This is a genomic window from Portibacter marinus (genome assembly GCF_021533195.1).
GTDB classification, from domain to species: Bacteria; Bacteroidota; Bacteroidia; order Chitinophagales; family Saprospiraceae; genus Portibacter; species Portibacter marinus.
On sequence record NZ_JAJNKB010000004.1, the window covers coordinates 1 to 115,343 of the forward strand.

The 115,343-nt window shown below is 39.3% G+C and carries 88 protein-coding genes (1 of these 88 running past the window's edge); 38 read left to right on the forward strand and 50 right to left on the reverse strand.

Annotation, left to right across the window (positions count from 1 at the left end):
- The 6 genes from L2567_RS11120 to L2567_RS11145 form a co-directional block, all read right to left on the reverse strand.
- Nucleotides 1-5,080: SdrD B-like domain-containing protein (locus L2567_RS11120; RefSeq protein ID WP_319942133.1), on the reverse strand; the 5,080-nt coding region annotated here is incomplete at its 3' end.
- 562 nt (nucleotides 5,081-5,642) lie between these two features.
- A complete protein-coding gene (locus tag L2567_RS11125; protein ID WP_235297845.1) occupies nucleotides 5,643-6,731 on the reverse strand; it encodes a glycosyltransferase family 4 protein in 1,089 nt (362 codons plus the stop codon).
- A 78-nt stretch (nucleotides 6,732-6,809) separates the two neighbouring features.
- On the reverse strand, nucleotides 6,810-8,936 hold the full coding sequence (locus tag L2567_RS11130) for an elongation factor G (RefSeq protein WP_235297846.1): 2,127 nt from the start codon (nucleotides 8,934-8,936) through the stop codon (nucleotides 6,810-6,812).
- A gap of 173 nt (nucleotides 8,937-9,109) precedes the next feature.
- Nucleotides 9,110-10,132 carry an NAD-dependent epimerase/dehydratase family protein gene (locus L2567_RS11135; RefSeq protein WP_235297847.1) on the reverse strand — a complete coding sequence of 341 codons (1,023 nt, stop codon included), beginning with the start codon at nucleotides 10,130-10,132 and terminating at the stop codon, nucleotides 9,110-9,112.
- A complete protein-coding gene (locus L2567_RS11140; RefSeq protein ID WP_235297848.1) occupies nucleotides 10,122-11,192 on the reverse strand; it encodes an anhydro-N-acetylmuramic acid kinase in 1,071 nt (356 codons plus the stop codon). The genes L2567_RS11135 and L2567_RS11140 overlap by 11 nt, the downstream gene beginning before the upstream one ends.
- Nucleotide 11,193: 1 nt before the next feature.
- Nucleotides 11,194-11,496: a c-type cytochrome gene (locus L2567_RS11145; protein ID WP_235297849.1), complete on the reverse strand. Its 303-nt coding sequence runs from the start codon at nucleotides 11,494-11,496 to the stop codon at nucleotides 11,194-11,196.
- Nucleotides 11,497-11,634: 138 nt separating this feature from the next.
- Between L2567_RS11145 and L2567_RS11150 the strand changes: the two genes are divergently transcribed.
- The 6 genes from L2567_RS11150 to L2567_RS11175 all read left to right on the forward strand — a co-directional run bounded on the left by L2567_RS11150 (nucleotide 11,635) and on the right by L2567_RS11175 (nucleotide 20,195).
- Nucleotides 11,635-12,243: a TetR/AcrR family transcriptional regulator gene (locus tag L2567_RS11150; protein WP_235297850.1), complete on the forward strand. Its 609-nt coding sequence runs from the start codon at nucleotides 11,635-11,637 to the stop codon at nucleotides 12,241-12,243.
- Nucleotides 12,224-13,561, forward strand: a complete 1,338-nt coding sequence (locus L2567_RS11155) for a TolC family protein (RefSeq protein WP_235297851.1) — start codon at nucleotides 12,224-12,226, stop codon at nucleotides 13,559-13,561. The genes L2567_RS11150 and L2567_RS11155 overlap by 20 nt, the downstream gene beginning before the upstream one ends.
- Nucleotides 13,562-13,587: 26 nt before the next feature.
- Nucleotides 13,588-14,727, forward strand: coding sequence for an efflux RND transporter periplasmic adaptor subunit (locus tag L2567_RS11160; RefSeq protein ID WP_235297852.1), 1,140 nt, complete (start codon nucleotides 13,588-13,590; stop codon nucleotides 14,725-14,727).
- A 1-nt stretch (nucleotide 14,728) separates the two neighbouring features.
- Nucleotides 14,729-18,160: an efflux RND transporter permease subunit gene (locus L2567_RS11165; protein WP_235297853.1), complete on the forward strand. Its 3,432-nt coding sequence runs from the start codon at nucleotides 14,729-14,731 to the stop codon at nucleotides 18,158-18,160.
- Nucleotides 18,160-18,804 carry a pyridoxamine 5'-phosphate oxidase gene (pdxH, locus tag L2567_RS11170; protein WP_235297854.1) on the forward strand — a complete coding sequence of 215 codons (645 nt, stop codon included), beginning with the start codon at nucleotides 18,160-18,162 and terminating at the stop codon, nucleotides 18,802-18,804. Before L2567_RS11165 ends, pdxH begins: the two co-directional genes overlap by 1 nt.
- A gap of 131 nt (nucleotides 18,805-18,935) precedes the next feature.
- Nucleotides 18,936-20,195, forward strand: a complete 1,260-nt coding sequence (locus tag L2567_RS11175; RefSeq protein WP_235297855.1) for a T9SS type A sorting domain-containing protein — start codon at nucleotides 18,936-18,938, stop codon at nucleotides 20,193-20,195.
- A 111-nt stretch (nucleotides 20,196-20,306) separates the two neighbouring features.
- On the opposite strand, the gene L2567_RS11180 is transcribed toward L2567_RS11175, so the two are convergent.
- Nucleotides 20,307-20,660: a single-stranded DNA-binding protein gene (locus tag L2567_RS11180; protein WP_235297856.1), complete on the reverse strand. Its 354-nt coding sequence runs from the start codon at nucleotides 20,658-20,660 to the stop codon at nucleotides 20,307-20,309.
- A gap of 80 nt (nucleotides 20,661-20,740) precedes the next feature.
- Entirely contained in the window at nucleotides 20,741-21,094 is a 354-nt protein-coding gene (locus tag L2567_RS11185; RefSeq protein WP_235297857.1) for a single-stranded DNA-binding protein, read from the reverse strand.
- 316 nt (nucleotides 21,095-21,410) lie between these two features.
- Here L2567_RS11185 and L2567_RS11190 point away from each other — a divergent pair, with 316 nt between their 5' ends.
- Entirely contained in the window at nucleotides 21,411-22,133 is a 723-nt protein-coding gene (locus L2567_RS11190) for a class I SAM-dependent methyltransferase (protein WP_235297858.1), read from the forward strand.
- Here the strand turns inward: L2567_RS11190 and L2567_RS11195 are convergent.
- Nucleotides 22,124-23,086, reverse strand: coding sequence for a N(4)-(beta-N-acetylglucosaminyl)-L-asparaginase (locus L2567_RS11195; RefSeq protein WP_235297859.1), 963 nt, complete (start codon nucleotides 23,084-23,086; stop codon nucleotides 22,124-22,126). The genes L2567_RS11190 and L2567_RS11195 overlap by 10 nt on opposite strands.
- 77 nt (nucleotides 23,087-23,163) lie before the next feature.
- Between L2567_RS11195 and L2567_RS11200 the strand changes: the two genes are divergently transcribed.
- Together L2567_RS11200 and L2567_RS11205 are read left to right on the forward strand one after the other, a co-directional pair.
- Nucleotides 23,164-23,790, forward strand: coding sequence for a DUF3575 domain-containing protein (locus tag L2567_RS11200; protein ID WP_235297860.1), 627 nt, complete (start codon nucleotides 23,164-23,166; stop codon nucleotides 23,788-23,790).
- On the forward strand, nucleotides 23,781-24,425 hold the full coding sequence (locus L2567_RS11205) for a hypothetical protein (RefSeq protein WP_235297861.1): 645 nt from the start codon (nucleotides 23,781-23,783) through the stop codon (nucleotides 24,423-24,425). Before L2567_RS11200 ends, L2567_RS11205 begins: the two co-directional genes overlap by 10 nt.
- A gap of 99 nt (nucleotides 24,426-24,524) precedes the next feature.
- Here the strand turns inward: L2567_RS11205 and L2567_RS11210 are convergent, their stop codons facing one another.
- From L2567_RS11210 to L2567_RS11225, 4 genes are all read right to left on the reverse strand, one after another.
- Entirely contained in the window at nucleotides 24,525-24,851 is a 327-nt protein-coding gene (locus tag L2567_RS11210) for a HesB/IscA family protein (RefSeq protein ID WP_235297862.1), read from the reverse strand.
- A gap of 1 nt (nucleotide 24,852) precedes the next feature.
- Entirely contained in the window at nucleotides 24,853-25,257 is a 405-nt protein-coding gene (gene iscU, locus L2567_RS11215; RefSeq protein WP_235297863.1) for a Fe-S cluster assembly scaffold IscU, read from the reverse strand.
- Between the two features lie 57 nt (nucleotides 25,258-25,314).
- Nucleotides 25,315-26,535, reverse strand: coding sequence for an IscS subfamily cysteine desulfurase (locus L2567_RS11220; RefSeq protein ID WP_235297864.1), 1,221 nt, complete (start codon nucleotides 26,533-26,535; stop codon nucleotides 25,315-25,317).
- Nucleotides 26,536-26,738: 203 nt separating this feature from the next.
- Nucleotides 26,739-27,122: a hypothetical protein gene (locus L2567_RS11225; RefSeq protein ID WP_235297865.1), complete on the reverse strand. Its 384-nt coding sequence runs from the start codon at nucleotides 27,120-27,122 to the stop codon at nucleotides 26,739-26,741.
- Between the two features lie 193 nt (nucleotides 27,123-27,315).
- On the opposite strand from L2567_RS11225, the gene meaB reads away from it, so the two are divergent.
- The 3 genes from meaB to bcp are packed head-to-tail and all read left to right on the forward strand — an operon-like array spanning nucleotide 27,316 to nucleotide 30,538.
- On the forward strand, nucleotides 27,316-28,335 hold the full coding sequence (gene meaB, locus L2567_RS11230) for a methylmalonyl Co-A mutase-associated GTPase MeaB (protein WP_235297866.1): 1,020 nt from the start codon (nucleotides 27,316-27,318) through the stop codon (nucleotides 28,333-28,335).
- Between the two features lie 11 nt (nucleotides 28,336-28,346).
- Entirely contained in the window at nucleotides 28,347-30,017 is a 1,671-nt protein-coding gene (locus L2567_RS11235; RefSeq protein ID WP_235297867.1) for a M23 family metallopeptidase, read from the forward strand.
- 53 nt (nucleotides 30,018-30,070) lie between these two features.
- The gene (bcp, locus tag L2567_RS11240; RefSeq protein ID WP_235297868.1) at nucleotides 30,071-30,538 is read left to right on the forward strand and encodes a thioredoxin-dependent thiol peroxidase; all 468 of its coding nucleotides are present in this window, start codon (nucleotides 30,071-30,073) and stop codon (nucleotides 30,536-30,538) included.
- 418 nt (nucleotides 30,539-30,956) lie between these two features.
- Here bcp and L2567_RS11245 read toward each other — a convergent pair whose 3' ends face one another.
- From L2567_RS11245 to proS, 5 genes are all read right to left on the reverse strand, one after another.
- On the reverse strand, nucleotides 30,957-31,487 hold the full coding sequence (locus L2567_RS11245) for a hypothetical protein (protein ID WP_235297869.1): 531 nt from the start codon (nucleotides 31,485-31,487) through the stop codon (nucleotides 30,957-30,959).
- A 36-nt stretch (nucleotides 31,488-31,523) separates the two neighbouring features.
- Nucleotides 31,524-31,913 (reverse strand): DUF3127 domain-containing protein, encoded by a 390-nt coding sequence (locus L2567_RS11250; protein ID WP_235297870.1) that lies wholly within the window; start codon nucleotides 31,911-31,913, stop codon nucleotides 31,524-31,526.
- A gap of 136 nt (nucleotides 31,914-32,049) precedes the next feature.
- Complete coding sequence (locus L2567_RS11255; protein WP_235297871.1) at nucleotides 32,050-37,152, reverse strand: T9SS type A sorting domain-containing protein; 5,103 nt, start codon at nucleotides 37,150-37,152, stop codon at nucleotides 32,050-32,052.
- Between the two features lie 285 nt (nucleotides 37,153-37,437).
- Entirely contained in the window at nucleotides 37,438-42,537 is a 5,100-nt protein-coding gene (locus L2567_RS11260; protein ID WP_235297872.1) for a T9SS type A sorting domain-containing protein, read from the reverse strand.
- 374 nt (nucleotides 42,538-42,911) lie between these two features.
- Nucleotides 42,912-44,378, reverse strand: coding sequence for a proline--tRNA ligase (proS, locus tag L2567_RS11265; RefSeq protein WP_235297873.1), 1,467 nt, complete (start codon nucleotides 44,376-44,378; stop codon nucleotides 42,912-42,914).
- 234 nt (nucleotides 44,379-44,612) lie between these two features.
- Here proS and L2567_RS11270 point away from each other — a divergent pair, with 234 nt between their 5' ends.
- Nucleotides 44,613-45,905 carry a hypothetical protein gene (locus L2567_RS11270; RefSeq protein WP_235297874.1) on the forward strand — a complete coding sequence of 431 codons (1,293 nt, stop codon included), beginning with the start codon at nucleotides 44,613-44,615 and terminating at the stop codon, nucleotides 45,903-45,905.
- A gap of 70 nt (nucleotides 45,906-45,975) precedes the next feature.
- Complete coding sequence (locus tag L2567_RS11275) at nucleotides 45,976-47,472, forward strand: hypothetical protein (RefSeq protein WP_235297875.1); 1,497 nt, start codon at nucleotides 45,976-45,978, stop codon at nucleotides 47,470-47,472.
- A 53-nt stretch (nucleotides 47,473-47,525) separates the two neighbouring features.
- Here the strand turns inward: L2567_RS11275 and L2567_RS11280 are convergent, their stop codons facing one another.
- The 3 genes from L2567_RS11280 to L2567_RS11290 are packed head-to-tail and all read right to left on the reverse strand — an operon-like array spanning nucleotide 47,526 to nucleotide 48,889.
- Nucleotides 47,526-47,990, reverse strand: coding sequence for a CAP domain-containing protein (locus tag L2567_RS11280; RefSeq protein WP_235297876.1), 465 nt, complete (start codon nucleotides 47,988-47,990; stop codon nucleotides 47,526-47,528).
- A 42-nt stretch (nucleotides 47,991-48,032) separates the two neighbouring features.
- Nucleotides 48,033-48,440: a hypothetical protein gene (locus L2567_RS11285; protein WP_235297877.1), complete on the reverse strand. Its 408-nt coding sequence runs from the start codon at nucleotides 48,438-48,440 to the stop codon at nucleotides 48,033-48,035.
- 8 nt (nucleotides 48,441-48,448) lie between these two features.
- A complete protein-coding gene (locus L2567_RS11290; RefSeq protein ID WP_235297878.1) occupies nucleotides 48,449-48,889 on the reverse strand; it encodes a low molecular weight protein-tyrosine-phosphatase in 441 nt (146 codons plus the stop codon).
- A 128-nt stretch (nucleotides 48,890-49,017) separates the two neighbouring features.
- On the opposite strand from L2567_RS11290, the gene trkA reads away from it, so the two are divergent.
- The 4 genes from trkA (at nucleotide 49,018) to L2567_RS11310 (ending at nucleotide 55,323) form a co-directional block, all read left to right on the forward strand.
- A complete protein-coding gene (trkA, locus tag L2567_RS11295) occupies nucleotides 49,018-50,361 on the forward strand; it encodes a Trk system potassium transporter TrkA (RefSeq protein WP_235297879.1) in 1,344 nt (447 codons plus the stop codon).
- Nucleotides 50,358-51,809 (forward strand): TrkH family potassium uptake protein, encoded by a 1,452-nt coding sequence (locus L2567_RS11300; RefSeq protein WP_235297880.1) that lies wholly within the window; start codon nucleotides 50,358-50,360, stop codon nucleotides 51,807-51,809. The genes trkA and L2567_RS11300 overlap by 4 nt, the downstream gene beginning before the upstream one ends.
- Nucleotides 51,810-51,930: 121 nt before the next feature.
- On the forward strand, nucleotides 51,931-54,681 hold the full coding sequence (locus L2567_RS11305; RefSeq protein ID WP_235297881.1) for a M16 family metallopeptidase: 2,751 nt from the start codon (nucleotides 51,931-51,933) through the stop codon (nucleotides 54,679-54,681).
- Nucleotides 54,682-54,774: 93 nt separating this feature from the next.
- The gene (locus tag L2567_RS11310) at nucleotides 54,775-55,323 is read left to right on the forward strand and encodes a hypothetical protein (protein WP_235297882.1); all 549 of its coding nucleotides are present in this window, start codon (nucleotides 54,775-54,777) and stop codon (nucleotides 55,321-55,323) included.
- Here the strand turns inward: L2567_RS11310 and L2567_RS11315 are convergent.
- From L2567_RS11315 to hutH, 5 genes are read right to left on the reverse strand one after another with little or no spacing between them, the layout of a single operon-like run.
- Nucleotides 55,320-56,207, reverse strand: coding sequence for a glycosyltransferase family protein (locus L2567_RS11315; protein WP_235297883.1), 888 nt, complete (start codon nucleotides 56,205-56,207; stop codon nucleotides 55,320-55,322). The genes L2567_RS11310 and L2567_RS11315 overlap by 4 nt on opposite strands.
- Nucleotides 56,208-56,225: 18 nt before the next feature.
- Nucleotides 56,226-57,173, reverse strand: a complete 948-nt coding sequence (hutG, locus tag L2567_RS11320) for a formimidoylglutamase (RefSeq protein ID WP_235297884.1) — start codon at nucleotides 57,171-57,173, stop codon at nucleotides 56,226-56,228.
- A complete protein-coding gene (hutI, locus tag L2567_RS11325) occupies nucleotides 57,137-58,378 on the reverse strand; it encodes an imidazolonepropionase (RefSeq protein ID WP_235297885.1) in 1,242 nt (413 codons plus the stop codon). Before hutI ends, hutG begins: the two co-directional genes overlap by 37 nt.
- Nucleotides 58,379-60,070, reverse strand: coding sequence for a urocanate hydratase (gene hutU, locus L2567_RS11330; protein WP_235297886.1), 1,692 nt, complete (start codon nucleotides 60,068-60,070; stop codon nucleotides 58,379-58,381). It lies immediately after the preceding gene.
- Entirely contained in the window at nucleotides 60,027-61,586 is a 1,560-nt protein-coding gene (gene hutH, locus L2567_RS11335; protein WP_235297887.1) for a histidine ammonia-lyase, read from the reverse strand. Before hutH ends, hutU begins: the two co-directional genes overlap by 44 nt.
- Before the next feature lie 66 nt (nucleotides 61,587-61,652).
- Here hutH and L2567_RS11340 point away from each other — a divergent pair, with 66 nt between their 5' ends.
- Nucleotides 61,653-62,558, forward strand: a complete 906-nt coding sequence (locus tag L2567_RS11340; protein WP_235297888.1) for a LysR family transcriptional regulator — start codon at nucleotides 61,653-61,655, stop codon at nucleotides 62,556-62,558.
- Between the two features lie 18 nt (nucleotides 62,559-62,576).
- Nucleotides 62,577-65,474 (forward strand): FAD-binding and (Fe-S)-binding domain-containing protein, encoded by a 2,898-nt coding sequence (locus L2567_RS11345; protein ID WP_235297889.1) that lies wholly within the window; start codon nucleotides 62,577-62,579, stop codon nucleotides 65,472-65,474.
- Here the strand turns inward: L2567_RS11345 and L2567_RS11350 are convergent.
- The 4 genes from L2567_RS11350 to L2567_RS11365 form a co-directional block, all read right to left on the reverse strand.
- The gene (locus L2567_RS11350) at nucleotides 65,454-66,722 is read right to left on the reverse strand and encodes a tetratricopeptide repeat protein (RefSeq protein ID WP_235297890.1); all 1,269 of its coding nucleotides are present in this window, start codon (nucleotides 66,720-66,722) and stop codon (nucleotides 65,454-65,456) included. The genes L2567_RS11345 and L2567_RS11350 overlap by 21 nt on opposite strands.
- Complete coding sequence (locus tag L2567_RS11355) at nucleotides 66,719-68,011, reverse strand: AAA family ATPase (RefSeq protein WP_235297891.1); 1,293 nt, start codon at nucleotides 68,009-68,011, stop codon at nucleotides 66,719-66,721. The genes L2567_RS11350 and L2567_RS11355 overlap by 4 nt, the downstream gene beginning before the upstream one ends.
- Nucleotides 68,012-68,162: 151 nt before the next feature.
- A complete protein-coding gene (locus tag L2567_RS11360) occupies nucleotides 68,163-69,545 on the reverse strand; it encodes an MATE family efflux transporter (RefSeq protein ID WP_235297892.1) in 1,383 nt (460 codons plus the stop codon).
- Between the two features lie 91 nt (nucleotides 69,546-69,636).
- Entirely contained in the window at nucleotides 69,637-70,404 is a 768-nt protein-coding gene (locus L2567_RS11365; RefSeq protein WP_235297893.1) for a patatin-like phospholipase family protein, read from the reverse strand.
- A 149-nt stretch (nucleotides 70,405-70,553) separates the two neighbouring features.
- On the opposite strand from L2567_RS11365, the gene L2567_RS11370 reads away from it, so the two are divergent.
- Nucleotides 70,554-73,730, forward strand: coding sequence for a S41 family peptidase (locus L2567_RS11370; RefSeq protein ID WP_235297894.1), 3,177 nt, complete (start codon nucleotides 70,554-70,556; stop codon nucleotides 73,728-73,730).
- On the opposite strand, the gene corA is transcribed toward L2567_RS11370, so the two are convergent.
- From corA to L2567_RS11400, 7 genes are all read right to left on the reverse strand, one after another.
- Nucleotides 73,727-74,779 (reverse strand): magnesium/cobalt transporter CorA, encoded by a 1,053-nt coding sequence (gene corA / locus L2567_RS11375; protein WP_235297895.1) that lies wholly within the window; start codon nucleotides 74,777-74,779, stop codon nucleotides 73,727-73,729. The two genes, L2567_RS11370 and corA, sit on opposite strands and share 4 nt — an antisense overlap.
- Nucleotides 74,772-75,806 (reverse strand): helix-turn-helix domain-containing protein, encoded by a 1,035-nt coding sequence (locus L2567_RS11380; protein WP_235297896.1) that lies wholly within the window; start codon nucleotides 75,804-75,806, stop codon nucleotides 74,772-74,774. The genes corA and L2567_RS11380 overlap by 8 nt, the downstream gene beginning before the upstream one ends.
- Nucleotides 75,807-75,940: 134 nt before the next feature.
- Entirely contained in the window at nucleotides 75,941-76,408 is a 468-nt protein-coding gene (locus tag L2567_RS11385; RefSeq protein WP_235297897.1) for a hypothetical protein, read from the reverse strand.
- A gap of 3 nt (nucleotides 76,409-76,411) precedes the next feature.
- Nucleotides 76,412-77,332, reverse strand: a complete 921-nt coding sequence (locus L2567_RS11390; RefSeq protein ID WP_235297898.1) for a mechanosensitive ion channel family protein — start codon at nucleotides 77,330-77,332, stop codon at nucleotides 76,412-76,414.
- A 118-nt stretch (nucleotides 77,333-77,450) separates the two neighbouring features.
- On the reverse strand, nucleotides 77,451-77,603 hold the full coding sequence (locus L2567_RS21320; protein WP_406626684.1) for a lmo0937 family membrane protein: 153 nt from the start codon (nucleotides 77,601-77,603) through the stop codon (nucleotides 77,451-77,453).
- 52 nt (nucleotides 77,604-77,655) lie between these two features.
- The gene (locus tag L2567_RS11395; protein ID WP_235297899.1) at nucleotides 77,656-77,820 is read right to left on the reverse strand and encodes a DUF1328 domain-containing protein; all 165 of its coding nucleotides are present in this window, start codon (nucleotides 77,818-77,820) and stop codon (nucleotides 77,656-77,658) included.
- Nucleotides 77,821-78,112: 292 nt separating this feature from the next.
- Complete coding sequence (locus tag L2567_RS11400) at nucleotides 78,113-78,328, reverse strand: hypervirulence associated TUDOR domain-containing protein (protein ID WP_235297900.1); 216 nt, start codon at nucleotides 78,326-78,328, stop codon at nucleotides 78,113-78,115.
- Between the two features lie 144 nt (nucleotides 78,329-78,472).
- On the opposite strand from L2567_RS11400, the gene L2567_RS11405 reads away from it, so the two are divergent.
- A complete protein-coding gene (locus tag L2567_RS11405; RefSeq protein WP_235297901.1) occupies nucleotides 78,473-79,753 on the forward strand; it encodes a DUF2254 domain-containing protein in 1,281 nt (426 codons plus the stop codon).
- 2 nt (nucleotides 79,754-79,755) lie between these two features.
- Here the strand turns inward: L2567_RS11405 and L2567_RS11410 are convergent, their stop codons facing one another.
- Both L2567_RS11410 and L2567_RS11415 read right to left on the reverse strand, forming a co-directional pair.
- The gene (locus L2567_RS11410) at nucleotides 79,756-80,001 is read right to left on the reverse strand and encodes a hypothetical protein (RefSeq protein WP_235297902.1); all 246 of its coding nucleotides are present in this window, start codon (nucleotides 79,999-80,001) and stop codon (nucleotides 79,756-79,758) included.
- Nucleotides 80,002-80,047: 46 nt separating this feature from the next.
- On the reverse strand, nucleotides 80,048-81,109 hold the full coding sequence (locus tag L2567_RS11415; RefSeq protein ID WP_235297903.1) for a DNA topoisomerase IB: 1,062 nt from the start codon (nucleotides 81,107-81,109) through the stop codon (nucleotides 80,048-80,050).
- A 173-nt stretch (nucleotides 81,110-81,282) separates the two neighbouring features.
- Here L2567_RS11415 and L2567_RS11420 point away from each other — a divergent pair, with 173 nt between their 5' ends.
- Nucleotides 81,283-81,456, forward strand: a complete 174-nt coding sequence (locus L2567_RS11420; protein ID WP_235297904.1) for a hypothetical protein — start codon at nucleotides 81,283-81,285, stop codon at nucleotides 81,454-81,456.
- Here L2567_RS11420 and L2567_RS11425 read toward each other — a convergent pair whose 3' ends face one another.
- Both L2567_RS11425 and L2567_RS11430 read right to left on the reverse strand, forming a co-directional pair.
- On the reverse strand, nucleotides 81,457-81,966 hold the full coding sequence (locus L2567_RS11425; protein WP_235297905.1) for a DUF3124 domain-containing protein: 510 nt from the start codon (nucleotides 81,964-81,966) through the stop codon (nucleotides 81,457-81,459). It abuts the gene before it with no gap.
- 144 nt (nucleotides 81,967-82,110) lie between these two features.
- Nucleotides 82,111-83,130 (reverse strand): SMP-30/gluconolactonase/LRE family protein, encoded by a 1,020-nt coding sequence (locus L2567_RS11430; RefSeq protein ID WP_235297906.1) that lies wholly within the window; start codon nucleotides 83,128-83,130, stop codon nucleotides 82,111-82,113.
- Between the two features lie 77 nt (nucleotides 83,131-83,207).
- Here L2567_RS11430 and L2567_RS11435 point away from each other — a divergent pair, with 77 nt between their 5' ends.
- Entirely contained in the window at nucleotides 83,208-83,495 is a 288-nt protein-coding gene (locus L2567_RS11435; protein ID WP_235297907.1) for a heavy metal-binding domain-containing protein, read from the forward strand.
- Between the two features lie 21 nt (nucleotides 83,496-83,516).
- Here L2567_RS11435 and L2567_RS11440 read toward each other — a convergent pair whose 3' ends face one another.
- Complete coding sequence (locus tag L2567_RS11440) at nucleotides 83,517-86,582, reverse strand: M12 family metallo-peptidase (RefSeq protein WP_235297908.1); 3,066 nt, start codon at nucleotides 86,580-86,582, stop codon at nucleotides 83,517-83,519.
- A gap of 220 nt (nucleotides 86,583-86,802) precedes the next feature.
- Between L2567_RS11440 and L2567_RS11445 the strand changes: the two genes are divergently transcribed.
- Nucleotides 86,803-88,353: an alpha-L-arabinofuranosidase C-terminal domain-containing protein gene (locus L2567_RS11445; RefSeq protein WP_235297909.1), complete on the forward strand. Its 1,551-nt coding sequence runs from the start codon at nucleotides 86,803-86,805 to the stop codon at nucleotides 88,351-88,353.
- 65 nt (nucleotides 88,354-88,418) lie between these two features.
- Here L2567_RS11445 and L2567_RS11450 read toward each other — a convergent pair whose 3' ends face one another.
- Nucleotides 88,419-93,941 carry a leucine-rich repeat domain-containing protein gene (locus L2567_RS11450; RefSeq protein ID WP_235297910.1) on the reverse strand — a complete coding sequence of 1,841 codons (5,523 nt, stop codon included), beginning with the start codon at nucleotides 93,939-93,941 and terminating at the stop codon, nucleotides 88,419-88,421.
- A 202-nt stretch (nucleotides 93,942-94,143) separates the two neighbouring features.
- Here L2567_RS11450 and L2567_RS11455 point away from each other — a divergent pair, with 202 nt between their 5' ends.
- Nucleotides 94,144-96,171: a heavy metal translocating P-type ATPase gene (locus L2567_RS11455; protein WP_235297911.1), complete on the forward strand. Its 2,028-nt coding sequence runs from the start codon at nucleotides 94,144-94,146 to the stop codon at nucleotides 96,169-96,171.
- Here the strand turns inward: L2567_RS11455 and L2567_RS11460 are convergent.
- Together L2567_RS11460 and L2567_RS11465 are read right to left on the reverse strand one after the other, a co-directional pair.
- Nucleotides 96,168-97,133 (reverse strand): alpha/beta hydrolase family esterase, encoded by a 966-nt coding sequence (locus L2567_RS11460; protein ID WP_235297912.1) that lies wholly within the window; start codon nucleotides 97,131-97,133, stop codon nucleotides 96,168-96,170. The two genes, L2567_RS11455 and L2567_RS11460, sit on opposite strands and share 4 nt — an antisense overlap.
- Nucleotides 97,134-97,192: 59 nt before the next feature.
- Nucleotides 97,193-98,620, reverse strand: coding sequence for an amidohydrolase (locus tag L2567_RS11465; RefSeq protein WP_235297913.1), 1,428 nt, complete (start codon nucleotides 98,618-98,620; stop codon nucleotides 97,193-97,195).
- 154 nt (nucleotides 98,621-98,774) lie between these two features.
- Here L2567_RS11465 and L2567_RS11470 point away from each other — a divergent pair, with 154 nt between their 5' ends.
- Genes L2567_RS11470 through L2567_RS11490 form a run of 5 tightly spaced genes read left to right on the forward strand, consistent with a single transcriptional unit; the run spans nucleotide 98,775 to nucleotide 102,456 of the window.
- Nucleotides 98,775-99,329: an RNA polymerase sigma factor gene (locus L2567_RS11470; RefSeq protein WP_235297914.1), complete on the forward strand. Its 555-nt coding sequence runs from the start codon at nucleotides 98,775-98,777 to the stop codon at nucleotides 99,327-99,329.
- A complete protein-coding gene (locus tag L2567_RS11475) occupies nucleotides 99,316-99,954 on the forward strand; it encodes a hypothetical protein (protein ID WP_235297915.1) in 639 nt (212 codons plus the stop codon). Before L2567_RS11470 ends, L2567_RS11475 begins: the two co-directional genes overlap by 14 nt.
- Before the next feature lie 10 nt (nucleotides 99,955-99,964).
- On the forward strand, nucleotides 99,965-100,795 hold the full coding sequence (locus L2567_RS11480) for a DUF4097 family beta strand repeat-containing protein (protein WP_235297916.1): 831 nt from the start codon (nucleotides 99,965-99,967) through the stop codon (nucleotides 100,793-100,795).
- A 7-nt stretch (nucleotides 100,796-100,802) separates the two neighbouring features.
- Complete coding sequence (locus L2567_RS11485; RefSeq protein ID WP_235297917.1) at nucleotides 100,803-101,618, forward strand: DUF4097 family beta strand repeat-containing protein; 816 nt, start codon at nucleotides 100,803-100,805, stop codon at nucleotides 101,616-101,618.
- A gap of 55 nt (nucleotides 101,619-101,673) precedes the next feature.
- Entirely contained in the window at nucleotides 101,674-102,456 is a 783-nt protein-coding gene (locus tag L2567_RS11490) for a phosphatase PAP2 family protein (RefSeq protein WP_235297918.1), read from the forward strand.
- 41 nt (nucleotides 102,457-102,497) lie between these two features.
- Here L2567_RS11490 and L2567_RS11495 read toward each other — a convergent pair whose 3' ends face one another.
- Nucleotides 102,498-102,935, reverse strand: a complete 438-nt coding sequence (locus L2567_RS11495) for a hypothetical protein (RefSeq protein ID WP_235297919.1) — start codon at nucleotides 102,933-102,935, stop codon at nucleotides 102,498-102,500.
- Nucleotides 102,936-102,998: 63 nt separating this feature from the next.
- On the opposite strand from L2567_RS11495, the gene L2567_RS11500 reads away from it, so the two are divergent.
- From L2567_RS11500 to L2567_RS11510, 3 genes are all read left to right on the forward strand, one after another.
- The gene (locus tag L2567_RS11500) at nucleotides 102,999-103,898 is read left to right on the forward strand and encodes a helix-turn-helix domain-containing protein (protein ID WP_235297920.1); all 900 of its coding nucleotides are present in this window, start codon (nucleotides 102,999-103,001) and stop codon (nucleotides 103,896-103,898) included.
- Nucleotides 103,899-103,935: 37 nt separating this feature from the next.
- The gene (locus L2567_RS11505) at nucleotides 103,936-104,364 is read left to right on the forward strand and encodes a DUF1801 domain-containing protein (RefSeq protein WP_235297921.1); all 429 of its coding nucleotides are present in this window, start codon (nucleotides 103,936-103,938) and stop codon (nucleotides 104,362-104,364) included.
- Nucleotides 104,365-104,432: 68 nt separating this feature from the next.
- A complete protein-coding gene (locus tag L2567_RS11510; RefSeq protein WP_235297922.1) occupies nucleotides 104,433-104,873 on the forward strand; it encodes an SRPBCC domain-containing protein in 441 nt (146 codons plus the stop codon).
- 34 nt (nucleotides 104,874-104,907) lie between these two features.
- Here the strand turns inward: L2567_RS11510 and L2567_RS11515 are convergent, their stop codons facing one another.
- On the reverse strand, nucleotides 104,908-105,696 hold the full coding sequence (locus L2567_RS11515; protein ID WP_235297923.1) for a class I SAM-dependent methyltransferase: 789 nt from the start codon (nucleotides 105,694-105,696) through the stop codon (nucleotides 104,908-104,910).
- Between the two features lie 240 nt (nucleotides 105,697-105,936).
- On the opposite strand from L2567_RS11515, the gene L2567_RS11520 reads away from it, so the two are divergent.
- The 3 genes from L2567_RS11520 (at nucleotide 105,937) to L2567_RS11530 (ending at nucleotide 110,271) form a co-directional block, all read left to right on the forward strand.
- Nucleotides 105,937-106,728, forward strand: coding sequence for a DUF1566 domain-containing protein (locus tag L2567_RS11520; RefSeq protein ID WP_235297924.1), 792 nt, complete (start codon nucleotides 105,937-105,939; stop codon nucleotides 106,726-106,728).
- Between the two features lie 90 nt (nucleotides 106,729-106,818).
- The gene (locus tag L2567_RS11525; RefSeq protein WP_235297925.1) at nucleotides 106,819-107,346 is read left to right on the forward strand and encodes a T9SS type A sorting domain-containing protein; all 528 of its coding nucleotides are present in this window, start codon (nucleotides 106,819-106,821) and stop codon (nucleotides 107,344-107,346) included.
- A gap of 12 nt (nucleotides 107,347-107,358) precedes the next feature.
- A complete protein-coding gene (locus L2567_RS11530; protein WP_235297926.1) occupies nucleotides 107,359-110,271 on the forward strand; it encodes an autotransporter outer membrane beta-barrel domain-containing protein in 2,913 nt (970 codons plus the stop codon).
- Nucleotides 110,272-110,373: 102 nt separating this feature from the next.
- Here L2567_RS11530 and L2567_RS11535 read toward each other — a convergent pair whose 3' ends face one another.
- Together L2567_RS11535 and L2567_RS11540 are read right to left on the reverse strand one after the other, a co-directional pair.
- Nucleotides 110,374-111,114: a LytR/AlgR family response regulator transcription factor gene (locus L2567_RS11535; RefSeq protein WP_235297927.1), complete on the reverse strand. Its 741-nt coding sequence runs from the start codon at nucleotides 111,112-111,114 to the stop codon at nucleotides 110,374-110,376.
- A gap of 6 nt (nucleotides 111,115-111,120) precedes the next feature.
- Nucleotides 111,121-113,019 carry a sensor histidine kinase gene (locus L2567_RS11540; protein WP_235297928.1) on the reverse strand — a complete coding sequence of 633 codons (1,899 nt, stop codon included), beginning with the start codon at nucleotides 113,017-113,019 and terminating at the stop codon, nucleotides 111,121-111,123.
- A gap of 323 nt (nucleotides 113,020-113,342) precedes the next feature.
- Between L2567_RS11540 and L2567_RS11545 the strand changes: the two genes are divergently transcribed.
- Nucleotides 113,343-114,383: a chemotaxis protein CheB gene (locus L2567_RS11545; protein WP_235297929.1), complete on the forward strand. Its 1,041-nt coding sequence runs from the start codon at nucleotides 113,343-113,345 to the stop codon at nucleotides 114,381-114,383.
- On the opposite strand, the gene L2567_RS11550 is transcribed toward L2567_RS11545, so the two are convergent.
- Nucleotides 114,380-115,343 carry the 3' portion of a protein adenylyltransferase SelO gene (locus L2567_RS11550; RefSeq protein ID WP_235297930.1) on the reverse strand. It continues 611 nt past the right edge of the window, so 964 of the gene's 1,575 nt are visible here — the last part of the coding sequence; the start codon falls outside the window, past its right edge; it ends in the stop codon at nucleotides 114,380-114,382. The genes L2567_RS11545 and L2567_RS11550 overlap by 4 nt on opposite strands.

Here is a 115,343-nt window from a genome sequence, read left to right on the forward strand (position 1 = left end):
TACCATCCACATCTTCTACCGGATTACCGTTTTCATCCGTCAGACTTACGGTTACTCCTCCGATGCCTTCTTCTCCATCATCCTGTATGCCATCTGCATCGGCATCTAACCATACATAATCTCCGATTGAAGCGACAAAACTGTATCCAGCATCAATGTCATTGTTGACTTGACCAGAAGAGACGACAAAGTTGTCTGTCTTTCCATTTTCATCCGCATCACTATCATGAGTATCATTAGTTTGATCTTTAGGTGATCTAATTGCATTTTCAACTTCTCCGAATACGATGTAATATTCACCCGCACAAACTTCGAAACGGTATGCGCCCCCATTCTGGGTAACTGTATTAGCAACCTGAGTCTCTTCTGAATTAAAAAGAGTAACTGTGATACCATCTATTCCTTCATCATCAGCATCTTGAAATCCGTTATTATTTAAATCTTCAAATACGTAATCGCCAATTGTTGCCTTTTCTGCAATGTTTATGTTGACCATTGTACTTGAAGTACATCCATTTCCATCAGTCACTGTAACACTATATGCTCTTGAGCTTGTGACATTTTCAACTTCTATTGTACTACCGCTACCCAAGTTATCGCTCCATTCAAAAGTATATGAACCATCACCACCTGATCCCTCAGCTGTAAGGGTAACGCTTCCACCACTACAAACAGGATCTGGATCAGCTGATGCGACAACACTAGGAACTTCATTGACCACAATGTCAATGGATTTGGAATCAGAGCATCCTTTATCTGTTGTAATATCATAAGTAATAGTATATATACCATTACCAGCTACAGCCGGGTCAAATAATCCACTATCACTTACACCAATTCCAGAGAATGTTCCACCTGCAGGAGAGGCAATGATTTGTACCGCTTGATCATTTGAGCATAGAGGACCAACAGGTTCAATTGAAACCACTGGATTATCATTAACTACTACAGTTACCTCTGCCACATCGCTACAGCCCACTCCATCTGTTACAGTTACACTGTATGTAGTTGTTGACACAAGGCTTTGGATGACCACTGATTGTTCAGTGCCAATATCTCCGTTCCACTGATAAGTATAACTTGCATCTCCTCCAGTCGCTGAAGCCGTTATGGTGACATCTTCCCCCTGACAAATTGAATTAGGTTCAGCGATAGCTTCAGCCACAACATCACATAACTCAAAATCAAAACAAATTGATGAAGGGAATACAGAATTCGCTGTAGGTTTCGAACCCTCTCCATAGGTTGCATCTTCATAGTGAATAATATAAATTTCATCAACTCCATCAGGGAAATATATTTCTCCCATCAGAGATCCTATCCACTCGGCTGAAACCACTCCGTCTTCTATATCCTCTGTATATCCAGTTTCGTATGATACATTACCATTAGTTATAAAAACTACCTTCCATTGCTCAAAAAGTTGGGCCGCAGCATTAGATCTGGTACTATATCCATCGTATGAAATCGCTTCAGGAATAGAAATAATCACTGGTCCACCAAATTCTGATGGATATAAGGAAGTTGGAATCAAATAAGAAGTTTCCTGAGATTTCAACATAATGTCACCATTGACACTTGTCCCAGAAACCACAATATTATTGTTCCATGTAAAATCATCCTCTTCACACATAGGAGGGGTAGGAGGCTGAGGAGCACCCTTGACTTCAGTGACTGCTGAATTCGTACATCCTGTGGTTTGATCAGTAACTGTAACGGTATAGCTACCAACTTTTGAAGTAGTCGGGTTTTGTTCATTTGAAGTAAAGTTGCCAGGTCCTGTCCAAGCCCACAGCGGATCGGTTGCATCTGAATTCGCACTCAGTTGTACTGTGATTTTTTCAGAAGTTAATGGTCCATCATTGTCCGCTGAGATGGATGGTGTAGGATTCACAATGATTTCTATTGATGCACTTGTAGTACAATTTCCATTAGAAAATCTATATGTGATGGTATGCTTACCTATTCCTGCAGAAGATGGAGTGAAGAAGCCATTGGCATCTACGCCTGTTCCATTATAATTTCCACCTTCTGGACTACCAGCCAGTTGCACACCATCATCTGTGATACAAAATGGGCCCGCTGGATCCAAAGTCACTTCAGTAATTTCGTTTACAACAACTGTTCCGGACGCTTCAGCTGTACAACCATTTGCATCCGTTACTGTGACAGAGTAAGTCGTCGTATTTTCAGGAGAAACAGTAATAAAAGATGATGAAGCACCGGTGCTCCAATGATAATTAAGCGGTTCATTTCCACCCTCAAAGATTGCAGTTATAGTTGCATTTTCACCCGTGCAAATTTCATCCCCGTTAACAGTTCCCGCCAAGTCACAAGTAATACAACCATTGCTGGCCGTTGCAACCACTCCACCTATACCAAAAGAATCGCCAGTGTTTGCAGGCGAACATATTTTTACTTCAGAAACCGTTGCATTACCAGCTACGTTTTCAAGCATCATACTATAAATAGCTGCTTCCACTCCAGCATTTTGCGTAGTAAAAGTTTCTTCATCAGAAGCTATAATATTTCCGGAACCATCCTTAATTTTTACGGAAATCATTACTGATCTCGAATTATCTTTTTCGTGAATCGGAACCTGTATTTTGATATCTCTAGGCAAGTCGCTTGCTCCAAGCATCAAATTACTAGTGATGCATTCAGATGTCGATGAACCTCCAGCATCAAGTTCTATATCGTAGGCTTTCAGCGAAGAAGTAGCATTAGGCTCATTTCGTTCCACAAATAAAGCCAATGAAGTGGCTTCACACCCATTCTCATTAGTAACACAAACCTGGGAAGCACTACCATTGTATATGTAACGATACAACTTTTCAGGCACACCACTGTTCGGAGATTGTGTTACAGATATTCCCTGAACATTGACTTCATTACCGCCAAAAGACAAGGTAATGAAATCAGGGAACACACCATTATTGCAATCTGTTCTTTCTATCCATACAGACGCAATAATACGATTGACATTTCCCGAATTGCTTATGCTAGCGCAACTTGAAGCTCCACCTTGCAGTCCTTTTATACTACTTTCAAACGCTAGGTCAGATCCACAGTCATTAAAAACGTCAATATCCTCAGGGTCTTCACAACTTTTTACCTCTACTTTTATTTCTGCCGATCCTTCACAACCGTTTTCTGAATAGGTATAAGTTACCACTTTGTTTCCTACAGAAGAAGGAGTAAACAAACCAGATGAGTTGACGCTTTGTCCAGAAAATGTCCCTCCTGATGGTGAAGCAGACAATTGTACTGCACTTCCACCAACACAGAGAGCACTTACCTCATCTATTGTTACGTGAGGTGCAATATTAACTGTCACGTGAACATCGTCTGAATCTTGACAACCTCCCTTCTTAACAGTGACTAGATAAGTGGCTGATTCCGTAGGGGTGAATGTATATATCCTATTCGTTGAAAGTATGGAGGAACCTCCTTGTTTTCGCCATTCATAGCTAGCACCCGAGACAGCCGAAGCAGTTAAAGATATCATTTCTTCTTCACAAACCGCTTGATCAACCCCTGCCTCCGCGGTGAATACATTGTTAATGATGTTGATTGCATCTGTTGATTGACATCCGTTACAATCTGTGACGATTACACTGTAAGTTCCTGGCTCATCAATCGTAACTGTAGAGTTTGTGTTTGAACCCACTATTCCGGGTCCAGACCAGGAGTAAGCTACTGAATTGTCCAGCGATCCTTCAGTTTGAACACGTACGTAATCTACTCTGAACGCACACTTTCCATTATCACTTATCTTAGCATAACGCGTTGAATGTGGTATCGTATAGCAAAATTCTTGATAACTGGTATTACCGAAAGTCTCACTCGATTTAATGGAATTTTGACTATTTGTATTTACATTCCAGATCTGTATTTTCGCGTCCGAATGTGTTGATGATGTATTAGAACAATGCTCTAATTTCATGTTCACGCAAATTTGGGTACCAGCCGGGTAGGTTTGACCAAAGTCAATCTCCACAAACGATGTTCCTTCTCCAGATCTAGTCCAAAGTTTAGCACCATATGATTGACCGCAGTATGCAGCGTCTGAAGGGTTTTCAACCCATCCTCCATGAGCATACAAGGTGTGGTTACAATCTGATATTCCTTGAGTACCACAGGAAGAAGCGTTAGATATATCTGCCTGCAGTACAATTTGATCTCCAGAACAAAGAGAGGTATTGTCTTCTGGAATATGAACACTTACTCCATCTGTGTTAAGTTCTATAGTCACTACATTAGATTCTCCGGTGTACTCTTCACATCCCTCTCTTCGTGAACATCGTATATAACAAGTCGATTCAGTAAGATTTCCAGGATCATAGGACGCGCCACTTGCACCACTGATGATTGTCCAATTGGGATCGTTAATTGATTCAGGCGGATTACAAGTCACCGTGCTTTTCATCCATAGGTATTCAATATTACCACTTCCTCCAGAAGGATTGGAAACACTTTGAATTACATCAGGATCATAGCTTGAACCACAAACTGACTGATCAGTGCCGATCGTACCTCCACTGCTGATATTATTACAAAGTGTTAGACAAAAGGCGTCAGAATAAAAGGTGCCAGCTAAAGTAATAAGAGCATATGCTTCAACATAAGCTGTTCCTGAAGGAGCAGTCTTAGCCAGTGTATACTCTTGAAAGTTTGCAGATGTCACATCATTCCAGTAGTCAGCAATAATCTCATGCGAGCTGTTTAAAAATCGAATACCAAGATTTCCATTGCCTGTGGAAGATTTTCCATAGGCAGAAAACTCGTAATACTGACCAGGAGAGGCAGATTTCTTCTGAAATATGCCCGCTAATCCGCTGTTGTTGTTCATTCCAACAGCTAAATCTCCACTGTACACATTCGAACTCGTTCGCCACACGTTACCGGTCACATGCCATGCATCTTTGATATCATCTGATTCCAGATCACCATCATTGATGACATTGTTTGGACAGCTAAAATTTAGGTATTCTGAATCAGAAGCTTGCAGATTTCCAATAAAAATACATACGCAAAATAGCGTATAGGTTAAGAGGGTTCCGTTTGTAAAAATCTTCATAGAAAAAGGGTTGAGTGTGTTTGGTCGATGACTCGACTAAAAAAGTGTTTTAAGATATAGAAATACCTAGCCACAACCGAATGAGGGTACTCATTGGTTTTCGCTAAGCCAATAAATTCAGTAAAGGAAAAACAAACAGGCACTTTGTTTACAAGAAGGGATCTTATATCATGGTGTCTAATCAAGAATATGTATCTTCTCAGATCCAAAGGTGTTTTGTTTTAGGATATCGGCAAAACACCATTCAACAAACCAACCAATCCAATGAGGACAGGATGGCAATTAGGTAAAAGGCGTTTTGTCTAAAAAAGGTTTTAACTAGCACAAAAATGTACAAAACTATAACTAATGTCAGGAATAAAAAGGGGAATGACAAGCACTTTACAGAAATGATTGTTCACGGAAATCCAAAATTTTTTCACAAATAACTGTTGTATATGCTATTTTTTGCACATTTAAATCCGAATCCCCATTTGCAAATCTGAATAACAATGAATTATATAAATAACTAAGTTTTAATGTGTAAAGGAATGGCAAAATGTTAAAGTTTTGATTACTTGCTTCATTTATCCGCTAAGACATTTTGATATACCATTAAAACGTCACTTATAAGGCGCTCTGGTGCAAACAATCGCCTCACCTTTTTTACTTTTTCAAATGTTAATCTAAGGTCAGAATCACAATTTTCCTGGATAGCAGAAAGGATCTGTTCTACAGATTCTGGATCAACTAGTGTTGCTAATCCAGCAGCTGCCTCGGGAATAGAGGATTTATTACTGGCAATGACAGGGGTGCCACATAGCAAAGACTCGACAACTGGTATGCCAAAGCCCTCATATAAGGATGGATATATTGTAAATTTTGCGGACTGATATAACTTCATCAATTGAAAGTCGTCTACTCCTTTAAGCCATTGAAAATGATCAGTCACACCTCGACTAGCAGCCAGTTTTTTTAAAGTATTTTCTTGATTGCCTCCCGGGCTTACGACCTTTATTATTGGTCTAGAACCTTTTTTCATCAGCGCTATTGCCTCTATAACGATACTAAGGTTTTTTCTCTTTGTTAATGAACCTACGAATAAACCATAATTATCTCTTACCTTGCCTATCTCGATATTTTCATAGAATATTTCGGAACAAGGCTGATAAACCGTGCTGATTTTCTCGGGACGGATATTGAAAAAATGCACAATGTCATTCTTTGTAGCTTTTGACACTGCAATGATGTGGCTGGCATCTTTACAAGCCCTTTTGACTTTCTCCTTGTAAATCATACGATCGATCATGGGAAAAAACTCAGGATGCTTCATAAAGATAAGATCATGTATGGTCACTATCGATTTTACGGAATCGATTTTTCCTACGCCGTGGGGCAATTCATTAGATAGGCCATGATAAATGTCAGGTTTGATCTGTCTTAAATCTTTAGACATGCCAAAGACTCTCCACCAAGGCCCATTGTTTCCTACTCTCACTTGATACGGTTCATCAAGAAATTCGGCGTAGGAAGTTCCTTCCACCCGAGGAGTCAATAATATCAAATCGTAATTTGGATGAAATTTTGCTAAGCCTTTAATCAACGACCTTGAATAATTCCCCAGCCCCGTCGAATTGTAGAACAGTCTTTTCGCGTCAAAGGCAAACTTCATCTGAATATTTTGTTACAAAAATAAAAGAGGACGCAAGAAACCTCTTACATCCTCTCATAAATCTACAAAATAGGTTTTCTACGCTGTCTCCAACTCTGACTTGTAAGCCATCACCAGTTCCTTTTGTATTTCGTGAGGTACTGGAGCATATTCAGCGAAAGACCGGGTGAACTTAGCTCGGCCTTGTGTAATTGATCTTAAGCTACTTGAATATTTATACAATTCTGCCAGTGGTACTTTGGCCATTATTTTCTGATAATGCCCTTCTGTGTCCATGCCCTGTATAATGGCTCTTCGTGTCTGCAAATCGCTCATTACGTCGCCCATCACCGTATCGGAGCATAAAATTTCTAAATCATAAATGGGTTCAAGCAATTGAGGACTTGCGTTCTCAAAATTCTTCTTAAATACCATTGTAGAAGCAATCATAAAAGCCATATCATTAGAATCAACGGCATGCATTTTCCCATCGTAGATACAAACCCTGATGTCCTGGCAGTAGGAACCTGTTAATGGTCCTTCTTCCATTTTCGACATCACGCCCTTTTTAATGGCGTTAGAGTACTTTGAATCAATAGATCCACCTACAATGCACCAGTAAAAAGCCAGTGTACCTCCCCAAGGTAATTCTTCAATCTCTTTACTTCTTACATTGAGTCCATCTGGCTCTGGCATGCCTTCGTAATAAGGTTCGATTCTCATGTGAACCTCACCGAATTGACCAGATCCCCCTGACTGTTTTTTATGCCGATAAGAATCCTGGGCCATTTTCTGTATCGTTTCCCTATATGGAATCTTTGGTCTTTCGAACTCCATTGTAATACCATTCACCTTCTCTATTCGGTATTTGATGATATCCATGTGCAATTGGCCCTGGGCATGCAGGATGGTTTGTTTTAATTGACGAGATTGCTCGATAATTAAAGTAGGATCTTCTTCTTCAATGGTATGTAAAGCTTTCATTAACTTTTCCATGTCATTCTTTCCAGGAGGCTTAATTGCAGCTCTTATTCTAGGACTAGGAAAATCAATCTTCTCAATGATATCTTCATTGCCTTTATTGGTCAAGGTATCATTAGAATGCGTATCCTTAAGTTTAACAGTCATGCCCAAATCACCTGCTCTCAATTCATTGACATTGTCACGTATTTTTCCATTACTGACCGATATCTGACTGATTCTTTCTGATGTTCTATTCTCATTATTGACAAACTCATCACCAGGTTTTATAATACCGGAGTAAACTTTAAAATAGGATACCATCCCCACCTGAGGTTCTGATAATGTCTTATAAATAAATACAGTTGGATCTCCAGACGAATTACATTCAAGTACTCCGCCGCCTTCTAATCGAGCTGGTGGGCGATCTGCTGGTGATGGGCAAATGTCATTGATAAATCCCATGATTCTTCCCGAACCTTTGTTCATCAGTGCTGAACAACAAAATACCGGAAAAATCTCCTGATTGGCCAAGGCAATTCTAAGTCCTGAAGCAAGTTCATCTTCATTTAACGTACCTACTTCAAAATATCTTTCCATTAAAGTTTCGTCGTTTTCGGCAGCCGCTTCCACTAACGCATTATGCATTTCTTTGGCTTTAGCCAATTCACTGTCTGGTATAGGTTGCTTTTCTGGCTTCCCTCCACCAACAGGAAAAACATACATGACCATTCTCAATGCATCAATGATGGAATCGAAACCATATCCTTGATTCAAAGGATATTGAAATGGAATTACATTTGTTCCAAATCGATTGATGGCTTGCTCAAGTGTTGCGTCAAAATCAGACTTTTCATGATCAATTTGGTTGACTACAAAAATGGTGGGGGTATTCATTTTCAATGTGTACTCCCACAAAATTTCTGTTCCTACCTCTACTCCTGCAGCAGCATTAAGCATCATGACACTGGTATCTGCCACCTTCAAGGAGGAAATAACTTCCCCTACGAAATCATCGAGTCCTGGTGTGTCAATAATGTTTATCTTTGAATCCTTCCACTTTGCATGCATCAAAGTACTAAATATAGAATTCCCTTTCTCTTTTTCGATGTTCGTGTAATCAGACACTGTGCTTCCTGCCTCAATAGTTCCTCTTCTTGGTATTTCCTTTGCTTCAAATAACATGGTCTCAGCAAAGGTGGTTTTTCCACATCCGGAATGTCCCAAAAGGGCAACATTCCTTATATTTTTTGATTCAAACGACATAATGAAGTATTTAATATTTTAGAAAAAAGAGTTATCAGAAAATTTAATTCTGGCATTCAATTTAATCAAATACTATTATTAATCATAAGCTTCACGGAACAAAATGATAAGCTCAAATAACTTTGTTTTGCATAATAAAATGTCGTAATATTTAATCCGCTGAAAAATAACTACTAAGAAGAAATCCTTTTGAAATATCCGTAATTCCGAGATTGGGACACATTCTTAAGGTATATTTCACAAGTATCTTTAAGGGTCTGTTCCAGAGGGGTATAGTTGAATTCAAACAAATCTTTCGACTTGCTATTATCGTATGTCATGACCTTCGATGTAATGGCTACAGTTTCCCTTGTTATGGCCGGATCTGAAGTAAAGTAAAGCAATCTCCATAAGATTTTCCCCAGGGTACTCGAAACTTCAAATTGAGGTGGTTTACGATCCAGAAAATGAGCAATTTTTTGCAGTAATACTTTATATGAACTCATTTCACTAACGACTATCACTCTTTCATTTATAATGTCTGAAACCAAAAAATGATAGGTAAGCAGAGAGAGGTCCCGAACGTCCACAAACCCGTTAATACCCATCGGATAAAATTTCCCACCTCTCATTACATATGAGAACAACTTTGTACTACTGGTGCCCCAATATGCGGGTCCTAAGATCATACTGGGATTCAAAATACCAATAGACAAACCTTCATTCATCCCTCGCCACACCTCTAATTCTGCAAGATGTTTAGCCATACCATAAGTGGTCGTCGAAGAGGTCTCTATCCACTCCTCTGTTTCATCCACCAGCTCTCCATCCTTACCCCTCCCTAAAGCTGCCACCGAGCTGATGTAAATTAATTTCTTAACTTTCTGTGCAAGACAGACATTGACTACATTTGCTGTTCCTTCCACGTTCACCTGCATTACACGTTCTGCATCTCTAGGATTGTAGCTCACTTTAGCAGCTGAATGAATCACACCTACTGCGCTTTCACAAAGTTCCTCCAGAGATTTGATGTCTAAAATATCACCTTCGATCCACTTTACCTTATGGGCAATATCCTCAACCAATCCCATCTTACTTCCAGGCCTCTTAAGAGCATAGATTTGCTGATGACCTTTTTCAACCAATACCCTGAGGATGTGAGAACCGAGAAATCCGGTTCCGCCAGTGACTACTAATTTATCTGAATTAGCAAGCATAGATACAACCACCTATTGAATTCCTGGAAGCTCCCGTGTATGAGTTCAAAACATTTACCTTTCTATTGACCCGCAAATACCCCATCAATGCAATCATGATTGCTTCTTTATATTGAATCAGTTCTTTACCAGCCGGTACAATTTCGATATTGATTGCTGTCATTTCACGCGCTAAGCCTTCCATCAAAAACAGATTAAGTGCTCCACCTCCGGTAAACATTATCTTCAAAGGATTTTTAGAGCTATGTTTTGCCAATGCTATTGCTTTGGTAATCTCATGAATGATAAATTCGACAACTGTTCTTAGCCCATCTCGCACCTCTATAGATTGAAGGTGGGGAATAAAATTCTCCTGGACCCAGGTATTATCCATTCCTCTGGGCTTGGCACTCTCTAATCCATTGATTTGCATCAATTTGTCGAGCAACTTATCGTTTGTTTCACCACTTCTTGCCCATTCCCCATCTTGATCATATGCTTTACCATTCCTTGAAGCCAGATAATTCAGCAATTGATTTGCAGGAGAAACATCGAATGCGATGATACCATCCTGAGACTTGATGGAAATATTACTGATTCCACCCAAATTTACCAAAATATCTATATCAGGAAATAAGAATTGATCCGCTATTGGTGCAAATGGTGCACCTTGTCCACCCAAGGCAATATCAGAACTTCTAAAATCGCAGACCACATCTCTTCTGACTAATTGAGAAATGGTGCCTCCATTGCCGATCTGGACTGTAAATTTGTTTTGAGGATCATGAAATACAGTATGTCCATGGGAAGCTATTAAATCTACATTGCTCTTAGAATTTTGGATAAAGTCAATACAACATTGACCTAGAAAATAACTAAAATCTGCTTCTAATTTGAAGAGTTCATATGAAGTCAATCTCACAACATGCTTCAGGCGATCATGAAGATTTTTCGGAAATTCCACCGCCTTTGATTTTAGCAAGTCAAATGAAATCACACCTTGTGAGGATTCTGAAAAAGCTGTAAGGGCCATATCTAAGCCGTCTAAAGAACTTCCAGACATAAGCCCTAGTATATTCATACTATTGCTTTAGCGTCATTGTATATTTTGCAACCTCTTCGATTTGCTCCGGAGTAAGTATGCTTTCATAAGCAATCATTGTATTCCGACCGTTTGTTATGGTTGCTATTCTTTCCTCTAAAGACAAAGTAGAAGCTGTCAAGTCTTTAGCACCATTCAAACCCAATTTACCATCAGCTCCATGGCATAATTGACAATGTGTTTTCCATACGGGCATCGCTACCTCAGTATTTACACTGTCGCCACCGCCACATGCAATGGTCGCTCCTACGATAAGAGCTGTGAAAAGTATTTTGATCTTCATTCTAGTCTTTTTTATTATTATGGCGAGTAAAGAAAATGATTATTTGTCGAAAATAAAAACACTTTCATCGTAATAGTGGAAACTTTTAAACCATTCATAGTTTCCGTAGTTTAATATTTACTATTTTCGCGATTAATTATGACCATACTCAATAAAATTATAGATGCATCGGAGAAGCTTTTCATGACTTATGGACTGAAAAGCATCAGTATGGACGATATTGCCACCAAACTGGGTATGTCTAAAAAGACAATCTATAAATATTGCGATACCAAAGAGCGGTTAATTCATATGACGCTCTTTCACTTCTTAAAACGGGAGAAAAAGATAGTTGCCAAAATTAATGCTGAGAGCGAAAATGCGGTGGAAGAGATCATTGCTATCGGAAGGCATATCATTAAAATGGCAAAAAAGCTAAAGCCGGCGTTGGTTTTCGACCTCAAAAAATATCATACAGAAAATTGGGAATTAGTAGAAAAGCATCATCACGAATTTATAAGAGAAGTCATCACGAATAATATTACGAGGGGAATGAAGGAGGGTTTCTTCAGAGCTGATTTAAATCCAGAAATAATTGCCCAACTGTATGTTGCTAAAAGCCTGATTATTTCTGATGAAAAAAACTTCATCTCTGACAATGCGACATTAGAAGAATTAGTACGAGAACATTTATTGTATCACTTATATGGCGTCCTTTCAGAAGAAGGGACCAAACTTGTTAAAAATTATGAATTGGAGACCACTTAAATCGCTTTTGACTTTGGCGTGTATCGCACTATGTATCTCTATGTTTGCTCAAGAGCAGTTTAACATAGAGGAAGCTGTTCAATATGCTGTAGAAAATAGTGCACAGACCAAAATCAATGCATTGGAACTAGCCAAAGCGGAGGCACAGATTAAGGAATACAGGGCTACAGGTTTACCCCAGGTGAATGGTACGATTGATTATCAACACTTTATCAATCTTCCCACTTCACTATTACCTGCAGAGTTTTTCGGAGGTGCTCCTGGGACCTTTGCTGAGGTCCAATTTGGATTGAAAAACAGTGTGAATGCCGGTGCATCCTTAAATACCCTCCTTTTTGATGGTTCTTTTTTTACGGGATTAAAGGCACAAAGAATCTACAAGGATCTGATTTATAAACAGGCTAATCAATCTGAATATCAAATCAAAAAATCTGTTACGCAAGCTTATTTGGGGGTAGTCATAGCCCAACGAAACAAACGAATCTTAGAGAAAAACATAGAGAATCTAGAAAAGACCTTAAACGAAACAACCATCATATATGAAAATGGATTTGCAGAGAAATTAGATGTTAGCAGATTACAATTATCCTTTGACAATCTCAATACAGAATTACAAAGAGTAGAGAGACTAATCAATTTATCTAAGAATCTGCTAAAGTTTCAAATGAATTACCCGCTAGAGATGCCCATTATTCTGACTGAATCACTAGACGATTTGGCAGATAAAGTATTCTTGAAACCAATCGATTTGGATGCTCCTATAGATATCAGTAATCGACCTGAATACAGCGTGATTCAAGTGGGTGAACAGCTGAATGATTTAAATATTGAAGCTTTGCGCAGAGGATACTATCCGTCATTAGTGGGTTTCGCAAGTGCTCAGACAGCATTACAACGGAATAATTTATTTGATGAGGATGAGCCTGGCTTTTTTCCAACTACCATTGTGGGCCTAAGTCTTTCTGTCCCTATCTGGGACAGTTTTAGTAGAAGTGCAAAGATTCAGCAAGCTAAAGTGGATCAGGAAATCACACAAGTGGAAAAGGCAGAATTTGAAAGAGCCGTGAACCTGGAAGTTTATAATGCAAGGTTAAGCTACGAAAATGCCATGAATAGTGTGGGATCATCGAAAAGAGCAGAAACGCTGGCCAGGGAGATTTATCAAACTGCCCAGATTAAGTTTCAGGAAGGAGTGGGATCCAGTTTAGAATTAACACAAGCTGAGCAAAACCTATACAATGCGCAAGCTAATTACGCCACGGCACTATATGATCTTGTCGTTGCAAAATCTGATCTGGACCTGGCTCTAGGTCAATAAATAAAAACGAATCAACTTAAATACAGATGAAGAAATACTTTATATTTTTAGCATTAGCAGCAACCATGCTGAGTTCTTGCGAGGCACCTCAGCAAGAGCCAACAGTGGAGGAGATGAAAGCCTCATTGACCCAGCTCAAGAAAGAGCGTACGGATCTGGAGCAACAAATCAGTGCTTTAGAGGAAAAGATCGAGGTGATAGAACCTTCACAGCCCAAGGCCAAAAAATTGGTGACCGTAGATACCGTGCAAAGAGAAGATTTTAAAAGATACATTGATATACAAGGCTCGGTACAATCCAGCGATGCTGTGATGGCGTCTTCAGAAATAGGAGGTAGAATTACCAGTATGCCAATAGATGAGGGAGACTATGTAAAAGCAGGAAGTTTAGTAGCTACGGTCGATGTTCAAAGTATTAAAAACCAGATCATTGAGTTAGAGAAATCTCTTGAACTGGCAACTGACGTTTTTAAACGACAGGAACGACTTTGGAATCAGGAAATAGGCTCAGAAATTCAATATTTGCAAGCTAAAAATAATAAAGAAAGGATCGAAAAGTCTTTGGAGAGCCTCGAGTTTCAATTAACTAAAGCAACCGTATATGCACCGATTTCCGGCTACGCAGACATGATCATGCTACAGAAAGGAGAAATGGCTGCACCTGGTGCACCCATACTGCAGATTATCAACACAGGTAATATCAAAGTCGTTGCAGATGTTCCGGAATCTTTACTCGGTAAGGTGCAAAGGGGAGAATACGTAGAAATCGAATTTCCTGCTTTGGAGGAATCACGTAGAGGTAGGGTTTCCTTGATTGGAAGGACCATTGACCCGGCTAACAGGACATTCAAAGTAGAAGTTGATCTTTCGAATCCAGGTAACAGACTAAAACCGAATCTGCTTTCAATTATGAAAATTAATGATCTTTCGATAAACGATATAGTCGCTGTTCCGTTGGAATTGGTTCAACAGGAAATCAGTGGCAAGGACTACATTTTTGTCGTTGAAGAAGGAGAAAATGGATTTATCTCTAAAAAGAATTATGTGACTACCGGTCCTACTTTTGAAAATCAGATCGTGATAGAAGATGGCCTGGAAGGTGGAGAAAAAATTATTATAGAAGGTGCTCGTGGGCTTTCTAATAATGAACCGATTAAAATTCAATAGAATGGCGGATAATGAAAAGAAAATCCTAAGGACTTTCGGGCTTACCAATCTAGCAGTTAATAATAAGATCAGTGTCTTTCTTTTGACGGTCATGATTTTCATATTTGGAATTTCCTCATATGTCAACATGCCAAAAGAGTCTTTCCCTGAAATCACTTTTCCACAGATTTTCGTAAATACAACTTACTTCGGAAATTCAGCGGGAGACATTGAAAATTTGGTCACCAGACCATTAGAAAATGAGTTGGCTGCCATTTCAGAAATCAAGTCGATCACTTCTTCTTCCATGCAGGATTTTTCCATCATAACCTGTGAATTTGAGACGGATGTAGACATTGAGCTAGCCAAGCGCAAGGTTAAAGATGCTGTAGATAAGGCCATGCCTGAACTACCTACAGACTTGACGGCAGAACCGGAAGTACTGGATATCAATTTGTCAGAAATTCCCATTATGAGTGTCAATCTCTCGGGAGATTTTCCCAATGATGAATTAAGGTCATACGGTGAATATCTACAAGATCGCTTTGAAGATTTACCAGAAATTTCATCAGTCAACCTCAAAGGAACACTAGACAGGGAAGTACAAATCAACGTGGATGTTCCTATTATGCAGGCACTGCAGGTCAGTTTTGGCGACATTGAAAATGCAGTGAGAGCTGAAAATATGACCATGTCGGGAGGCGAAATCGTTAATAATGATTTCAGAAGATCTATTCGGATAATAGGAGAGTTTGAAGACGTTGAGGAATTAGAGGATCTTATCGTCAAAGCAGAGAATCAGAAGCCCATTTATCTTAAGGATTTTGCAGAAGTAAAGTTCGGATATGCTGAACAAACGAGTATTGCTCGATCTGACTTATTACCTGTAGTTTCACTGGATGTTATCAAACGAGCTGGCGAGAATCTGCTTTTAGCATCCGACAAAATAAAGGCCATCATTGACGAAGCTCAGCAAGAAGCTTTACCGGCAGAATTAAGCATCAAGGTTTTCAATGACCAATCTGTGGTTACTGAGGATATGGTGAATAATCTGGAAAATAGTATTATTTCCGGAGTTATTTTGGTCGTATTGGTCTTACTTTTCTTCTTGGGTCTGAGAAACTCTACCTTTGTCGGTATTGCCATCCCATTGTCCATGTTGATGGGGATTATGCTCCTAAGTTTAATGGGCTACACACTAAATATGGTTGTACTTTTTAGTCTCATACTTGCCTTGGGTATGTTGGTGGACAATGCCATCGTAGTAGTAGAAAATATTTATCGCTATTACAATGATGGATACTCAAAAGATGATGCAGCTAAATATGGAACAGGTGAAGTAGCACTTCCTATTATAGCCTCAACTGCAACAACGTTAGCAGCTTTTGTTCCACTTGCTTTCTGGCCGGGATTATTTGGATCTTTTATGAAGTATCTACCAATTACGTTAATTGCGGTACTTTCAGCCTCACTATTTGTAGCACTGGTTATAAACCCTGTTCTTACCTCATCGTTCATCGTCAAAGAAGCTGAGGAGAAAAAGAATTTGAGAAAGAGTTTGACCTATTTTTTGATAAGCCTCTTAGGAATCGGGGTTTTAATTCTAATCGGACAACTCGCTGGTGTCAATTGGTTGCGCAATTTGTCGATCATTATAGCGGGAGTCATCGTGCTGAACTATTTTATTCTGAAACCTGGATCCAGAGTTTTCCAAAACTCGATCATGCCATTTTTAGAAAAAGTATATGATAAGTTCATCAGATTTGCGTTGTGGAAATTTGTTCCCTATGTCATCTTTGCAGGCAGTTTTGTTTTGTTATTTGTAGCATTCGCCATACTTGGAAGTAATCCGCCGAAAGTCGATTTATTTCCTTCAACTGACCCAAATTATGTCAATGTTTTTGTAGAACTCCCTTTAGGTAAGGATATTAAAGCTACAAATGAGATCATGCAGAGGATAGAGTCGAATGTGGAGCGAGATATGGCTCAACATGCTGATGTTGTGGATGCTGTGTTGTCTCAGATAGGTGAAAACACGGGTGATCCTGCCATGGGTCCTACATTTGGTTCGTCTCCAAATAGAGCCAGATTAACGGTGTCTTTTGTCCCATCTGATGAAAGAGGAGAAAAATCAACTGTAGACATTATGGAGGAGATCAGAACCTCAGTTCAGGGAATCCCGGGTGTGACTGTCTCGGTAGATCAGGAGCAATCGGGACCTCCTCAGGAAAAGCCTGTTTACATAGAAATCACTGGAGAAAATATCAATGAACTGGCTATCTTATCTGAAGAAATGATGGCATTTATCAATCAATCAGGGGTGCCAGGCATTGAAGAGTTACAAGCGGATGTCAAAATCGGTAAACCAGAAATGCAGATTGGAATAGACCGGAATGCCGCTCGGCGTTATGAGATTTCGACTTTTAGTATTGCAGATGTAATCAGAACTGCTGTCTTTGGGAAGGAAATTTCTAAGTTCAAACAAGGAGAAGATGAGTATCCAATTAATCTAAGGGCAGAAGAATCCTACAGACATAGTGTTGGTGATATCTTAAATCAAAAAATCACCTTCAGAAATCCAGCGAACGGACAAATTGCTCAAGTACCGATCTCAGCTGTTGCAGATATTTCCTATTCATCCACCTTTAGCGCCATCAATCGAAAGGATCAGGAAAGAAAGATTACCATTACCTCGAATGTGCTTCAAGGTTTCAATCCAAATGAAGTAGTGGATAATATTAGGATAGCTCTTCAGGATTTTGAAATGCCGCCCGGCTATAGCTATGAATTTGCGGGCCAGCAAGCTCAACAAGCAGAAGAAATGGCGTTCTTATCCAAAGCGCTTGGCATTGCAGTTTTTGCTATTTTCTTGATACTGGTCATGCAGTTTAACTCTCTTGTATCCCCTTTCATCATCATTCTATCAGTCATATTTAGTTTGATAGGTGTACTTTTCGGATACATTTATTCCGAAATGGACATTTTGATTATCATGACTGGTGTAGGGGTGATTTCTCTGGCAGGAATTGTGGTCAACAATGCCATTGTCCTGGTTGATTACACAAATCTTACGGTCCAAAGGCGACGAGAAAGATTAGGAGTAGATACGATGTCAAATATGTCTAAAAGAGATGTGAAGGAAGCGATTGTTAAATCGGGATCTACTAGGTTGCGACCAGTATTATTGACCGCTATAACTACGGTCTTAGGATTAATTCCATTAGCTATCGGACTAAATATAAATTTCTTTACACTGATCACAGACTTTGATCCACAATACTTCGTGGGTGGAGATAATGCGGCCTTTTGGGGCACCATGGCCTGGACCGTAATTTATGGGCTGGTATTTTCAACATTTTTAACACTGATCGTAATTCCGGTTATGTATTGGCTTGCTTTCTTGATGAAAAGGGTTACAAACAGAACATTTCGAAAGGTAAAAAAGGCAGTTTGATGAAACGAGACATAGCAGAAATGCGGGAAAATTATAAGGCTGGAAAACTTTTAGAGTCTGATGTCGATAATGATCCATTTCGTCAGTTTAAGGTATGGCTGGATGAAGCTATAAAGTCCGAAATACCTGAGCCAAATGCTATGAATCTAGCTACAGTAAGTGCAATTCGTAGGCCATCATCCAGGATAGTTTTACTAAAAGAGGTTACAATAGAGGGTTTTATATTCTATACCAATTATAATAGTAAGAAAGGAAAAGAGATGGATGTAAATCCATTTGCAGCCTTGAATTTTTTATGGAAAGAATTAGAACGTCAAGTGCGAATTGAGGGAAGCGTTGAGAAAATTTCAAGAGAGAAATCTGAGCAATATTTTCATTCTCGACCTTTTGAAAGTCAATTGGGTGCTTTAAGTTCTCATCAAAGCCAGAAAGCCCCGGATAGAAGTCAACTGGAAAATAGATTTCGTAATCTTAAGAAAGAATATCAAGATCAAGGCAAAGCTCCTATGCCAGAGCATTGGGGTGGCTACCTACTTAGACCGGATTACTTTGAATTTTGGCAAGGCAGAGAAAGTAGGCTTCATGACCGTTTAGCTTATCAATTTAAAGAGGACTCATGGAAAATCTTTAGATTAGAACCATAATTTTTCTGTGTAAAGTAGTTATCATTTTCTTGAATGATAAGAACAGAATCGGCAATTGAATAGTAAGGTAACTGAATTTACAACCCCATATCCCCCCAATCCATATTCATTTGCTAACTAAAATCTTAATAATGAACAAGTTTACATTCGTAATCTTAGTATATCTATTTTATTTACCAACCTTTTTATCTTCTCAGATTATAGATCTTAGTGTAGTCGGTACGCGAGATGGAAGCGGAGAAATCATTTTAGATGAAAACGAAAATGTATCCCAGATCATCGTGGAAGTTTGGACTGAAGCTGCTGATTGTAACGGAAATCCACCTTCCATGATTGATGTCGCAATAGATGAAGACATCTATACATTAAATGGATATAATGTTAAAGATCCGAGTAATTCATCCACTCCTGAGAAAATTTTTAGAGATACTTTTAATTTAAGCCCTACTTCAGTTAAAATAGCCAACCTTAATGGGTGCAATGCGGCCGCCAGTATGGCAGTGTATGAGGTGATCAATTCCAGCGCGAAGCAAAGTGAAGTTGCCGTTGTTGAAACTGAACTTTCAGGAAATTGTATTAATAGAACGTTAGATATTCAACCTCAGGATGACTCCAGAAGTATAGAAGTAGTCAGCTCGTTACATGAGTTCAAATCAGATGCTGAAGCGAAAATGATAGTGACTGCAGGATCTCAAACTGTTGAAGCTTTTCAGTCTGATCTTGTCAACGGTTCTGAAGCCAGCAGAATTGATGTTATGTTGACCAATGTTCCAGGAAATGTAACTGAAATCGATGTAGAGGTGTGTGATAACGGTGGAGCGGATAGTTTCGGTCCTGGTATCATTTTTACAAATTATGATTATGCTGAATTACTTCCAGTAGATTTAATGAGCTGGAGTGTGAAGAAATCTGACGATCAGGTCATTATTAATTGGCAAACCTCACAAGAAGTCAACAATGATTACTTTGAAATATTGTACAGTACATTTGATGATGCGGGTTTTAATACAGCAACAACGGTAAAAGGAAACGGTACGAAGTACTCGTTGACTGAATATAGCATTTCTCTTCCACTCATGGATGGCCGTACTTTGTATCAATTAGTTCAAGTGGACTATGATGGACAAAGACAAAGTTTGGGAATAAAAGCAATTGATCATGACCATCATAACACGGGCGTCTATCCGAATCCAGCGACTTCTCAGATTAAAGTGCAAACTAGCCTGAATTCAGAAAAAGTCGTGATATATGATTCCGCAGGAAATTTAGTTCGAAAAACAAGGTTGAATGGCCGGACCGAAAAAATGGTCAATGTTCAAGACCTAACCGAAGGTCTTTATATGGTCAAGTTTCTTAATGCTGATGAGTCCAAAAAGTTGATTGTCAAATAATCATAAATAAAAAGCCAGATTTCCGTACGAATGGAAATCTGGTTTTTTTCTTTGTCAAGTGCATCAAATCTATACACGTTTCTGTGTTATGTCAATCTTTTCCAACTTGACCTAAAAAGGCATGGGTTCTTCTTTAGGAGACAGTATCTTAAAGCTATTCACCTTGATTTTTGTCACATACCTCACTTCACCTTCCTTTGTTTTGTAGGTGTCGTTTTTAAGCATCCCTTCTAATTGGACCAGAGAACCTTTTTTAAGCAGTTGGCTCATTAAATCAGCTGTCTTGTTCCAAGCTTCCAGATTATGCCAAGTGACCTCCTGAATTCTTTCCCCCTTATCGTTCTTGTAGTAATAATTCGTAGCTATACTGGTTCTACCCACTTTTGCTCCATTGTCCAAGGTGATGATTTCTACGTCTTTGCCAAGATTTCCTGTTAATGATACTGAATTTGTGATGTTATACATGATTTAAAATGTTGTGTGCCATTTGTGACACGGTTATAAAATGGTTAATTGAAGGTTAGCATCCATCGGAGAATTTCATATTAGAAGGGCAATGCCTCTTCATTTTTCGTAAGAGCTTTAAAATTGCTGACACGAATTTTTGTATAATTTCTTACAGAACCTTCTTTGCTTTTGTAAGTATTATTCTTTAGCATTCCTTGCACCTGCACAAGTGAACCTTTCTTTAATAATTGACCCATTAATTCTGCGGTCTTGTTCCAGGCTTCCACGTTATGCCAGGTTACGTCTTGTACTTTTTGTCCTTTCGAGTTGGTGTAGAACTGATTGGTTGCAATGCTGACGTTAGCCACGACGGATCCATTTTCTAGTGTGTTGATTTCGACGTCTTTGCCTAGGTGGCCTGTAAGTGAAACTGAATTGGTAATATTATACATGATTAAAGTTTTTGTGTGCCGTGAAGCACGATGAATAAATAATTTCGATGATGCAAATATGAGGGCGGTCTCAAATGTTATTCGGTTTGTAGTCGAATAATATCACTTGTAGTCATTTACAAACACTTACAAACACATATAAAATAAGTTAAAACCCTGAATAACAGGTCTTTAAGCTTATTTACTAAAATCAAGAAAAACTCTAATTTTTTGTGAATTTATAGTTGATTTAATCGAAAACACTTCTAAATTCACCATTTAATAGCATAAATGAACCAACCTAAATCTTAGCCCTAGCACTAAACAATGGACATACATGATCAAAGAAAAAATACTTCAAGCCTATGAGCAACTTGCAGAATCATACGATGCTTTAATCGATCACAAACCTCACAATGCATTTTACGATCGACCCACCTCATTGGAACTCATCGGTGATGTTACTGGCAATCACATTTTAGATGCCGCATGTGGTTCCGGAAAATATGCTGAAATCCTAATGGAAAAAGGTGGTATCGTGTCGGGATTTGACATCAGTCCTAAAATGATCAAACTAGCTCGGGAAAGAAATCGAAATAATGGAAAATTTTCGGTTCACGATCTCAGTGAACCATTTTTTCATTTGAATGATCATCAGTTTGATATTGTATTATGCGCTCTTGCCCTTCACTATATCGAAGATTGGAATCTCACCATTCAGGAATTTTACAGAGTTTTGAAACCTGGAGGTAGGTTAATCATATCTATAGAGCATCCTTTCTTTGAATACACCTATTTTCAATCGCAGAATTATTTTAATACTGAAGCGGTAGCAACTGAATGGTCAGGATTCGGGGCTCCCGTTAAGATGCACAGTTTTAGAAGATCCTTGCAGGAATGTATCAACCCAATCGTTAAAAACGGATTTAGAATCATTGAATTAAGGGAGCCTAAACCAATAGCTGAGTTTGCTATAACAGACCCCAAGCACTATCAGGAACTCATGACTTTCCCAGCCTTTATGCATATGAAAGCCATAAAAAATCCCTCTTATTCATAGCTTTCTGCATCTTTCACAATCGTCCCATTTTCGTCTGTTACAGCGAATACAAATCCAGGTTTGATGCTATATGCTCCATAGGTCCCATCCTTATTCATAGCAATATAACCTACTTGTAATTCAGCCGTATCTTGTCTTCGAACTATGCGCATGACCGCTTCCTTGCAAGCTTCGTAAGGACTTAGACCTTGTCTCATTAATTCTACAACGAGAAAAGATCCAACGCTACGCATAACGAGTTCACCCATACCCGTAGCCACCGCTGAACCAACTTCATTATCCACAAAAAGCCCAGCTCCAATGATTGGACTATCTCCTACTCTGCCCGGCATTTTATAGGCCAAACCACTAGTAGTACATGCACCACTGAGGTCTCCATTGCTATCTGCTCCTATGATGCCTATAGTATCATGCAATTCAATGTTGACTTTGGGCTTATACTCAGCAGTTTCAAGCCACTTTATATACTCTTGCTTGGATTTTTCAGTCAGCAAATCCTGTTTTTCAAAACCTTGCTCCAGCGCAAATTCAAGAGCGCCAGCCCCACTGAGCATGACATGAGGGGTTTCTTCCATCACTTTTCTTGCAACTGAGATGGGATGTTTAATGTGCTGTAGAAAGGTAACTGCACCACAATTACCATCTTTATCCATGATACAGGCGTCTAAAGTCACATTCCCTTCTCTATCCGGTCGCCCTCCATAGCCGACTGATTGATCGGCTGGATCAGCTTCGGGCACTCGTGCTCCTGCTTCTACTGCATCAAGTATATTACCTTTTTCGGTCAAGGTCTCCCAAGCAGCATTATTTGCTTGAACATTATTCCAGGTAGAAATAATAATAGGTAATTGTCCTGATTCCACTGTCTTTGTAGATTGGCATGAATTAAGAAATGCTCCCGCTCCTAATGCCAATGACGTATTTATAAATTGACGTCTAGATGGTTTCTTCATTTTTGGTCAAACATTTGTAGTGTATAAGGGTAAGGAAGGTAAGAAAATTCTCTTATCATACAATTAAAATTCTCGACATGCTAAAAAGATCATTTTATCTTATCATGATTGTTGTTGCATCACAACTGTCATTACAAGGTCAATTTGAAATCAAAACCAATGTATTGGGATTGGTAACAAACAATTATAATGGGCAGGTAGAATTGCTTTTGGGGGACAGATCAGGAATGGAGCTCGAGGCCAGCTTTCGAGAAACACCTTGGTTTACAGCACTTTCAGGTTCAGAAATAAAAAATAATGCATTCCGTACAATGGTTTCTTATAAATACTACATTGTTGGTGAAGATCCCACCGCTGGTTTATACTTCGGACCCTATATTAAATTAAAAGTAGCAGGTCTGGACAATGTACCCACTGTTTTAGATGAGAATTATCCGGGGCCGACCAGTGACAATCCTGAGACAGCGGCCGTATTTAACACTGCATTTTTCTTAGGTGCCAATGGTGGTCAAAAGATAGTTCTGAATAATAATTTTGTGATCGAATACTATGGAGGTTTCGGGTATGCGTTGTTCAATGAAAGGAGAATACGAGAAGAAATATCCGATGAACTTCGATCTTACCTTGATATCGAAAGAAACTCATTTACCTGGCCACTTGATTTTAGGCTGGGATTCACTCTAGGCTATAGATTTTGGAGGTAAGAATAATATTCTACGTGATCTTCACGAGCGCTATTTTGTTTTATAGCTGTGCTCAAATCACCCCTCTTCACAGTGCGAGGACATCAGGAGCGGGAAATCTTACATTGACACCCACCATAGACGGTACAGGTTATATTGGGACAGTATTAAACTCACAAGATGCACTGATTCTACCAGGTCTTAGAGCTGAGCTTGCCTATGGCCTAACGGAACAATTTGATATCATAGCCAGTATCAGTAGTTCTTCTTCAATTAAGACAAGTCTAAAATTTCAATTGTACGGAGATAATTATTCGAGTTTTGCTTTTGCAGCAATGCCAGGATATGAATATCAAGCAGCCTTAGCTAATGGTAGTACACAAGATGTTTCACAAAGATTGCATTTTCCATTCATCTTCTCCATCCGGGCTACTGAGGTGTTTGATTACTATCTAGGGCCAAACTTGGTACTTCAATTTACTGACGATGTACAGAATACGGCATTTCCTGGTGCTTTTGGTGGGTTTGAGATAGGAAATAGAATAAAATATAATATTGGTGCTGGAGTGTTTGTACCTTATACTTTTAACATTGGGACTGATGGCTATCTATTCCAATTTGGGATCTCTGCTATTGTGCCACTCTATACGAAATAATTGTGTACTTAATTATCATTGAATCAACTGACCACGCAGTGTTCCAGATGCATAAGAAATATTCATGAAGTTTACTGGGATGAGTAGACCAGGCGAGATCTAAACAGAAAAACTTTCACCACAGCCGCAGGTACGTGAGGCATTAGGATTATTAAAATAAAATCCTTTACCTTCCAATCCTCCTGAAAACTCTAAAGTAGTATTGCATAAATACAAAAAGCTTTTAAGGTCAGTCACCACTTTAACACCATTATCAAAGAATTCCTGATCATTAGGCTTGGTCTCATTATCAAAGTCCAAAGTGTACGATAAACCAGAACAGCCCCCACTAGTGACAGAAACGCGGACAAAAAAATCATCCGCGATATCACCTTGTTGTATTATTTCTTGAATACGCTCCTTAGCACTATCTGCTACATAAACCATATTACTTAGCTTCTACTTCTACTAATTTGTTTTTGGTCTTATAATCTTTGATCGCACTTTTAATAGCGTCTTCTGCTAAAACTGAACAGTGAATTTTCACTGGTGGTAAGGCCAATTCCTCTACAATATCCATATTATCGATACTGAGTGCTTCATCAATAGATTTACCTTTTAACCACTCTGTAGCTAATGACGAAGATGCGATTGCAGACCCGCAACCGAAAGTCTTAAATTTAGCATCTTTGATTTTGCCATTGGTTTCATCGACCTCAATCTGGAGCCTCATCACATCACCACACTCGGGTGCACCGACAAGACCAGTGCCCACATTGTTTTTGGATTTATCCAATGTTCCTACATTCTTAGGATTTTTAAAATGCTCTAATACTTTATCTGAATATGCCATTTTGCTTTTTTTTCTACTAATTTAACGAATATTAATGATGCTTAGTTCATTAATTCTCTAATGTTCTGTCCACTGTACAGATTCTAAATCCACTCCTTCTTTATACATTTCCCAGATTGGACTTAAATCTCTCATGTGCTTTACTCCCTTTGTCACCATCTCCAAAGCGGTATCGACTTCCTCCTCGGTGGTAAATCTACCCAGACTAAACCTGATAGATGAGTGGGCAAGATCATCTCCCAGTCCCAAAGCAATTAAAACATACGAAGGCTCCAAAGAAGCTGAAGTACATGCCGAACCTGAAGATACAGCAACATTCTGATTAAAAGTCATCATTAATCCCTCTCCTTCCACATGTTTAAAAGATATATTGGTAACATGCGGCATTCTGTGTTCCGTATTTCCATTGACATAGACCTCTTCTAAATTATTAAGAAATCCCTGTTCTAACTTATCTCGCAACTTCGATAAACGCTCCGCGTCCTCATGCATTTCTTTCTTGGCAAGTTCTGCAGCCTTTCCAAAACCTACGATTCCCGGAACATTCAATGTACCTGACCTCATACCCCTTTCATGACCACCGCCATCCATCTGTGCTGTCACTTTAACTCTTGGGTTCTTACGATTAACAAATAGTGCGCCTACGCCTTTCGGACCATACATTTTATGAGCCGTGAAAGCCATTAGATGAACGCCCACTTCCTTCGGGTTCACAGGAATCTTTCCTACAGCTTGAGTAGCATCGCTCATAAATAGCACCCCATGTTTCTCACAAATCTCACCTATCTCTTTCATAGGTTGAATGACTCCCGTCTCATTGTTGGCCCACATAATAGAAACCAAAATGGTTTTATCTGTAATGGCATTTTCGAGATCTTTCAGGTCCAACAATCCATCCCGCTGCACTTTAAGATAAGTGACTTCACCACCGATCTTTTCAATTTTCTTACATGCATCAAGAACAGCTTTGTGTTCTGTTTCTAACGTGATAATATGATTGCCCTTTCTCTTATACATCTCGAAAGCACCTTTCAAAGCCAAATTATCGGCTTCTGTGGCTCCTGATGTGAATATGATCTCTTTAGAATCAACATCGATCAGATTAGCGATCTGCTCACGTGCATAGTCTACAGCTTCTTCAGCTTTCCACCCAAAAGGATGGCTTCTGGAAGCAGCATTGCCAGGTATTGAGTGAAAGTAGGGTACCATGGTGTCAACCACCCTTGGATCCACCGGAGTGGTTGAATTATTATCTAGATATATTAATTGTTCGCTCATCAAGTATTTTATTTAACATTTGCAACTGCAAATATAGCGTATATCACTATAAATCTTTGGTTTTGCACCAGACGTTTTAGTAATTTACACTATTAACAAGCGAATGGAAGATTAGTTCTTTCCGAAGGTGAATAATAAAGTAGGCAGCCTTCCCTGTTCAAGAGAGTCGAAATCAAGCTTCGGGTCGGCTGCCTATCATCCTACTAAAGTTTCGTTCCCACAATCGTGAAATCGTGCCTTATGTTGTCGATCCATATGATATAATCGAGCTGAATGCTGTAGTCAAAGAATATGCCTTCGCCTACAAGCGTGACGCCATCAGCTAGCCATTGCTCTCTAATGACGATATCTTTATCCCACTCATGTTCGTTACGGATCCTGGCTTCTAAGACAGCCCAGTTTTCACCATCCCAAGGTGCATCAATGAGTATCCTGTTCCCGCGATCTGATGAAACACTTATCGAAAAAGGTCCACTTACACCTACCACATTAGCTTCATAAACGCCTACCACTGGCAGTATTTCTTCGTCGTACTTTTCACATGAAATGATGATAAGTGTCAGGAAAATCAGGGCAACATATTTCATCTTCAATTTTTTTATATTGGTTAATTTATGAAAGAATGACGATGATGCTGGTTAAAAAGTAGCACAATAGGAAAAGCTTAATTTTTCATTAACTTTTCTTTAAATTATTTCGTTCAACTCTTAAATATTCCTTAGCAAGCGACCATTACATATTACATTTTTTCATAATAAGTTCTATCTTTGAATTTTTTCAATGGATATCAATCTCAATAAAAATATCAGATCTAGAAATCGGGATGCTCTGCCTGAAGACACAGAAAGTATGAAGCAGGGTATCCAGAATAAAGAGGTGGCCATTCTTTCCAGAGTCATCACATTAATTGAACATAAAAATTTATTGCGTAATCCCAGGTTGATCTCCTTCCTCTCTGAATTACCTGAATCTCAAACCAGTACTCGAATTGCGATAACCGGTCCACCGGGAGTGGGCAAAAGCACATTTATAGAGGCATTGGGACTGGAGCTCATTCACCAGGGATTTTCAGTAGCTGTACTGGCCATTGATCCGGCGAGTCAGCGATCTAAAGGCAGTATTCTGGGCGATAAAACAAGAATGGAAAAACTCAGCAAATCGAGTAAAGCGTTTATTAGACCTTCTTCTAATGCCCTCGAAAGTGGCGGTGTTAGAAATAGTTTACTCCCTACTATAAAAATTTGTGAGACCGCTAAGTTTGATTTTATCCTTGTTGAGACAGTGGGGGTGGGTCAATCAGAACTAGAAGTTGGGAAAATGACAGACATCATGCTGCTCTTACTGAATCCGTCCGGAGGAGATGAATTACAAGGGATAAAGAGGGGTATCGTTGAAATGGCAGATCTCATTCTGATCAACAAAGGGGATGGGGCATTAATGGAAGCTGCCGAATCAAGCAGGAGAGCGTATGCTAATGCACTTCATTTCAATGCGGAACCACATCATCTTTTAGGAAAAATAGAAGTTCAGGTGATTTCATCAATTACTCAGCGAGGCATCCCGGAATTAGCACAAAAACTCATCGAGTACTCAAAAGATAAGAAACTTAGAATAAGAATCAACAAAAAAAGAAAAGCTCAAGAACAGGAATGGTTTGAAAAACAAGCGAAAGAGATGCTCTATATCTCCCTATCAGAAAACAAAGAAGTTTCTGAAAAAATTGAAGAATTATCAAAAGGTGGAGACATATATGCAAACCTCAGTGCGTTTGATAAATTCATCAATGCTAAATTTAAGTAAGCAGTAAGGAAATGAGGAGAAAATTTTTCATTCTGGCCATTCTGGCTTTGCAAATTGTTTCAGGACAGGAATTTATTTCACCTGTTGCCCATGAAATCAGATTGGCCGGCACTTTTGGAGAGTTGAGGTCTAATCATTTTCACATGGGTATTGACATAAAATCATCTAACAGAAGTTCAGGGGATCCTATTTTTGCTGTTGAAAAGGGTCATATATCCAGAGTTCTTGTCAGTCGCTCAGGTTTTGGCAATGCTGTTTATATTGACCACCCTTCTGGTCACACTACTATCTATGGTCATCTCAGAAACTTCAGTGTAAAACTAGATTCTTTGGTCTCTTCGATTCAAGAAAAAAGACAATCATTTGAGATTAATGAGCAATTTAGTGTCGGGGAAATCCCGATAATAAAGGGTGAACAAATCGGCAATATGGGAAATTCCGGCAGTTCATATGGACCTCATCTTCATTTTGAGATAAGGGACACAAAAACAGAAGTTCCTATTAATCCGATTAGATTCGGATTCAAACTAAGCGATAAAACCGCTCCCATCATCAAAAACATAAAGATTTATAGTTTGGATGATCAATACAGAGAGATTGACTCAAAAACCGTTTCACCTACTACCATTGGAAACAATGCCTATCGACTGTCGGATCAGGAAATTCCAGCATGGCGAGTGGGGTTTGGAATTCAAACATACGATCCCATGAATTCAGGTTATAATAAAAACGGCATCTACGAAATGACCCTATCGGTCGACGGCGAAGAAAGCTATCATTTTAAATTTGATTCTATATCCTATACAAATACAAGGTATCTGAATGCTCATATCGACTACAAGCACTACAAAAATACCAGAGCGAGATTTCATCGTTGTTTTAAGCTAAAAGGCAATCATCTGCCCATGTATGAAAAAGAGGATAAGTCCATCGTCGAATTGTATCAGAATAAGCCCAGAGAAATAGAGATTCACGCCGTCGATTTTGAAGGAAATCACTCAAAGGTGGCTTTTAAGATTAAGCGTGATACTTCCATGTATGGAGTAAAACCTAAAGTGTTTAATTACCATCTTTCTTATAAAGAACCCAATGTCATTCAACAAAATGAAATTGAGATTTACTTCCCAGACAGCTGTCTTTACGAAGACCTCTTTCTGTATATCAACAAAAGTGAAAGCGAATATCTAACGGATGTTTATCACTTAGGTAGCGATGAGGTACCACTTCACAAACCGATCACTTTCTCCCTAAAGCCTGATAGTGTACCGGAGAATCTTAAGAACAAAGCTTGCATAATCGAGTGTTCTGAGCCTGGACGTATTAAAACATATGGTGGGCGATGGGAAGGCAACTCATTTGTTTGTACACTTTATGAATTCGGGAATTATGCTTTATTCTATGATACCCTTGCTCCTCAAATTACTCCACTGACCTCTTTTACCGGAAGTAAGATTCAATTCAGAATAGAAGACAATTACTCTGATTCGGGAACTGCAAAGGGGTTACAATACTTTGCAACAATTGACGGTCAATGGGCTAAATTCGAATATGATCTTAAAAGAAACCTATTAACTTATAAGGTTCCGCCCTCACTTTCAAATGGTACAGAACATATAATGATTTTGAAAGTCTCTGACGATCGGGGAAACACTACTGAATTCAGTAAAAAGTTTTTCCGGTAGCTAAACAAAATTAATGGTTCCCTGTTAGTCATTTATCAATCAAAATTTGATCTATGACACATTTACAGGAAGGAGACGAAGCTCCTGATTTCAAGGGTATCAATGAAAAGGGTAAAACTGTCAAATTAAGTGATTACAAAGGCAAGAAACTTATTTTGTTTTTTTATCCAAAAGATGACAGCCCAGGTTGCACAAAGGAAGCTTGTAATCTCCGAGATAACTTCAAAAAGCTCAAGAAAATGGGTTTTGAAATCCTAGGGGTTAGCCCGGATAGCTCTAAAAAACATCAAAAATTTATTGATAAATATGAATTTCAGTATTCCTTGATAGCAGATGAAGATAGATCTATCATCAATGCCTATGGAATATGGGGACCTAAGAAATTTATGGGAAGAGAGTACGATGGCTTACATAGAACCACTTTCATCATTGATGAGGAAGGAAATATAGAAAAAATTATCAGTAAGGTAAAAACGAAAGAACACACTGAACAAATCTTAAACGAGATGAGTTATAGTTGAAATTGCAATTCACATCATAGTTAGAAGTTTAGTTTAGAGGCTGCAAAATCTTAAATTTGCGGCCTTTTTACTTGATGAACTTCATATACTACGCGTTGAACACCTTTGACACTTGACTCCAATTTAATTCATTATTATTCAGCGTCAGGTCACTCACTTTTATTCATATTATGATCATATTTTCGCAACTGATCTTTATTTTCTTCAAAGGCAGATCTGAGGGTAACTCTTGGTAGAGATTTAACATCACAAGCTAAAAAAGTCTACAGTCTCGCGATATTGCTTTGTCTGCCTCCCATCCAACTTCCTACTGCCTTATAAGTGTGTATGGTATGATAAAATTTCTACTATAGCAAGGGTGTCCTCCATTTGATGATATCATCAGCTTTAACCAATAAGTTTTATGTGCCAGATAAACCTAAAGAGAATGCAAAATCGAAATAAATACTGCTGCTAACTTAAGTTCCAGACTGTAGGTTTCATCTAGATAATCTTCTATCACCCAATCCCTGATGTCATACTCATACTCGTTATACCAGAAAAAAGAATCTTTGTCATCTGCTATAATGCGCCACTCTATAGGATCTGCACTTAAATACGGTCGTTCTATCTTAATCGTATGGCTACCATCATTCACGCGCCAGGAGGTAAAGTCACCTGACCATACTGTTGATACCGTCACAATTCTATCCACTGATTTTAATTCCCAAACATTAGCGTTATTGTCCCACTTTTGCTGAATGTTGCCTCTCCGATCTCCGATTTTATAATTCCATTCGGTGAAGTCGTTTCGCATTCGCCAGGTCATCTCGATAGACCCTTCCAGCTCTCCTTCATTCAGCGAAATATCCCATTGCTTAATGTCGTCATCCCACTGTGTATGAAGACCAAAAAGACTTTGTGCTTCCAGGCTAACGGAATACAAAAAAAGCAAAAAGACATATCTCATGGTATCAATAACGTCTTAGTGCAGAACAAAATTTGATTAAAAAGGAAGGTCATCAAAATCTTCCATCTGTGAAGAACCTCCAGGAGAGGAATCCAGATTAACTGGTTCTGACGGAAATGGATCAGAGCTGGGTGCCTGCTGCGCCGATGCAGAATCAGCTTGCATAGCTTCAACCTTCCAGGCATTGAGATTGGTAAAGTATTTTTCATTCCACTCTCTGCCTCGCAAATCAAAATAAACCTTAAGTTGATCTCCCTCATTATATCCATCTATGATTCCACATCTGTCCTGGGTCAACTGAAACTTGATATACTGGGTATAATTCGAATCTATGGATTCTAAGACAAACTCTCTTGCCTGAAAACTACTGGTTTTACTTTCTGTGTCAAACTTCTTGTGAAGCTTGCCTACCATTTCATATGCCATTTCTCTGATTTTGCCTCAAAAATAAATATTAAAAAGGATAATATTAATTTTCCATATGTGTTTATTCCAGAAAAAAGGGCTAAGTATCTTTATACCAGCCCTTTTTTAAACTTATCTATAAATCGTATCTTTAATCCTATTCGATTAGGATCATTTTCTTTGTGATTTGCTGACCATTGAATTCAAGCTGATAGTACATAACGCCATCAGATGGAAGATTATTACCATTTACCGTAATGGTATGTGTACCGCTGGTGTATGGTGTATTTCTATTCATCAATAGCTTTCCAGAAATGTCGAAAACCTTGAAATTCACTTGTCCGTCCGTAGGAAGTACAAAAGATATTCTCGTCAGGTCACTGAATGGATTCGGCTCATTTTGAAGCAATGCAAATGAAGCTTCTTCTACAGTTCTGAAATCCAGACTCAAATGCTCGGTTTCTAAATTTTCATTATACAATTCAGCTTTCAATGTCTGAGGATTCAGTCTCAATGCATTGGTCATTCTACTGGCTTTCTTAGTATTAATGTTCAATGTAAACAGCACGTCTCCTTCTTCTATGTCAATGGCATTCAGCTGACTCCAGCTTACCTTCAACTCATCATCATGAATGGCTACATGGTTCTCTTCTAGAGATAGCAAACCACCTTCCAGATCAATGGAAGCGATGATATCCTTATCAATGCTCAGAGCGAACTGCATTCCCACTATCGTATTGCTTTTCTGAGCTTTAACCGGAATATTGATATATTGACCTGCATCAAAAATCTGGTTATCAATTTCAAGCATATAGTTTCTCTGCTCTCTGGTAACTGAACTCAGCTCTGCACTTTCCTGGATCGAATTATTCACATCTCCTATTTTAACCGCTACAAAGTTCTGGTTAAACATGGCATGAGGAAGATTTGAAATGTTAATCGACTCATTGAATGGGAAAGGATTCGATGGATCTACGAATTTATATCCGTGGTCTAGGAACCTCCAGGACAAATTGCTAGGGAACAGGTCATCTGGATACAATCCGAGAATCAATTTCCTTAATTGCAGTAAATCAGAAGCGCTTATGCGTTCATTACCATTGATATCCGCAGCAATTAACTTGTAAGGTGAATCCAATTCAGTCATTCCAAGAATATGTCTTTGAATCAATACAAGGTCCAAAGTACTTACACCTTTTAGTGCCTTCTCATTGTGGTAAGCAGAAACCTTATAATCTTCATTAAACTTGAGATTATTGAAAACATAACTACCATTATCACTGGTCTTGATGACTTTCGGTAATTCCGGAGAATTTCCAGACACTTTCAATTCGATGTCGTTCATTACAACGCCATTCTCTGTCATCACATTCCCACTAATCAATGTGGTACCAAGTTCCTGATCTACACAGCAGTCAAAATTATCATTCAATGTTAATGAAGCATCACAGAAGTCATATGCTCCTATTCCATCTACCGCATACACCCTTATTTCTATGACACCCTGGACACCATTTTCTATGTATTCACATCCAAAGTCCCAGCTTGCTTCAGCCATTTCAAGCGCTTCCTCTACACTTAAGTCGTCCGTTTCATCTGCAGGGTCTCCAAAGATATCCTGATAAGGAATCATTAAGTAGGTCAAGGGATCACCACAAGCCCCCAAACTTTTATCCTGGATAAAGTCTATGGCCCAGAATTCAACTGAACATCCAAATTGCTCATCCATAACGGCACTTGAAAGACCAAGGTGACAATAAGGAGTAGGTGCTTTAATTCTCTGCACTACTTGAATGGTCTGGATACAAGTTTTGAAATTTCCACAACCGTCATTCACTATCCATTTTACATTATGAGTACCTACCGGTAGTCCTCCCACTAAATTAGCATCAAAACTGCTACCTGAAGCTGTAGAATCTACTGGATAATCATAAGATCCGTCTGCATTAAAATCTACTTTATAGCCATAGCCCAGCGCATCGTCCGGAGTACAGGCATCCGTCGCTACTATACTGAACGAATCATAGTTAAACAAACAATCTTCCGTTTCTACCAGGATACTGTCACAAGTCAAAACAGGCGGGTCGGAGTCGAAGATATCATACTCTACATACAGCTCAAAGTAACCATTTGCAGCTACAAATGGGTCTACTTCATTATTCGAAGGATCCAAATCACCTTTGTCATCAAAGTAATTCTCGTCGAAAATACACTCGTCTATCACTTCCCAGTGAGCTAAGATTTTTAAACATCCACCTTCTGCAAACTTAAAGGTATCTAAAGTCAAATTAATTCCTACTTCAGTACATAAATCATCTCTGTTGATAATAGGTTCTTCTATTTCTACATCTCCGCAACTGTTAATTACAATCGGGTTTAAAAATGGTGAAAGGGTATCGAATGGATCACACCAGTCATAATTATAAGGGGCATCCGACAGTGTCGGAAATGAAATGCGATCACAAGTCAAAACATTGTCCTCATCTGCTTCGATGAAAATCGTCTGATTACATGAAGCTTGTCCGTTAGAATTTTCTGCAGTGAAAGTTCTCATAGCAGTTCCAGAACCGCAAAGTTCTTCACCACTAAAAGTCTGGCCTGTCACTAAAACACAGGTGCTGGTAGTAAATGCTGATCCGAATCTGACGTTCAATAATTCTTGTTGATCCTCATTCAGTTCTACTCCTTGGTAATCCTGATATATCCCAAAGTCGATACAGTTGATGGTTACCGGATTAGGACATACTATGGTAGGAGCTAGTTTATCTTGTACATCGACAATGATCATCGAAGTATTACAATTATCATCTCCGTTCATTTCCACAATTCCATCTCTATCTGCATCGTCACAAACCATGAATACAACCATTTGATCTTCGGCTACGTCTTCACAGCAAAAGTGAATGGTTTTGTGGAAGTCATTGATTTCATCTACCTCAGAAGTATCTACATTTCCATTCTCATCTAATCCATCATAATTTTCACATGCTCTGTCCATTCTTCTTACCCAATAATCAATAGGTCCACAATTATCCCAAGATCCATCATCGAATGATTCAACGTGTACTTTAACCGCGCCGTTATCTTCTAAACTATTAAGTGAAACGGTCGTATGTTCATCGGCTGCTATCACGGGAGGTACAGCATCTACAATGGTAACCAGACCCGTATCCGAAGCTGTATTTCCACAACAATCCGTTGCAAAAACTATGAGTTCTATTTCTTCTCCCAACTCAGTCAGTGCATTATCGGGAACATATACTTTATTTAAAACCGCATCATAAGTTCCATCCAGGATATACCAAGAGTAGGAAATATCAGATGAACAATTGTCCATCGCTTCAACTACCGGTAAATTAATGGTAGCCCCACATCCCCAGAGATCTGTACTGACTGTCATATCCGGAACTAAAGTGGTGAATACTGGCGGAATGGTATCAACTACCTTGATAATCTGTTCGTGAAGTGCTGCCTCACCGGTGCACCAATCATATATATCAAATGTTCTTAATACTTTATACGATGGGTTATAACTTTCACAACCATCGTCATTGCAAATGTCAATGACTAAATCTTCAAAGAAAAATTTGATGGTTCCACATGTACCGACTCCACCAGGTGCGCCTGTTCCTGGAATGGTATCACCTGCAGGAGTAATGGAATCGTATGGACTTGGAACGATTCTTCCCTGATCATTGACAATTGAATTCCAGGTGATGTCTTGACCATCACACGAAAGTGGTGGCTCACTACCAACTCCATTATCATTCAAGTCAGGGTGATCATCTATACCATCATAATGTGGGGGATAAGTGGCTGATGCCAATGTTTCCCTTGTAACAGATATGGTTTGTGAGCAAGACTCAGATCTGTTCCCTGCATTATCAATGACATAGAATGTTCTGGTAATCACTCTTTGGAAAGGACCATTACATCCAAACTCCTGAATCACATCGTCAAAAAATAGATCCACTACACAGCTTCCATTTGAAATTGTTGCAGTTGCTATCATTTCATCATCAGAAGGAAATGCAGTTAACAACATTGGAAGTCCTGTTGCAGATGTGTCAGTAGGTTCTAAACAGGTCACTGTTAGATCATCCGGGCACGCAATAATAGGTGCCACTTTATCTTCTATGGTTACGGTACCCCAACACGAATTGACCATATTGGGATCAAAAACCGTAACATCTATTTCCTGACCAATTTGATCTTGAGTAAAAGTTATAGTTGGTCCGCTCACTTCCTCACCATTTATAATGGCTGAAACAGTATACAAGTCTATATCACTACAAATTTGACCTGTAACAAAGTCAGAAGGACCTATGATCGCCTCGCAGGTCTGATCTAAGGAGACATTTAGTTCTGCCAAGCAATTGACTTGAGCCCCTGCTTCAGCAGTTTCCTCAACGTTTACATTGAAGGAACAGACTGCCTGGCTCGATCCATTGGCATCCCTGACTTCAAAAGTGTAAGTATACATTCCAGCACCTAAAGGTGTTCCACTAGGATCACCTGCAGTTTGTACCAGACTTCCTCCACATGGAATGGTTGCATCCACTGCATAATTATAGACAAACATACAACTAGGTGCTACAGCAAGAGTGGCATCACCAGGACAATTAATGGCAGCCATGATAGGTGCTGAGTCCTCTACGGTGATGGTTTTATTACATGATCCTTGCTCCGCTCCATTGTTAATATATATGGTGGCATTGATATCACCTAACATAGTAGCATCCAATGTGATTGAATTATCACTTGGATCTGTATCTGTGAATGAAAAGGTGATATTTCCAGCTGGGCAAGTTGATGTAGCTGCTAATGGAAAGTCATCAGGAAGAAAAAATTCCTGCGTGCATTCTCCCATTAAATCAACAGTTACAGCACTGCACAAATCCGTAAATGTAGGAGCATCGTTAGAAACAATGACTGTGAAAATACAGTTTTCAAGTCCATCGATGATCGTTACCTCCGAAACACCAAATTCAAAAGGAAATCCGGACAGCATGGAAAATGCAACATCATTAGCAACGGTGGCTCCTTCTGAAGAAAAAGTAGCTGTACCGCTTGCCATAATCGCTGGCATGGTCATGAATGCAGCAGTACAGTTATCATCATCATCTACAATAAGGGATACAAATTCGCTGGGGCAATTTGAAATTTGGCTGAAGGCACATATGGAGATTATCGACAGTGCCAAACTAGCAAAAGCACGCTTGAGGTGCTTATTCAAATTAAATCGTAAGGATCGATTCATGAGTATAATTTATTAGTTAGGTGATTTAACAAGTCTCTTGCTGATGACTCATTAAAAATTTTATTCTCTTATCAGGAGACAAAATTCAGACCAAACCTATACTCATAATCACTTATTTGATATTTTTAAATATGTATATGATTGTAATTAAATGACTTAAACCTGTATATATTCTATAATTTATTTTTAGGAATAATATGATATGTCGAAAACTAACAAAAAAAGAGCCGGACGCTAACATCCGACTCCCTATTACTCATGAATTGTAACAACGCATTTAAGACCTTAATCCAAAAGAATCATTTTCCTACTTGCGCTTTCATTTTCATACGTTAATTGATAATAATAAACTCCGCTTGATTGCAACTCACTATTATCCAGGTAAATCTTATTGATTCCCTTATCAAACGTTCTGTTAAGTTCTTTTACTACTTTTCCTGTTACATCAAATACCTTGAAAACTGCTGTTCCAACTTCGGGGAGAATGAAAGCAATCTCTGTTCTGGTATTAAATGGATTAGGTGTATTCTGTAACAATTTAAAGCCATAGGCCTCTGCAGATCTCCAGGTCAAATCCAATGGTTCAACTTCAAGATTGTCACCATATACTTCCGGATCTAATTCAGACCTATCCATCTTAATTGATCTGCTAGTCACACCAGTATTTATGGCTTCAAATGAAAGACTCAATAGTGTACTTCCATTATCCAAATGGTTTAGTTCTACATCGTTCCAGCTTATTAAAAGACGACCATCTTTTACGGCAAGATTGGATTCACCGATCATTACTTCACCATCTTCAGCACCTTTGAACCTTAATTTCGATTCTTCATAAACCAGCCCAAACTGGAAACCATAGAAATTACTTATGTCCTCAGACGTCAATTCTATTGTAATAACCTCCCCTCTTTTGAATTCTTTGTCTTCTAATGTAATTTGCTTCACCTGTCCCGATCTTCTCACAGCATCATCTGAAATGGAAGCTGAGTAAGACCCATTCACATCACCTATCTTGACTCCAATGAAATTCTGATTATACATATCATACGATAGATTCATCACATCTCTCTTTTCAGAGTATGGGAAAGGTCTTTTAGCATCTGTGAATTTAAATTCAGAGTCTACAAATCTCCAGGAAGTATTGTTAGGGAATTTGCCGTCGCTATAAAGCCCAAGAATCATCTTTCTTAATTGTAACAAGTCAAGTGCATTTACCTTCTGGTTATTATTGATATCAGCAGCAATGATCTTATAAGGAGAGTCCAATTCAGCAATACCTAAAATATGTCTTTGAATTAATACAATATCCAAAGTCGACACTCCTTTTCTCGCATTCTTATCATTTCCAGGTACTACTGAATAGTTCAGGCTCTTAGGCAAATTGTTAAAGGTAAAACTCCCTTCTTTAGAAGTTAATCCAATTCTTGGAAACTCAGGTTGATCTGTGGTTACACTCACATTGACATCCTCTAGAATAACACCTTCTGAGGTCGCAATATTACCTGCAATCATAGAAGAACCACCAAGATCTAAATCCTCGCAGCAATCGAAGTTATCATTAAGCGTAAGTGATGCGTCACAGAAATCGAAATTTCCATCTTCGTCCACAAAATAAATCCTTAACTCTACTACGTGACTAATTCCATTTTCAATGTATTCACATCCAAATACCCAATTAGCTTGAGCAGCTGCAAGGGCTTCTTCCACAGAAAGATCGTCTTCAAGATCTGCTGGCTCGCCATAGATATCCTGATAAGGAATCATCAGTACCGTGATAGAATCATCGCAATCGTCAAATCCATCTACCGCAAAGTCTGTAGCCCAAAACTCCACTGAACATCCGTATTCTTCGTCCATTACTGCACTTGATAATCCAAGATGACAATAAGGTGTAGGTGCTTTTGCTTGCTTCACAACTTCTATCTCCTGATGACATGTCGCATAATTACCACAACCATCGTACGCTATCCACTTGATAGCATGAGTACCGATAGGCAATCCACCGATTTCTGAAGCGTCAAACTCATTACCTTCTGCTGCAGAACCATTTGCCGGAATTTCATATACTCCGTCATTACCCAGATCCACTTTATAAGTAACACTGACAAATTCATCAGCTGTACAATCATCACTCGCAGTCATGGTAAATACGTCATCGTTCAAAAGACAGTCGGTTGTTTCTACAGTAATATCATTACAATCAAGATTAGGTGGAGCATTATCGAATATATCGTATTCTACATAAAGCTCGTAATATCCATTTTCATTGACAAAAGGATCAACTTCATCATCAACAAAGAAATTTTCATCAAAGAAACACTGATCAATCACCTCCCAGTGTGCCAGTATTTTGATACAACCACCTCCCGCAAATTTAAAAGTATCTAAAGTCAGGTTTACACCAACCTCAGTACACAATCCATTGCGATCAATCAACGGCTCATTGATAACTGTGCCACCACATTCGAAAATCTGAATGGTCTTAACGAATGGGGTCACCTCATCTGACGGATCACACCAATCATAATTCGCGTTGTCCTCAGGAGTACCGGCTTCAAAACTAATTCTATCACACGACAGTAGATTATCTTGATTGCCTACAACACTGATCATTTGTGTACAACTTGCCTGACCATTTGTAGTAGTTACCGTAAAAGTTCTCATGGCTGATCCTACTCCACAGACCTCATCTAAGCCTGTGAAAGTTTGACCATCAATAACACCACAGGTACTATTGGAAAAAGCGGTCTTAAACCGAGCATCCAATTTACTGATGTCTTCATCCGTAAGTTCTTTACCTAACAGGTCTGCAAATGCCACAAAGTCTATACAATTAATGGTCTCACGTGGAGGACAATTGATGGTTGGGGCCAACTTGTCCTGTACATTTACAAGCACCATCGCTGTATTACAATTATCATCACCATTATTTTCAGGAATACCATCACCATCACCATCATCACAAACCATAAAAACAATCATTTGGTCCTCATCTAAATCTTGACAGCAAAAGTGGATTACTTTATGGAAATCATTTATTTCATCTATTTCTCCTTCTGGATCACCATCGAATTTTTCACAAGCCCTATCCATTCTTCTCACCCAAAAATCTATAGGTCCACAACCGTCAAACGAACCATCGTCAAATGTTTCTGCATAGACTTTAGTATATCCGTCTTCACTTTGATTATTGAGTGTAACCACTGTGTGTTCATCCGCAACCACAGTTGGAGGCAGTAAATCAAGTATTGTGACCAATCCAGTATCAGCAGCAATATTACCACAGCAATCGCTGGCATAGGCAATCAACTCAATTTCCTGTCCAGGTGTAGTTAAAGCCGGACTTGCTATAAATACCCTATTGGTGGCAGCATCATAGGTACCGTTACTAACTGCCCAAGTATATGTAATTTCTTCAGAGCAATTATCCGTTGCTACAACAGTCGGCAATTTGATCGTCGCTCCACAACTCCAAAGATCAGTACTCACTGTAAGGTCTGGAACACCAACCTGAAAAACAGGTGCCACTGTATCCACTACCTTAATGATCTGCTGATGAATCAAAGTTCCACCAGTACACCAGTCAAATAGATCCCAGGTTCTAAGGACCTTATATGAGTTGTCAGATTGGTCACAATCTTCCTCACAAATATCAATAATCAAATCTTCGTAAAAAGCATATATGGTTCCACATAATCCTACATCTCCTGGAAAACCTGTACCTATCAAATCTCCATCCGGATATGGTGATGGCACAATTCTTCCATCCTCTCTTTCTATTGTGTTATATACCGTACCAGCTCCATCACATGCTAAAGGTGGATTACTGCTTACCCCATTATCCTGAATTCCGGAGTGCATATCCAAACCATCCCAATGTGGTGGCAAAATAGCACTCATTAAGGTTTCTCTTTCCACGAATATGACCTGAGTGCAAATCGGACCTCTGTTCCCTGCAGCGTCTACTGCATAGAAGCTTCTGTTAATGATCGACTGATACTCTCCATCACACTGGTTAGTAACGATGGCATCATTAAAAAATATATCTGCATCCGTACATCCACTTCCAACTAAAGTTGGCACGCCTGTCGCAGATGTATCACTAGGTTCAGAACATAATATCGTCATATCGTCAGGACAAACTAAGGACGGCCCTATTTTATCTTCAATATTTACGGTTCCCCAGCAAGAATTCAATCCATTGGGTCCTATTACACTGACATCAATTGATTGACCAACATTAGCTTCCGTGAACGTTAATGTTGTACCTTCCTGCTCGACACCGTTGATTACTGCTCTTAACATTAATTGGGCAGTAGGTAAACAAGTATTTCCTGTAAGGATCGCAGGAATTTCAAGAATGGCTTCACAGTTTTGATCGATAGAGACATTTAAATCTGCAATACAAGTAAGCTGTGTGGAAGCTGTATTTGATTCTTCCACAGTAACAGTCCAGTTACAAACATCCATCATATCGTCATCAGGATCATTGGGATCCTGAAGATCTACGAGCTCGAACTCATAATCATATATTCCCGCTGCCAGGGGTGTACCACTGGGGTCACCCATCGTTTGATCAATAGATCCATTGCAAGGAGCCGTAGATGCACCAAGTACATCGTAAGTATAAGCTGCTGTACAACCCGGTGCCACGGCAATGGTTTGAGTGCTCGGGCAAATTAGTGCAGCCATTGGCTCATTAATAACATTAATTTGCACGAGGCAACTCAGCTCTCTGATAGGAGTGGCGTCCACCCACTTTCTAAGAAATAAACTGTAGAATGATGGATTTCCGGAGTGTGCATTCACGACAAGTGTCCTTTGCGGTGGTCCCATGCTTGCCATGGTCCATGAAAGGCTTACGCTATCTATGTCGTTTGGAGCACATACATCCGTATTTATCCTTACAGAACTGAAAGGCACCATGGCCTCACCACTACAAGCACCACCTAAATCGACCGTAATCGGATCGCAAGTGGTAGTTGGAAGATTAGCTTCTTCTGAAACAAAAACTATGGTACTGCATTCTGATGTCCCTCCCAGCCCATCAGGTGCCACAAAAATAACTTTAGAAAGTCCGAAGAAAAACGGTGCGCTATCAAATTGACTAATAGGCCGTGTATCCATAGAACTTCCCGTAGCACTTGCCCCAGTAGCATACCATCTTACCTCACCAGCGCTTGACGTAGGATATTCAGCTAAACTAAATAGATCCACACAGTCAAATTCTGGATCGTCAATGACAATGTTTGTGATTGGATTAGGACAATTTTCAATAGGAACGGGAGACTGCCCGTTTAAAATACCTGCCCCTATAAAGGCAAGCAAAAAAATGCACACACGGGTAGTGCGCATTCTTAAGATCGGTCTTAAGATACGATTCATGAGATAAGTTTTGGTTCTGAATAAAAACCGATAAGCAGTTTGCGCTACTTAAAAGTTAGTTATTATCATTCTTTGGTAATAAGACACAAAAAAGCCTTATTTCCCACCCCAAAACTAAGTATAGAAATGCTTTATTCAAAGGATTTCAGAGCGCTCAGAGCCTGATTATCCACATAAATTTAATGGTCATATATAGAGCTATATCGATCAACTTTTTAAACATTATGAATATCTTGTATCTGTTAAAACGATATGTCAATATTTGTCACAATCGATACATTTATAACCCTAAAAACGAATAATTAACACAATAAATCAAAAATACATATTAAATTATTCTTAAATATGTTAAATTACCGTCTTTTGCAAAATTTTTAATAAGCGCGCGCAAAAAGAACTTTTTGTAATGATTTTTCACCACTGTAAATACATTTTCCTTCACTCTTTTCACCTTCAATCGGTATACATCGCAAGGTTGCTTTTGTCTTTTCTTTGATGGCTAACTCAGAGGCTGTTGTACCATCCCAATGAGCCATAATAAAACCTCCTTTTTGATCTAGAATTTCTTCAAATTCTTCCATGGTCGTTGCCTCGTGAGTATTGTCACTTCTGAAAGCTTTAGCTCGCCTAAGAAGATTGTCCTGAATCTCTTCCAATAGTTGTTTGATTTGCTGGCCCAGCCCCTCTCTATTGTAATTTGATTTCTCCTTAGTATCGCGTCTTGCCACCTCAACCTGATTGTTTTCAAGGTCTCTTGCCCCAAGCCCAATCCGTACTGGCACTCCGAGCATTTCATATTCTGCGAACTTAAATCCTGGACGCTTTTTCTTATCGAAATCCACTTTAACACTGAGTCCTAGTTCTTCCAACTCTTGTTTGATCTTATTACACTCTTCCTTCAAGACTGAATTGGGTTTCGGAATCGGAATGATGACGACCTGAATTGGAGCTAACTTTGGAGGTAATACTAAGCCCTCATCGTCTGAATGAGTCATGATCAGACCTCCAATTAATCTCGTTGAAACCCCCCATGAAGTAGCCCAAACAAACTCTTCTTTATTGCCTTCATTCAGAAACTTGACATCAAATGCCTTTGCGAAGTTTTGGCCAAGAAAGTGGGACGTTCCCGCTTGAAGGGCCTTTCCATCTTGCATCATAGCTTCTATCGTGTAAGTATCCACAGCTCCAGCAAATCTTTCATTGGCTGATTTCGCTCCTTTAATTACAGGCATGGCCATATGATTTTCAGCAAAATCGGCATATAAGTCATGAATAAGTCTGCTCTCTTCTATTGCTTCTTTTTTAGTAGAATGCGCAGTATGGCCCTCTTGCCATAAGAATTCAGCAGTCCTAAGAAAGGGCCTTGTTCGCATTTCCCATCTCATTACATTAGCCCACTGATTAATCAACAAAGGGAGGTCTCTATATGATTGTATCCAATCTCTGTATGTATTCCAAATGATGGTCTCAGAGGTGGGCCTGATGATCAATTCTTCCTCTAGTTTAGCAGATGGATCTACAATTACACCAGAGCCATCCGGATCATCCATTAGTCGATGATGAGTGACCACAGCACACTCCTTTGCAAATCCCTCTACATGCTCGGCTTCCTTACTTAGAAAACTTTTCGGAATCAACAAAGGAAAGTAAGCATTTACATGGCCAGTGGCTTTAAACATATCATCCAATTGCCTTTGCATTTTCTCCCATATAGCAAATCCATATGGTTTGATGACCATACAACCCCTGACGGCGGAATTATCAGCCAAACCTGCTTTTTTAACTATATCTAAATACCATTGTGAGTAGTCTTCGCTCCGATCAGTAATTTCCTTTGCCATTAATAATTTGTATTTTATGTTAATATTTTGCTAAAGCACCACAGCCCCGAACTTTGTGCTATCCAATTACATTTATTAAGTAGAAGATTGTAAGTTGAATGATTACTTATAAAATCTTTAACAAGACAGGTACTGAAGTTTAAGTTATTTTTAACCAAATTTTCGCAATAAAAGTAATAAATTGCAGAGTATCAATAAGAGAGTCGTTTTTATTTATTATATAAAATGAAAATTATGAAAAAATATTTCTTTCCATCATTTATGCTCAGTATCCTTTTGGGATTCGGTGTCATAAATGTGAACGCACAGTTCGACGACCTCTACTACGATCCAGAAGTAGATGAGCCGTTGTACAATACCGTAGCGACTTCGTCTAATTACGACTCATACGACTATGATGATGAATATTATGATTACGAAGATGATTCAAGGTACTATGACGAGTACGACTATTACTATACTTCCAGAATAAGAAGATTTAGAAGACCAGGAATAAGCATGGGTTTTTACAATCCTTTTTTTACGGACATAGCATTCTATGACCCTTTCTTTGATGCTTATTACATAGATCCTTACGATAGATTTTATACCAGCTACTACGGTGGTTTTGGATATGCTAGATTTAACAGATGGGATCGATGGAATAGATATAACAGATGGGGATACGGCATGGGGAATCCATATGGGTTTGGAAATAGCTTTGTTTATGTAAACAACTTCTACGGAGCAGGTTACTATAATCCATATGCTAACAATTGGTGTTATAGCAACGGTTTTTATGGCAACAATTTCTTCGCCAATAATAATTTTTATAATAGAAGAAATAACAATGCTGGTTGGGTAAGCAATACTTCTAATAACAATGGGTCTTACTATGGCTCAAGATATGGTGGTTCTACATCTTCAAGTACTAGAGGAATTGTACGTAATCCGGGCAAGGAAAGAGTAGAAAGAGGTAATGTGAGGACCCTTGATAGTGATAGAGCAGTCAGCCGTAGTGATAGAACTGGAACGACCAGATCTACTGCGCCAAGAACAACAAATAGAGAAACCGTAGATCGACGCTTAGATAGACCTGCTACAAGAACGCAGACTCCTAGAGTCGGTGCACCTAGAACAGAGTCTACAAGAACCATTAGAACCGAGAGAAGTAGAACAAATCGCGTAGGTACTCCAAGGACTGAAGCTCCAAGAACAAATAGAGTGAGTCCTCCGAGAACAAATACCAGGTCCTCTGACTCTCGAATGGACAGAGGCTCCAGAAACACTACTCCTCGAACCAGTACTCGAAGTACCAGTCCAAGACGATCTACTACGACCAGAAGTTCTGGTAATTCAGGTAGGTCTTCTATGAGCCGAGGCTCTTCTAGCAGTAGAGGTTCATCTATCAATAGAAGTTCTGGTTCATCGAGCAGATCTTCCATGAGTAGAAGCTCAGGATCATCCAGAAGTTCGTCAGTCAGAAGTTCATCAAGATTATCTTCTTCCCGAAGTTCTGGCCGAGGCGGACGAGGTGGAACTGAGTAACAAGAATTTATAAAATATAAGGCGGGGGTGAATTGAGCAATTGATTCACCCCTTTTTAATACCATAAGATATGAAAAATAAAATATTGGTAATAGTAGTGAGCATGTTTGGTATGGCTTTAAACGCGCAGACGCTTTCAGATGTGCTACGGCCATCATTTACCAATCCAACGGGTTCCGCACGATTTTTAGGTGCTGGTGGATCAATGGGTGCACTTGGGGCAGATTATGCTGTTATTGGCATAAACCCAGCTGGACTGGGAGCTTACTGGACATCAGAATTTGTGATTTCGCCGTCTATCCTAAGTTCGACCACTAATTCTGTTCTTGGTAATAATACTACCAATGGAAGAAGCGTTGCAAGTCTGAGAATGGACAATTTTGGAATCGTGATCAATCGAAAACCCCGCACTGGTTTGCTTAAGTCTTTTAATGTGGCCATAGGGATGAATAGGATTGCTGATTTTAATAATGAATTTACATATTCAGCGATCACGAATGGGACCATTGTAGAGCGATTTACTGAGAGAGCCAATGGTAATTCACTAAGTGATTTAGATGATTTCGAAGGTGGACTTGCATTTGATGCAGGAGCAGTCTATGCACCAGATGAAAGCAACAATTATATCAATGATTTTATAGATTTAAGCGATGGGTCATATCCCTTTGATGTTCCTAAAGGGCAGGATGTAGATCAAAGTGGCGGTATTAATGAGTTGTTATTTGGAATGGCAGGAAATCTGGGAGATCGATTTTTAATTGGAGCAACTTTAGGTGTCCCCTACCTGAATTACGAGTCAGTGAAGGTTTATAACGAGAATGACGATGAAAATGAAATCCCTGGATTTAACTCCTTAGAATACAGAGAGTACTTAAATACAACAGGCCTTGGGTTCAACTTTAAAGCCGGATTGATCGCAAAGCTGAATAAGAATATTTCCATCGGTGGAGCAATACATTCTCCGACGGTCTACACCCTGACTGACAACTATAATTCACAATTGACCTATAATTTTACGGATCAGGGCAATACGCAGGAGTTGACCAAAACATCACCGAATGGAAGCTTCAGATATCGACTAAATACACCCTGGAAGGTAATTGGAAGTGCAGCGTTCAAGAAAAAGGTAGGGAAACTGGCCGGCTTTGTAAATGCCGATGTTGAGTGGATTGACTATCGGAATGGTGCATTGGATTTAGCCAGATTCAGTACTTCAGTAGATGATCAGTTGGTAGGAGAAGATGTTAATGAACAAGTAGAAAGTCAATTACTTTCAGCCTTGAATTTGAAGATTGGAGGTGAACTTGCCTATGAAAAATTCAGGGTAAGGACTGGCTACAATATGATCGGATCTCCTTATGCAGCAGATGAAGGGGTGTTTTTTCCAGCATTTTCACTAGGCCTAGGATGGAGAGAGGATCGATATTACTTCGATGTAGGATGGAGAACTCAAAGAATCAATGAGGGTTATATACCCTATCAGGTTCTTGATGATGACAGACTTCAGGTGGTTGAGAATTCGATTAAGAACAATAAACTTGCTGTAACGCTAGGTTTCCAGTTTTAAGAAATAATTCCATTTGTATGATAAGGTCAATGTTATTCTGACATTGACCTTATTTATTTTCTGCTCAATTTCCTTTTGCCAAAATGTTGAACCCAATATCGTCCACTTTTTGCGATACCCATTTCATCCACCTTAGGGTCCATGATCATTTTGCAGTGCGAAGGACTCTTCAACCAGTCTTGCATCGCTTCCTGGAAATTACGCTGACCCTCGGCTATGTTTTCACCGACCACTAGCCAATTGTAATTGAACTTGTCCACTCTTTTGCCCACATCTTCACCCTTCCTGGAATAATGGGAAAAATATCGATGTTTCGCCATATCGGAAGCATGTGAAAGTGCTGAGCGCTCTAATTTCTCATTCCACTTCAATTTACTAACGGGTGGCATTCTTTTATTTCCGCACTGGCATCCTTCGATTCTAATTGCATTTACTGCATTTAACATCTCCGATTTCTCCAGAGTGGCCTCCGAAGGAAACAACATTGACCACAGCAAATAAATAAGTATTTTAATCACAATCTCTATTTTTCACAATTTAAACGATTTGCTCTCTTGAATTCATGTGAAAAATGGATAAAAATAGTTGACAATTATCATAATAATGACGACGAAAAACATCATCAATATAACCACTGATACAACATCTCCATTTAACCATCCGCTTTCCAATTTTTTTTCATGCTCAAGAACAGACTTTTCATAATAGATGTCTTCTTTCGTTGCTTCCCTAAAATCTTGATTGTTTTTATTGTCTTCTTTTTCTTGATCAATGACACTCATCAATTCTACCGCCTTTTCTAAGTCATCAGTTGCCACGTTTAGGAAAACGCCGCCATCGCTTAATGGTAAAATCGTAGAAATATTTTCCTGGCTCAAAAAACAATGAATTCCAGCTTCCTGTAATCGTAGAAAGTAAATTTTTGCTTCAACGTTCGAGTAAAATCTTCGTATGATTTGATAATCCATAGAATATCTTATGTTGAATATTGATTTAAAATAGCATCCGTAGCTTTATCTAAGAGCATATAAACCTCCTCAAAACGGCCATTATAATATGGATCCGGAACGACCCTGTTTTCACCAGGATACAGGAAATTAAGTATGAGTTGTACTTTTTCCTTTTTAGACGGATGATCTGCTAACTTTAAAACATTATTATAATTCTCAGCATCCATGGTGAGTATGAGATCATAATAGCTCAAATCTTTCTTTTCAATTTGTCTGGCACGCTGATAGGTGATGTCCAGTCCATGGTCTTTAGCGACCTTGATGGACCTTGGATCAGGAAGTTTTCCAATATGATAGTTAGCGGTTCCCGCAGAATCGACTTCCCAGCTCTTCATCTTTTCGGCCAAAATACCATGCGCCAAAGGAGAACGACAAATATTCCCTAAACATACCATCAGAACTTTCATTGATCCTCGCATTTTAATTTAGAACATTAATTCATGATTTTTCGTTTAACTCGGTGATAGATTCTCTTATTTTATAATAATTGTCATATTTGCGGTTTAATTTGGACCCTAGACAGTGGTAAGTTAATATGAAAATAGTCATAGCTGGTGCAGGAGATATCGGCTTTCATCTGGCCAAGTTATTATCTTCTGAAAATCAGGATATAACACTTATAGATACCAATCAGGATGTGCTTAACTCTGCTGATATCTACCTCAATCTGAAAACCATTCGCGGTGACTCCTCTTCCGTACAAATTCTGGAAAGAGTAGAAGTAGATGATGCGGATCTCTTCATTGCCACTACCACCTCTGAGAAGAATAATTTAATTTCCTGTATTCTGGCTAAGAAGATGGGTGCCAAATCCACCATTGCAAGAGTTTCCACAAGTGACTATCTGGATGAATCTCAAAGAGAAACCTTCAAGGAAATAGGAATTGACCGACTAATATCGCCCTATCGGTTGGCCAGCCAGGAAATTGGAAGATTGCTGGAACAGGCAGAGGTAACCGATATATTTGAATTTGAGGATGGTGCCATTTCATTGGCAGGTATTACGCTGGACAATAATTCTTACTATGTCAATCGGACCTTGAAGGAGTTTGTCAGTGACCAGGAAGAAGAAATTCTATTTAACTTTATTGCTATTTTAAGGGGGAATACGACCATTATACCCAGAAACCATACCGTGCTACGGAAAAATGACCATATCTATTTCCTGGCTAAATCCCAGCAGCTGAAAGAATTGACACGAGTCTTAGGAAAGCAATTAAAAAAGATTCAGCGTGTGATGATTATTGGTGGCAATGATCTGGCCTACCAGACCGCTAAAGAACTGGAGAAGAAATATGATATTACCCTTGTAGCTCCGGAGAAACAAACTTGTAAGAAGCTGGCAGAACGCCTTGATCGGACATTGATCGTGCAGGCGGATCCATCTAATGTCGCCATCCTTAAGGAAGAGGGCCTAGAGCATTATGATGCCTTCGTAGCATTGACCAAAAATACAGAAACAAATATCATCACCAGTTTAATGGCTGAAGAGGCCGGTGTCTATAAAACCATCGCTCTGGTCGATAACTTAGATTACACTCATATATCTCAAAATATTGGGGTCGACACCATCATCAATATGAAGATCGTTGCTGCCAATAATATTTTCCGATTTATAAGAAAGGGACAGGTTGAAGCCATCGCTAGCATTCATGGTATAGATGCTGAAATCATAGAGTTTATTGTTCATCGAAACAGCAAGTTGACCAAGAAAAATCTTAAGAACTTACATTTTCCTAAAGAAGCGATGATCGGTGCAGTGATTCGAGGAGATGAGACCATTATTCCTTATGGTGAGATGGTGCTGCAGAAAGAGGATAAAGTTATTGTTTTTGCCTTACCAGACGCTATTTCAAAAGTAGAATCATTGTTCAGATGATCAATATTCAGCCCATTTCGAATATCATCGGGGTGCTGTTGATTCTCGTGGGATCATTACAATTACTATGCATTCCATTTGGCATGCTCGACGAATACAGGGATATTAATGCACTGTTGTATTCCGGATTTTTGACCATAGGTGTTGGTTTTTTATTTTGGATTTATAAGTTTAAAAGTTCGGCTTCAATCACCAAGAAGGAGGGTTACTTAATCGTAGCCCTGGGCTGGTTTTTTATGAGCTTTTTCAGTGCCTTGCCTTATAAGTTCAGCAGTTTAGAAATTGGTTATGCAGACTCGATATTCGAATCTATATCAGGGTTAACGACCACTGGAGCCACCATTTTCTCGGATATAGAATCCTTGCCAAGGGCTTTGTTGACCTGGAGAAGTCTGTCTCAATGGATTGGAGGAATGGGAATCATTGTTTTGACTGTTGCTATTTTCCCATTGCTGGGGATCGGTGGTATCGAGCTATTTGTGGCTGAGGCACCTGGTCCTACATCAGATAAAATTCACCCCAGGATTCAGGAAACAGCGAAACGGCTATGGTTGATTTATGTTGCATTAACAGCCTTTCTGTTTTTGATCCTGTTTGCGCTGGGAATGACTGGTTTCGATGCTATTAACCATGCTTTAACCACTATGGCGACCGGAGGCTTTTCAACTAAAAATAACAGTATCGCTTACTTCACCAGTCCTGCCATTCAATATGTCATCCTGTTATTTATGTTTCTGGCGGGTACGAATTACACTGTAATTTACTTCGGCCTCAGAGGGAAATTTAAGAATGTTTGGGGTAGCGAGGAATTCAGGGTGTATCTTTTCTTCATCCTGGCCTTAATCCTGTCTGTGGGATTGATCATCCATTTTAATTATGCCATTCCTCTGGAAGAGGCCTTCCGGTCAGCAGCATTCCAGATCGTTTCGATCATCACAACCACGGGTTACATTACTGCCGACTATACGCAGTGGGGCGTAGGTATTACCATGTTGATTTTTGTTCTTCTTTTTATTGGTGCCAATGCTGGCTCTACGAGTGGAGGCATCAAGATCATTAGACATCTGGTACTTTTTAAAAATTCACTGCTCGAATTCAAGAGACTGATTCACCCCAGAGCCATGATAAGAATCAAGATCAATAAACAATTGGTGGATGGGAAGATCATCACCCATGTACTGGTATTTTTACTCCTCTATTTACTCCTTTTTGTTTTTTCATCCATAACACTATGCGGATTAGGCATTGATTTCGAGACTGCATTGGGTGCAAGCGCCACATCATTGGGAAATGTAGGTCCGGCTATAGGAAAAGTGGGACCAGTGGACAATTTCGGTTGGTTTCCACCATCAGTAAAGTATTTTCTTTCATTCATTATGCTCCTGGGCAGATTGGAGCTGTTTACGATTCTTATTCTTTTTACCCCTTATTTCTGGAAAAGAGTATAATTTTTAATTTTTTCTGAGTCGATAATCGTTAAAATAATACTAACTGGTCGAAAATATCCGCCTATTCATACTGGTATCTTTATTTTTAAGGCCAATTTTTATTTAACAATTAAATCTGAAAATGAAAGTATTAACTACAATCTTAGCTGTTTTGCTTTTGAGCATTTCAACTAACATATTACATGCTCAGGAATTGCAACTCCCTGATGGCGTCACTGCAGGGCCATCGGTAGAAGGAATTTCGGAATACAATCTTGAAAATGGACTAAAAGTCCTGTTGTTTCCTGATCAATCCAAGCCCACCATTACTGTAAATGTTACTTATATGGTCGGTTCCAGACATGAAGCCTACGGAGAAACCGGAATGGCACACTTACTGGAGCACCTAGTTTTTAAAGGAACGCCGGATCATCCGGATATCCCTGCCGAATTAACGGAGCATGGTGCCAGGCCTAATGGAACCACATGGTGGGATAGAACTAATTATTTCGAGACTTTCAATGCTACTGATGAAAACTTGAAATGGGCATTAGACATGGAGTCCGACAGGATGGTGAATTCATTCATCTCAGGAGAAGATCTCGAAAGTGAAATGACGGTGGTCCGAAATGAATTTGAAGCCGGGGAAAATTCTCCAGCAGGAGTATTGCTTAAAAGGGTATTGGGCGCTGCTTTCCAATGGCATAATTATGGTAAATCAACCATAGGTGCAAGAGCTGACATTGAGAATGTACCTATTGAAAGACTGCAGGATTTCTACAGAAAATATTACCAACCTGATAATGCTATTTTACTAATTGCCGGTAAGTTTGATCCGCAGTCCACTTTAGAATTAGTAGTGGATTACTTTGGAGATATTCCAAAACCAGAGAGGAAAATCTATCCTACCTACACCAAGGAACCTACTCAGGATGGTGAGCGAACTGTAGTTTTGAAAAGATCTGGAGATGTGCAAGCTGTATCAGTAGCCTACCACACCCCTCCCGGGCCTCATTCTGATTATGCCGCCTTGAGCGTCCTGGATGCAATATTGACAGACGAACCATCTGGTCGGCTTTACAAGGCATTAGTGGAAACCAAAAAAGCTCCTTATGTATGGAGTTTTGCTCCCGCACTTAAGGAAGGTAGCTTTATCTATATCAATGCAGACGTCAGAAAAGAAAACTCGATTGATTCTGCTCAAAACATCATGCTAAAAACATTGGATGAATTAACTACTAAGCCTCCTACAGAAGATGAAATCGAAAGAGCAAAATCGAAAATTTTGAAAAATTGGAACTTGGCTTACAACAGTTCAGATAGAGTAGGATTACAAATGAGCGAATGGATAGCACAAGGAGATTGGAGATTGTTCTTTTTGTATAGAGATCGAGTGGAAAATGTATCTGTTGACGATGTTGTAAGAGTAGCCCAAAAGTATATTGTACCTTCTAACAGAACGGTAGGAAGATTCATTCCAACTCAAGATCCTGTCAGAGCAGAAATCCCTGATGCTCCGCCAGTAGAAGACATCGTGGCAAACTATGAAGGGAAAGGCGAAATTTCTGAAGGTGAAGCGTTTGAGCCTTCCCCTTCTAATATAGACAGTCGGACCAAAACCGGAAAATTGAGCTCAGGTGCTGAATACACGCTGCTTTCGAAAGAAAACAGAGGAGATGGGGTTAATGCTGTGATCACACTAAGGTTTGGGACGCCTAATTCTCTTAAAGGAAAGAGTACCATCGGTGATCTTACAGCTTCCATGTTAGATAAAGGTACAGAATCCATGTCCAGGCAGGAAATTCAAGATAAATTTGATGAACTGAAAGCACGAGTTTTTGTCTATGGAAGCAAAAACCAGGCTAGTGCAAGAATTGAAACGACTAATGAGAATTTATCAGAAGTTTTGGCAATAGTTAATGATATTTTCAAAAACCCTTCTTTCACTAAAGAAGAATTTGAAAAACTCAAAGAAGAGCAACTGGCCGGATTAGAGGAACAACTTTCTGAGCCTCAAGCCATTGCCAACAATGTATTTAGCAGAGCGCTAAATCCTTATCCTGAATCTGATGTGAGATATGTGATGACAATGGAGGAGCAAATAGAAGCCATTAAAGCAGCTGAATTGGAAGAAATTGTAGCTTTTCACGATGATTTTTACGGTGCGTCTGAGGCTACCATCTCTATTGTCGGAGATTTCAATGAAGAAGAAATAATGGAAGACATCGAAAAATACTTTGGCGACTGGGAAAATGATGAGAAATATGTCAGAATTGGTGACCCTTATAAAGCAAATAAGGTTGCAAGCGAGGAAATCAATACGCCAGATAAAGCCAATGCGATGTTTTTTGCTGGAATGAATATTCCGGTGGGCGATGACCATGCAGATTATCCAGCCTTATTGATTGGCAACTATATTCTAGGAGGAGGGTTTCTCAATTCCAGATTGGCTACCCGTATCAGACAACAAGATGGTTTAAGTTATGGTGTGGGCTCATTCCTTCAGGCTTCTTCTCAGGACGAATCGGGTTTATTCGGTGCCTATGCCATATCTGCTCCTGAAAATTCAGAAAAAGTCATGGCTGCTTTCAAAGAAGAAGTTCAAAAAGCCATCGATGAAGGATTTACAGCTGAAGAATTAGAATCTGCCAGAGGTGGTTGGATTCAAGGACAATCCGTAAGCCGATCACAGGATAGGGAACTTGTTGGCAAACTGGCCAATAATTTAAGGACTGATCGTCAGATGAAATGGAGTCAGGAGCTGGAAGATCAGATCATGGCTTTAAGTGTGGAAGAAGTAAACAATGCAATCGCAAGGCACATTGATGTAGATAAAATGGTGTATGTCAGAGCAGGAGATTTTGAAAAAGTAAAGAAAAACATTAAGCCATAAATTGCGAATCAAAAGAATTAAAGGCTGCACTTTTCATGAAGTGTGGCCTTTTTTTGTGTCTCGATGCTTGAGAAAGTGTAGTTTTATATGCCGATGAGAGAATTATACATTATTAGCGGTGCAGGGAACAGTAGTGGCCTCAAAATATACGAGTCAGAGTCCAATGAACTGGTTATCAGAGTACCCAAAAAACTCACCTCTAAATCAGGTCGTTATCTGGCCTTTGGAATTTTGTTACTCTTACTATCCATATTCATTCCCATCTTGGTCAACATCTACATACAACACTTCATCGTAAAAATGGCTTTTTTCGCAGTTTCATTGACCTTGCTGATATTAGGCGGTGGAATATCCTCAGTAGCAACCTGGGAACTGAGATCGGCCATAGAAATTAAGCTTGACAAGGACAATATGAGTATTTTTCAACCTGCCTTTTTCAATTATAGATCCTTGCTAAGAACCTATAGGCTCACTCAAATCGAAAAACTGTACGTGATGAAAGAAAGGCGCCTGGGAAAAGAAAAATACTCTTTGATGCTTGACGAAAAACAAGCTCTGGATGAGCGACTTATCAAAGGTTTTTATGTACCAGATCAAGCTTTGTGGATTGCGGAAGAAGTAAACAAGCACCTAAGCTTCTAGGATTTATCCTTCTCCACCAAGTGATAATTCTTATAATTAAAGTCAATACCTAAAATCTTAATAGCAAGGCTTTTAAAACGGTCTTTTAATTTGCGCTTATTAAATGCAATATCATGCTCAAACTCCCAGTTCGTTTTCGAAATTCGTTCTCTCATCACCTGGGGATGATCCTCTTTAAATCGAGCTAACTCTGACACATTCGCTTGATAATCATATTCCTTTACTTTCTCAATATGGTGCTCTACCCACTCATCATTATGCCACAACTTATTGAAGTTGAGTTGCTTTCTTTGCATGGTTGCTGGTGGTTTTACCCAACCGTAGTGGTAGATATAAGCATCTATTGCTACTACGTTTAGTTTTTCATTTTTTCCTTTCCGAAAACCCTGAGCATCTCTATAGGAATAAATGGAAGCATTATTTTTTATCACCCTGATTTCATTTTTGTACCAATTAGAAGACAAACCTATGTAATCATAAGAGCCATAGAAATGAAGATACTTAAAAAGTAGCCCGTCCACTTTTGCGTCATCCTGATACTTTATCATGGCCTTTTTAATTGTGGGCAGGTATTTTTCATGGACTATTTCATCCCCCTGAAGATAGAAAGCCCAATCCGAATCTATTGCAACGGCTTTAAAAGCTTTGTCTGTTTCTACAGCTAATACCTGACCACCTTCTCTCAAGTCATCATCCCATATGGTATCGATGATTTTAATTTTTGTAGAATCGATTTTTGCAATTAGATCACGAGTCTCATCTTCAGACTGGCCTACTGCTACAATCATCTCATCACACAGAGGCAAAATGGATTGGATTGACTCTACAATCGGATAGTCAAATAGAATCGCGTTTCTGATAAATGTAAAACCACTAACCTTCATTTTGTGAAGATAGGAGGTTTACCCCAAGGCATCAATGATTTTACAGATTATCCTGGCAGCAAGCCTTGCGGTTCGATCATCCAAATCGTAGGTGGGATTCATTTCCGCTATGTCTACTGCCTTACATTTACCTGTTCCAATAATGTTTTTGATAAGCCTCAAAATCATTTTGGGATGGACGCCAATAGGATTAGGAGCGCTCACTCCCGGAGCGTAAGATGATGAAAAAACATCCAAATCAATAGAAAGATGTATGATGTCCATTTCGTTTAGGAAACCTTCCAGCATTTCTAAAAAAGACTGTTTTGAATCCAATTCCGAATCATCATCATAAATAATATTGACGCCATGATCTTGAGCCGTTTTGAAGAGGTCTTTTGTGTTGGTCTCTTTTTGTATGCCAATGGGCAGATAAGAAAGCGATTTTAATTCTGATAAAATCTGATAGAAAGGCGTGCCTGAATTTACACCCATCGTGCTTCTTCTGAGATCCAAATGTGCATCAAAATTAATGACACCAATCTTTTGATCAGGATAGGCTCTGTAAAGACCCAAGGCAGTTCCGAAAGACATATCGTGCCCTCCACCCATGTTAATGACCCACGCATCTTCGTTCAGAAGCCGTTCCGTTGTCCTGGCCAAACGGTTCTGTGCTTTTTCTACCGACTGAACAGCATCATGTAAATAACTGGATTGATCAAATAGGTTTCCAAAGTCATATATTGCTGGAGTAGCTTCATTTATGGCACACTTTGCCAGCATTCTGCGAATTTGATCTGGACCATCCGCGGCTCCTACCCTACCTTGATTTCGCCTTACCCCTTCATCAAAGTTGTATCCAACCAGGACCACACTTCCCCTTACAATATCATGATTACTCAACTCTTTTACATGTTGATAGTAGTAAAGCGTTCCATCTGTTTCATTGGTTATCCGTCCTTTCCAAATATCTGACCTTTCTTCCATACTGTCTGAGGTTTAAGTTGACCCTGGTGATACAAGATTTCCCTGTAATCGTCCACGTTAAATACATTAAAATCTGCTACAGATCCCTGGATGAGCCTACCCCTGTCATTCAACCTCAAGGCAGCAGCAGCCCTAAAAGTAATGCCAGCCAATACCTCGGCGTCTGTCAACTTTTCACTTGCGCCCATAATTGCAGCCTGAGTCAATAAATCACCCATGGGAGCACTTCCGGGATTCCAATCGCTGGCGATATTGACAATAGCTCCCGCATCCAGAAGTTGACGGGAAGGTGCAAACTTCATTCCCAGCCCAAGGCTTGCACCCGGTAGTACGGTAGCTACAGTGTTCGAAGAACCCAGCGCTCTGATGGTTTCTGAAGTTGTATTTTCCAGATGATCAACACTTGATGCATTCGTCTCTACAGCAAGCAGACCTCCTCCGGGCGAAAACTGGTCACCATGCACCGTTAATTGAAAACCCAATTTTGCTGCCTCCGTGAGATAAGCTCTGGATTGTTCCACTGAAAATGCACTTTTCTCCGTGAAAATATCGACACGCTGAGCCAGGCCCTCCTTGCTTATTACAGGTAACAACTCCGTCAATATTGAATCCAAATAATCCTCAGGTTTTCCTTCGAAATCTCTGGGTGTCATATGAGCGGCAAGGCAGGTAGCTATGATATCACCACTTCGCTCCTCTCCCAATCGCTTTATGATCCTGAGTTGTTTTAATTCCTGCTCATGGTTCAGGCCATAACCAGATTTACACTCTACTGTAGTGACACCACATTTTAATTGAATGTCTAGCCGATCCCTGGTGAGCTTGTAAAGATGCTCAAAATCAGCTATTCTTGTTTTTTGTACCGTATCCCATATACCACCACCTCGCTCTGCAATCTCTAAATAGGAGTCACCACTATTCCGAGCTGAATAGTCAAGATGCCTGCTGCCTGCAAAACAAATGTGGGTATGGGAATCTATCCATCCTGGTAGACCCACACATGGACCTTCTAACTCAATCACTTGATCAACCTCCTTTACCAACTTTTCATAATCCCCTACTTCCTGAATGTGTCCTCCCTGAATGATCATTCCAGCATTAGAAATGATTTCTAACTGTTCATTTCTTAATGGGCCTCTGAGACTCAAGCCTCGGAAAGTCACCAATTGATGAAATGGACCTACTATCTTTCTTTGCTCACTCATCTAAATATCCAAATTGTATTCTTTACTCTTTTGGGCCGCTTTTTCATAACCTGCATCCTTATGCCTGAAAACACCCATGGCGGGGTCTATATGTAAAACTCTACTGAGGCACGCTTCAGCTCGATCTGTACCGTCAGCAACGACTACCATTCCCGCGTGCTGGGAATAACCCATTCCTACCCCACCTCCATGATGGAAAGACACCCAGGTCGCACCACCACTGGTATTGCCCATCAGATTCAGCAATGCCCAGTCTGAGACAGCATCTGATCCATCCTTCATGCCTTCGGTTTCTCGGTTTGGTGATGCAACAGAACCACAATCCAGATGATCGCGACCTATGACGATCGGGGCTTTGACTTTTCCGGTCCTCACCAGTTCATTGAAGATGAGACCTGCCTTCTTGCGATCTCCGAGCCCTAACCAACAAATCCTTGCCGGCAATCCCTGAAATTGCACCATTTTCCCGGCTTTCTTCAACCAGTTAATCAAATCCTTGTCTTCAGCAAAAGCTTCCATCAATGCTCTGTCTGTAACATAAATATCTTCAGGGTCTCCGGACAATGCCACCCACCTGAATGGCCCTTTCCCTTCGCAGAATAAAGGCCGGATATAAGCAGGAACAAAGCCAGGAAAGTCGAAAGCATTATGAACTCCCCCTTCCTTGGCGTAAGCCCTTAAATTATTGCCATAATCGAAGGTGATTGCCCCTTTTTGCTGCAATTCCAACATTAATTCTACGTGCCTGGCCATACTCTGAATTGATAACTTTCTATATTTTCCAGGAGTGCTTTTTCTCATTGACATAGCCTCTGATAGATCAATATCGTGTGGAACATACCCATTAATAGGATCGTGTGCAGAAGTTTGATCGGTTAAAACATCCGGAACAATGCGATCATTGACAAGCTTTTCCAGCACATCAACGATATTGGCTACCAATCCCACTGAAAGCGCCTTGCCTTCTTTTTTCGCCTGCAGGCAAAGTGCTATTGCCTCTTCATAATCCGAGGTCATCAAGTCGATGTAACCGCTATCTATTCGCTTCTCAATTCTAGAAGCATCAACGTCTACTCCAAGAAAAGAAGCCCCAGCCATCTTGGCTGCCAAAGGTTGAGCTCCACCCATTCCCCCTAATCCGCCTGAAACCAGAAACTTGCCGCGCAGATCACTGTCAAAATGCTTGCGACCACACGCCATGAAAGTCTCATAAGTTCCCTGCAATATTCCTTGTGTTCCAATATAAATCCAGCTTCCAGCCGTCATTTGTCCGTACATCATCAATCCCTTCTGCTGCAACTCATCAAAGTGCTCCCAAGTCGCATATTTAGGAACCAGATTGCTATTGGCAATTAAAACCCTCGGCGCTTGCGGGTGAGTGGGAATAATACCTATGGGTTTGCCGGATTGAATCAAAAGGCTCTCATCGTCTTTAAGCCTCAATAAACAATCGATGATCTTTCTTAAAGATTCAACATTTCTGGCTGCCTGTCCTGTTCCACCATAAACTACCAGTCTCGACGGATCTTCAGCAACTTCCTGATCAAGATTGTTGAGCAGCATTCGAAGGGCAGCTTCTGTTTGCCAGCTTTTTGCATTCAACTCTCTTCCTCTTGGCGCTCGATAAACAGGATGATGAGCGTATTGCTCAATAAACTTCGAAAACCGGGTCGAAATCACTGTAGTATTCATCTTTATGTTCTTTTTCTATTTTTATTAATTCGCCAGACTTCAATAATTCAATGGCCTGCGATATGTCTTCAGCAAATAATCGATCCTCGTGACAGAATTTAATCCGGGATCTGACCTTCTCATGAAGTGATTCGATGAGTTGACTTGATCTTAAAGGTCGATGAAACTCAATGGCTTGTGCTGCGCATATCAATTCAATGGCCAATATTTTCTCAGTATTTTTAGCAACTTTTAGTGCTTTTCTGGCACCTATAGAACCCATGCTAACATGGTCTTCCTGTCCCAAAGATGTGGTTATAGAGTCTGCACTAGCTGGAAAACAATGCGTTTTATTTTCACTGGCCAGGGCTGCGGCGGTATACTGTAAAATCATAAAACCGGAATTCAAGCCTGTCTTTTTCAATAGCAGTTTGGGCACGCCATCGGTCTTTCCCTCCAGTGAGAGATACATTCTTCTGTCCGATATACTTCCTAATTCCGCATTGGCTAAACAGGCATAGTCAATAGGAAGTGCCAATGGTTGGCCATGAAAATTACCTCCGGAAATGGTGTGATGCTCATTAAAGATGATGGGATTATCTGTCACAGCATTCATTTCTATCTCTAAATTCTCTTTCAAGTGCCTCCAAGAATTTCTGGATGCTCCATGTACCTGTGGCATACATCGCAATGAGTACGGATCTTGTACTTTTTGGCAATTGGCATGGCTGCTGTTGATCTCGGAATCCTTTAAAAAGCTATAAATTCTGGCGGCAGTGTGTACGTTCGCGGGGAAAGGTCTCAGTTGGTGTAGTTCCGGCAGAAATGGCTTCCTTGACCCTTTTAATGCATCCAGCATCATCGCTCCGATTAAATCGGCATGTTGTAAATTGCACCAAGTCTTTTCCACTAATAAAGCGGTGTGCGCGGCAATGAATTGGGTACCATTTATTAATGACAGAATATCTTTGGGTCCTAGATTCACACGTTCCAAACCGAACGATTGTAATACTTCTTCCGCACTTTTTATCCCACCATTGACATACACAAATCCTCTCCCAATGAGTGGTAAAAAAAGATGCGCCAATGGAGCCAAATCACCAGATGCACCGACGGAACCTTGAGAGGGTACAACTGGAATAATATCATTTTCAATGTGCCAATGTATGCGGTTAATGATTTCTAAAGAAACACCTGAATAACTTTTGCATAAAGCATGTAGTTTGAGGATCAACATAAGCCTGGCAAGCTCAGGTCCTATGGAATCTCCTACCCCTACACTATGGCTTAGTAATAGCTTCTCTTGCAGTACTGCCGTTTCCTGAGTTGAAATACGAGTGGTACAAAGTGGTCCGAATCCGGTATTGATTCCGTAAACGGAAGCTTCAACATTGGCGATTTTGATAACAGCCTCATTTGAATCTTTGATTGATTGTAAGGTTTCATTTGAAAAACGAATCCTTCTTTCACCTCTGCTGATTTCCAATAGGCTGGTGACTGTCATGTGGTCCCGTCCAATGTCAAATAATGTAGCCATCGATCTCTTTGTTCTATACAAACTTAATCGTAGCTTTGATAACTACCAATACACATTTTAGATCATATGATAACTACTAGTAATCAAATTGAGCTTAGACACCTGAGATACTTTCAAGCGGTTGCAGAAGAGCTCAACTTTCATAGAGCCGCCGATAAACTGTTCATTTCTCAGCCTGGACTAAGCCGGCAAATTAAGCAGTTGGAATTCTACCTCGGATTCCCACTGTTTATCAGGGATAAAAAAAGCGTAGGACTGACAGAGCCCGGAGTTTTTTTTCGAAAAGAAGTGGATGTCATTCTTAACCAGATAGAAAGGACCATTGAGCATACGAGCTATATTGCGGGTGGTCAGGGAGGAGCTTTGAAGATCGGTTTCGTGGGATCTGCCATGCAGAATGTCCTTCCTGATTTGATCATAGCCTCTACCCGCAAGCATCCTCAATTGACCTTCTCATTTGAAGAGATGCGCAATGCCATGCAAATCGAAATGCTGCTCCAAAGCAGTCTAGATCTCGGGTTTGTACGACTGGATAGTGTCCCCCAAGAACTCATTTTGCGGCCTGTATTTGAAGATACTTTTTCTCTGGTACTGCCGATAGACCATCCACTTACAGCTGAGAACTTTTGTGACATGAGTCAGTTAAAATCGGCCTCATTCATACTTTTTCAACCCAAATATAGTCCTGTCTATTACAAAGAAGTTCTGAGTATTTGTGAGGATGCAGGTTTTAAACCCAGGATTTCCCATAATTCTGTACACGCCAGCACCATTTACAGGTTAGTGGAAAATGGCCTGGGCGTCTCCATCGTTCCTACCTCTTTGCAAAAGGGTTACCAAATGAATGTTAAGTTTATTGAATTAAAGGACATACATCAGAAGGCGAGACTTTCTATTGTTTACAATAAGAACAACCGGAATCCAAGTCTAAAATTGATTTTGGAAATCATTGATACGGTATTGATGAAATAATCTTAACTTTCACGGTCGATGAATTTATCTAAGCTTATAATCGAACTGGAAGGAAGTGTTTACACTGACGACCTATCCAGAACCATCTATGCGACGGATGCCTCAGTGTATCAGGAGAAACCGTTGGCTGTTGCTATACCCAAAAATACCGAAGATCTCAGAAGAATTGTCAGGTTTTGTGCGGACCACGCTTTACCGATCATACCAAGAGCAGCCGGAACATCTTTAGCCGGTCAATGCGTTGGTTCCGGACTTGTGGTGGATGTTTCTAAAAATTTACGCAGAATTTGGGACCTGGACATTGAGGCTCAAAGTGTTTGGGTGGAGCCAGGGGTTATACGTGACGAACTGAATCAGTATTTAAAGAAGCATGGCTTACATTTCGGACCGAATACTTCTACTGCTAACCGCTGTATGATCGGAGGGATGGTAGGTAACAATTCTTGTGGTTCTTCATCGATTAAGTATGGTTCTACGAGGGATCATGTCCAGGAAATGAAAGTGATTCTTTCAGATGGTAGTGAGGCACATTTCACATCCATGAAATCAAGGCAAACATCAAGTCACCATGATCAAAATAGATTAGAGGACAAGATTGTGGCAAAGATGCTCGAAATGGTCAATGATGAGAAGATGCGTGAGTCTGTAAAGAAAAATTTTCCGCATCCTGATGTATCCAGAAGAAATACAGGTTATGCGATGGATGCCATTATGAAGGAATTTAATCTTTGTAAATTATTGGCGGGTTCTGAGGGCACATTGGCATTAACGACTGCAGTAAAGCTCTCTCTCGATCCGCTTCCCGGCAAAGAAAGTGTGGTGATTTGTCCTCATTTTGATTCCGTCAATGAAGCTATGAAGGCGATTCCATTGATCATGTCTTTCCAGCCCGACATGTGTGAGTTGATGGATAAAGTGATCCTGGATTGCACCAAAGCCAATAAGAAACAGCAGAAAAACCGATTTTTTCTTGAAGGTGACCCTCAGGCAGTACTCATGGTGCAATTCAACCGTGCGGACCAGAAAGCCCTCCACGAAATCGTTGAGAATTTTGAAAAATCAATGCTCAATCATACTTCCTCTTACGCCATACCTAAAATTTATGCACCGGACGATCAAAAAGTATTTGAACTAAGGGCTGCAGGACTCGGTGTCCTCGCCAATCTTCCAGGAGATCCGAAGGCCGTAGCGTGCATAGAGGATACCGCTGTCAGAATTGAGGATCTTGCAAATTACATAGCAGAGTTTGAAAAAATGATGGAGGGGTTTGGACAAAAAGCTGTTTTCTATGCTCATGCAGGGGCAGGTGAGATCCACCTAAGACCCATCCTGGATCTAAAAAAGCAAAAAGATGTCGATTTGTTTTATGAAATCACGTTGGCCACTGCGCGATTGGTTAAAAAGTATAGAGGCTCACTGAGTGGAGAGCACGGTGATGGGAGAGTTAGGGCAGAATTTATTCCATTGATGGTCGGTCAGGAAATTTATGAGATGTTCAAGGAAATAAAGAAGACCTGGGATCCGAACGGCATTTTCAATCCGGGAAAGATTGTCGACGCTCAACCTATGACTTCTTCATTGAGATACCAAGCTGAACAAGATATTGACGAACCGGAAACCATATTCCGATTTAATGAAACTGGCGGAATGATCAGGGCCGCTGAGAAGTGCAATGGATCAGGGGATTGTCGAAAACTCAGTTTTGCAGGCGGAACCATGTGTCCCAGTTATCAAGCCACACGCAATGAACATGATACGACCAGAGCCCGAGCCAATACTTTGCGCCAATTTTTAACCTATCCAAAAGATGCGTCAAAACCATTTGATAGCGAAGAGATCAAAAATGTATTGGATTTATGCCTTTCCTGCAAGGCATGTGGTACCGAGTGTCCTTCTAACGTAGATATGACCACTTTGAAAGCGGAGTTTATGTATCAATATCAGAAAACAAATGGCACACCGCTACGAAGCCTGCTTTTTGCCAGAATTAATGATGCCAATACGATAGGTAGTCAATTAAGGCCTTTAGCAAACAGGATGTTGAATTCTCCCTTACTGAAAAGGCTCACAGGCATTGCTTCAGAGCGCTCCTTACCGCTCATTAATAAGCAATCTTTGAGGTCTTTTTATAAAGAGCATTTCCATGAAAAAGGATCAAATGACCGAAGAAAAATATATGTGTTCATCGATGAGTTTTCTAATTATAATGACGAATCCGTAGGCCAGAAAGCTCTGAAGTTGCTAGAGAAATTGGGTTACGCAGTGCATTGCGTTAAACATGCCGAGAGTGGCAGGGCCGCTTTTTCAAAAGGATTACTAGCACATGCTAAAAAATGTGCTGATGAAAATGTGAAAATTTTCAGTGAAATGATTACCAGAGATGAGCCGTTAATCGGTATCGAACCTTCTGCCATTTTAGGCTTTAGAGACGAATATCCTAAAATTGTTTCTGCCGAACTTCAAGAAAAGGCTGAAATTCTCGCTTCACACACCCTTACCATTGAAGAGTTTCTATTTCGCGAAATTGAAGCAGGTCATATTGCAAAATCAATGTTCGACACAGAGGAAAGGAATATACTTGTCCATGGACATTGTCATCAAAAGGCGCTTTCTTCCGTTGACTTTACGGCACACATATTGTCCTGGCCACAGGGACATACTGTCGAAATTATTCCATCTGGATGTTGTGGCATGGCAGGATCATTTGGGTATGAAAAGGAACATTTCCAGGTAAGCCTGAAAATCGCGGAAGAAACTTTGTTTCCGGCTATCCGCAGTAGTAATGAAGAAACCTTCATCGCAGCTTCCGGGACTTCCTGTCGACATCAAATTCATGATGGTTTGAAAAGAAACAGTTTTCACCCTGCAGAAATCCTTTTCGACGCCTTGAAAGAATTACCTGTCGATCACTCTTGATCCTGCTTTAATCATGATGCCATTCAGAACCCATTGATAGATAAATATACCTCCAAACGTAATCATGATTCCTATATCACTTCCGATGATCATTTTGATAACAAAACCAGCGAGTCCAGCCAGGAGAATACCTATTGTAAAAAGAACTGTTTTTTGTCTTCCGCTTTTTGTAGGTGGGTTAAACATCGTACCTAATGGTATCATCATTGCCACGAAGAATATGACCAAAAGCAATAAAGCATCCTGGTTTGTGACAAAGCTAAATACCAATGTTATTATCGCCAGTAAGAGCGCAATTCCCACATACCTGGCAGCCATCTTGTCGTATTGATCCAGCAGAAACTTTCCATACTTATTGGTAAGAAGATAAAGATTCATTAAAGGCTGGATGATCCATGTACCTAAAAAAACAGCGACAATCAAATAGACGACGGGGTTTAAAAATGGCGCCATTTCAGGATTTCGGTCTGCCATCCCGCTTAGAAACCGCAAGGCCAGATAAGCTCCTATCATCAAGATCCACATTTGCTGGGATGTCATTCTGGACATCAGCATTTGATATTTATAGAACATTTTATAAGGCCAGAATCTGGATTTCAATGCTTCTGTAAGGCCATACTGTGCCAACTCATTGTTGGGGTTTTTAGACAATGCTTCCTTAAAGCGTTCCAGGGCTTCTTCCACTCTACCCTCTCGCAATAGCTGTTGGCCATGATTGGCAATGGTCCAGTCGTTATCCGGGTCATGCTGAAGTGCTTCCTGGATGCTAATTTGAGCATCTTCTTTCCTGCCCAGAATACCGGCACAAGTCGTTCTCAAATTCAGTGCCTGAAGATCTTCCGGATCAATGGCAAGTGCTTTATCAGCAAAATACATGGCCTGATCATAATTTCTTTGTTTAAATTTCACGGAGGCCATTAAATGGTAGAATTCCGGATCTTGTGGGTCCTCGGCAATGAGTAATTCTATCTTTTCTTCAGCCTTGGGTAGTAAGTCCCTTACTATGTCAATCCTCGCTGATAGGGCAAGAAAGCCCTGTTCCTCAGGATTATCACGAATTAAATTCTCTAATATGGCCTCGGCTCTCTCTAACTTATTCTGACTATAGTAAGCAATACACAACATATATTGAGCATACTCATCAGTTGGATTTTCTTCCAGGTAAGCATGCAATAGTGTTTCTGCTTCGTCAAACCTTTGCTGATTAAATAACAGTTCCAGTCTGGCTGATAATTGACTATAGGTCATTTGATGTATTTCAGTATATCATTATAAAGTCCTGATTGATTGGCGAATAAAGCATAGTTTTTAGCAGTGGTAAACCAATCAACGGTTGAGGCCTTATGTTTTTTGGCTGCAGCTATCAGATCTTTGGTGCCAAGTGGCTCAGGGACCCCAGTTTCCATGGCTTTCTCTAGCTTACCTTCTATAGCAATGTCGATCATTGCATCCAGATCCGCTCCTGAATAATCTTTGGTATGTTTGACGACTGACTTGTAATCCACTTGACTTACAGGCTTATCTTTAAGTTTCAATTTTAGAATTTCAATTTTACCGTCGTCATCTGGTGGTGGCACAAAGATAATGCGATCGAATCGACCTGGGCGGCGGAAAGCTGAATCCAGATGCCATGGCATATTCGTTGCACCGATCACCAGTATGCCTTCATTATTAGCTTCCAGCCCATCCAACTCTGCTAAAAACTGGTTAATCACATTCTTGCCACCTGTTTGGCGCATGTCTGATCTTTTAGCACCTAATGCATCTATTTCATCGATAAACATCACACAAGGCGTGTTTGCTCTTGCGATTTCGAAAATATCATGTAGATTCTTTTCGGAATTCCCAATGAACATATCCAGAATGTCATTCAGCGAAACATTGATGAAATTAGCATCAATCTCACCGGCAGTGGCTTTTGCGATATACGTTTTCCCACATCCCGGAGGACCATATAGCAAAAGTCCTCCTCCCACTTTCTTTCCATACTTTGCATATAGTTCAGCGTGTTCCAGGGGCTTGATGATCTTTAAATCGATTTCTTTTTTAACCATTGACATACCCCCTACATCACTAAAACCCATTTTAGGTTTCTGAAGAAAGTGGCTGTCTGTATACTCATCTTCGAGGTAATCCAATTTGATTCTGAAGGCTTCATCCAGGTCATCATCAAATAGGTCAGGATCGTAATCCAGAACTTCTTCGTAGATTTCCTTGGCCTTTCCCATGTCTTTTTCAGCATAGTACGCCTTTGCTAAAATCAATTTGGTATCCGGAAAGAGTTGAGCTTTTTCCATTAATTCTTCACTCAGGATAATGCAGGCAGAAAGTTTGCCGGTTTCAAAATAGAGCTGAGCCAGATAATTTTTAGCTTCTTTGTTTTGAGGATCGTACTTTAAAAGTTCAGTTAATTGATGCGACAACACATCTTTATATTCCTTTTCGTTTCTTAATCTTCTGATCAATAAGAGTCGAATATAGGTGTTTTCAGGACTGGCGTCAACGGCTTTTATTAATTCATCAATCTCTTCTTTCATTCTATTCATTTACTTACTGAAGCATTACTTCATAAACAGTATAAAACTAAAATAAATCAAACCTGATGGCAAATTTCGACTAATTAAACGTAATTATTTACTATTTCCTGATAATTCAGACTTGAAACGCTTTCTTAACGATCGTCATTGTTTAATTCTCAAAGGTCGCCGGTACAGGCACGTTTTCGGTTCCAGGTATTTTATCCATTTGTTTCCTCAAATAAAAAAAAGTGATGGCAGCAGAACCTATGTCAGCAATCGGGAAGGACCACCAGATGCCATCCGTTCCAAAAAAAGGAGGTAGAATCAGAATAAGCGGAATCAAGAAAAAACCTTGTTTGGTAAGGGTTAGCAACAAAGCAGGTAGTGCTTTGCCAATGGACTGGAAATAGGCGCTTCCAATCAAACCTACCCCAATCAGAGGAGTCGCTATGAAGCTTATTCTTAAGGCAGGAACTGCCACATCGATCAATTCCTGGTCCGTCGTAAATACGTTCACAATATATGGAGCCAACAACATTATACAGGTAAAAATTCCGAAAGCTATAAGCGTTGCAGATCTCATAGAAATCCATATTGACTTTCTTAATCTTTCCCAAAGTTTAGCACCAAAATTATATCCGGCAATTGGCATAAATCCCTGGGTGATGCCGATGACCGGAAAGTTAGCAAACATCATCATCCTGCTGATGATTCCATAAGCAGATAAGGCCAATGCCCCACCTGTGTTGAAAAGTGCATTATTAAGAACGATTGAGAGCACACTGATGGTTCCTTGGCGCGCTAAAGTAACAGATCCAATGGCGGCAATTTCTTTTATTATTCCAAAATCCGGAGTGAGGTTTCGAAGGTTAATAACGAGTTCAGATTTGCCAAAAAAGAAAAACCATGCGGTGAAAGCTGCACTTGCTGTATATCCTGCGAGTGTAGCATAAGCGGCACCCTTCATTCCCCATTCAAAATACCCTATAAATAGCGGATCAAGAATCAGATTGACCACTGCAGGAACAATCATGGTGATCATGGCTACTTTGGGATAACCTTCCGCTCTGATCACATTATTTGCCATCATGGCCCAGGCCAGAAATGGAACGCCGAGCAGAACAATCAGAAAGTATTCCCTGGCAGGCTCCAGAACTTCTCCTTTTCCACCAAAAGCTTTTAAAATAGGAACTTCAAATATAAACCCCAGGACCATAAAAGTAGTAGCAAGGACTACCGTCAGAAGCACTTGATTCCCAAAGGTTTTAAATGCTTTATCTATTTCATCATTGCCGAGCGCTCTAGATAAAACCGATGCTCCGCCGATTCCCACAGCCATGCCGAAACTGGATATTAGAAAAGTAATGGGAAAAACCACCGTTATTGCTGCAATGCCATTGGAACCCACCCATCTACCAACAAATATGGTATCAACAATACCGTAGATAGACATGATCAAGATTCCGATAGAAGCAGGTATGGCTTGTTGGCGAAGAAGGTTGATGATAGGTTCTGTTCCAAATGACTCAGACCTATTGGGCTTATTGATCAAAAAAAAGCAGTTTCGTAGTTAAATAAATTGAAGCGATTGTATTATCATCTACTTTATCACCTCCTTAAAAGAAAAATCAGTTACAAATGTTTTAAGAAGCCGGCTCTAATATATCAGCTTTCATTTCTTTCAGACAAAATTCGTACCCTACCTGATAAATATCATCCATTTTCTTTTGATCGAAATAACCAAATTCCATCAAAGGGTGCTCAATGGTACAATCTGTCAGCGGAAATTTAAGTCTTGATGCGGCATACATTAATAATTCATTTGCCCTGGATGTGATTTTAATCTTGGAGCTTACACTTTTCCTATCTACAGCACCCGGCGATCCCAAAAAACTACCAATAATCTTGTCGCATTTTCCCACCAATTGTTCTACCGGGAAATTATCCAATACGCCACCATCCACATGTAGGTAGCCATTCATTTCAATAGGCGCAAAAACAAAAGGAATTGCACAGGATGCCAACAAGGGTTTATAGAGATCACCAGAAGAAAAATACTCAGCATCTCCTTTTTCTATATTCGTGGTGGCTATAATTAAAGGAATCTGTAATTCTTCGAAAGTGGGAGGTAGAAAATTTTGAAAAATAGATTCGTATTTAGCAGTGTCAAAAATACCTGGAGTTAGCGGATTGATGGAATTATACCTAAAAAGAGAGGTATTTCGGAAGAAATCCATCATTTCATCAATTGTTTTACCCGCAGCACAGAAAGCACCGACCATCGCCCCGGCGCTTGAACCAGAAATGATATCCGGCTTAAAACCAAGTTCATTCATTCTTTTCAAAAAGCCCACATGAGCGGAACCTCTAACACTACCTCCTGATAATACAACACCTAACGGATATCCCATGAATGCTAAATAAATTGTTAACAACCGCAAAGATAAGAATGTCACTTTATAAAAATCAATTGAGAATCATATCTTTAGATTTCTATCCCAACTTGACCAATTAATAAATACTAGTTTGTTTCGAACGTTACATCTTAAGAATTAAATATATGCTCTCAATTTTCGCGCTTATTTTTTCCAGCTTTCTCATGGCTGATGACATAGAAATTTTAAGGTACCCCTCTCTAAGTCCGGATGGGAAATACATGGCTTTTTCTTATCAAGGGGATATATGGACGGTATCATCTGAGGGTGGTAAAGCAACCAGACTCACTATTCATGAAGCTTATGATTCTAACCCTCAATGGTCTCCAGATGGATCACAGATCCTTTTTAGTTCCGCCAGAAATGGCAACAATGATCTATATGTGATCAGTCAAAATGGAGATAAGCTTAAGCGCTTAACCTACCATTCTGCGGGTGATACGGGTGGAAGTTGGGTGGATAATGAAACCGTTACATTCACTACCCGCAGAGATTTTATTGCTGTAGAGCGGGAATCTGAATTTCACACCGTAAAATTGAGTGGGGGTACTCCTGAAAGAACCATGAACTCATTGGGCTCTGATCCGAATTTTTCACAAAATCATCCATTGATGGCATATGTGAGAGGAGGATGTCGTATTGAGCGAGAAGCTTACAAAGGTCCAGCTAACAGAGATATCTGGATTTATGATCCAGCAAATGAGAAATATACTGAAGTCACTAATTTTGAAGGGCAAGATGTGATGCCAGAGTGGGGAGAGGGCAAAAATCTTTATTTTTTGAGCGCAAGAAACGGTAAATACAACATCTACCATACTGAGATCGGTGAGGATAATCAGCCAGGAGAAATTTCCGCACTCACGGAGTTTGAAGATCAAGGTATTCGTAATTTTGATGTTTCAGCTGATGGATCAACTATAGTATTTGTTCAGGGCGTAGATATTTTCACTCACGATATAGCAAGCGGAAGTACCCAGAAAATCAACATTGAAGTGACAAAAGATTATCGATTTGATCCTATAACACATGAAACTTTTTCATCAGGTGTCAATGATTTTGCTTTATCTCCCAATGAGAAATACATTGCTTTCACAGCTAAGGGTGACCTATTCTTCACCGAAAATGATAAAGAAAAAAAGCTGACGATCAATCCTTTGAGCCAGGCATCACGGGAAACCGATGTAGCGTGGTTAAATGATGAAACTGCCTTATTCCTGTCAGACAGAGAAGGCAACTATGATCTCTATTCAATTCAATCTAAAGATGCTGAAGAGCCTAATATTTTCTGGAGTTTCAAGTGGCAGATCAATAAAGTTTTTGGCACTGATGCAGAAGAGACCAGTTTTACACTATCTCCGGATCGCCATCAGATAGCAATTCTTTCGGAACCAGGAAAACTGACGATAGCAGATATTGATTCGACGGGGAATTTAACCAATGCGAGGGTGCTGAATGACAATTGGGCGGCTCCGGATGATTTGGTTTGGAGTCCGGACGGCAAGTGGATTGCATACTCACAAAGCAACCTTGACTTTAATGAAGAGATCTACATCCAAAAGGCGGATGGAAGTATAGATCCGGTTAATGTCAGTATGCACCCCCGAGGCGATTATAGTCCGGTATTTAGTGATGATGGATCAAAACTAGGTTTTATATCTATCCGAAATAATGGTGATGCCGATGTCTGGTTTGCCTGGCTGACCGAAAAAGATTATCAAAAAACCAGAAGTGATTGGGAACAGCTGCCGGAAGAAGAGGAAAACGAAAAAAAAGATTCAACAGATCAGGATATCAAAATTGACTTAGAAAACATTCATGAAAGGCTGGTACAGGTAACGAGTATGGCTGGAAACGAAGGAGATCTAGCCATTGATGGAAAGGGTGAGATTTTTCTTTTCTCTACTAATAATTCAGGTCGTCAGGGCAGTGGTGGTAAGTCAGAGTATAAAAAAGTTAAATGGAATGGCGAGGATTTAGAAACCTTGTTTAGCAATGGTGGTATTTCAAATGTGACGACCAATAAGAAAGGAACAGATGTTTATTTTACGCGAAGGGGTGAAATTTCGACGGCACCGATTAAAACCGGTAAGGAAGAAAAAAGGCCTTTCAATGCTAAAATGGATATTGATGAAATGGCATATAGGCAACAAGTTTTCGACGAAGCATGGAGAACCATTAATGATCGGTTTTATGATCCAGACTTTCATGGGCAAGATTGGAATGCTTTGAGAGACAAGTACGAACCATGGGCACTTGCGGCATCTACTCAAAATGATTTTCAGATGTTGTTCAACGAAATGTTGGGTCAGGTCAATGCTAGCCATATGGGATTGCGTGGAAATGGACCTGAAGAGACACAAAATGAAAGGACTGGTTTGCTGGGAGTAGAAGTAAAGAATGTTGTCAATGGCGTTGAAGTTGTCACCGTTACACAGGATTCACCTGCGGATCGAGATGAAAGTAGATTGAATGTTGGTGATATAATCATAGGTGTAAATGGGGTTAAAATTGCGGACTTAGCTTCAGGAAATTTTTACGAGTTGCTCAATCAAACGGCTTCAGACCGAGTTTTGCTGGAAGTAGAAGACGCCAATGGAACTAATAGGGATGTGATCATCCGTCCAGCTTCATCATTGCGTACGGAACAATATGAACAGTGGGTTAGTGAGCGCAAAGCGTTGACCGAAAGGTATTCGAACGGCAAATTAGGGTACATTCATATCAGGGGAATGAATTGGCCTAGTTTTGAAAGATTTGAGCGCGAATTGATGGCAAGTGGATACGGTAAAGAAGGCATTGTCATTGACGTGAGATATAATGGTGGCGGATGGACGACCGATATGGTCATGGCTGTATTGAATGTACGTCAACATGCCTATACCGTTCCAAGAGGTGCTACCGATGATTTAGCCAATAACCATCCAAAATATAAGGACCACTATCCTTTCGGGGAGCGACTACCGTTATCCGCCTTAACCAAACCTAGCATTGCCCTATGTAATGAAGCGAGTTATTCCAATGCTGAGATTTTTTCTCACGCTTATAAAACATTGGATCATGGAACATTAGTAGGTCAACCTACTTTCGGAGCTGTCATTTCCACCGGAGGCAGAGGCTTGATGGATGGATCTTTCGTGAGGGTTCCTTTCAGAGGCTGGTATGTCAAAGCTACCGAAGAAAATATGGAGTGGGGTCCGGCTGTGCCCGATATTATCGTCGAAAATAGTCCGGAAAGTAAGGCTAACAATGAGGATGAGCAATTAAAAAAAGCGGTCGAAGTTTTGCTACAGGAGATGAATTAAAACCATTTCTTACTTCTAAAATAGAAGATCATTCCGATAGCCACTGTTGCCATAACGCCCAGTAGGACAAAGTAGCCATTACGGTATGTTAATTCAGGTATGTATTCGAAATTCATGCCGTAAAGTCCGGCCAAGAAGGATAATGGTACGAATATAGCGGTTACAATGGTCAATACTTGCATCACTCTGTTCATCTCAAGGCTTACTTCTGAAATGTAAAGATCCTGTAGACCAGACAGGATATCTCTCATAGAATCAGCATTATCTGTTATATGGATGGTATGATCGTACACGTCACGAATAAATGTGGCGGTCTTGGGATCGATCAATTTAGAATCGGATCTTGTAAACATATTAATTGCTTCACGAAGCGGAGCAACTGATTTTCTAATCTTTAGAATTTCTTTTTTAAGTCTGTAGATGTTTAATTTGTCCACATCATCAGCTTTCAGACTTATTTTCTCCTCCAATGTTTCAATTTCCTCTTCTATTTGATCCAAAACCTGAAAGTAATTATCAACGATAAAATCAATTAAGATATAGGTTAGGTAATCCCCGCCTCTGGAGGAAACTCTTCCTTTTTTATAGACAATACGATTTCTAATATCCTCAAAAAGATCTCCTTCCGTTTCCTGAAATGTAATGACAAACTTATCACCAAAATAAAGGGAAATAGATTCTCTGACTACATTGCTCTTTTCCTTTTGATAGCTTAAAGCTTTAAGCGATATAAAATGACCATCTTGATATTCAATATATGTTGGGCGTTGATAAACATCTACCGCATCTTCCAAAGCCAGGGGATGAATCTTATAGGCATCAGCAATACTTTGTATTACTTTGTTATTATGCAGACCTCGTATGTCATACCATTGCACAAATTTTTCTACTGGCGGATGGATATGAAGTTCCCCTCGTTGAAATGCGTCGAAGCTCCTGTGTGTTTCATTGTTATACTCGATATAATTGACCTTGACTGGTGTGGTGGTTTTTTCACCAGTATAAACTATGGTTCCCGGAACGGAACCAATATTTCTTCTTTTAGACATCTAATGTTCTTGACCTAATATTATACTCGCTAGGCAAGATACCAAACTCCTTCTTAAATAGCTGACTGAAATGTCCTTTATTCGTATAGCCCAATTGATCTGCAATTTCACTAATGGTATGATCACTTTTTTCAATCAATTGCTGAGCTTTGTGCAGCTTAGCTGAGATAATGAATTGTCTCACCGATTTATTAAAAAGCAGATTAAATCCCTTTTGAAGTTTGTTCGTATTGATACCTAGTTTCAAGCTGAGCTCTTTAACAGTAGGTGTCTCTTCTATATTTTCAAGAATATAATTTTTGGCTTGATTAATCAAATTGATATTTTCTTTTGTAAAGAAATAACCACTTTGATTAGGATTGTTTTCAACCCGGAATGTTCTTATTAAGGAGGTAATCAGTTTTGTGGCATAGGCTTCCAAGTGAAGCTTTCTTTCTAATCCCGATTGCTGATTATCGAAAAGGTTGGTAATGGCATTAACAGAAGCAGGATCTGAGACCGTAGAGATAATGAAGGTTTTCGCGCCTGTTGTATCTTTAAACATTTCCTGTAAAGGTTCTGGAATGGTATCCAGATCACACTCAATCTTTTCTAAATAAAGAAAACGAACCAGGTTGACTTGCGCGACTTTAACAGACGTATTAGCAGGATATAAAATTGAATAATCAGAATCTCCCTTAGGAGCAAATAAAATAGCTTCTCCGGCACTAACTTTTTGAATATAATCATATTTAATCTCTTCCACTTCGACATACCCTTCTTTAACATATATGAACATAATAGGGTGTCTTCTTCCCAATTGGTAGTGGAATTCTGTCTCATTGACGAAATTCACATCAGTGACTTGAAGACTTAATCCTGATTGAAAGTTGATACCTTTCATGTATCCAATCCCAAATGTATTGGCAAATTCTACGATATGTTCATCACAGTCTTCGCGAAGGCTAGCATCAAAATCTTCTGCAAGCTTTTCAAATCTTACATCGTACCTATAGGACTTAATTTCAATTTTATGCTTTTTACTCATATTAAAATCTTTTCGAGCGTCTTAGATTTGCTTTCGTGTACACGAAAGCATTCAATAATTCATAGCTTTGTATTAGCTGTGAGGAAATTGGTGTTGCTCTCGGCAACCCTTGAGGTCAATTCTCAAGGGTTTTTTTATAATACTATTGCATTGTATTGATTTGTTTTTTGAGATCTATCCAGCTGATCAGTAATGACCTGATAGATATCTAGAATCCCTCTGAGTTTTTTTGCAAGGTCATCAGGCATTCCTTCATCTGCAACATTATCCTGAACAAACTTCATTTGATCTTTTTCAATATCATATAACATAGATACTAAATTAGAAATGCTATCAGAACTCTTATCTTCGTAGCCGACGATGTGTAATCTTTGTGGCGGCTGCGCTGTTTCAGCTACACCACCTCCATCTCCTGGTAGTATATCTATGATTTTATATTTGGCATCTATTAAGGAATCAAGCAAACCGTATTCATCCGTATCAGTCTCTCTGTTATTTCTAATAGATGTCAATACATCTATATCCTGATTTAAAATATTTCTCAATTTAGGAAATACTGCAGCACTACTGATACTGTTCTTCTTCATGTTCTCTTTATTCATAATTTATGATAATTTACCATTTTTCTCTTTAATACTAAGCATTTTACTCATAGGAACTCCACCTTTAATTCCAAAGTCCAATGTTCTGATTGGGAATGGAATCATGATGTCATTAGCATCGAAAGCCTTCTTTATGGCCCTTATACCATTACTCTTAGCTAAAGTATAGTCTTTTTGAGTCCCGGCTTCAATCCAATATCTCACCGTAAAATTGATGGAACTGTCTCCAAATTCTGTAAACATTACTTCTACTGGCTTATACTCCATTAGCCCTTCCAGTCCTTTGATGGCATCAAGTGTAATTTCTTCAACTTTCTCCAAATCATCTCCATAGGATACTCCACAAGACAAATCTATTCTTCTTTCACCTGAAGATGTATAGTTTTCCAATGGATTTTGAATAACATCCCTATTGGGAATGACTACATCGTGTCCATCTGGTGTTCTCAACTTCGTTGCTCGAAGATCAATATCTTTAATGGTTCCAAAATGACCATTGGTTTCTACGATATCACCGATGGCATAGAGCTTTCTGACTGACATAAAGACACCAGAAAACAAATTGGTTATTGGATCCTGCAAAGCTAAACCCACAGCCAAACCCAAGACACCTGCCGTAGCCAGTATTTTATTGATGGTACTGCTCAGATTAAAAACACTGAGAATGATAAATAGAACAATGATAGTAAAAATGACGGATGTCAAATTTGATACTAAGTTTAAGATTGTCTTATTCGAGGTAAACCTATGTGTCGCCTTAACACTCAACTTTCTAACGTAGGTGGAGAGAAAATATGCTAATACCCCAATTACGATTGCAATCACCAGGTTTGGAAGATTAAGAACAATTGCATCTAACCAGTCACCTAATTTTTCGACCAGCAAATTGTAGGATTCTTCGAATTTTGCTGAAAATGAGTCCATTTTGAAATTTTAATTTTGATTGTTATTCATCATACCGACGATCGAGTGCAAGTGTTCGGGCATAAAAAAAGCCAGCAATCTCTTGCTGACTTTTTATATTTCTGTATTCTACTATTAGTTATACCTTAGCTACTAATCGCAGAATGATTGCAATCACTAAGAATACTAGCAAAATGTGAATGATATTTCCTACAGCAGCTCCAAAGCCGATGTAACCTAATAACCATGCTAATAGTAATACTACGATTACAATATTTAAAATGCTTCTCATAATTTTGAATTTAGATTGTTATAGATGGCAAAATTTAGATGTTGCCTAATTCCTATGCTTTTCTGACCAAACTCATGATGAGTGAAGCGACGAAAAGAATTAAGAAAATGTAAAAAATGATTTTAGCAACTCCTGCTGCTGCACCTGCAATTCCTCCGAATCCAAGAACGGCTGCGATTAATGCGATTACAACAAATGCGATTACCCAACGTAACATAATTTTAATTTTAAATAGTTTTCAATAATAAACTGTCGACTATTATACTAAGGGTAAAATAAATATGTTCGAAGAACTGTGAACTTTATTCAAAAGTTGGTGAATTTTATTCACTTCCACTGTTTCTTTACTACAGCGTTTACTACTGAAACAAGAAAAAGTAATGCAAGTAAAAAGAAAAATATCTTTGCAAAAATAGATATTGGTCCTACCACATCTGAGAATGCCATGATTCCAGATATGGACGTAATAGTACTAAATGATAAAATCCACTTAATCATCAGGTTTGGTATTAATCGTTAATGTGTTCAACTTCGCTTTCCAGCTTTAGCACATGGTCTCCATCATCCTGCTTAATGTACAGTGCCTTGTCTCCTTCTTTGCCCTTGCGTGTAACCGTATTACCTTTAATGGTTTTTTCTACTTCTTTAGTATACGTCTCCACGACCTTTCCTTCAGCATGTCCATTTCCCCACTCCCACTTTACTTTTGAACCTTCCTTAATCATTTCTTAAATTTTAATTTTTTAATTAATAAATAAGAAAGGCATTTATTAACCTGGTGTAAAACAAAAACCAGACCTTTCTCATTCCATTTTGTATATAATTCTTACTTACATAGAGATATGTCGGTTCGGAGCAATAAATAAATTATGTTTAGACAAATTCGAAATCAACTATACACATTTACAAGAAGTATCATTTCAAGTATAGCATTCTACCCAACATTTATATCGCTAGGTTTTCTTGTCTTGTCAATGACCCTACTTACTTTAGAAAACAATGAAGTAACAAATCTAATTAACGAAATTGCTCCCACTTTTGTTCTTAATAATGCCGAAACAGCAAGAGCCATACTTACCACTTTAGTAGGTGGAATTCTTTCTCTGACGGTTTTTAGCTTTTCGATGGTCATGCTGCTCCTAAGTCAGGCCAGTTCCAATTTTTCCCCGAGACTTCTTCCCGGACTTATTTCAGATAAAAGGAATCAAATAGTATTAGGTATTTACTTAGGTACCATCATTTTCAACATCATCGTATTAACCAGTATTCATCCCAACAGCGATAAATATACCCTCCATGGCTTTTCTATTGTACTAGGAATCATTCTTGGCATTTTCTGTCTGGGAATGTTTGTTTATTTTATACATACAATTAGTACAGCCATTCAAATTAGCAGCATACTGGAAAAGATTTTTAAGCAGTCAAAAGATAGGATTAATGAGCTTATTGAACAAGAGCGAAAAGAGGCGGAAACCCTTGACACCACTTCAGATCAATGGGAGGTTTATCAAGTAGAGGAGGCAGGGTATTATCAAGATTCAAACTTACAAAGCGCCTTGGAAATTGTAGATGACCTTGAAGCCAATCTTGTTATCATTCCGTATAAAGGTGAATATCTACTACCAAATACCAATTTATTTGCAGTAGATAAAAAATTGGATGAAGATGCCATAAGCACTATTAAAAATTTATTTGTTTTTTCTGGAGAACAGAAAGCAGATAGTAATTATGTTTTGGGTATTCGTCAAATTACAGAAGTGGGGATCAAAGCAATGTCCCCGGGCATAAACGATCCCGGAACAGCAGTAATTACGATCGATTATTTGACAGAATTGCTTTCTTTGCGATTGAAGCTGGATGATAAAGAAGTATATGAAAGTAAAGATTCCAGTTTTAAAGTAGAGCTTCGCACTGTTGACTTTTCACAGATTTTAAATCAAATGATGGCGTCTTACAGACAATATTGTAAGCACGACTTTATCTTGATGGAAAAACTTATACTGATGCTAAAATATTTAAGAAAACAAGAAACCATCGATGAGAGCAACTATGACGCTATCGAAGAACAGTTGGCCATTTTAAAAGAAGATGTCGAAAATAATATGAGCAACAGTCATGATCGTGCTGCACTTATCGAACTAATTGATTGAAATTATTTATACTTAGCAATATAAGTTCTCGCCGCCTCGTAAATCGATTCCGCATTATTCACTTCCGTTTCAAATTCTGGTTGACCTTTTAATCCCTTCATTTTAGTCACTTGCTCTTCCATTCTCTGCTGATGTACTCCAAGGTCTTCCCAAAATTGATCGTTGATTTCCTTTGAAGTTTCAAAGCCTCTGCCCTTCTCTGAAATCATCTTTTGCATGTCTTTCAACAGAATATCGTATTTCTCCATTTTTTTACTTTTGTTAGGTTTCTGGTCAGGCTATTGTTCGAAAATCTTACAATAATTTAAGTAGTAATTTTTCGGAGGCTGAATAACCGTATTCTTTTTTATCGTCCTTAAACTTCTTAATGTCAGGAAGGTTTTGTTTCTCTATTCTCCTCATAATTTTGGGATGTACATAATAGTCTCTGCAAATAGATGGTGTATTTCCCAATTCATCAGCGACCATTCTGATCAGTATATTTCCAAACTTTTTACGAGGTGCTTCCTTCTTTCTTTCCAGAGCTGCAGGATATAGTTCTACCGCCATTCTACTGGCGACCCAGGTTCTAAAATCCTTACTGGAAAATCGCTTTCCCATATATATATGTATGTAATTATTGACATCATCGCTGTCAATATTTCTAAATCGTCCCTCGTGATCCTTATATCGAAACAATTCATAACCTGGCAATTGCGCACTCTTTTTGACCAGTTTTATTAGATCAGGGTCATCAATTTCTACTTCTCGCATTTTATTGCTCTTTCCCTTATATTCAAACTTTAAACTCTTGCCATTAACTTCCAGGTGCTTTCTCCTCAGAGTTGTCAATCCATAGGTATCGTTTTTTTGTGCATATTGCTGATTCCCAATACGGATACCCGTTTCATCAAGGAGGGAAATAAGCAATGCAAGTATTTTCGGTCTTTTCCAATCTTTCTTGTCAATGTCTTTTAAGATCATTTTTCTGATTTCAGGTAATTTCTTACCGAACCTCTTCATTTTCCTGAATTTCTTTTCCTGTTGCTTTTTGGCAAAAAGTGAATGATAGATATATTGCTTTCGGCCTTTAAGATCTCTACCAGTCGCTTGAATATGGCCGTCCTCCCATTTGCATATTTGCACATCAGTCCACATGGGAGGGATAACCAGTGAATTAATCCTGGCCAATAATTTTTTGTTTGTAATCTTTTTTCCTTGTTCATCCAGGTAGATGATTTTACCTCCTTTTTTCTTTTTAGTAATAGCCAGGCTATCATCGTCGCTTTTTCGTATGGATTTTATTTTCATATACCCTTTGCAAAATGTAACTTTTGCACATGAGAAGTGTTCGAAAGGAGTATTATAATGTTCCATGAGACATTGATTCACCTTTTAAAGCATCTAAACTAGCATTGCGTTAATATTTAGCCTACATTTGATGTAAGCGACACCAGTCTCCCATCAACTTTCTAAAGTGCAGTAACTATAACACCTAATCAGTGGAGTATTAGCTGTATCATTTTATATGATAATAAAAATATATAACTATGTTATCCTCTGTCAGAAATTTAAACGATCAACCTACCATTTTGCTAAATGGTACAATGAATATTCTGTTTGTCAAGAAGATTGTATTTGGTGAAATTGAGTTGTACGACTTCGACTTTGAATCACTGCTGGACAAAATGGAATCTTTGCTGGACAAATTAGATAAAGCTTAATTATTTTCTCTTTATGGACACGCCTTCAGTCATGAACGCTAAACCATGTTGGCCGCTTCTTCCGATCATAACTGCTTGAAATAAGGGTTGAGTATTTCTGCTAGACCCCCAGGTTACAATAAAATTAGCACCTACACCTCCTGTATTATCGTCTCTGTCGATGACATAGTCGATGGACTGCATAGGTTCAAGCACCAACGTTCGATCGATAAAGGATTTGACCAGATCGCCTTTGGTGTTGTAATAATCAATATTGTTAATGTATGTGGTATCCTTGAGACTGGTAGACCTAATGCTTAAGGTCGCGGTCAAAAGTGTTGATTTTAATCTCGACTCTGAGTAAATATCTGAATAAATCGGAATGTATACGGTATCACGATAATCTTGCACAGACTTATCTGTAAACGCCAAATGACTTTCTATAATATCTTCACCTTGAGTATTGATATTGGGATTTGGTATACCACATGAGACCAGAATGGCCACTGCTAAGAATAAATAGTATTGCATATTGGAAATAAAGTTAACACAAAAAAACCTGATTGCAAGAAACAATCAGGCTCCAATCAAAATTATGCTTCGACAGCATTTAATTTTTGTTAGTTACTCGTATAATCATCATTTTGCAATTTTTGTTCGCTTAATGACTGATTCCTAGGTTTTTAATTTCACTCGAACCAAATACATGTCAGATGTGGCGTATAGGTATTCTCCATTATTTCCAATCGCACAATTTGAAACAGACTGACCTGTATGAATGGTACCGAGATGTTTTCCTCCCTCGTCTAAGATTAAGACACCACCTGGACCAGTTGCAAAAACTATACCTCTGTCATTCACTTTTAAGCCATCTGGCAGGCCTCGTAAACCTTTACGCTGTAGCTCTGTACCATCAAAAAAAAGCTCGCCGCCGCCTTCGGTCAGATTGTATTTCATAATGACGGGATTTTCAGGGTCGGAATTGGCGACGAAAAGATGATTTTCATCTTTACTTAGAGCTATGCCATTAGGCCTGGAAAGTTCTGAAGTGATCAAGACTAAGGAGTCATTATTAATATAGCGATAGACCCCTTGAAAATCTATTTCTTTAAGAGGGTCATCCATTTTTCCAACTAAACCATAAGGTGGATCAGTAAAAAAAAGATCGCCATTCGAATGGAAGGTGGCATCATTCGGGCTGTTAAACTTCTTGCCATTGTAGTGACTGACTATGGTCACGAACTTGGGCAAAGGATCAGTAAGTGGTGCATTCATAAAGGCCATTCTTCGGTCTCCATGTTGGCAAAGCACCAACTCTCCTTTATCATTGAGCAATAATCCATTGGATCCTGGCTCACCTCCCCGCTCTATATCACCTGTATACCCTGACGGTTGTAGATAAACCTCCGTTCCTTGATTTTCACTCCATTTATAAATCGTGTTCATGGGAACATCCGAAAAAAGAAGAAATGATCCATCCTCAATCCAAAGTGGCCCTTCACTCCATTCGAAACCCTCTGCCAGCAATTCGATTTTAACATCAGGTGATATGATTTCATCAAGATCTGGATCTAAACGCTGAATTTCTCCTATTGATTTAGGCTCGACAGATTGCTGTTTTTGATTTGAGTTTTTAGTATCACATGAAAGGAAATGAAAACCAATCAATAAAATAAATACCATCGTTTTCTTCATTAATGTAACAAATTTTAGATCAGAAGTGTTTTACTAAACCAATTTATAATATCTTGAGCGCTTATAATACTATTCAAATGAAAATCACAAGAATCTTTTTATACTTAAGTGTTGTGCTAACCCTGGCAATCACAATGAATTCGTGTGCCAATAGTTCGTCGAGTAAGGCATCAACCGAGGAAGTTGATCAATCCGGTCCAGAGTATACGTCAGCATATGTCTGTCCAATGCATTGCGAAGGCAGTGGTAGTGAACAACCCGGTGAATGTCCGGTGTGTGGAATGGATTATGTAGCTAATGAAAATAATTCTGGCGGTAATGACCACCATCATGATCACGGTGATCATGATGGACATGATCATTAGCAAGTTGGATAGTCATTATAACTACTCATTGCCTCCTTCGCTTTCGCTAGAACCACCCACATTAAGTTGGCCTGTTGACTGAAATTCAGCACCATCCAAAATCTGAATTTCGGGTCCGGAATACATTCCAATAATGTCAATACTACCTGTATTGAAGATCGTTCCCTCATTTTTGATCGCTGAATTCGCTTCACTGTTGTTTTGAGAATCAATAAAAATGGAACCATTGTTATACAGTGTGCCGCTGGAGTGGTTGTACAAAGCATTATGTCCACTTTTCGAAATGTAAATGTAAGCTCGGTTATCAATGATCAATACCCCTTCGTTCTCAATTGCATGACCTTGAGCATCCGGATTCGAGAAATTAGTGTATCCCTCCATTCGCATGCTCCCTTTGTTCAATATATAACCTCGTTTGATATACAAATTAAAACTGCTACCAAGCTCCATTGAAACATTAGGACCAAGGCACAAGGATTTTAAATTTTGTGAAACTTGTGCCACATTTCCAACATATTGTATATCCACAGTTGCACTATCCATTCCCACCTCAACATCCTCACAGGCAAGAGGCGTATGGCCCAACGACCAATTGCTATCTAAGACCCAAGAACCACCAACTGCCGGCCCACTCCATACATTGGGCCCAGAGTTAAGCCCTTCATCCACCTGTCCATCACAATCATTGTCTTCTCCATCACAGAGCTCTGGAGCACCATCATATATGGAGCTATTGTTATCATAACAATCATCTATTTCATAACAGAAACCGTCTTGGTCAAAATCAAAACCCGCATAATCCGAAGTTCTTGCATAAAAATCGCCGTTGTAAGGCAGCATACTATTGCCATATAGGTCGACTTCTCCCTGATATAGAAATCGGGTGTACACGTTGGGGAAACAACCTGAAAAATCATTATTTCCTACACTCAGAAAACTAATTTTGCTGGCGTAAGAAAACTCTGGTAGCGGACCGCTGAGATGATTAGAAGCAATAGTAATGCTTTCTAGTTGAGCTGCATTGATCATTAAGGTGGGTATGGATCCCTGAAAATTGTTGTGATCTAAATTAATTTGTTTGATGGACTGATAGCTAATGATATCATCGGAAATCTGGCCACTCAGGCTATTGTGATTAAGTGAAAGCTGTTCAAGAGTCGAAATATTCATCAATTGATTCCCGGGAGTACCATTTAAATTATTATTTCCTAAATTAATAGCCACAATTTGTTCCTGATTGTCACATGTAATTCCAAACCAATTACAGTAATTACAATCCGACCCCGAGGCACCATTGGCCCAACCAGTGGCATTCGTCCAGTTCTCTCCACCAAGTGTTTCATAAAATGAAATGAGTGAATCGGCTAGTTCATTACAAGGAAGGTTCTCTGAATAAGCACAAATTCCAAAAGATCCTTCTTCATCAGTCTTAGAAACCAGTCTCACTAAAATGTCTTGTTCTGCCAATGCTATATCTGAAATCTCCAACATGGCCTGGTTGTTTACTCCTCCATTGTCATCGCAGTCATACTCTGTGAGTGATCCGCAGGATCCGGTAAATATCTGAAGCACTAAGTCATCGAGACCGTCAGTTATTTGTTTAGTTTCGATGGTCAAGACTCCATCTTCCGGTACTTCTACGATATACCATACATCTTTAGTTTCTACGTTACTGGCACATGAAAGTTCACTTCCAATGGTCGATGAATTGGCATATAGATTATCTCCTTCCTTAGTCACGCAAGCGATGGTAGGTGTAAGACGCACAGCATCAGCACATTCATCATTAGCAGGAGGCACCCCGATACAAGCTTCATTACCGCCGCAAGCGGTAGATGCATATCGATCGTAAATTCTATCTCTAACCTGTTGATGAAAACCAAGGTTCAAATTGATAGAGGCTCCACCTACCACATGACAGTAGGACATAATGGTCGCATTGTTGCTTCCAGGGAGGATGACGTTCGTACTATCGTAGCAGAAACCCGGCGTGTAATTGTTATTTTCCAACCAGATATTTCCACAATCATCTATCTGGGTATAATCTCCATTCCAGGCGCAATCATGTGTGTGCTGAGATCCAAAGTTGTGTCCTAGCTCATGTGCTATGACATTGATATTCCACGTATAAGTGGAGTAGGTTGCCCCTCCAGAATTCAGATTCCCACTCACCCCCACATTGTAATAGCTACTGCAAAGAACATTGAGGTACGCTCTTCCTCCTCCCAGGTTTCTCCCACTTAAAAGATGTGCTAACCGCCCATTAAATCCTTGATTGGACATACTATCCCTGAATGCATTGAGCGCCTCTGCTGTATCACCCTCCGGCAGGTAAGGATCGGAATTGCTTGTAGTATATATTTTCACGCCGGATACTGAGATAGGAGTATTGGCATCGTGAAAAAAAACGGCCACCTGAGCCATGAGTTCTAAGGTCCAGGACTCAACACTTTCAATCGTAGATCCATTTTCAGTGAATGCTTTATGGTCAACTTCAAGATATATTTCGACACAATCCAGATTAGCTGATCTTTGATTTTGCTGACCTCTTTCAACCTTAACTCCATAATCCAAATTGGTATCAGTTTCACAACCTATAAATTGAGGATTTTTGATTTCCTTCGAATAATAACCTGCATATAACTTTGGATCTCCATTCAGTCTTTTGATTTCATAGGTTCCATTTTCATCGTGGATCATCAAATGAACAGTCTCGTTGGTAATAGTCAGTCCCACTTTGCTTTCTTCCTTTCCTTTTACAATACCCTTGTAAAATCTATATTGATTGGCGTTCGAGTCTTGTTTACCATTTTCTGTTAAGAGTTCGTAGTTACCCGATAATAGTTGAAACCTTTCTAAAATAATGGACTTATCACCATCAAGTGTTGGGACCGAAAGGCTAATAGTCCGATCAGTTGCTATTTTGGGAGTTCTTAATTGTTTGAGGTCAATATTGTAGTGTAAAGTTCTATTGGCAAATTCCTTTGATCTTTGCATTGAAACATTTTCAACAACCACAAATGCATTCTGACTGTAAGCAAGGAGATACGTGCAACAGGTCATTAAAGTCAACAGGAAATACTTCATTTTGATTTTTCTAAAATTCGTCAAACAACTATTAGACACGATAAGTGTCCTAATCCGCTAAGTCAAATACAATTTTTATTTAATTCTTTAAGAGACTTTACAAGTAGTAATATTCAATTCACATTGTTAAAATGATTTCCTTTCATCAGGCATTTGTAAAGCCATTACCAATCTGTTTAGTAATTTACTAGTAGATTACTAAAAATATGAACCGAATAAAATGAAAAAAATCTTAGTACTTCTAATTAGCTTTTACTGTTTTCAGGGAATTTCACAATCGTCATTGAAGAGATCCATCAATATAGATTGGGCAGATAGCTCGACATCCATTTCTCCAATGCTTTACGGTCAGTTCATTGAATATCTAGGTCGGTGTATCAATGGCGGACTTTACGATAAAAATTCGCCACTATCTGATGAAAATGGATTTAGAAAGGATGTATTATCTAAAGTAAAAGAACTCCATGTTCCATTATTGAGATTCCCAGGAGGGACAGTCACTAAGATATATCACTGGCAAGATGGAATTGGTCCTCAGTCTCAGCGCCCTAAGAAAAAGAATTTGATCTGGGGAGGTGTAGAGGACAATCAGTTTGGTACTGCCGAATTCATTTCTTATTGTCGTGAAATCGGTGCAGAACCCTTTTTAGTGGTCAATATGGCGACAGGAAGCCCTGAAGAAGCTTCAAGGTGGGTAGAATACTGCAACGGAACGAGTGATTCTTATTATGCAAATCTTAGACGCTCACATGGATATGAACAACCTTTCAATGTGAAATATTGGGGCATCGGTAACGAAGAATACGCTGAGGCAGATGCTGGAAGACATCAAGATGTAGATGATTATATTAAAGACACCTGGCAATTTATAAAGTTAATGCGCCTGCAGGATTCAGACATAAAAATAACTTTGGTGGGTAGTACTGAAGATACGGAGTGGAATGAAAAAGTAATTAACGAATTACATCCTGTGTTTGACTTTCTGGCCATTCACTTTTACGCTGTCCCTGATGAACCGAACCTCTCTTCCTTGCTGGAAAGCATCGATAGTTATCGTATAAAGTTAGATCAAATTCGTCCCTTAATCGCAAACGCACCTGAGAAAGTCGAGACTTTTCCCAGATGGTATAGGTTCCCTGCAAGAAAACAGCCATTGAAGTTAGCGATCGATGAATGGGGTATTTGGGATATGGACTCCCCAAAAGGAAAATGTACTTACAATCTAGAATATCCATATGAATGGTATCACGCATTAGGAGTAGGAAAATTTCTACATATGTTTCAAAAAAATGCAGATATAATTGGATTAGCTACCTGGGCTCAATTGGTCAATATCTTAGCTCCTATCATGACCACAGAAAGCGGATCTTATAAACAAACTGTATTTTATCCTTTAGAAGCATATAGAAATTATTCTTTAGAAAATCACTTACCCTTAGAACTTAGCGACACTACGGAAATAAGCTCATATGATGCGATGGCCACGATGTCAAGTGACAAGAGAAAGTTATCATTATCAATAATCAATTTTAAGGCAGATCATTCATTGGATATTGAATTGATTATTAATGGTATGGCAAATAATCAAAAGTTAAAATTTGTAGATCACATCTCGTATTCTGCCCCCTCCTTTTATGCTGTTAATGATGGTACCAAAGAAGTAGTTGATAAGAAAATATTGAATATAGATAGCATTGTAGAAGGTAAAATTGATGTTGAAATTAAACCAGCAACGATTAATTTTTTACGATTTGAATTGAGTGATGATTAATTCAAAAGCTCACAGTGTATAATAACATAAAAGTTGTTTTTCTCAGTGCGTTTAGATGCGAATTCTTATTTAACCACTAGAATTTGGGTACTGTGGTTCTGCTCACCATAGTTTAACACCACACTGTATATGCCCGAACTCAGGGAAGTTAAATGAAATGGTTCGACATAGTGATTATTTCCTATAAGCGTCCTCTTACTCATGAGACCTCCAAAAACATCGAAAACAAAAATGTTTAAAGCTGCCTGATCATTTGATACATTTATATCCACAATAAAATTCCCATCATTTGGATTGGGTGTAATGTGCCAGTCCAATAAAAAATCTGATTGATAATCTGAAGGATCAACTTGATCAAAGTCAAGCCAGGAACTATCGGAATAAATTTCTATTTCCCTGGTAAAGTTTAGCCTGCAGCCATTGATCCAGGCAGTCATTATGACGTTATAACTTCCCGTATCACTGAAAACAATGCCTTTAGCATTAGGATTAATATCATAAATCACCGCGCTGAAAGTGTCTATTTGAAAGCTTATATCACTGGTTTCATCGCTGGATATATTGACTAATACGTTTTCCACATTTATTACTCCTTGGCTGGCTAATAGAAAGTTTATGCCCAGGCCAGTGGTATCTATAGGTTTTACTTCAAAGTTTTTCGAGGAAACACATTCATCGCCATTTTCTACAATGATCTCATAGTTTCCAAAGTCCTCAATATTGAGCTGATGACCTGTCCTATACAGCTCTTGATTCCAATAAAGTCTATAGGAAAAATTGGAGTCCAACGTATATTGTATAGATGTCAATTCACACCATGTTGTATCTTCAAATGGTATTAACAAGCTGTCAAGTTCCGCAGCTTCTATTTCGATAGCAAGATCTAAAAGACATTGATTGGCATCCTTTATGTTCACATGGTGTGCCCCGCTCCCCAGTTGTGAAGCGATGTTCCCTTGCTGGCCATTAGACCAACTAATCGAGAAAGGCGGGAGACCTTGGACAATTTCCACCTTTGCGGAAGCATCTTGAGCGGAAAAACAACTTAAATTATCCACAACTAATACATTTGCCTCCAACAAACCTATATTAAAAATCTCCACCTCGTTTTGAGCATTAACACAATCGTTATTTGCTGCCTTGACCTCTATAGCATAAACCCCGGTATCTAAACCTTTAAACACAGGATTCTCTTGCCAACTATCTCCACCATTAATACTATACAAATAGTTTTGCATTGAATCTTCTAATATAATTTCGATGACTCCGAGTTGACCAATGCAGCTATTGACCTGATCTATATTGATCTCTTTCACCCCCGGAATACCAGCACTTTCCAGAACGACAAACGCATCAAGTTTTTTTGAACATTGTAGTTTATGGTCTGAAATCACTATTTGATAGGAGCCATTCTCTAAATTAGTAAATTGGGGGTTGTCTTGCCATTCCACTCCCCCATCGATACTGTATAAGTATTCAGACGCACCATCACCGGAAATAATTTCAATATAACCATCGTCAGCTACACAATTGGATGGATTAATTTTATTAACCTGAATGGGTCCCTCTGGTAGTTGTATACTTTCTACAAAAATTTGGGAAGATGAAGCACAACTGCTTCCATTAAAGATGGTCAATTCGTAGGTCCCTGCAGCAGACACTTCTATGGTACTACTTGTGGCACCATTACTCCATAGGTATTCATAACCTGCGGGACCAGAAAGTTCTATTTGTTCTCCAGGGCATAAATGTTTTAAACCTAAAATTTCAAACTCAATGGTTGCGGTCACCTCGACATTTAACTGGATTACACTATCACAACCAGACGTTTGAGGTTTATAATAATCATAGCTTCCAGGCTGACTGATCCATTCGCCAAAGAAAAGATATTCTTCACCATCGCACAGTGAAACATCATACGATCGGATTCCTCCGCAGTTTTCAAAAACCAATCGCAATTGAACTAAAACTAAACATCCATCAACAGTAGTGATGAAAAATTCATATTCACCTGCTTCGTCAAATTCATGTTCATTCAAATAAAATACAGCACCGTCAGGTATATACTCTTCTATCTGAATGGTATCATCCGCTGTAAAAAGGATTGAAAAATAATTGGTGTTGCAAGATGCATCTATCCACTCATATTCTCCTGAGGTTGATACCTGCTGTTCACCAATTTGAAAACTATTCCCTTCACAAAAAAGCATGGTGGTTTTATGATTTTCATTGCTTCCTTGAAGTACGATCAGATTTTCTATTGACTCACAAAAGTCTGTTTCTACATTAACTTCATAAATTCCGGGCCGATCATAGGTTTGACCCATGTACTCAACACCTTGACCCAGGCAAATCTGTTTAATAACATCATATTTTACTTCAGCCAGTTCTGCAACAATTAATTCAAAGCCTTGTAAGCAATTACCATCATTGTAGGTCCCGCTGTAACGTCCCGCACCATACCAGTGGCCATCTAGAAACTCTATCTCATTTCCTTCACATACCACGGCATCAAAAGTATCAACAGCCATAGGATAAGTATCAATATTCCACACTACAGACGAATCACAACCAAAAGCGTTTTCTTTGGAAATCATCAATGTAGTGGGGCTATTGTAAGTGATGCCATCAACATCAATTACACTTCCAATACAGATTAATGTATCTATTTCGGTATTTGACGAAGGATGCACGAAGAGGTGAACAGTTATCGTAGAGTCACAACCATTGCTGCTTGTTAGAACGCTGGAATAAATTCCTTGTATAGATAAATCCAGTCCATAAAAATTGATGGATTCGCCTTCGCAAATAAACTGATCATATTCCAATGTACTTGGTTGTTCCACCTTTAGGTGCAGTGTAATTTCTGATTGACATCCATCAGTAATGATACTATCTTTATATATTCCGGCAGTATATCGATTCTTCCCTCCGAAAAAATAGGAAGTTCCTCTACAGGTTGTAGCACTAATCATTTCATCCCGACCTTCAGTTATTCTAAGATCAAGATATATCATTGAATCACAGCCATTTTCATTTTGAAGTTCAATGGTATAATTACCAGGCTCACTGAACTCTTGGCCAGCATAAGTAACTGACTCTTCTTCGCAAATGAAATCCGTGATGCTAATGGAAGAAGGCTCCTTTACGCTAATGACAATTTCTACGATTGAATCGCAGCCATTCCGAGACAGATACTGGAATTGATGTGTACCTGCTTCATATAATTCCTTATTTTCTATAGTAATAGAGCTTCCCTCACAAATTTCAAATTGGGTAGTGTTGTAATACTTTTCGTTTTCTTTAATCTCAATGGTTAATAAAGAGTCACAACCATTTGAGTTAATGAGCAATCTTTCATAGAAGCCTGGTGCATCAAATATTTCATCGTTAATACTTACGCTGTCGCCCTCACAGATCGCTGAATTGATGCTATGATAGGTTTTTTGATTTTCTTTGATTTCAATACGGACAGTTGAATCACAACCATTCACTGAAAGAAATGGGTAAGTATAATGACCAGCAGGCAGCATGTCCCCTTCGAACTCATATAATTCACCTTCACAGATTTCAAAATAAATTGAATTTTCAAACACCGGATATTGATCAATAGTAATGCTTATGATTGAATCACAGTTAAGATGATTGGGTATGATTTGCTCATAATGACCAGGAGGGTAAGATTGGCCATTTATAGTTGTGGTGCCTCCCTCACAAATGATTTCACTATATTGACCGTAAGAAGCTTCTCCTTCGGTGATCGTTATCAGAACAGTTGAGTCGCACCTACCCGGTAGAGGAAGTAATTGAACATAATTTCCTGCACTATTGAAAATTTCTCCATTTATAGTGATGGTTTGATCAGGACAAAGTTGAGCAAACTCCTCCCCGGGAACACTCTGAACCACACTTAAGAATATAGAGTCTGTTTTAGAACATCCTAATGTATTTGTAATGGTTATATAATAAAATTGAGAAGTGGACGCCTCGATTGTAACAGTGCGATTATCACCATCTGGGACAGACCATTGATAGGAAGAATAACCATTAGGCGCTGAAAGACGAACACTTTCACCTTTACATGCTTCAAAGACAGATTTGCTAAGATTCAGACTATTATTGCACGGTTCACCAGCACAGAATTGTGAAAAAGTGGGATTTTCAAAGGTACAATTAGAAAAGAAGTTGAATAAATTCATACCACACCATCTTTGATAGGATGGAGGAAAACAACCTGAAAATCTGTTTGACTGAAGACTGAGTGAGCTTAAATTGTCATTTTCAGCTAAAAAGGCAGGAAAGGGGCCTTCTAGCCTATTGCTTTTAAGCAAAAGGACATTTAGCATGGTCAGATTTGCAAATTGATCAGGAATATTACCATGTAGTTGATTATTACTAAGTCTCAGGTCTCTCAATGATGACATTTCTGACATTTCACTGGGTATAGTGCCTGTCAATTCATTATTCTCTAAATACAAATACCACAAATCTTGAAGTTGGCCCAAGCTTTTCGGTAGCGATCCGGATAATCGGTTGCCTGCTAATCTAACATCCCGAAGTTTGCTTAGTGAGCCTATATTATCCGGCAAGCTACCTGTCAGGCTAGTGCCATTGTAAATGTAGAGCATCCGAAGATTGAGCATTCCTGTAATATCTGGTATCTGACCCGTGAACGCTGTGTTCTCGAATCTTATATTAACTAAACTTTTTAGATTCGCAAAGTCCTGAGGAATTTCTCCTGCAAAACCGGCATTTACCAGATCGATGTGCTCTAAATTGATTAAATTACCTATGCCCGCGGGCAAGGTAGCCGTTAGGTTATTCGATCTCAGCGTCAATCTCTTCAAATTAGTCAAATTCTTAATGCTCACCGGCAATTGGCCAGTCAGCTTATTATTAGACAGACTTAATCTTTCCAGTTGGAGGTTTTGACCAATAGTTTCCGGTAATTCTCCACTGAGATTATTGTAACTAGCCAAAAAATGTTTCAGATTGCTTAGATTAGAAATGCTACTTGGTATACTTCCTTCAATATTGTTGTAAGAGATAGAGAGCTCCTCCAGGATAGTTGGAGTATTTACAAATTCAGGCAACTGACCAGTAAGTTCACAGTGACTACATCTAAATGTTTTTAATTTTTGTGCATTAGTAATGGAGGGAGGTATGGGACCATTAATTGGGTTGTCATTTAATACGATGATGTCCAGTGAGGGTGCTTCAAACAAACCATCCGGAAGTCCTCCAGTGATTTGATTATCCCATGCATGAAATCTTTCTAAGTATTGCATTTGCCCCAATTCATCAGGTAGAATACCCACTAAATTATTGTTTGACAAGCTTAAGCTCCATACCTCATTACCACTGCATCCTACCCCATACCAATTACATACATCACAATCTGAGCCCCACCCTCCATTATTGGTCCAATTAGAACCATCGGTGGCATTAAAAAGTGCCATTAAAGCATCATAGTCGGGATGAGAAGGAGCATCACATTGAAACTGAAACGAAGGGTTATCGGATTGTAATAACATCACTGAACCCAGAGTGGTTAAGAAAGTTAATCGTAGTAGTAAATAAAGCCTCATCATGTTAAGTTATAATCAGGCCTCAAGCTCATTATTCTTCTAAAGCTATCAAGATATGTAATTTTCAAAAAAGAGTAAAGTGACCGACACTATAAATGTAAAGTATCTGGCATAAATAAGGGTATGATCTATTCCTGCCTTATCACTGCGATCAAGTATGATGCAAACTTATAGTTTCTTCAAGAGGTATTTAATTCTTTCAATGTTTCTATATTTAGTGATGGGATTTGATCAAAAGAAGAAAAATCAACTGGATGACCGACATCAAGGAGAAAACCAGCACGATCACGGTGTTCATGCAGGGCTTTTTGGAAATCTCACAGAAATGATCTTCGCCATACTTTCTGGATTTTTACTAGGAATCGGTTTTTTACTCCAGTATTTAAAGGTCATTTCTCCTTCTATGGCGATATACTTTTATATTGGTGCCTATTTTTTCGGTGGTTTTTTCACGCTAAAAGAGGCATATGAAGCCATCAGACAAGGCAAGTTTGAAATCGATTTTTTAATGTTGTTTGCTGCAGCTGGTGCAGGTTTTCTTGGTGAATGGGCTGAGGGTGCTCTTCTCTTATTTCTTTTCAGTCTAGGTCATGCTTTAGAACACTATGCCATGAATAGGGCCAGAAAATCGATTGCCGAATTGTCCGACCTGGCACCACCCACTGCTATAAGATTAAGTGGCACGGAACAGCAAGAAATAGGTATTGAAGCCTTAAATATTGGTGACATCATTCTCATCAAACCCAATTCAAAGATTGCTGCAGATGGATTGGTTGTAAAAGGAAGTTCTGCTGTCAATCAGGCCGCCATTACTGGCGAAAGCCTGCCTGTAAGTAAGATGGCAAATCCATCCATAAAATTAGATTTCGAAAAACTTAAAAATGAACACCGCGTGTTTGCGGGCACTATAAATGGTGCACACTCAATGGAGGTAAAGGTCTTGCGCAAAGCAAAAGACAGTACACTTTCGCGCATCATCAAACTGGTAAATGAGGCAGAATCACAAAAATCTCCTACACAGCATTTCACAGATAAATTTGAGAAATATTTTGTCCCCTTTGTTTTGGTACTGGTCATCCTTCTGATGTTTGCATTTTTGGTGGTGGATGAATCGTTCAAGGAAAGTTTCTATCGAGCCATGGCCGTCCTGGTTTCGGCATCTCCGTGTGCATTGGCCATCTCCACACCTTCAGCCGTTTTGGCTGGAGTAGCACGTGCAGCTCGAGCGGGAATTTTGGTTAAGGGCGGCGGACCACTCGAAAACATGGGACAAGTAAATGTCATAGCTTTCGACAAAACAGGCACACTTACGGAGGGTAAGCCCAGATTGACCGATGCCATACCCCATGAAGGCATAGAACCGAGACTTCTTTACAGAACTGCAGCGGCTGTAGAAGCGTTAAGTGACCATCCACTTGCCAAGGCTATTTATGATGGAACCATCGAGCGACTCGGCACTGACAAAATCTCTGAAGCCAATGAAATGGAAGCCTTGACTGCTCGGGGAGTAAGGGCTAAAATCAACGGAGAGGAAGTTTTTATCGGCAATCGACTTTTAATGAGGGAAGTAACCGGTAAACATATTCCTGAGGACTTGGACCTTCAAATGACACAACTGGAGAAAAATGGAAAAACGGCGATGATGGTACTGAGAAATGATCAATATCTTGGTATTGTCGCGGTTCTTGATGTAGAAAGAGAAGAAGCGAAAGAAACACTTAGAAAGCTACGACAAATGGGAATTGAGAAGATGGTCATGTTGACAGGCGATCATCAGAGTGTTGCCAACAGTATCGCAGAAAGGCTTCACATTAATGATCCAAGAGGCAACTTGCTTCCGGAAGATAAGGTAAAGGCCATTAAATCGTTAGCAAAAGGTAACCATACGGTTGCTATGATCGGTGATGGGGTGAATGATGCCCCTGCATTGGCAACTGCCGATGTTTCTATCGCAATGGGAGCGGCCGGTTCACCTGTAGCTCTTGAAACGTCAGATATTGCATTGATGGCAGACCGTCTAGACAAGCTGCCATTTGCCATCAAACTCAGCCGAAAAACCGCTAGAATTATCAAACAAAATCTGTGGATCAGTCTGGGAATGGTAGCGATATTGATCCCTCTTACCATATCGGGACTGGCGACTATCGGCCCTGCAGTTGTAGCTCATGAAGGTTCCACGCTGGTTGTGGTGTTAAATGCATTAAGACTACTTAGTGTCAAAGAAGATTAGTTATTTAATTCCCATTTATTAAACCATGTCCATAAGACATCTGCTGCGACGACCTTATGTCGATTGTTGTTTTCGTTAGGATAATTGTGTCCCATGTCCTTAACTAGAAAAAGGACCAACTCGTTATCATCTCCGAATTCAGAATTGGCAAAAGTTATGGTGTTTCCTATTGGTGGATCAGGAGTCTCTTCATAACTATCTCTGAGGCATAAACCCTCCAGTGAATTTTTAATACTCTGCCAGATGATCGATTGATTCTCTAGTTCCTTTGCTTGTATAGGCAGTGCTGTAGCACCATTGACCAGCAGTGGCAATAAATTTTCATCTGCTGTACCTGTAATATTAAATAAAGGCATTTTGTAGCTTCCTTCAATGGTAAATGGTTGTCGATGTCCGACTCCACCTCCAGTAGAAGCTGCAGCAAATACGTGTGACATTCTTGGAATCACCTCTGACTTCACAAACCCACCCCCATTTGAAAAGCCGCTGATATAAACTCTCTGGGAATTGATCTTAAATGAATTTTTAACCAATTTGACCAGTTCTTCAATAAAAGGAATGTCATCTTTAATAACAGTACCTTCTACAACCTGCTCATCCAGCCCATCGCTAGACCACTTTGTGGATGTTCCATTTTTTCCGATGATCGGATATGCAAGAGCAGTAGGAAATACGGCAATAAATCCCTGCTCATCCGCCTTTTCTACCCATCTGGAAATATTATAGAACTTTGTCCCCGTTCCCGTGCTGCCATGTAGCATTAAAACCAGAGCCACTTCCTCTTCATCAGAATATCTTTCAGGAACGTGAATTAAGAAATTTCTCACCTCTCCATCTATTTCGAGATTATACTCATTTTTCCCGTACTCCCAGTTGAGGGAATCTGAAACATTTTCCTGTTCCTTTTCACAAGAAATCATAGAAAAGATAACCATTGACATGAAAAGAATAAAATACCTCATTTTTTTTGATGTCAATATGCCAAAATACCTCTTAATTTTACTCACCCGCACAGGTGATTTTAGTTTCCAACTGGTGGAGGACCATCCGGAACAATTCCTTTGTACTCGTAGTCTCCTTTCTTTTCTTTAAATTCTTCCTTAATCTTCTTAATCAATTCCGGCTGTTCAAATAAGTCAATGGCAGTCATTCCTAAAGTTTTTGCTGCATAAGCCATCCCTTTGTGACCAATGGACATGCCTCCGCAAGCTACCACTGCCCATGAGTGCCATGGTGTACCCTTAGGAGCTGTAGTCGCTCGCATTCTTACCACAGGTGCAACCCAGGAAACGTCTCCCACATCTGTCGAACCACCCCTGGGATGTTCTAATGTTTCTTCAAGTGGTTCGATTTTAGATTCGATTCCAACTTGCTCCTTGCCTGTAGCTTCCTGAATACCTTTCGCAAAATTTTGTTCTTCTTCCGTATATTCTATCGCGCCCAGATACTCCATGTTCTTCTGCATGGCTTCGGATCCCGTGCGGTTTACTAAGATTTCATGAACACCAGAGATCAAAGTGATCTTATAGTCGGTCTTCGTCATCAAAGCAGCTCCTTTCGCAATGTCCTCCATATGTTTCCAAACTGCTTCCATACCTTCTCGTCTGGTATCCCTAACTCTGGTCCATATTCGTGAATAATCCGGCACTACATTAACGACTTTACCCGCATCCTGAATATGATAGTGAATACGCACAGTAGGCTCCACATGCTCTCTAAAATAATTGATCCCTGTAGTATACAGTTCTAAAGCATCAGATGCCGAACGGCCATTCCAGGGATCTCCCGATGCATGTGCTGCCTGACCATAATATTCAACCATGAAGTCCACCAGTGCCAGGCCTTTCTGTACCTCGGTTTTCGTCTCACCGGACGGATGCCAATCCAGGACCACATCCACATCTTCGAAAGCTCCCTCCCTTATCATCCATAACTTGCCGAAATATTTTTCTTCAGCAGGAGTACCGTAAAAACGAATGGTTCCACTCAACTCTCCCGCCTCTATCAAGTTTTTGATGGCTGTTGCTGCACCTAGCGAGGCTACACCAAAAAGATTGTGTCCACAACCATGACCTGGTGCGCCCTCATTCAAGGGATCTTTATGCGGTACTGTTTTCTGAGATAATCCGGGTAGGGCATCAAATTCCCCTAAAATTCCAATGACTGGAGATCCACTGCCATATTCTGCGGTAAATGCAGTAGGCATTCCTCCAACATTCTCCGTGATTTTAAATCCATTTTTCTTTGCAAACTCCTTCAGGGCAGCCGCAGATCGTGTCTCCTGAAAAGCTTCTTCTTCATAAGACCATATTTTATCACTTAAAGTCGTCAAGTCATCAAAATTATCTTCCACAAAATCAATGACCTCTTGCTTCATTGAGTTTTCATGTTGGCCATTGACATTAAAAAGCAATGCCAGAAATAGTAGTATAGTAAGTCCCGTCTTCATAAAATTTATTGTTTATGCCATGAAAATAATGAAATTTCACGAATGTCTCTTCGAATAGCTGACCAGAGCCTTGAACCCCTTGTACCAATACCCTCTTCGAAAAAATTTATAAAAATTGTAACTTTTTAAAAAAAAGCATGTCTACCTTCCCGAAATGGATTTACTAACCGACGAATCATTGATCGAAAAAGTACAAAAAGGCCAGGTGGACGCCTGTGGACTGCTGTACAAAAGGTATAAAAAGCCTTTGTTTGGGTATTTCTATAACAATGTCTACGATGAAGCCCGGTGCGAAGATTTGGTACAACAAACCTTTGAGAAAGTACTAAAGTACAAGAAAAATTTCAATGGTAGCGGATCCTTTAAAAGTTGGCTGTTCACCATTGCACGCAATACCTACATTGATGAATTCAACCATCGAAAGAAGAATCGATCCGTAAGCATTATGGAACATGATTTTGCACATGAGCAACATGGAGAGCAAAAATTGATCGATGAAGAAAAGAATGCTTTGCTTAACAAAGCATTGCGAATGCTTGATGACGATAAACGCGAGATGATTACGATGGTCAAGTTAAGTGAGATGAAGTACCAACAGGTGGCTGACATTTATGGTTTATCCCTCTCTAATGTCAAAACCAGAATATACCGCATCATGATAGAATTAAAAGAAAATGCTGAAAAACTTAGAGCACATGGACAAATTTAATAAAGATAAAGAACAGGAAATGAAGACCTGGTTTGAATCAGGTGAATTTAACCAACTCTTCATTGAAAAAGAGCCATCAGACCAGATGGATATGAAATTCTATGATCTTTTAGAAAAACATAGAAAGCCAGTGAAGGAGACGCGAACATGGCTTTGGTTTCTAAGAATCGCTCTGCCTATCGCAGGAATTGTTCTGGCTTTTGTTCTGGGATTGCAGTTCTCTGCTGAGGATGCTGAAACACCTAATGAAGATTTTGCCGTAGAATTGCTGACCACTGATAAGGCAGGAGAAAAAATAAATCTTGTTTCCAATACAAAAATCAAAAGTGAAACAGACCAGAAAGTCATTGATGCTCTACTCTATTCCTTGAGTAACGATGAGAGTGCTAATGTTAGACTGGCTTGTATTCAAACTTTATATGACTATGCTTATTTGCCAAGAGTGAGAACCGGACTCATTCAGGCTGTAAGTCAACAACAATCGCCTGTCGTACTTGCTAATCTTGCCGAGGCTATTAATGCCAGTGGAAAGAAATTATCGAAGGAGGAGTTCATGAACATGATCGACAAAGATTTGCCTCCGCCGATTAAAAGTTCGATTGACGCGAGTTTAATTAAAATTTAATCAAAGAAAAATGAAATATGTAATCATATGCATGCTTTGGACATGCGTGACCTATGGTCAGAAATATTTTGAGAAATCATATGCTGCTTCAGAGATCGAACATGTCGTCATTGACAATTTCAGGGGAAACATCAATGTGGTCCGTTCAAGCTCTAACCAGATAAAGATCATTGCCGACCTGGAAAGTATCGTGAATGACAAGACGCTCAAGCTTAAAGAGCACAAAGACGGTAATCTGGTGTACTTATACATTGAGAATCCGTGTAAGCAAAAGCTGGGAAAGTTTGATCCACAAAACCCATTCAACTACTCCAGATCAGTGAATAATTGTGACTGGAATGGAGATGAACTATCCTTTCCTCAATTATCTTATACTGTGGAAATACCTGATGGCGTCAATATTTATGCTGCAACAGTGATGGATAGTAAAATCAACATCGCAGATGTAACCGGTAATGTTTACGCCTCCAATGTCAACGGTCCTGTAGAAATGAAAAATGTTTCCAATGTGCTCAATGGAACGACTGTAAATGGAGACATTGACATTTATTACAACGATATGCCAGGTACCGATGCGCAATTTTCGACCATCAATGGAGAGATTAATCTATATGTTTCCCCTGATGCCTCAATAAAGACCAGATTCAAAAGTTACATGGGTGAATTATACACAGACCTTGACGCGGTTCAAATGCTGAACAAGCAAAATAAATCAGGCAAGCTAGAAGCAGGTGAAATGCTTAAAATCGATGAATATTCCGAAGCAAAAATAGGCTCGGGTGAAATCAGTATGACCATAGAAACATTCAATGGTAATGCATATTTAAAAAAGAGTAAATAGATAAATAATGAAACAGATAATCATATTAGTAATAGTAGCCATGTATTCTTCAATCAATGCACAGGTAGAAGAGATCGTGGTAACATTCAGCAAACCCTCTGAAAGCAAAACGATTGAAATTCAATTGTTTAGCGGTGACATCTCGATTGTTGGTACGGACAGAAGCGATGTCTTAATCAAATACGAAGTGGAAAAAAGGGAAGATGATCATGAACACGGTCGTAATAAAAGCAATGATAAAAATCAAGGCCTAAAAAAAATAGGAGGGGGCAACTTTGAGTTCGAAATCGGAGAGTACAATAACGAAGTCAGTATCAAGAGTCAGAACTGGATGAATTTGATCCGACTTGAAATAGAGGTGCCTAAAAAGATTACCGTAGATATCAGTAAGCAAATGGGAGAAAATGTAGTGGTCGAAAACATCATAGGTGATGTCAATGTAGAAAACAACATCGGAAGTGTTACCATATTAGGTGTTCAGGGAGCTGTCAATGCCAGTTCAAGCACCGGTGAAATCATTGTGGAATTTGCAGCCATTGACCCGAATCAGACCATGACTTTCAATACCATTACAGGTAACATTGACTTAACGGTTCCGACGACTCACAAGGCCAATTTAAAAATGAGAACGGAGTGGGGAGATATCTATACGGATATGGATATTGAGACCCAGCAAAAGAAAGAGCCACAAACCAAGACTGTCCATAAAAATGGGGGCATGAAATTGGTTTCTAACAATTGGACTTATGGTTCAATGAATGGAGGAGGCCCTGAAATGACCATCAAAACACAAATGGGAAGCATTTACTTGCGAGCCAAGTGAAGGAATAATTCCATTGGATTATAAATTCTAAAGAGCAGTTCTTTATCTTTCCGGGATGAAGTATCTGCTCTTTTTTTATCTGATCTTTTTAGGTTTGTATGCCAATGGGCAGCATACCTATCAGCTTGAATGGAGAAAAGAAACGACGATTTTTACAAGCGCAAGTCTAATGTTTGCCGGAAGTTTCTACATTGACTCAAAAAGAGAGCCACTGCTGATTCCAGCACCTGGGTCTATATTGCCCCCTATTAATAAACTGGATCGCGGAACACTGGATTATTATTCTCCTCTCTCCAGAACTGCCAGTGATGTACTCTTTTATAGTCTGACCGCTGCCCCTTTTACCGTGCTGACTTCTTCGAAAATTAAAAATGATCGGCTGGAATACTTGATCATGTATAGTGAGGTCATCGCTTTAAATGGTGGTTTCACTTTTCTGGTTAAATCCGCTGTGAATAGAAAGCGGCCCTATTTTTTCAATGAAGAAGTGCCCCTAGAAGAACGCCAGAATATCGATGCCAGAAAATCATTTTTTTCGGGACATACTTCACATGCTTCCGCACTTAGTTTTTTTACAGCGCGTGTATTTTCAGATTTATATCCTGAGTCTGATTGGCGATTTGTAGTTTGGGGTGCGGCGGGTGTATTTCCAGCAGCCACGGCTTACCTGAGGGTTCGTGCAGGACGGCATTTTCCCACGGATGTCATAGTAGGATATGGAGTGGGCACCGGGATTGGTTTGCTCGTTCCTTATCTGCATAGGGTCAAAATCAATCGAAACCAAAGTATGGTGTTGAGTGGAACGTCTAATGGCCTAGCATTTACCATTGAATTTTAGAATTCTACCACGTTAAGAATAGATAGAATTTGCATCAAGTTCTAATTAAAGATACTCTTTTGAACATTTCGAAATTCATCCAAAGAACTTAAAATATCTACCACAGAGGCTTCATTTTCCTGGAAAAACTGCAAATTCTCTAAATTGGATATTTGGTAGGACATCAAACGATTCAATGATAGCAAATACCCCACTTCCTTAACTCCGTCTTCGATCTCCTCTTTGATGATTTCCTTTAAGTTTTCAGTCATCTCTTCTGCAATTGAATCTTTAGTATTGCCAGGATTGATACCCATGTCTCTTAAGGTTTCAGTAATCTGTTCTTCAAGACCGCAGGTATGTTTGATATAGTAAGTCAACATTAACTGCTTTTTTTCCGTCAGAAAGCTAATCTCACTTCCATCGAAGTAGTCATTGGTTTGTTTAAACATGGCATATAAGTTACTCAACTCTTTCGCCTTAAGGTCATCTATGTTCATCTTGCTTTATTTCTTATGGAATTACAGCGAAAATGCATATGTTCGAATTGCAACTTTACTTTTATGAGTACGTATACCATAAGCGAATCGAAAGTGTGGAACTTTAGTAACATTACGATGGGATGGGCAGTATCCCAATATTCCGAACCTTACGGTCTGCACCACGCAAGCAATAATAGAGACACTGTTAGACTTCACATGGGAATTAAGGGTGACTATAGCTTCTCATGTCCACAATTAAATAAATCCTGGGATCTGATCGGAGGTCATCACAATATCCTGTACTGCAAGGGAATAGACCTTGAAGTCAGAAATAAGTCAATGGAGATAGAAACATTTGGCGTCGAATTTCCTAAAAATGTTTTTCTAAATTTGGTGAAAGGGCAGGATGGCATCGTAAGTGGATTTTGCAAGCAGATCATTCAGGGAGATGAATTAACCATTTCTAAGAATTGGGGCAGCATCAATGTTAATGTTCAAAACATTATCAATGAAATTCTGAGCAATCCGTATTCAGGTAATTTGGAAAACATGTATCTCTTTGCCAAAACATTAGACTTGCTTGTGCTGTGTCTCCATGAATATCAATCAAAATTACTTCATCACTCTGTTCATATTAAGTCCACAAAGGACAAGGAAGCCATCATCGCCGCCAGGGATTACATCAATAAAAATATGAAAATGGCTCCCAGTATTCCGGAGATAGCCAGACATGTTGGCTTGAATGAATTTAAACTAAAATATGGCTTTAAAGAAATGTTTGGTAAGCCTATATTCAGTTACTTGATGGAGCTTCGACTCCATAAAGCTACACGCGTCTTGAGGGATACTTTAAAACCCATTAAGGAAATCGCAGATGAGTTGGGTTTTTCATCTCCACAGCATTTAAGTACTCAGTATAAACAGAAAACAGGGCTAAGTCCAAAAGAAGTGAGGGGAGGAAATAAATTTCAATATAAATAGATGTTCAAAAATATTACACTTCATAATCACTAAGTTAATGAAAGCTTTCAACGTTCACTCAGATCCCGGAGTCAAAGAAAAATTTCAAGGATATCCTGAAAAGGTTAAACCCAGAATGGAAACATTGAGAAATCTAATACTGGAAACCGCCTTTGAAAATGAGCGAATCGATCATGTCCTCGAAACCCTTAAATGGGGAGAGCCAAGCTACCTCGTAAAAAAAGGCACAACCATTCGAATCGACTGGAAGGACAAATATCCTGATCAACTAGGCATGTTTTTTCAATGCACCAGCAAGATTATTCCGACTGTGAAAAAAGTATATGGAAATACTTTTAAATATGACGGAAGCAGAGCTATATTGCTTGATTTAGAAAAAGAAATTCCAAGAGTGGAGCTTAAAGAATGTGTAGCGCTTGCATTGGATTACCATCTGCTTAAGGATAAACCTCTAATGGGTATTTAATCCCTATTTTGTAATTTTTAATACTAAATTTAAACGAACTTTAGTGCGCTTACAGGTAATTTAGTTTTATGAAAGATATCGTTAACAAGGTCGTGATTAAAGCTGATCGGGAAAAAGTATGGGATTTACTGACCAACCCTGATCTTACCCCGGAGTATATGTATACTTGCGCCATTCTCAGCAATTTTAAAAAAGGCAGTTCCGTGATATGGAAAGGCATCCATGATGATGTCATTTACGTTACTGGAAAGTTGATAGCGTTTAAACCCTACTCCGTAATGTCTTACACCGTCATTGACCCTAATGCCGATTATCCACAAACGCCCGAGAACCATCTTAAGGTACAATATTTGCTTGAAGAAAAAAATGACAAGACACTATTGACAGTGATACAATCGGGCTATGAAACCGTTGCTGAAGGTCAAAAACGATACGATGAGGCCATAGCCAACGGGGGATGGACATCTATCCTGGAAAAAATTAAGGAAATGGCAGAGGCAAAATCATAAAGCAACCAATTGCAAAGTCTTATAGTTGTTGGTACTAGCGCTTTAAAGCTGATAAAGCATATACCAGTGGAATTTTATCCTCAAGATGCTTAATCCTGTATTTTCCGGATTCAAACTCAATCATGTTTGCAAAGCAATAGTAAGGCGAATAATCATATTCTTTCAGCGTCTGTAACGAAAATCCTTCTTGCAATAATGCATCAATTACAGAACTCATACTGTGATTCCAGGTGATCGAAGTGCTTTCAATATCCGCAGTTGTATCTGCATAACTACCATTTTCCACTTCGACAATTGGTTCTCGATTGAAATAACTGTATTTAATATACTTTAAGTCATCATCAAACATCCATACCAAAGGGTGAAATTCTACCAAAATAAATCTCCCCCCTTGTCTCGTAAATTTTGATACCAATCTAGCCCATTCATGGATATCTGGTAACCATCCAATAGTGCCATACGACGTAAATACAAGGTCAAATTCCTGATCAAGGAACCTAGACAATTCGTACAAGTCACAACAGACGAACTGCGCACTAAGACCCAATTTTTCATTCACTTCTCTGGCACGTAAAATGGCTTGTTCTGAAAAATCTACGCCCGTGACTTGAGCACCCATTCTCTGCAAGGATAATGAATCCTGTCCAAAGTGACATTGCAAGTGTAAAATGGATTTCCCTTTTACAAGTCCTATGAGTTCAGTTTCAATGCTGTTAAGTGAAGACTGCCCTTCCAGAAACTTTTGTTGCTGATAAAATTCTGAAGCGATATGTAAATCCACTTTCTTATTCCATGAATCTTTATTGGTTAGTAGATAGTCCATTGAATTATGATCTGTTGAAGTTTAAGTTCAAAATTAAGAATATCAAATCAAGTTTGATTTCAATATCATTTAATAATACCGTTCAAAGTAAAGTCTTGACCGTTCGGAACTAGATTTGATACCGTCGGGTAATACCTCTGAATATATCAATTTAAAGCTACATATTTGAATGAAGCGACAATGGCCTAATCAGATTCATTTCTCTGAATCTAGCTTAAAAAAACCTTAAAATTAAAAATTATGAAAAATTTAATTTGTCTCTTTCTCGCTGTTTTCATTATAGTTGGCTGCGAAAAAGAAAGTATCAGTGATCTGCATGCAGAGCTAGAAATCTACGAAACACATTCGTTGATGAGCCCTACTAACAAAAGAGAAGTTTGCCATAAAGGTGAAATCATCAGCATTGATCTGACTTCAATACCAGATCACCAGGCACATGGCGATGCCATAGATATGGATGGAGATGGATTTTTTAATATTGATAACCCATGTAGCGAAATTGATTGTGATGACACTCTGTATAACCCCGAAAATTTGTGCAGTTGTGTAGAAGGAGAATTAGAGGTGCATGTAGATCCGGATGGCATACCTAACAGCAGTGATGAATATACGCTCTACGTTTCCCCATCGGACAATGGTTTAGTTACTTATAATGCAACTCAATGGCCTGAATGTGTTGATATTCTTGATCTTCCTAACATATCTGACCAGGCTGCCGCACTTGCAGATTTTGATGGTATAAACAATACTAGCCTAATTGTGGATCAAATCGGTGATGAAATTTATGCTGCTAATACATGTGTTAAACTTTCCGTGGAAACAGGCTGTGACTGGTATTTACCTGCACTTGGTGAATTAGAAGCTATGTATCAACAGCTAAGTGGCGATGCTGCCAATAATTTTACAGATAGTTATTACTGGAGCTCCACAGAAGCATCAGAATGTAGCGCCTGGTGGATTATCTATGGTGATCATACCATAGGCAATGATGGCAAGTTTAATGGTGCTTTTGTCCGGTGTGTTCATAGATAGACTGTCCAGCTACCGAAAATAGGTATTCATATACTGAATTCAGTGATCACAAACCTGAAATTATATTTATTAATCTTAAAAAATCAACCTATGAAAATACATACAATTGTCATTTTTCTATTTGGTATCCTTTCAGGGAGTTGGGCAGATGCTCAATCTCTTAGTTCTGAAGTAATATCATCTGAGGGAAATGTAAGCAATACTTCTACTTTATCTATCGAGTGGACGCTAGGAGAGCTCATGGTAAATAGTGTACACACGGATAACCTTATACTAACGGAAGGTTTCCACCAACCTCTACTCGAGGTTATTGGGATATCTGATTTATTTCCATTGGCGCTTAGAAACGGCAATGACTTAATTAAAGAAGTAAAGGTAAATGCTTGGCCTAACCCCTTTCATGAGACGGTAAATATTCAAGTTGAAATGCCATATGATCAAGAACTTTTAGTTCAATGCTTTAATGCACAAGGAAGAAGGATGGCACAACAAAAGCAAATTCTTTCAAATAACATTTCTGAAGTAAGCCTTGATGGTTATGCTTCAGGCCTATATTTTTTGAAAGTCTCTGATTTGGCACATAGACACCTCAAAACAATGATAATTAACAAACTCTAAAAAATGAATAAAATGAAAAAATTATATCTCTTACTCATCGCAATACTCTTTTGTAGTATAATAAGTTATGCTCAGCAAACTCCTGCAGGAATGAAATACCAGGCTGTTGCAAGAGATCTTTCTGGACAAGTGATGTCCGATCAAAAAATTAAATTAGAGATTACGCTTTACAGCCAACAAGATCGTAAATCTGTTAAGTACAGCGAAACACACGACATAACTACAAACAAGCTTGGTTTATTTTCTATAACCATAGGAGAAGGGAAATCAGGAAGAGGCAACTTTAAAAATGTCCCATGGAGCTCTGAGGACATTTGGATGCAATTAGCCATTGATGAAAATGGCGGAAATAAATTTGTAACGCTTAGCGATAGTCGCTTACTGGCGGTACCCTATGCTTTTCACGCTGCAACCGCTAATGCTGTAGTGAGAGATGGTAAGATTTTAAGGGGAGATGATTCTGGTATACCTTCACAAGTATGGTCCTTATTTGGAAACAGAAATACTGATCCTGCCAATGATAAATTGGGAACGACCGATTGTGCAGACCTCCTTATTGTTACCAACAATCTAGAACGACTCAGAATTCTTTGCACTGGGGAAATAGAAATTGATTCTGATTTAGATATTGGCAATGATCTTAATGTTGTTAATAATGCCAATATTGGAAATGACCTGACTGTTCAGCAAAATGTAGAGATTAACATTTCAGGTGGGAATTCTATAGTTCATGGTGATTTGGATGTGGTTGATCAAAGTTCTACCAATCTTACAGGTACATTAAACGTTGATGGAACAACAGATTTGAATAGTAGTCTGGACGTCAACAACGCCAGTCCAACGAATCTGACGGGCACCCTAAATGTAGATGGAACAACCGATTTGAACAGTAGCCTGGATGTAAACAATACTAGTCCAACCAATTTAACAGGGACTTTGAACGTAGATGGCACAACCGATTTGAACAGCAGCCTGGACGTCAACAATGCAAGTCCTACGAACCTGACAGGGATATTAAACGTCGATGGAACAACCGATTTGAATAGTAGTCTGGATGTCAATAATGCTAGTTCTACGAATCTGACTGGAACCCTAAATGTAGACGGCACAACGGATTTGAATAGTAGCCTGGACGTCAACAATGCCAGCCCTACGAACCTGACAGGGACATTAAACGTCGATGGAACAACAGATCTGAATAGTAGTCTTGATGTCAATAATGCCAGTCCAACGAATCTGACAGGAACCTTAAATGTAGACGGCACAACGGATCTTAATAGTAGCCTGGACGTCAACAACGCCAGCCCAACCAATTTAACAGGGACTTTGAACGTAGATGGCACAACCGATTTGAATAGTAGCCTGGACGTCAACAATGCAAGTCCTACGAACCTGACAGGGACCTTGAACGTAGATGGAACCACCAGTCTAACGAACCTTACCATGAGTGGAAACATCAACATTACAAGTACAACGCCCTCAACTGATTGCGAAACAGGATCGATTGTAACTGATGGCGGTCTGGGAGTGGCTGGAGATGTCAATGTAGGTGGTGGAGTTCACGTAAAGGGCAATGGTTATGCAACCGGAGCTCAGGAGAATTTTGATGATCACGTCGTGAGAATTGAAGGAGGTAATCACGGTATTGCGGTCAAATCAAATTTCAATACGCCTACAAGAAATGCAAATTTCATGACCTTCTTTGGTGCTAATGGAGCTCCACTGGCAAGAATTGAAGGATTCAGAGGAATCGGAGGTGCCGGGCAAACTCAGATGGTTAGTGCTATGATAGTAGAAGGCGCCCAATCCAATGATTCTGTAGCTGTTACACAAACGAACCAGTCGTTGGATCAGGATCCTGCAGGTGTTCCGGCGAGTGCTGAACAGTTCTTCAATAGCGATTATGGCTTTGCATTATTAACCGGAGCTCTAGAGTTTGTTTATACCATCGTAGCATTCGTCATAAATCTAGTCGGAGCAGTAGCAACAATCGGTATATTTGGTGATTTTGATGATGTTTACTGGGGAGCAGTAGATATGGTTAAGTCAGGGATCATGTTTGGTGGCATTGTCCTCTATAATGAACTCAATCTAGGAGCTACATTTGAATCAGGCGGAGCTGACTACGCTGAATGGTTAGAAGCTGCAGACCAAACAGAACAATTCTCTTTTGGTGATGTCGTTGGATTGAAAAGTGGAATGGTCTCTAAGCATTTTGAAGAAGCTGAAAAATACATGGTCATATCGAAAAATCCAGGTATCGTGGGAGCTATGCCTAAAACTGAAGACAAACGTCATTACGAAAAAGTAGCCTTCATGGGACAAGTTCCTGTAAAAACCATAGGCGATGTAAAAAAAGGACAATATTTGCTTCCTTCAGTGAGTGAACCAGGCGTTGCTATGGCTGTAGCCAAAGAAGATATGAAAGCTAGAGATTATTCAAGAATCATAGGTATCGCATGGGACGATTCAGATCCAAACAGAATATTTAATTACATCAATACTGCCGTCGGCATCAATGCGAATGATATGTCAATGGTTATCGAAAATATGCAAGTAATGCTCAATAGATTGCAATCATCTATGCAAGAACTCAATCCAAATTTTGAAGCTGTGTATTTTGATACTGGCGATCGAAACATGGATGAGCAGACCAAGCATATATCTCAATCACCCAGTTTTGCAAGTATGATTAACAGCCATAGCGCTGGAAAAAGCTTTAACTCAATAGAGGAAGCTTTAGTACCCATAACTAAGTATGCAGATTCACAAGACCTTAATTTAGCGCAATACCCTTATTTGCTCGATTTAGTCAATGATCCAAGTAATGAGGAATTAGCTGAAAAAACTCTTGCACATTATACTTCCGTTTTGGAAAACCTTGAAAACTTGTTTATTTCTGCACAAAAATCAAGAACTAAATAGACCTTCTTGAAAACCATTATTAAAACAGGACAAAGACGACAGGAGATATAAATTTCCTGTCGTTTTTTCTTAGTGTGCCGCCATTGTTCTTTCCATGCTACCCTATATCATTTTAAATCTTTTAACAACATCATCTCGTAATCTTCTGCTAATGGGAATGAGCGAGTTTTGTATCATTAGATACTCGTTGTTTTTATGGATTGAAGTAATGGATTTTAAATTGACGATGAATGACCTATGAGTTCTAACAAAAGTGTCATTAGGCAAAAGTTTTTCTATATTGCCCATTGGAGTAGAGACATGTAGTTCCTGGTCGCTGGTTTTAATTCTGCAATAATTTCGGCTGGCCTCCAAAAAAAGTATTTTTTCCATGTGCACCATAATCATTTCTTCATGATGTCGTACAAAAAGCCGGTCCTCCATGACCGTAAAGGATACCGTCTCCATATCCTTTGACTCTAACTCCATTCTTTCCAATGTGATCTCAATTGCTCTCAACAAATCATCCTTGCGAAATGGCTTGGAAATAAAAGCATATGGTTTGGCTTCTTTGGCCTTTTTAAAGGTAGCATCGTCCACATTGGAAGTCAAGAATATAACAGGAGTCTGATACAATTTAAGAATTTCTTTCGCAGCATCGATACCATTCATCTTTCCGCTTAATACAATGTCCATCAAGATGATTTCTGGCTTACTTTCTTGTAAAGCCTTTAAGACATCTTCCGCTTTTGTGTAGATACCTACCACTTCGTATCCCACGGTTGTCAATTCGATAGAAATATCTGCTGCTATCAACATCTCATCTTCGACAATCATTATTTTGCTGGCTTCACCTTCCTTCATGTGGTCTTAAACTGCTGATTTAATTTGTGGAGGAAAGTTAAGAATAGCTGCGGTTCCATTCTCTTTTACAATATTTAAAACACCACCTAGCTGCATTGTGAGCAAATTGATCAATATGCTTCCAAACCCTGTGCCTTTTTCCTCGCTGGATTTTGCGTCAGGTATTCCATTATCAGCAATAATTAATCTATAATTATTCGTGGGTAGTGTTTCTAAGCTAATGGAAATAACGCCCTGCTGTTTTCTAGGGAAAGCGTATTTAATAGCGTTTGTTATCAATTCATTTGCAATCAGTCCGATTGGAACAGCAGAATCAATATCCATTTCTATTTCATTCATTTCTACTTTTATCAATACATTTTCTGCAATTTCTCCAAAACCGTCTCTAATAGCTTCACCCATGGTCTTAAAATAGTTGCTCATTTCTATAGAAGCTAAATTTTCGCCTTGATAGAGTTTTTGATGAATTAAAGCCATTGAAGCCACTCTGTTTTTGCTTTCAATGATCACATCGTAAGCAGCACTATTTTCGATGCTCTTAGATTGTATATTGAGAAGACTTGAAATGGTCTGCAAGTTATTTTTGACCCTATGATGTATCTCCTTTAATAGTAATTCATTCTCCTGATTCTTTAAAGATAATTCTTCTGTAATTTTTCGATTCTTGCGATAGAAGTAGAACACGACAAAGAGCAAAGTAGCAAGAATTATTGCTATACCGATGGTCAGCCATTGAATTCTAGTTTTTTGCTTTAATTGTCTTTCTTGTAATAAAAGAGCTTGATCCTTTTTACCAGTTTCGTACTTGATCACTGCTTCCGATTCTAGATTACTGATTTTGTCATCGATCATTTTGGTTTTTGCTGCCAATCCTTTCCTTTGATATTCATAAGCCTTCTCATAATCATTGAGGTTCATATAGGTATCAGCCAGATTAAAATACGGATCCCATATTTGTTCTATACCCCTATTTTCCAGAGATTTGACTCCAACTAACATATGATCTAAAGCAGACTCGTAATCACCCTTTAGGCGATATGCATCACCAACTTCTACTCGGTACTGCGCAGCACCTTCTACGCCGATTTTATTTTCTACTATTTTCCAGGCTTGTGTTGCATCTTTCAGCATCTCATCAAAGTCTCCTGTTTCTTTCGAAATGTCTGATCTGTAAGAATATGCCCTTGATTTAATGAATACCTCACTCGGTATGTGTTCATCTACCATTGCTATACAAGTATTGGCAGCTTGATAGGCCTCCTCGTAATTCTTCAGTAATCTGTGAGAAATGATGAGGTTAAACAGGGTAATTGAGTGATTATAATAGTCTAACTCTTTTTCAAATATCGGAATAGCACTATTGGCATATTTGATGGATTGCTCCGGTTCTTCTAAGACTCTAAACATAGAGGAAAGGTTCTTGTAGCAGCCTGCAAGTCCCTGTTCATCTTCTAATTCTTCATAAATTTTAATGGCTTCAAAAAGTATTTCCTCCGCATTATCATAAGAGTTGTTGTTCATATAATCTATGGAAAGATTCTTATAAGTATCTGCTATTTTTTTTCTGTTTCCGGCTCTTTCAAAGTGATATAAAGCCTTCTCACCATGGTAGATGATGGAATCAGAACCAAATTTATAGTGGTATCCATGCCAGTTCGATAAGGATGTATGAACATCTCCCATAAGCTCATGCTCCCCTAGCTCATATGCCTTGTCTAAGGCGCTTAGTGAAATGTCATGAAAGTCAATAGAGTCTTTCGTATAATTTTTTTGCATCCAGGATAGCGTAGAATCGATAGGTAGCGTTTGGACATCTGAAATGGAGAAAGACTGCGAAGTAAGATGGGCAATGACCAACAAGTAGAAACAGCAACTCGTGGCAATACGTGAAATAGTGATGATCATTGATGAGTATTGTAGGGCGTTAAAAAAGTAGCTATTCCTAAATGTATTGAGAAAAATTGTCAGAAACTAAACTTTGGCTCAAAACTATGTTTTTTCTTTGAAAGCAAACTTCAGGAAAATTCCTTTCTGTTTACACTTATTAGTACTTGTATCCATCACCATACGGACTTACTAAATTATAGCCATCCATTTCTGAATATATGAGGCTCAGACATCCAAGAATCCTTAAATAAGAAACTTAGAAAGCATAGTAATACTAGGAGTTAGAGTTATTTCCAGAAACAGAACAATTTCTATATCATTCCAATTAGGCAAAATAAAAATTGACTGTTAACAAGAAACCCTCAAAAAGAGATATTATAGTCGTAGGTTCATCAGCTGGTGGACTTGACGCTATGATTAATCTTACCACCAATTTACCAAACGACCTGGATGCTTCGATTTTTATGGTACAACATATGCCTGCATATGGAAAGTCTGATCTTTCTCATATTCTGGGCAGAAATACAAATTTAAACGTCAAAGAAGCGGAACATGGTGAAAAAATCAAAAACGGTACGATCTACTGTGCAATAACCAATCATCATCTTTTGCTCGAAGAAGATCGTATTTTCTTATCGAACGGTCCCAAAGAAAATCGGTTTCGACCTTCAGTAAATGCACTTTCCAGGTCAGCAGCATATAACTACAAAGAGCGTGTCATTGGAATTATCTTAAGTGGTGTACTTGATGATGGCAGTGCCGGAATGTGTACTATTAAAAGATTTAATGGCTTAGGAATTACACAATCAACTGAAGACGCGCTCTTTGATAGTATGCCTACTCAGGTTTCAAGATACGTGGATATTGATTATACCCTCTTGGCGAGTGAGATCGGCAAACTATTGGGCAAACTTTCAAATCAAACTGTTGCAAAGCCACCTGAAGTGCCTAAAGTGTACGAAAAACAGATGAAAATGGAAATTGAAATCGCTAAGAACAAGAATGCATTACAAATGGGCGTCTTTGAGAAAGGGAAGTTCACCCCATTGACTTGTCCCGATTGTGAAGGGGCACTGATCGAAGTTCCTGACGAAAAAGTATTAAGATTCAGATGTCATACCGGACATGCATTTACTGCTGACGCTCTCCTTTCGGGAGTCACAGAAAACATAGAGGCAGATCTTTGGAATGTAATGAGACGTATGGAAGAAGGCAACTTTGTTCTGAATAAGATCGGTCGACAGTTAGAGTCCTATGGAGTCACTGAAGCTTCTCAAAACTTTTATTCTGAAGCGGAAAAACTAAAAACTAAGTCCACCGTAATTCATGATCTCATAAAAGAAAATGATGTTCTGAATACTAAGAAAATAATTGGCATTTAACTACTACAGGACAACATAGAGCAACCTACTTTATGTCTTGCCCATTCTGGTCTTCTCGCGAACCACTTTTGAAACTCCGGTTGCTCATTATAGGGCTGCTTAAGCATCGTGAATAATTTATCAATTAATGTGTAATCGCCCTTGTCCGCCTCATCGATTGCAAGCTGAGCCATGTAATTTCTTAAAACATACTTAGGATTAACTTCATTCATCCTTTTCTTGCGCTCTTTTAGGTCAATGTTTTCTTTAAAAAGTCTTTGCTGATAAGCGGTAAACCAATCCTGCCAAGCAGAGGCAATTATTTCCCACTTTCCATTGGCCTCGTAAAAAGCATCCTTAACTACTTCCAGGTATTTTCCCTGAAGGTCTATGTCAATGGTAGGGTCAAAATCTGCAAGTTGCCTGAAAAATATAGTCATGTCCGTTTCTGAAAAAGTCAACATTTGCTCTAAGTCGTCAATCAAAGCCCGGTCTCCATCTTCGTGGACGAAGAGTCCAATTTTAGACTTCATCATTTCCAAATAAGCGGGAGTATATATCGACCCATATGAGTTCAAAATCTCCTCTAAAGGTTCAGTGTCTTCGATTAACGGATAGAGGGCATTCCCCAATTGCATTAAATTCCAAAAGGCAATATTGGGCTGATATCCAAATCTATATCGACGAGTTTGCCGGTCCGTAGTATTGGGTGTCCAACCCGGGTCATATCCCTCTAGCCATCCGTAGGGACCATAATCAATTGTCAATCCCAGTACGGACATATTGTCCGTGTTCATCACTCCGTGCACAAAGCCCACGCGTTGCCAGTGAATCACCATATTCACTGTTTTTTCCATTACACGTCTATAAAAGTCAAGATATTTCTCCTTCCCATCAGTTTTAATTTCCGGAAAAAAGTATTGGATGGTGTAGTCCACCAGTTTTTTCAAATTCTCGACATCCTTTCTTGCGGTAAAAATC

Excerpts from the sequence above, each read along its gene's own strand:
- L2567_RS11400 (WP_235297900.1), bottom strand. The coding sequence starts at position 78,328 with ATGATTAAGGAAGGTTCAAAAGTAAAGTGGGAGTGGGGAAATGGACAT.
- L2567_RS11515 (WP_235297923.1), bottom strand. The coding sequence starts at position 105,696 with ATGGACTATCTACTAACCAATAAAGATTCATGGAATAAGAAAGTGGAT.
- L2567_RS11180 (WP_235297856.1), bottom strand. The coding sequence starts at position 20,660 with ATGTATAACATCACAAATTCAGTATCATTAACAGGAAATCTTGGCAAA.
- L2567_RS11450 (WP_235297910.1), bottom strand. The coding sequence starts at position 93,941 with ATGAGGCTTTATTTACTACTACGATTAACTTTCTTAACCACTCTGGGT.
- L2567_RS11365 (WP_235297893.1), bottom strand. The coding sequence starts at position 70,404 with ATGGGATATCCGTTAGGTGTTGTATTATCAGGAGGTAGTGTTAGAGGT.
- L2567_RS11405 (WP_235297901.1), top strand. The coding sequence starts at position 78,473 with ATGTTTAGACAAATTCGAAATCAACTATACACATTTACAAGAAGTATC.
- L2567_RS11485 (WP_235297917.1), top strand. The coding sequence starts at position 100,803 with ATGAAACAGATAATCATATTAGTAATAGTAGCCATGTATTCTTCAATC.
- L2567_RS11390 (WP_235297898.1), bottom strand. The coding sequence starts at position 77,332 with ATGGACTCATTTTCAGCAAAATTCGAAGAATCCTACAATTTGCTGGTC.
- L2567_RS11530 (WP_235297926.1), top strand. The coding sequence starts at position 107,359 with ATGAAAAAATTATATCTCTTACTCATCGCAATACTCTTTTGTAGTATA.
- L2567_RS11475 (WP_235297915.1), top strand. The coding sequence starts at position 99,316 with ATGGACAAATTTAATAAAGATAAAGAACAGGAAATGAAGACCTGGTTT.
- L2567_RS11425 (WP_235297905.1), bottom strand. The coding sequence starts at position 81,966 with ATGCAATACTATTTATTCTTAGCAGTGGCCATTCTGGTCTCATGTGGT.
- L2567_RS11125 (WP_235297845.1), bottom strand. The coding sequence starts at position 6,731 with ATGAAGTTTGCCTTTGACGCGAAAAGACTGTTCTACAATTCGACGGGG.
- bcp (WP_235297868.1), top strand. The coding sequence starts at position 30,071 with ATGACACATTTACAGGAAGGAGACGAAGCTCCTGATTTCAAGGGTATC.
- L2567_RS11200 (WP_235297860.1), top strand. The coding sequence starts at position 23,164 with ATGCTAAAAAGATCATTTTATCTTATCATGATTGTTGTTGCATCACAA.
- L2567_RS11435 (WP_235297907.1), top strand. The coding sequence starts at position 83,208 with ATGAAAATCACAAGAATCTTTTTATACTTAAGTGTTGTGCTAACCCTG.
- L2567_RS11135 (WP_235297847.1), bottom strand. The coding sequence starts at position 10,132 with ATGCTTGCTAATTCAGATAAATTAGTAGTCACTGGCGGAACCGGATTT.
- L2567_RS11185 (WP_235297857.1), bottom strand. The coding sequence starts at position 21,094 with ATGTATAATATTACCAATTCAGTTTCACTTACAGGCCACCTAGGCAAA.
- L2567_RS11495 (WP_235297919.1), bottom strand. The coding sequence starts at position 102,935 with ATGAACATAGATGACCTTAAGGCGAAAGAGTTGAGTAACTTATATGCC.
- L2567_RS11525 (WP_235297925.1), top strand. The coding sequence starts at position 106,819 with ATGAAAATACATACAATTGTCATTTTTCTATTTGGTATCCTTTCAGGG.
- L2567_RS11385 (WP_235297897.1), bottom strand. The coding sequence starts at position 76,408 with ATGAATAAAGAGAACATGAAGAAGAACAGTATCAGTAGTGCTGCAGTA.
- L2567_RS11145 (WP_235297849.1), bottom strand. The coding sequence starts at position 11,496 with ATGAAGATCAAAATACTTTTCACAGCTCTTATCGTAGGAGCGACCATT.
- L2567_RS11285 (WP_235297877.1), bottom strand. The coding sequence starts at position 48,440 with ATGGATTATCAAATCATACGAAGATTTTACTCGAACGTTGAAGCAAAA.
- L2567_RS11300 (WP_235297880.1), top strand. The coding sequence starts at position 50,358 with ATGATCAATATTCAGCCCATTTCGAATATCATCGGGGTGCTGTTGATT.
- iscU (WP_235297863.1), bottom strand. The coding sequence starts at position 25,257 with ATGGCATATTCAGATAAAGTATTAGAGCATTTTAAAAATCCTAAGAAT.
- L2567_RS11430 (WP_235297906.1), bottom strand. The coding sequence starts at position 83,130 with ATGAAGAAAACGATGGTATTTATTTTATTGATTGGTTTTCATTTCCTT.
- L2567_RS11220 (WP_235297864.1), bottom strand. The coding sequence starts at position 26,535 with ATGAGCGAACAATTAATATATCTAGATAATAATTCAACCACTCCGGTG.
- L2567_RS11410 (WP_235297902.1), bottom strand. The coding sequence starts at position 80,001 with ATGGAGAAATACGATATTCTGTTGAAAGACATGCAAAAGATGATTTCA.
- L2567_RS11505 (WP_235297921.1), top strand. The coding sequence starts at position 103,936 with ATGAAAGCTTTCAACGTTCACTCAGATCCCGGAGTCAAAGAAAAATTT.
- L2567_RS11480 (WP_235297916.1), top strand. The coding sequence starts at position 99,965 with ATGAAATATGTAATCATATGCATGCTTTGGACATGCGTGACCTATGGT.
- L2567_RS11395 (WP_235297899.1), bottom strand. The coding sequence starts at position 77,820 with ATGTTACGTTGGGTAATCGCATTTGTTGTAATCGCATTAATCGCAGCC.
- L2567_RS11160 (WP_235297852.1), top strand. The coding sequence starts at position 13,588 with ATGAAGAAATACTTTATATTTTTAGCATTAGCAGCAACCATGCTGAGT.
- L2567_RS11190 (WP_235297858.1), top strand. The coding sequence starts at position 21,411 with ATGATCAAAGAAAAAATACTTCAAGCCTATGAGCAACTTGCAGAATCA.
- L2567_RS11130 (WP_235297846.1), bottom strand. The coding sequence starts at position 8,936 with ATGTCGTTTGAATCAAAAAATATAAGGAATGTTGCCCTTTTGGGACAT.
- trkA (WP_235297879.1), top strand. The coding sequence starts at position 49,018 with ATGAAAATAGTCATAGCTGGTGCAGGAGATATCGGCTTTCATCTGGCC.
- L2567_RS11340 (WP_235297888.1), top strand. The coding sequence starts at position 61,653 with ATGATAACTACTAGTAATCAAATTGAGCTTAGACACCTGAGATACTTT.
- L2567_RS11175 (WP_235297855.1), top strand. The coding sequence starts at position 18,936 with ATGAACAAGTTTACATTCGTAATCTTAGTATATCTATTTTATTTACCA.
- L2567_RS11510 (WP_235297922.1), top strand. The coding sequence starts at position 104,433 with ATGAAAGATATCGTTAACAAGGTCGTGATTAAAGCTGATCGGGAAAAA.
- L2567_RS11455 (WP_235297911.1), top strand. The coding sequence starts at position 94,144 with ATGTTTCTATATTTAGTGATGGGATTTGATCAAAAGAAGAAAAATCAA.
- L2567_RS11150 (WP_235297850.1), top strand. The coding sequence starts at position 11,635 with ATGACCATACTCAATAAAATTATAGATGCATCGGAGAAGCTTTTCATG.
- L2567_RS11500 (WP_235297920.1), top strand. The coding sequence starts at position 102,999 with ATGAGTACGTATACCATAAGCGAATCGAAAGTGTGGAACTTTAGTAAC.
- L2567_RS11245 (WP_235297869.1), bottom strand. The coding sequence starts at position 31,487 with ATGAGATATGTCTTTTTGCTTTTTTTGTATTCCGTTAGCCTGGAAGCA.
- L2567_RS11290 (WP_235297878.1), bottom strand. The coding sequence starts at position 48,889 with ATGAAAGTTCTGATGGTATGTTTAGGGAATATTTGTCGTTCTCCTTTG.
- L2567_RS11255 (WP_235297871.1), bottom strand. The coding sequence starts at position 37,152 with ATGAATCGATCCTTACGATTTAATTTGAATAAGCACCTCAAGCGTGCT.
- L2567_RS11420 (WP_235297904.1), top strand. The coding sequence starts at position 81,283 with ATGTTATCCTCTGTCAGAAATTTAAACGATCAACCTACCATTTTGCTA.
- L2567_RS11415 (WP_235297903.1), bottom strand. The coding sequence starts at position 81,109 with ATGGAACATTATAATACTCCTTTCGAACACTTCTCATGTGCAAAAGTT.
- L2567_RS21320 (WP_406626684.1), bottom strand. The coding sequence starts at position 77,603 with ATGAGAAGCATTTTAAATATTGTAATCGTAGTATTACTATTAGCATGG.
- hutG (WP_235297884.1), bottom strand. The coding sequence starts at position 57,173 with ATGGAAGAAAGGTCAGATATTTGGAAAGGACGGATAACCAATGAAACA.
- L2567_RS11540 (WP_235297928.1), bottom strand. The coding sequence starts at position 113,019 with ATGATCATCACTATTTCACGTATTGCCACGAGTTGCTGTTTCTACTTG.
- L2567_RS11165 (WP_235297853.1), top strand. The coding sequence starts at position 14,729 with ATGGCGGATAATGAAAAGAAAATCCTAAGGACTTTCGGGCTTACCAAT.
- corA (WP_235297895.1), bottom strand. The coding sequence starts at position 74,779 with ATGTCTAAAAGAAGAAATATTGGTTCCGTTCCGGGAACCATAGTTTAT.
- L2567_RS11460 (WP_235297912.1), bottom strand. The coding sequence starts at position 97,133 with ATGAGGTATTTTATTCTTTTCATGTCAATGGTTATCTTTTCTATGATT.
- L2567_RS11210 (WP_235297862.1), bottom strand. The coding sequence starts at position 24,851 with ATGGTTTATGTAGCAGATAGTGCTAAGGAGCGTATTCAAGAAATAATA.
- L2567_RS11445 (WP_235297909.1), top strand. The coding sequence starts at position 86,803 with ATGAAAAAAATCTTAGTACTTCTAATTAGCTTTTACTGTTTTCAGGGA.
- L2567_RS11470 (WP_235297914.1), top strand. The coding sequence starts at position 98,775 with ATGGATTTACTAACCGACGAATCATTGATCGAAAAAGTACAAAAAGGC.
- L2567_RS11345 (WP_235297889.1), top strand. The coding sequence starts at position 62,577 with ATGAATTTATCTAAGCTTATAATCGAACTGGAAGGAAGTGTTTACACT.
- L2567_RS11310 (WP_235297882.1), top strand. The coding sequence starts at position 54,775 with ATGAGAGAATTATACATTATTAGCGGTGCAGGGAACAGTAGTGGCCTC.
- L2567_RS11270 (WP_235297874.1), top strand. The coding sequence starts at position 44,613 with ATGAAAAAATATTTCTTTCCATCATTTATGCTCAGTATCCTTTTGGGA.
- L2567_RS11440 (WP_235297908.1), bottom strand. The coding sequence starts at position 86,582 with ATGAAGTATTTCCTGTTGACTTTAATGACCTGTTGCACGTATCTCCTT.
- L2567_RS11305 (WP_235297881.1), top strand. The coding sequence starts at position 51,931 with ATGAAAGTATTAACTACAATCTTAGCTGTTTTGCTTTTGAGCATTTCA.
- L2567_RS11275 (WP_235297875.1), top strand. The coding sequence starts at position 45,976 with ATGAAAAATAAAATATTGGTAATAGTAGTGAGCATGTTTGGTATGGCT.
- L2567_RS11490 (WP_235297918.1), top strand. The coding sequence starts at position 101,674 with ATGAAGTATCTGCTCTTTTTTTATCTGATCTTTTTAGGTTTGTATGCC.
- L2567_RS11225 (WP_235297865.1), bottom strand. The coding sequence starts at position 27,122 with ATGAAATATGTTGCCCTGATTTTCCTGACACTTATCATCATTTCATGT.
- proS (WP_235297873.1), bottom strand. The coding sequence starts at position 44,378 with ATGGCAAAGGAAATTACTGATCGGAGCGAAGACTACTCACAATGGTAT.
- hutH (WP_235297887.1), bottom strand. The coding sequence starts at position 61,586 with ATGGCTACATTATTTGACATTGGACGGGACCACATGACAGTCACCAGC.
- L2567_RS11195 (WP_235297859.1), bottom strand. The coding sequence starts at position 23,086 with ATGAAGAAACCATCTAGACGTCAATTTATAAATACGTCATTGGCATTA.
- hutI (WP_235297885.1), bottom strand. The coding sequence starts at position 58,378 with ATGAGTGAGCAAAGAAAGATAGTAGGTCCATTTCATCAATTGGTGACT.
- L2567_RS11140 (WP_235297848.1), bottom strand. The coding sequence starts at position 11,192 with ATGAATATACTAGGGCTTATGTCTGGAAGTTCTTTAGACGGCTTAGAT.
- meaB (WP_235297866.1), top strand. The coding sequence starts at position 27,316 with ATGGATATCAATCTCAATAAAAATATCAGATCTAGAAATCGGGATGCT.
- L2567_RS11520 (WP_235297924.1), top strand. The coding sequence starts at position 105,937 with ATGAAAAATTTAATTTGTCTCTTTCTCGCTGTTTTCATTATAGTTGGC.
- L2567_RS11250 (WP_235297870.1), bottom strand. The coding sequence starts at position 31,913 with ATGGCATATGAAATGGTAGGCAAGCTTCACAAGAAGTTTGACACAGAA.
- L2567_RS11465 (WP_235297913.1), bottom strand. The coding sequence starts at position 98,620 with ATGAAGACGGGACTTACTATACTACTATTTCTGGCATTGCTTTTTAAT.
- hutU (WP_235297886.1), bottom strand. The coding sequence starts at position 60,070 with ATGAATACTACAGTGATTTCGACCCGGTTTTCGAAGTTTATTGAGCAA.
- L2567_RS11535 (WP_235297927.1), bottom strand. The coding sequence starts at position 111,114 with ATGAAGGAAGGTGAAGCCAGCAAAATAATGATTGTCGAAGATGAGATG.
- L2567_RS11155 (WP_235297851.1), top strand. The coding sequence starts at position 12,224 with ATGAATTGGAGACCACTTAAATCGCTTTTGACTTTGGCGTGTATCGCA.
- L2567_RS11370 (WP_235297894.1), top strand. The coding sequence starts at position 70,554 with ATGCTCTCAATTTTCGCGCTTATTTTTTCCAGCTTTCTCATGGCTGAT.
- L2567_RS11380 (WP_235297896.1), bottom strand. The coding sequence starts at position 75,806 with ATGAGTAAAAAGCATAAAATTGAAATTAAGTCCTATAGGTACGATGTA.
- L2567_RS11315 (WP_235297883.1), bottom strand. The coding sequence starts at position 56,207 with ATGAAGGTTAGTGGTTTTACATTTATCAGAAACGCGATTCTATTTGAC.
- L2567_RS11260 (WP_235297872.1), bottom strand. The coding sequence starts at position 42,537 with ATGAATCGTATCTTAAGACCGATCTTAAGAATGCGCACTACCCGTGTG.
- pdxH (WP_235297854.1), top strand. The coding sequence starts at position 18,160 with ATGAAACGAGACATAGCAGAAATGCGGGAAAATTATAAGGCTGGAAAA.
- L2567_RS11235 (WP_235297867.1), top strand. The coding sequence starts at position 28,347 with ATGAGGAGAAAATTTTTCATTCTGGCCATTCTGGCTTTGCAAATTGTT.
- L2567_RS11350 (WP_235297890.1), bottom strand. The coding sequence starts at position 66,722 with ATGACCTATAGTCAATTATCAGCCAGACTGGAACTGTTATTTAATCAG.
- L2567_RS11355 (WP_235297891.1), bottom strand. The coding sequence starts at position 68,011 with ATGAAAGAAGAGATTGATGAATTAATAAAAGCCGTTGACGCCAGTCCT.